Raw genomic sequence first — 115,343 nt, 5'->3', positions numbered from 1 at the left:
CCGGGACGACCGTGCTGCTCCACGACCCCGAGTCGATTCTCGCGCCTGACCAGCTGCTGCAACTGGCCGAGCTCAGCGACAACCTGGTGCTCGTCAGCCCCTCGTTCACCGTGCTCGACACCCTGGCTCCCGCCGTCGCCGCGGCCGGGGAGGCCACGGGGCCGTTCAGCGCCGACGCCTCCTGCGCGGTGGGAGCGGTTGACCGCGCCGAGCGGGTGACCGGCGACGGCACCGGGTACCGCCTCGTCGACGAGAGCGCGGACGCACAGCTGTGCCTGGGCAGCGGCGACGCCGTGTATTCGCTGATCCAGCTGGGCACCGACGCCGGCGTGCGCACCGTATTGGGCGTGCCGGACGCACTCAGCAACGAGGGCATCATCGCCGGAGGCAACGCCGCCCTCGCGCTCGGCCTGCTCGGACAGGATCCGACCCTGATCTGGTACCTGCCCTCGCTCGCCGACGTCGATTCGGCCGCTCCTCCCTCGATCGCCGAGGCGACACCGCCCTGGCTGATTCCGTTCACGAGCCTTGTCGTGTTGCTGGCGTTCGCCGCGGCCTTCTGGCGGGGACGCCGGTTCGGCCCGCTGGTGATTGAGAACCTGCCGGTGGTGGTGCGGTCGAGCGAAACGATGGAGGGCCGCGCACGATTGTACGAGCGCGGATCGGCGCGGCTGCGGGCGTTGGACGCGGTACGGATCGGCAGTCTCGACCGCATCGGGCGCCTCTGCGGACTGCCCGCCACTGCCACCGTCGACGAGGTGGTGGCGGCCGCGGCATCCCTCACCTCACGGCCCCTCGAATCGGTGGCAGCGCTGCTGCTCACCGAGGAACCCCGCTCCGACGCGCAGCTGGTGCGGATCTCCGACGCGCTGCTCGACCTGGAACGTGCCGTCGCGATCGCGGCCCGCCCCGGGTAGTCGCTCCGCGGCTGTCCCCCCTCCGCCAGCCCCTCGCACCGCCACCGCACCGCCGCCGCCACCGCCACACCGCACCATCGCACTGCACGATCACCACCTCACCGCACGACCACATCCCGTTAGAGGCCAGCCACATTGGAAGAGACACAGGCAATGACCGAAGATTCCGCCCACAGCGCCCCCGCTACGCCCGTCGCTCCCGCCGCACCCGCCGCACCCAGTGCCGACGAATTGCGCGCTGCGTTCGGGCGCGTCCGCGTCGAGGTGGCAAAGTCCGTCGTCGGGCAGGATGCCGCCGTGACCGGCCTGGTGATCGCGCTGCTCGCCGGCGGGCACGTGCTGCTCGAGGGTGTGCCCGGTGTCGCCAAGACGCTGCTGGTGCGCACGCTGAGCCACACGCTGCGTCTGGACACCAAGCGGGTGCAGTTCACCCCCGACCTGATGCCGGGCGACGTGACCGGCTCGCTCGTGTACGACGCGAAGACTAGCGAGTTCGAGTTTCGCGACGGCCCGGTCTTCACCAACATCATGCTCGCCGACGAGATCAACCGCACTCCCCCGAAGACCCAGTCCGCGCTGCTGGAGGCGATGGAGGAGCGTCAGGTTTCGGTCGACGGGCTCAGCCGCCCGCTGCCGGTGCCGTTTATGGTCGCGGCGACTATGAACCCGATCGAGTACGAGGGCACCTACACACTCCCGGAGGCGCAGCTCGACCGGTTCCTGATGAAGCTGGTGCTCGACCTTCCGTCGCGCGATGACGAGGTTGAGGTACTCACCCGGCACGCCAGCGGCTTCAACCCCCGCGATCTCGCCGCCGCCGGGGTGACAGCGGTGCTCGACGCTAACCAGCTCGCCGCGGCGCAGGCCTCGGTTGCCACGGTCGGAGCTTCGGCGGATGTCATCGGATACGCCGTCGACGTGGCCCGCGCGACCCGGCAGAGTCCCTCGGTGCGCCTCGGGGTGAGCCCCCGCGGCACGACCGCGCTGCTCGCGGCGGCGAAGGCCTGGGCCTGGCTCAACGGCTTCGACGCCATCACACCCGACCACGTGCAGGCCATGGCGCTTCCCGTACTGCGGCACCGGCTGCAGCTGCGCCCCGAGGCCGAGCTCGAGGGGGTATCGGCCGACACCATCCTCCGCTCGATCCTGCAGCAGGTGCGGGTACCGATCTAATGGCCGTCTCCGGGTGGTTCGTGGTGTTGCTCGCGGCCGGTGCGATTCCGGTCGTGCTCGCCGGCGACGGCGCGCCCACGATGCTGGTGCTGTGGCTGGTGCTGGTGGGGGCGCTCAGCGCGCTCGACCTGATCCTGGCCGGCTCTCCCCGGAGCGTCACCCTGCACCGCAGTGTTCCCGCCCGGCTGCGCCTCGGTGAGACCGCACAGTCGCGCCTGCTGATCACGAACACCGGGCGCCGCACCCTGCGAGCGATCGTGCGGGACGCGTGGGAGCCCTCCGCAGGAGCCCGGTCGCAGCGCACGCGACTGGTCATTCCCGCCGGCGAGCGCCGCGAGGTTCTCGGGCAGCTCACCCCGTTTCGCCGCGGCGAGCGCCGCGCGGCTCACGTCACCCTGCGCTCGTTCGGCCCGCTGCGCCTCGCCGCGCGGCAGGCCACCCTCTCGGCTCCCGCGACGCTGCGGGTGCTGCCCGCGTTCAACTCCCGCAAACACCTGCCGTCGCGACTCGCCCGGCTACGCGAGCTCGACGGCCGCACCAGTGTCATGATCCGCGGGCAGGGAACCGAGTTCGACAGCCTCCGCGAGTATGTGCGCGGCGACGACGTGCGCTCGATCGACTGGCGAGCCACCGCCCGGCGCGACGATCTGGTGGTGCGCACCTGGCGCCCCGAGCGAGACCGGCGCGTGGTCATCATCATCGACAGCGGACGCACCTCCGCAGCGCGCATCGACAATGAGCCGCGGATCGATACGGCCTACGAGTCGGCGCTGCTGCTCGCAGCACTGGCGAGCCGCGCGGGCGACCGCGTCGACGTGCTCATCTACGACCGGAGGGTACGCGGACGGGTGCAGGGCGCGACCGGTGCCGACCTGTTGTCGCGCCTGGTCGACACCATGGCCCCGGTAGACCCCGAACTTATCGAGATGGACTGGGCGGCGGTGCCCGCGCTGGTGCGCTCGGTCACGTCGCAACGCTCCCTGGTCGTATTGGCGACATCGATCGACGCCCCCGGTGCATCGCGGGGCCTGCTTTCCGTGCTGCCGCAGCTCACCCGTACGCACACCGTGCTCGTCTCTTCGGTCACCGACCCCACGGTGCTGGGCGCCGCCGCCGACCGCGGCGACCGCAGTGCGGTGTACCGCGCGGCGGCCGCCGAGCGGGCGCTGCTCGACATCTCCCGGGTTTCCGCTGCCATCCGCCAGCTCGGCGCCGACGTCGTCACCGGCTCCCCCAGCGACCTGCCGCCAGCGCTGGCCGACCGGTACCTCGCGCTGAAGGCGGCCGGGCGACTGTAGTTCCCGCGAGCGCGCGGCGGGCGACTGCAGCTCTGACTGGGGCGCGACGGCGACTAGCGCGCGGCGGGGGCGTCGAGGTCAGCGACATCCGCCTCGCCTGAATGTGCCCCAGTCTCAGCCGCCTCGGTGTTGGGTTTCGCTGCCGCCGCGTCGGCCGCCGCACTGCCGGGTTCGAACCCATCGTCGTGCCCGCTCAGCGACAGACTGCGCAGATACCGCATCACCACGATGACGGCGGCGGTGGTCGGCACCGCGAGGAATGCGCCGACGATGCCGAAGATGGTTCCGCCGACGACGACCGACCCGAGCACCACCGCGGGGTGGATCTTCAGCACCTTGCCCACGATGGCCGGCTGCAGGAGGTTGCTTTCCAGCTGCTGCACCAGGAGCACAATCCCCAACACGATCAGCGCCGTGCCCCAGCCGTGGGAAAGCAACGCGACGACGGTGGCCAGCATTCCCGTCGCCACCGCGCCGACGATTGGGATAAACGCGGCGAAGAAGATCAGCACCGCGAGAGGGAGGGCGAGCGGAATGCCGAGCAACGCGAGGCCGATACCGATGAACACCGCGTCGACGAGGGCGACGATGGCCTGCGAGGAAATGTAGGCCGACAGCGTTTGCCAGACTCCCTCGGAGATTTTGGCCGCGTGCACGAACGTGCGTCCGTTGGTCCAGCGCCGGGTCCAGCGCAAAAACTTGTCGCCGTCCTTCAGGCAGAAGAACGTCAGCACCATCGTCAGCAGGAACACGACGGTCCAGGAGGTGATCGTGCCGAGTCCCGCGGTGATGCCGCTCACCACGGCGCCGCCGTTTTCGCGGACCTGTGTGATCCCGGCATCCACCAAGCCCGCGAGATCGTAATCCGGGAAGTTAAACGGTGGCTGCGCGAAGAAATCGCCGATCTCGGCGATGTTGGCGCTGGCCGAGGACGCCAGGGCGCTGGCGCCGGACGCCATCAGGGGGATGACGATGAGGCCGATCCCGACCACCACGGCGAGCAGCCCCGCCACCGAGAGCAGGGCCGCGAGCGCCTTCGGAAGCGCTCGACGGAGCACCCGGTTCACCGGCCAGAGGATCGACGACAGCAGCAGGGCGAACAGCATTGGCAGCACGATCGACCAGAGCGCGCGCAGCACCAGCCACACCACGATCAGCCCGAGCAGGATGATCAGTCCGCGCGCGACCCACCCTGCCGTTGCCCCGAACGCCTTGCCGAACGCCGCGAGCCTGGCGGAGCTGGTTCGGGACGCCGAGGGTCGCTTCGGCGAGGGTGCTTGCGTAGCGCGTGCTTCGGATGGCACCGAGGCCGAAGGGGGTGCCGACGGGGCTCGCGTTGTCGGCGGCGCGGGCGTTGCGGGCGGGGCGGGCGGGGCTGTGGAAGTGGCGGATGTCTCGGCCGCAGGTTCTGTCGCAGTCACCTGCTCCATCCTGCCGCATGCATGGAGCGCGATTGAAATATTGCGGAATCCTGCGGTCCTGAGATATGTTCGAGAAATCATGAGATCCCCAACGCGCCCGCGCCTACTTTTGCCGACCGTGGCGATCTCGCTGGCCTGTGCGATCAGTGGCTGCACGCCGTCCGCCAGCCCAGAGGCCGAGCCGACACGGGCGTCGGCCCCCGCGACATCCACCGCAACATCAACGCCCAGCTCGACGGCGGCCCCGGTTGTCACTCCTGTCGCGACGCCCTCTTCGGCCCCGTCTTCGGTGCCAACCGTGGACTGCGACGATGTTCTGACGCCCGAGGAAAACGCCTCGCTGGCGGAGGATGGGCTCGTTGAGCAGGATCCACCGCTCCCGTTGGATGATGTGATGGCTCGGATGTTAGACGAGGGAGCGTTGGGCTGCCAGTGGCAGGGTCAGGGCGACGTGATCGTGTGGTTCGCACAGCAACAGCTGGACGAGGCTGGCTGGCAGGAGCGTCGCGCGGAACTGGTCGCCAGCGGCTACACCGAGTCAAACGACCCATTTGCCGGAACACTTGTCGCGCCCTCCAATGCAGAGGAGAACTACATTCCGTCGGTTCTTTATTCGGGTGGAATGCTCTACTACGTCAGCTACGCACGGTTCCTCACTTCAGTGCTCGCGTTGCCGTAACAGCTTCGGCTGCCTGAGCGCGACCCCCCTGTACCGATGGGCGATGAGCGATGGGCCTGCGGTGCTGAACGGCAAATCCCGGCCGAGCCAAGCCGCACCGCGAGGTGCGACCCGGATCGGCCGGGATAGTTTGGCGTGACGGTGCGCCGTTGCCGGCAGCACCGAGCCTCGCGCCGAACTGACTAGCGGGAGACGGGTGCCGGAACCAGCTCGTCGACCGGCGACTCGATCGGACCGAGTCCGGCAGCGACGCGTGCACCGAGGGTGGCGTCGACGTTGGTCCAGTACTGGATGACCCGCTCACGCAGCGACGGGATCGTCACAGCGGAAACGTGGCCGACGATGTTCGACACCAGACGGTCGCGCGCGGCGTCATCCAGCACCTCCCGAAACAACGTCCCGGCCTGACCGAAGTCGTCGTCGTCGGCGTGCAGGGTTGCGGCCGAGCGGATCAGCGACCCGTCCTGCTCCCAGCCAGCGTCGTTTCCGTGGGCTGCGGGGGATGCCGCGGGGCCACCGAACGAGTTGGGCGCGTACACCGGCGCATGCGGATCGTTGGTGCGCATGCGCATCGCGCCGTCCTGCGAGTAGCTGTTCACCGGGGACACCGGCGCGTTCACGGGCAGCTGGGCGTGGTTGGTGCCCACGCGGTAGCGGTGCGCGTCTGCGTAGCTGAAGATCCGGGCCTGCAGCATCTTGTCGGGGCTGGCGGCGATTCCGGGAACAAAGTTCGACGGGGCGAACGTTGCCTGCTCGATCTGCGCGAAGTAGTTCTCCGGGTTGCGGTTCAGCGTCATGGTGCCGACCGGAATCAGCGGGTACTCCGCCTTGGGCCACACCTTGGTGATGTCGAACGGGTTGAAGCGGTAGGTCGCTGCGTCCTCGTACTTCATGATCTGCACGGACATGTCCCACTTCGGGAAGTTCTCCGCTTCGATCGCCTCGTACAGATCGCGAATGTGAAGGTCGGCGTCCTGCCCGGCGATCGAATCTGCCTGATCCTGCGTCAGGGTCTCGTGACCCTGCTGGGTACGGAAGTGGTACTTGACCCAGGAGCGCTCGCCCTCAGCGTTAATCCACTGGTAGGTGTGCGAGCTGAAGCCGTCCATGTGGCGCCACGAGGTGGGCAGGCCGCGGTCACCCATCAACCAGGTGACCTGGTGGGCGCTCTCCGGGGAGAGGGTCCAGAAGTCCCACTGCATGTTGTGATCGCGCAGGTGGCTGCCCGGGAGGCGTTTCTGCGAGTGGATGAAGTCGGGAAACTTGATCCCGTCGCGGATGAAGAACACGGGGGTGTTGTTGCCCACCATGTCGTAGTTGCCCTCGTCGGTGTAGAACTTCAGCGCGAAGCCGCGCGGGTCGCGCCAGGTGTCCGGGCTGCCCTGCTCGCCGGCAACCGAGGAGAAGCGCGCGAGCATCTGCACGGTCGCACCCGGCTGGAACAGCGACGCACGCGTGTAGGCGCTGACGTCGTGGGTCGTCTCGAAGGTTCCGAACGCTCCGCCGCCCTTGGCGTGCACAACGCGCTCCGGCACCCGCTCGCGGTTGAACTGGGCGAGCTTCTCTACGAGGTAGTGGTCGGTGAGAGCGATGACGCCGTCGGGTCCGACAGTCTGGGAATGCTCGTCGCTGGCAACCGGGGCGCCGCTGTTCGTCGTGGTGGGGTTTGTCAAGATTCTCCTAGTGAACGTGGTGGATGGAGGTCGAAGCGTTGGCGGTAGCCACCGCGGAGTGTGTGGGGTTGGTGGATGCTGCGAGGCTCGGGGATATCGCACTGGCGCCAGCGTTCGCGGTGCAATCGGCGCACACCCCCCAGAAGGTGATCTCTGCGGTGTCGATCACAAAGCCGCTGGTGTTGCTCGGCGTCAGGCAGGGCGCCTCGCCGTGCACGCAGTCGACGTCGGCGATGGTGCCGCAGACCGAGCAGACGACATGGTGATGGTTGTCGCCCAGGCGCCTTTCATAGCGAGCGGATGATCCGGCCGGCTCGATTCGGCGAAGCAGCTCCGCGTTCGTCAGGTCGTGCAGCACGTTGTGCACCGACTGCACGGAAATGCCGGGCAACTGGGCGCGCACGATGCGGCAGAGGGTATCGGCGTCGGAGTGCGGGTGCTCTTCTATTGCGGCCAGTACTGCCAGCCGCCCGGCCGTGACGCGCAGCGCGGCATCCCGCAGCTGGCTTTCTGGACTCGACGACATATGACTATTAGATCACTTATCGTGAATAACTCAAAATAAGGGCGGCGGCTTTGGCTCTGTTGCCTGCCTCCCGCGACGACATTCTGCGTTGCCCTCGGTAGTCTCGGCCCACGGCGGCTGGCGAAATTACACTAGGATTTCTCATGGGTCATCTCAATCGGACGGGGCACGGCTGTGGGGGTACTCCGACTGTTCCTCGCGCTGTCCGTGGTGTCGGCGCACGCTGGTTCCAACGTTTTCGGCCTCCCGGTCATACCCGCACCCATCGCTGTCAACTTCTTCTTCATCATCTCGGGCTTCTACATGGCAATGGTGCTGAACGAGAAGTATGTCGATCGATCGACTCTTGGGGCCTTTTACAAGAACCGGGTGCTCCGCCTCTTTCCCGTCTACGTAGTCGGACTGGTTATCGCGCTTGCGGTGTCGTTGCCGGCGATCGTGGAGTTCTTCGCCCAGCTCACCGCGTGGGCAAAAATCTTCTTCGTCGCGGCCAATGCACTGATCGCCGGACAGGACCTGTTTTATCTTTTGTGCCTACCGACCGTGCAAGGCGGCTGCGCCGACGCAGTGGCGCTCGCAATCAACCCTCCGGCATGGTCGCTCGCGGTTGAGCTCGGCTTTTACCTGATCGCGCCGTTCATCGTACGCAGCCCGCGACGGACCTTCCTCTTTGTGATGGTCGGCGCTGTCTACCTGCTTGCAATTAGTTTTCTGGTGTACCCGACTCCGGACCTCGGCATCCTCCCGCAACAGAGCCAGTTGACCCTTGGCTACTACTTCTACCCGTCGTCGTTCCTGTTCTTCGGGCTCGGCGCCCTCGCGTACCAGCTATCTAAGGGCATTGCGAAGCCGCACTGGTGGGCGGGCGTGCTTCTGTTCGTTGTTCTTGTCCCGACGACGATTACCATGCCGGTTTGGCAACCTCTCATCTTCGCCCTCGCCATTCCGGTGCTTTTTACCTACACAAAGCACAACCGCGCCGATCGCCTGATCGGAGAATTGTCGTATCCCGTGTACATCCTCCACTTCCCGATCCTTGTCGGAATCAATGCCTATGCCAGCACGCATCCGCGCCTGATCGAGATACTGCCCGTGGGCACTCTGGTCGGAGTGGCCAGCGTGGTGCTCGGACTGGTTCTGCACTTCACAATCGAGAGGGCGGCCAAGCGATTCCGTGCGATGCCGACAACCGCCGACACCCTTGGCAATGCCGATGCCCCGACGGTGATCGACGGTGACGTCGCTGGAACGGCGCGCTCCGCCGTTGTGCGCCGAGTAGTTGCGGCAGTGCTTCTGCTGAGCATCGTCGCTGTTCCCTTGACCACGGTCGGCACCGCAGCCGTTGCCCAGGCCGCGCGGACCAACGTGCCATCGCGCACTCCGCTGTACCTCACCGACGACTATTGGCAGGCGGGCGTCAGCCGTGAGTCCGCCGCGTTTTTTGTGTCAAGGACAAAAGCCAACCTCGAACAGTTCGAACCCGGTCGAACCGTGACCTTCGACAATGGAGAACATCGCCGAATCGTAGAAACCGAGACCACCGACTTGTTCCTTCAGGTCATAGTCAGCGGGCAGCCTCTCGACGGCACCATCGTCGGCTACCCGCACGAGTTCTCGGTCGGTCCTTGATTGCAGCGAATTCCCGGAACTGAGCTGTCGGTATTCCTCGCCCGGACGGTGGCGATCTCCCCCACCCTTGACAGCGCAGTCAGACTCCGCAGCGCAGAACTCAGCCCGCAACGAGGCGCCGGGCTCCGGACTCGAACTCGTCGAGATCGCCGGTCTCCCCCGCTTTTGCTGCGCGTCCGCCGAGCACCCACTGATACCCCACGAATGCCGCGAGCGCGAGCGAGCCGATGCCGATCTTGATGGGCCACGGCCAGTCCTGACGGGTGACGTAGCCCTCGATGATGCCGGAGACCAGAAGCGCGACCGCGAGCCCCACCACAATCGTGAACAGCGCCCGGCCGTCCTCGGCGAGTGCTTGACCACGGGTGCGGGCACCGGGAGCGATCCACGACCAGGCGATCATCATGCCTGCGGCCGCCGCGACGAAGATGCAGTAGAGCTCCAGCTGCCCGTGGGGGGCGAGGTAGAGGAAAAACTGGTCAAGGCGCCCGTACTCGTTCATGATCGCGCCGGACTGGCCGATCCCGAGCGCGTTCTGCACGATCATGTACGGCGCCCACACCGCCGTGACCCCGAAGGCGATGCACTGGGCGGCAATCCAGGCGTTGTTCGTCCAGACCTGGCCCGCGAACGAGGCCTCGGGGTTGTCGGAGTAGTAGCCGATGAACTGGGTGTCCGCGTAGGTCTCGAGCTGCTCGGCGCTCCCGAAGTTCAGCAGCAGTTCGGGATTCGCGCTGAGCCAGGCCCCATAGGCGAACGCGATGACGAAGAAGGCGACGGTCGCGGCGAGGCTCACCCAGCGCACCCGGTAGAGAGCGGCGGGCAGCTGGTAGGCGAAAAAACGCGGAAGCTGCGCGAGCGCATTGGTGGACGCGCCAGTAAATCTCAGCCTTGCGCGGCTCAGCGACAGGGAGAGCCGATCCCCCTGTACCGACTGGCCCAGGGTGGTGGTCATGGCCGACAGCTCGGTCGCACCGGCCTGGTAGCGCTCGATCAGCTCGTCGGACTCGGCACCGCTAAAGCGACGTCTCGACGCGAGGGAGGCAAGGCGATCCCATTCTTCGCGGTGCGCGGCTGAATAGGCGTCGAGGTCCATCTGCTTAAATGATGGCATGCCCAGCGCCGCGACACCCCCGCAGGAACAACTCCCGAGCGAAACTCACCGCAGCGACGAGCTGATCACGGGCGAGGCAGTCGCGCTTGACCTCCGTCCGACCGCGTTTGTCTTGCGCGCCGCGGGCACCCTTATCGACTGGGCGCTGTACCTCGGCGGCTACCTGCTGCTCGCCCTGCTCGGGCTCCCCCTCGTGATCGCCGCGTTCGGGTTGGATGATTCGACCGCAGCCGCCGCCGCAGTCGTGCTCCTCGTGCTGGTACTGGTGATCGCGCCGACGAGTGTCGAGCTGCTCTCCCACGGCAAATCGCTCGGCAAACTCGCGGTGGGTGGGCGCATCGTCCGCGACGACGGCGGCGCGATCGGGTTCCGGCACGCGTTCATCCGGGCCTTGACGGGGGTGCTCGAGATCTTTCTCACGTTCGGCGGCCTCGCCGCGCTGGTCGCCCTGCTGAACGCACGGTCCAAGCGACTCGGCGACCTCATCGCGGGCACTTACTGCCAGTACGAGCGGGTTTCGCGCGAGGTAGTCCCGGTTTACGGGGTTCCGGTTGCAATGCGCGACTGGGCCCTCACGGCGGACGTTGCCCGAATGCCCGACCGCGTCTCCCGCCGCATCGCATCGTTCCTCCGCCAGGCCCCGCGCTTCTCCCCTGGCACCCGGCAGCGGCTCGCCAGCGAACTCGCTAGCGAAGCGTCACGGTGGGTATTTCCGATGCCAGGAGCGGATGTCTCGCCCGAGCTGTTTCTCGCCGCCGTCAGCGCACTGCGGCGCGAGCGGGAACTGACCGCCCTCACCCTCGAGCGGGAGCGCCTAGAGCGACTCGCCCCAGCGCTACGCGGCCTCCCCCACGGCTTCCCCGAGCGCTGAGCGCCCGCACCCTCCCCGCCCACCGGTAGGCCGCTCTGATGCCACCCTCGCCGAAGTGCCAAGTTTGGTCGCACCGACAGTCCCCGCGCTCACCGGTCGCCCCGAAGTGACACATCTGGTCGATACTTTTGACCTGGCCGCGACAAAACGCGTCACTTCAGAAAGCTGACTCGACAAAACGCGACACTTCAAGCTGAGCGATCTGACCAAACTTGACACCTCACGCCGCCAGACCGAACGGGACACAGCCCGACCAGACCAAACCTGACGCCTCACGCCGCGAGACCGAGCGCGACGCCAGCCCGACCAGACCAAACCTGACACCTCACGCCTCCAGACCGAACGGGACACAGCCCGACCAGACCAAACCTGACACCTCACGCCGGCGGGAACCAATCGGTTCGCGAGCCTTGGACTTCCTGTGCGATGCACCCTCGAATGCCAGGCGGTCTGGCGGCGGTGACGGCTAGTAGCGGTAGTGCTCCGGCTTGTACGGGCCGTCGACGGTCACGCCGATGTAGTCCGCCTGCGCAGGGCTCAGTTCGGTGAGCACAACGCCGAGCGCCTTGAGGTGCAGGCGCGCTACCTTCTCGTCGAGCAGCTTCGGCAGCACGTACACGCCCACCGGGTACTTCTCGGGAGACACGTACAGTTCAATTTGCGCGAGCACCTGATTGGTGAACGAGTTGCTCATCACGAACGACGGGTGACCGGTGGCGTTGCCGAGGTTCATCAGGCGGCCCTCGGACAGCACGAGAACGCTCCGCCCGGAGGGCAGGCGCCACTCGTGCACCTGGGGCTTTATCTCGATGCGCTCGGCGCCGGCGAGGTTCTCGAGGCTGGCGATGTCGATCTCGTTGTCGAAGTGCCCGACGTTGGCGACGATCGCGAGGTGCTTCATGCCGAGAAGGTGGTCGACGGTGATGACGTTGGCGTTGCCGGTGCCGGAGACGAAGATGTCGACGGTGTCGATCACGCTCTCGATTGTGGTGACCTGGTAGCCGTCCATCGCGGCCTGGAGCGCGCAGATCGGGTCGACCTCGCTGACGATGACCCGGGCGCCCTGGCCGCGCAGTGCCTCCGCTGCACCCTTGCCGACGTCACCGTAGCCGGCGACGAAGGCGACCTTGCCGCCGATGAGCACGTCGGTGGCGCGGTTCAGGCCGTCCGGGAGGGAGTGGCGGATGCCGTACTTGTTGTCGAACTTGCTCTTCGTGACGGAGTCGTTGACGTTGATCGCGGGGAACAGCAGTTCGCCCGCCTTCGCCAGCTCGTACAGGCGGTGCACGCCCGTGGTGGTCTCCTCGGTGACGCCCATGAGCCCTGCGGCGATGTTCGTCCAGCGATCGCTGCTGCTGTCCAACGAGCGACGCAGAACGTTCAGGATGACCGTCCACTCGGTGCTGTCGCCGGGGGCATCGGCGGGCACGGCGCCAGCCAGCTCGAACTCGCGGCCCTTGTGCACCAGCATGGTGGCGTCGCCGCCGTCATCGAGGATCATGTTCGGGCCGGCGAAGCCTTCGTCGCTCCAGTCGAAGATGCGCTCGGTGCAGGACCAGTACTCCTCGAGCGTTTCACCCTTCCAGGCGAATACGGGCACACCCGCGGGCGCCTCTGGGGTTCCGGTGGGCCCCACGACGATGGCCGCTGCCGCTTCATCCTGCGTCGAAAAAATATTGCAGCTCGCCCAGCGCACCTGCGCACCAAGAGCGGTGAGGGTCTCGATAAGCACGGCCGTCTGCACGGTCATGTGCAACGATCCGGCGATGCGGGCACCGGCGAGCGGCTTGCTGGTGCCGAACTCCTCGCGAAGGGACATCAGGCCGGGCATCTCCTGCTCGGCCAGGCGCAGCTGGTGGCGACCGGACTCAGCGAGGGAGAGGTCGGCGACCTGGTAGTTCACAGACGTAATGGTAGGCATGGCATTATTCTCGCAGCTTTACCTGCGAGCCCGGGGTCAGGAGCCGAGGACCACGTGACGCACGATCTGCCACCCCTGGGGAGCCGACAGTCGCTCGGCGTGCACCGCGCAGAGGTCGTAGCTGTGCGGTTCGGCCTTGGTGCTGAGCGGGCCGAGCACGGCCATCGAATCGGCGTACACATAGGTGAAGGTGGAGACCGCCTCGGCGTTGCACGTCACTCTGCTACATGGCCGTCCCGTCATGGTTATCCACACTATGCCACCCTGCCCGGGTCTGCACGGCCGGGCGGTCTAGCATGGGGGTATGGCTACACCACGCCGTCGGACGGCGCCCGTTTCCACCCGTGCGGGTTCCCGGGATCGCCACGGCCGCGGCATTCGCGCCGCCGTGACCGGGCCACACCTGCCCCCACTGCAGTCGCGCGCTGACGTGTTCGACATGGCGGTGGCATCCACCGCCGAGTACCTCAAAGACATGTGGCCAGACGAACTGTCCGGCGTCTCGTTCGAAGTGGCCGTGCTCCCCTCGAGCGTGGTGGGAACGGCCGGGCTCGACCGCTGGCAGGTGCTCTCCAGCGAGAAGCGCATCCTGCTGTTCCGGCTGCCCATAGAACGGTTGTCCCGACTCCACCGCTACGACGATTCTCACAAGCGCATGATGATCGAGAGCTGCGTGTTCCGCGCGGTCGCCGAACTGCTCGGAAAAGATCCCTGGGACCTCGCGCCAGACCGCTTCCGCAGCTTCTGAATCCTGACGCGCTGACACGCTGAGCCGGCGAGGTACTGAAGCCGGCGAGGTGCTGAGCCGACGAGGTACTGAGTCGGCGAGGTGCTGAGTCGGCGAGGTGCTGAAGTGGCGGGATGCCTCGGCTCGGCAATCCCGCTGGCTACGGGTAAATCGTGATGGGAGCGGAAGCCTCCGGCGTCGGAACGACCGGGTATCCGGCAACGCCTCCGTCGACAGCCGCGCTGACGCTCACGTGCAGGGCCGTGAAGTCCGCGAGTTGATACGTAGCGCCAGCCTCTGCTGGCAGGACCGCTGACCCGTTCGCGGGCACCGTCGCCCTGCGCGTGGCGCCCTGCGTGCCCGCGGAAGCGCTGCCTGCGATCGCGGTGATCGCGACCGTGATCTCGTCGCCGGTCGGATTCGCGAGGTTCAGGGCCGCGCCGACCGACCGAGGAACGGAGACCAACGCGTCGTCCAGCAATTGTGCGGCGCTGGCGAACCAGGCGAAGTCCGCGCGCCCGCCCACCTGGGCGCTGCCGACGGCCGCCGCCCGGGCGCCAGCGACGACTGGGGTGTCAGACTCGACGGTGATGCTGTAGTTGCCGTCGGTCAGGTCGTCAATCGGGAAGTCCACAACCACCCCGCCGGCGACCTCAACCTCGAAGTTCGCAGGTTCGGCGGTACCGCCCTCGAGTTGCACAGCCACCCGCGCCTCAACGGCCTCGGCCGCAGGATTGAAGATTCGCAGCGCCGGGGTCAGGTCTTCAAAACCCTCGGATCCGAGCCGGGAGGCCACCGCCTCCGACCCACCAATCGTCACGCCCGGGATCACAGTGGTTGCGCTCGGCTCGGCCGATGCTCCGACGAGGTCGAGTCCGCCCGCTTCGATTCCGCGGGTGGTCGTCTGCTGGAGGCTCGCGACCACGAGCCCACCCTCGCTCCTGACGTGCACGACGGGCGACGCCGCCTGGGGTGCGAACCCGGCGAGCGACAGAACACGCTGCGCCCCGGGGGCGACGGAAATCTCGGTCAAGCCGGGCGCGCTGATGGCACCGATCTCGCTATAGATCTCCAGGTCCACGTCGGCCGCGACCGTGCTCGGATTGCTCAGGGTGATCAGCGTCGATCGGCCCGTGGTGGTTGCGCCCCCGACGAGCCAGGAATCAGCCGAAGGGACCGCGCAGCTGGTTGCGGCTAGCCCAAAGAACTCGTCTGCGCGGATCACTTGGGACTGCGCTCCAGCCAACAACAGCGGCTGGTCTGCGGACGGGTCAGCCTCGGCCGTGAGCAGCTGGGGCGCGGCCTCTGTGCCACCGGACGACGCGTCGGAACTGGGCAGGGCGGTGTCGGTGAGCGTGCCTGAAGTGCTTCCCGAGACGACCGCGACGTCGCCGAGGGACGTCGTGGCGGATGCCGCGGTGTCCGCCGACTCGGAGAGCGCCAGAACCGATCCGGGACAGATGAGCTGTTGCCCGGTTTCCACCGGCGTCACCTGGAGGCTGGCCGGCTCCGCCGTGTAGCTCGGCAGCGGCACCAGTGCCGCCGCGGTAACGACCGCCGCGGCCAGCAGGACGCCGACCGTGCCGGTGACAACCCGCGCACCGACCACGGCAGCGCGTTTGAGACGTTCCGGACGCGGGCGTTTGGCAGCCTCTTCGGCAATTTCCTCCGGGGTATCCTGCTCCGGAAAGTCGGCGTAGTACGGCTCTACGGGCACGACACGCAACTGCTCGGATTCGCGGGCCACCGGCTCGCCGGCCACAGGCTCGTCGGCGACTGGCTCGCTGGCGACAAGTTCGATGTCGCTTCCGGGAGAAGTACCCTCGTGCGGCACCGTTCGGTTTTCCGGCATCAGGTGGTCGTCCGGCCCGGTCAGCTCGGCCGCGTCGTCGCGCCGCGGCCCGGCGCCTCCGCCAACGATGATCGTGTCGTCGGAATCGGCGGGTCGGTCGGTGCCCGCAGGCCGGTCGGGATCGATGGGACGATCCGGGTCGCGAGGGTCGCGAGGGTCGGTCGATTCAGGCATTGTCATCCTCGTCAAATCCTGGGGCGCTCTCGCCCGTATCGGCCACGGTGGAACGGCCGCGACTGCGGCCTGTCGGCACCGCGAGGAGGAGCGTCACAAAGAAAATGAACCCCTGCGCGACGAGAATCCCAAGTCCAATCGGGGTGTCCACGGCTGGGGCCCCCGTGACGGGTTGCGCGTCGGATACCTCCTGGAAGTGCCACAGACGACCCGCGGTGGTCTCGCCGATCGGCGTGAGCACCTCGTTGCTGTCGAGCGCGGCTGTCACCCGCGTGCTGGCTGCCGCCGCGGCATCCCCCTCGCCCGCCGTCACCACCACGAAACCGATGTGGTTCTCATTCAGGGCGGCGCGGGTGTCCAGGCCACCCCGCGACGCGAGATTTCCCACGAGGTTCGCGAGCTCGTCCTGGGCAGGGCTGCTGGTGATCGCCGTCGCCGCGAGGGTCGAGGTCTCGTCCAGGGTGGTTCCGTCTCCGCGGTGCAACGTGAGCGCAAGGCTTCCGTCTGCCTGTGGATCGATCTGCAGAGTTCCCAACATCGGATCGGTGGATGTCTCGGCCGCCACGAACGCCGGAAGCGTGGCACGTGAGTCGCTCGCGACAACATCAGCCGCGCCCGTGAGCGGAGCAGCCAGGAGAGGCCCGACGGCGAGGATAGACGCGAGAGCGACTACCAGCGAGGCCGCGACGGCGGAACGCCCGAGTGCGTCGAGTGCCATCACCGCGGCTCCGGTGAGGCCCAGCCAGAACAAGCTGAGTCCGGCTCCCGGCCAGATGCCCACGGCTTCAGCGCCGTCGAAGCTCAGCTGGAGTTGGATTCCCAGGACCGCGGTCGCGAACCCGAGCAGCGCAAGCAGCATCGCGGGAACGGCGCGGGAGGAACCGGGAAGGAAGAGCGACATCAGCGCGAGGATCGCCAGCGGTGCCAGCAGAGCAGCGGCGACGATCGGCGCGGCCAGCTCGGGAAGCCCGAGCGAAGAAATGGTGGTGGTCCAGCCACCGAGCGTCGAGTTAGGGGTGCCGAGGGCGAGGTGGAAACCCTGGGTCGCACCGGTCGCGGTCGTGATTCCGGGGTCGACGATCCACGCAGCCCAGGTGCCCCGGCGGATCTGATCGACCACGAGGGGCGCGAACAGCGCCGCAGCGGGGATGAACACGCCGAACATCCGCGGAATGCGACTGGGACGCGCCACCATCCAGAGAAGGAGGGCGACCACGAGAGCGGGGGCGAGACTGGGAGCCGCCGCGGTGATCGCGGCCAGCAGCAGCGCGGCTGCAGCGCCTGCCGACCAGCTGCGAGCCGCCGCGAGTACGGCCATAACCAGCCAGGGCAACAGCAGGTGCGCGATGACCGCACCGAGGTGCCCGGTCACCAGTGAGGTCCAGAACGGCGGGGCGAAGGCCCAGACCAGCGCGGCGACGGCCGGCGGCCAGGTGCGCTCACTGAAGCGGACGGCGCACCACCACGCCGCCAGCGCGGCCAGCGGCAGGGCGGTCAGGTACAGCAGCACGATGCTCATCGAGGGTGCCCACGCCGTCGCTGAGCCGAGCACGGCGAGCACAAAGGTGAACGGATCAGCAGCGCCGACGAAACCGGCGCCTGCCTCGTGCCAGCCGTAGCCGACGTTGGCCCAGAGCTGGGAGACTCGTTCGCTCAAAGGCGCAAGAGCTCCCCCGCTCAGTGCGCTGTCACCGAGGAGCGGGCTGAACGCGATGACACCGATCACACCGGCCACCAACACCGCCCAGGCGCCGCCGCCGGAGAAGAACCCCGCGCGGGTGCGTACGGGGGCCGCCTGGCCCGTGGACGTGGCGCGCTGCTGGCCAGCCCGAATCTCCCGGGCCTTCGCACTCGAGATTCGAAGGGTCGCGATGGAAGCCCAGCCCAGCCGCCGCGTGCGGCGCAGGTTTCGGCGCGCGGGACCAACAGCCCGGCTGAATGCCGCCCGGAATGCCGCGCGGAACTCGCCCCCGATCGCGGTCGGACGTTTGAAGACGAGGTGCACGAGCGATCGCCAGATTGCCAGCGGCAGCAGCGATAGCCAGTGCAGCGGTATCAGCGGCCCGCGCGAGTAGACGAGCCTGCGGTGCAGCTGTGCCGAGCGGCGCAGCGTCGAAACCGCTCCGGACGAAAGGGTGGAGCGGCCAAAGAGTTCTGCGCCCCCGGAGCTCAGGATCCGCGCGCTCGGTACTCCGACCACGCGGTGTCCGGCGAGGCGGGCGCGGATCGAGAAGTCGAGCGCCGCATCCACTGACGGCAGCGCCGGGTCAAACCCGCCAAGGGCGGCCCAAACCGACCGCCGCACAAGCATTCCGGCCGCGGCAACGCCGAGCAGGTCGCTACCGACGTCGTGTTGCGCCTGGTCGAGTTCATCATCAACAAGCGCTACAGATGAACCGAGGCGGGTGATCGATTCGCCGTACTCGGAGATGGTGTCCGGGCGATCCCAGCGCATCAGCTTGGGTCCGGCGATGGCCACAGACGGAGCGATCTCGACGGCAGCAAGCAAATTCTCGAGCGCACGCGGGTGGGGCGCACTGTCCTGGGCCAACAGCCAGAGCCAGTCGTCCTCGGATGTGGCCGGCGGAGCAAGCTGCACTCCGTGGGCGACCGCACCACCGAAACCGCGCTTGCCGGTGTCACTGACGAACTGGGTCGGACCGGCGTCCGCCAGCATGCGTGCCGTCTCGTCGTGGGATGCGGCATCCACGAATACCGCCGCATCCGGCGGCCTGGTTTGGGCCCTCAGTGCGGCACGCGTGTGTTCGAGGAACTCGGCCCCATTACGGGCGACGAGTATCGCGGTGACTCTCGGTTGCATTCAGGAAAGACTATGCGCGCTTGCGCAGTTTGCGGCGCTCCCGCTCCGAGAGCCCGCCCCAAATGCCGAATCGTTCGTCATTTTGCAACGCGTAGTCGAGGCATTGGGCGCGCACTTCGCAGGAACCGCAGATTGTCTTCGCGTCGCGGGTCGAGCCGCCCTTTTCGGGGAAGAACGCTTCCGGGTCGGTTTGCGCGCACAGGGAATCAGCCTGCCAGGCGAGGGTATTTTCGTCCTCACCACTGCGAAGCGGCTCACTCTGTCGAACTCCCGGAACACCCAGCCGGACAGGGTCCACAAACCAGTTGTCGGGGGCTGACGGGCGGTATTCGTTGCTCGCCATATCTTGCTCTCCCCTTCCGTGATCAGCAGGGCTGCCGAACGCGTTAGAGATAATTACAGCGGTGTAATTAGCTGGAGTCAAGTCGCAGATCATAAAACCCTCAAGTGCATTAACAGGGTTTAGACGCGCCGAAAGATTTTCGTTTTCCTCTCAGGGGAATTTTAAGAGGTTCCTGAGAGTTCGGTCAGGCGCGTTCGGCTGCGGCGCGGCGCGCGGTCCAGGCGCTGTTGACCATCTCGGTCAGCGAATGGCGCATGCGCCAGTCGAGGTCACGCGCGGCTAGGTCACCCTCCGCCACGATGCGTGCCGGATCTCCGCTGCGGCGGGGAGCTATGTCGGGCTCGAAAGCGATGCCCGTGGCATCCGCAATCGCCGTCATGATTTCTTTCACCGACACGCCATCGCCGCTGCCGAGATTGTAGGCAGACTCAAGCGATTCACCCGCCTCCAGGCGTTGGGCGGCCACGACGTGGCTCCACGCGAGGTCGGCCACGTGGATGTAGTCGCGCACGTTCGTGCCGTCGGGGGTCGGGTAGTCGTCGCCGTTGATGCGCGGTGTGCGCCCCTCGACCAGCGCCTCGAAAACCAGCGGAAACAGGTTGTGCGGGCTGGTGTCGTAAATGTCGGGGTCGCCGCTGCCTACCACATTGAAGTAGCGCAGGGAGGTGTGACGCAGTCCCACGGCGACTCCCTGATCCCGCAGCAGCCACTCGCCGATCAATTTCGACTCGCCGTACGGCGACTGCGGGTTCTTCGGAGTATCTTCGGTGACGATTTCGCCTGGCGGTGTTCCGTACACGGCGGCGCTCGACGAGAACACGATCTTGTCGACCGCGCACTCCTGCATCGCCTCGAGCAGCACGGCCGTGGCCGTGACGTTCTGCTCGTAGGTGTGCAGCGGGCGCTGCACCGAAACTCCCGCGTACTTGAATCCCGCGACGTGAATCACGCCGGTGACGTCGTACTTCTTGATCGTGTCGACGATCAGACCGCGGTCGAGGATGGTGCCCTGCACAAAGGGAACGTCACTCGGCACGAAGCTGGCGTGACCGCTGGAAAGGTCGTCGATCACAACAGTGGGGATGCCGGCACCACCCAACGCCCGGACAACATGCGCACCGATATAACCTGCACCACCCGTAACCAACCAACTCATACCCACACGTTAGCGGGCGCGAAGGTCGTTGCGGTGGCGCTCGACACGGCTGTGGAGAGATTTAACCTCGTGGGGGCGGATGCTGCGGGCGCGAGCTTCTAGTTGAAACGGTGATCGAAACCCTCGTCGGGTCCACGGGTGGGGCTTGCGCGGTGTCCGTCCGTGAACACCGACCGCGCTGACGCCACGATTGCCCAGAGGGACAGGGCACTGAGAGGCACGAGTAGAAACATTGTTGAGTCCATGGCAGAAAATCTACGACTTGGCAAATACTGCCGACAGTGGCAGGATTGCCATCAATCAGCTCGTTCCTGCCACAGCTCGTCGGTGACCCGACGGGCATCACAGAAAGCCACGTCTATGCTCACGAAAGTTGTCCTGCTCGCCCTTCCCGGGGTCGCGCCGTTCGAGTTCGGCGTGGTGTGCGAGGTCTTTGGTATTGATCGCAGCGACACGGGCGGGCCCGCATTTGAGTTCACCATTGCAACGGCCGAGCCCGGGCCCGTGCGCACCAGCCTCGGTTATGACATGGTCATCACCGACGACCTTTCGGCGGCCGCAGACGCTGACCTCGTGGCGATTCCCGCCCACGCAATTGAACCGATGGATGAGCGCGTGCTGCAGGTACTTCGCGATGCGGAGGCTCGCGGTGCCTGGGTTCTGAGCGTGTGCAGCGGCGCGTTCGCCCTGGCCGAGGCAGGCATCCTCAATGGCCGACGTTCCACGACTCACTGGATGCACACTGATCGCCTCGCCAAGGAGTACCCGGGAACACAGGTCGACCCCGACGTCTTGTTTGTGGAAGACCGCCACGTCGTGACCAGTGCGGGCACGGCTTCAGGTATCGACGCCGCCCTCCACATTGTGCGCAAGGAGCACGGCGCCGCAGCCACGAACGTCATCGCCCGGCGGATGGTCGTGCCACCGCAACGCGACGGCGGGCAATCGCAGTACATCGAGCCGGCCGCGCCGGAGTCCTGCGACTCGTTCGCCACGGTTGCCCAGTGGATGCTCGATAACCTCGACCGCGACCTCACCATCGAGCAGCTCTCGCGTCGTGCGCTGATGTCGCCGCGCACGTTCGCCCGGCGCTTCCGGGCCGAGATGGGAACCACCCCGGCTGCGTGGTTGAACCGGCAGCGCATCATCCGTGCGCAGCAGCACCTGGAACGCACCGACGCATCGTTGGAGTCCATCGCGCAAACGACCGGCTTTGGCACCGCAGCAGTGATGCGGCATCACTTTCTCAAGGTGCTGCAAACGACCCCGATGGCCTACCGACGCGCGTTCGGCGTCCGCGAAGCGGTCTGATCGTGAGGCGACTCGTGGCGCGGCTCCTTGCCGACGAGCGCGTCCGTTTCGTTCTCGTCGGCGGGGTGAACACCGTCCTCGGGTATGGGCTGTTTGCCGCGTTCTACTTCAGTCTGGGCGCAACGATCGGCTACATCGGCAGTCTGTACGCGTCATACGCGGTGGCGATTGTCGTCGCGTTTGTACTCCACCGACGGTTCACGTTCCGGGTGAACGGCACGGGAAACCCTGCCGTCGATTTCCTCCGGATTTCCGGCGTACACGCGGTGGCCCTCGTGGTGAACACAATCGCTCTGCCGGTGCTGGTCGAATACGCGCAGCTCGACCCGTTGCCCGCCCAGGCGCTCATCGTGATGGTCACCACGCTCATCAGCTATTTCGGGCACAAGGTCTTTTCGTTCCGCCGAGCTTCCCCACGGTTACCCCGCGGCATTCACGGCCTCGATCACGGCGGCGGCGAAGGGCAGAACCGACGCGTCGATGATGGTGTCGGCACCCCGCACTGACAGCCAATTCGCGCCGTCGAAGACATGCAGGGTGACAGCGCGGGAAGCGTCCTGCTCAGGATCGGTCACCAGGATTGCTCGCTCGATGCCCACACCGCTGAGCTCTTGAGCGCCTGGGAGAGCGGCGATCTCGTCCTGAATCCACGACCCCCCGGGAAGTGCATCGACGGTAACCAGGGGGGACGACGTGTTCGCCCCCGCGGGCACGATCCAGGCACACCCCGATTGGTGTGCGGCGGCACGCGCTGCGACGTAGCCGATCGGCGCTTCGCCACCCTCCCCGGTGCCACCGTCGATGGGCTGCAGGTCTGCGATGCCGAGCAGTGCGGCCGCGTCCACGGCCTGCACCAGCCCGGCGCAGCCGATCGGTTTTACCCACGCGCCGGCCCGTGCCGCCGGCGAGACGAGCGCGGCGGCATCCCCCGCTTCAGCGGTAACGGCCGAGATACGAGAGAGGGTGGTGTTGATGTTGGCTTCGGCCGTCTCGGCTGACACTTCCGGGGAGAACAGCATGGCGCCGTGGAACCAGTAGCCGTCCGTGAGCAGATTGAAGTAACACGACGATTCCCATACTTCGGCACCGCACTCGTTCAGCTGTGAGAACCCGTCGGCCATGATGGCCTGGGCTTCCGCGTCTGCGGCGATCGAGTGAGCGGGCAGCGCGGTGAGCACCAGGGAGCCCGACAACTCCTCATCCGCCGGCCACCACCGACACGCCAGCCCTCCGATCCCTCGCGGAGATTCCGTGAACGGAGTCGGCGCGCCGACCGACTTGCTCTCCTCGACAGCCGTCCCGACCAACCTCCCGACCTCGTCATCGGTGAGGATGGTGTCGCAGCGGCCATCGAATGCTTGCCTAACGCCCACAGGATCGATCGGTTCGGGTTCGTCGGGCGCCGGTGAAGTCGTCTCCTGGGCGGTGGGCGTGCGGGTGGGCGGCGAATCGGATTGTGGTGAATCAGCGGCCGAAGCGCAGGCCGTCAATGAGAGCAGCGACAGGGTGAGGGCTAAGGGTGCGAGCCACGAGCGACGGATTGACATTTCGACCTATTTCATGGAGTTGAGAGCGTTGACGAGGGCACCAGCCAGAGGTTGTAGCTGCAGCGGGTCACGGGTGGGGAAATTGCTGGTGATGGTGAGCCAGTTCGGCCCGTCAAAGACGTGAAGTGTCGGTGTTGGGTCGACGGTCTCGACCACCGCCCCCGTCGTCTCGGCGGCCAGCTCGACTGCCCCCACCTCAGCCGCTACGTCGCCCGCCGCCCAGGAACCTCCCGGAAGGAAGTCGAACGTGACAGCGACCGCGTCGGCCGTGTCGGCGGGGCCGCTTGCGGTGCACCTCTGGTACCCGGCGGCGGCCTGGGCCGCGGCCATCCCGTCGGGAATTTCGGCGGCGCCGTCGGCATCCAGTACGTCAACGTCGGAGACGCCGAGAAGCCCGTCGAAGTCCACCAGTGCAGCGAAGTCCGAGCATTGCGCCAGCGGCCCCCACACCCCCGTCTCGGATCGAGCAAGATCAGCCAGGTCGGGTGGGCTCACGGCCGACAGAGCGACACTGAATTGCTCCCGGAGTCCCGTGAGTGCGTCGAGCGCGTCGGCGTTTGTCGTTGCCTGCGGCATGGTGATGACCCCGCTCAGCAGGTAGTCACCCTCGGCAGAGCTGAAGCTGCAAGCGCCGACGCCGATGCCCGGGCCCGAGTCAGAGGCAGAGCCGGAGTCGGCGCCGTAACAGTACGGCGCAGACTCGCTGGCGGACTCTGTCGCGATGCTCGCGGGCACCACTGTGATGCGCAGCCACGCCGAGCCCTGCGCAGATCCAGACTCGCTCCACGCGCAGGCGAGCCCGCCGACGCCGTGCACCGCCTGCTGGAGGGGACGGGACGGCCCCTCAGCCTCCAGAGATGCGGCCACACCCAGGAGGGAGCCGACGGTCTCCTCGGACAGGGCGCTCGCGCACTCGCCCCCGAAGACTTGCGCGGGCTTCCCCGTGACCGGAGTGGAATCGGGGGCCGCCGCGACCGAAGTTGTCGGTCTGTTTGTGGGCTCATCCCCCTGGGCAGGGGCACTCGACTCGGATGCACACGCGGTCAAAGCACATCCCACCACCACGACGAGCGCGAGAGCCAGTGTGCGGGTCGCGGGGCCGGAACGAGGGGTCATGCGCTCACCGTAGCGGAAACCAAGGATGCCTCGGATAACGATGCCGCATCAGAGGTAGCCGGAGCGGCTAGAAGCGACAGGGGGCGGGAGGCGCGGCTCCCCACGCCCGCCCGCCGCTACCGCCGGTTCTCGATCCGCTGGATCAGACTCCGGTGGTAGCCAGAACCAGTTCGCCCGAGCCGGACAACACGAGCGACCCCTCCGAGGGCGTCACATAGACGGCTTCGCCTCGGCCGATTGTGGTGGATGCAGCGGCGCCATCGATCTGGAATGAGCCGCTCAGGCACAGCGCGATGGCTGGACCTCCGAGCGGATAGTTCAGCCCCGCGACATCCCCCTCGGCATGCACCAAAACGAAGTCGCTGACGTCTGGGCGAAACTCGACGACGCCCTCGGCGAGCGCCGTCGCGGGCAGGTACGGCACCGGCAGCGGGCTGAAGTCCAGCACACGGAGCAGCTCGGCCACATCGACATGCTTGGGGGTGAGCCCACCGCGCAGCACGTTGTCAGACGCGGCCATCACCTCGATACCCAGCCCCTCGAGGTAGGCGTGGATGTTTCCGGCGGGCAGGTAGAGCACCTCGCCACGCTTCAGGCTGACCCGGTTGATCAGCAGCGAGATGACGATGCCGGGATCCCCCGGGTACTGCTCGGCAAGCGAGACGACGGTCGCAAACTCCGGCGCCGCGTCTCCCGCTGCCATCACCGCTGCGGATGCCGCAACAACCCGCTCAACCAACTGGTCCACGCCCTCGCCCCGCGAGATCAACCATTCAAAGGTGGCGGGTAGTTCGGCGTCGGAGTCCAGCCTGGCGTGCAAGGCCGCGATCGGCGAACCCTCGGCGAGCGCCAGCTCGGGGTGGGACACCTCCGCGAGCACTCCCCCCACCAGATTGGCGTCCGCCGAGAGCAATACCTCGAGCGACGTGCGGGTGGCCTCGACAGGTCGGAATCCGCACAGCGCCTCGAACGTGTCGCTGAGGGCGAGCATGAGCTCGGGTTTGGCGTGGGCGTCCTTGTAGTTGCGGAACGGGGCATCCAGCGGTACGCCAGATTCATTCTCGGCTTTGAATCCCGCGCGGGCCTGCTCCGGGGTGGGGTGAGCCTGAAGGGAGAGGGGGGATGCCGCGGCGAGCACCTTCATCAAAAACGGCAGTCGCGGCTCCTCACCGTCCTGCGCGCTGGTGCCGGTCGATTGCGGATCGGCAGCGATCCAGTCGGCGAGGGTGGCCGCTCCGCTGACGCTCGCCGGGTCGAGAATCCTCGCGGGCGATCCGGGATGCGCTCCCAGCCACAGCTCCGCTTCCGGCTCCCCCGTCGGCTCCGTACCCAACAACTCGGCGATCGCGGTGTGGGAACCCCAAGGGTAGTTCCGCGCGTTATTGGTGATGCCTACAAACATCTCGCCTCGCTTTCGCTGTGGATTAGACCAAAGTACCAACGCCGTGTTGCGCCCAAGCACCACGGACCTAGGCTGGCCGTGATTTCCTACAAGCAATGGAGCATGTACATGTCATTCGAGCCCCTGCCCAGCGATTTTTATGGCTTCGAGAACTCCCTGTCTACCCAGGAGAAGGACCTCATCCTGCGGCTGCGCGAATACCTCGAAACCGAGGTGCGCCCTCTGGTAAATGACCACTGGGCGCGCGCCGCATTCCCCATGCAGGTTGTGAAGGGACTCGCCGACCTCGGGCTGTACGGGATGCCGTGGAAGGAAACGCAGCCGTTCGCTAACTCCGCGGTTTTCCGGGGCTGGATCGCGCTCGAGATCGCCCGCGTCGACGCCAGCATCGCCACCCTGGTCGGAATGCAGAACGGTCTCGTGATGGGCTCGATCGGTGTGGGAGGATCCCCCGAGCAGCGGGCCGAATGGTTGCCAAAACTCGCCTCCGGTGAGCTGCTCGGCTGCTTCGGACTGACCGAGCCGCTGTCCGGATCCGACTCTGCCCAGGGTCTGACCACCATTGCCCGGCGGGAAGGTGATCACTGGGTGCTCAACGGCGCGAAACGGTGGATCGGCAACGGAACGATCGCCGACATCGCCATCATCTGGGCGAAGAGCGCTGAGGACGGGCAGGTCAAGGGATTTATCGTTCCGACGAGCACCCCCGGTTTCAGTGCCACGAAGATCGAGAACAAGCAGGCCCTGCGCATCGTGCAGAACGCGGACATCGTGCTGACCGATGTGATCGTTGCCGAGGAGAACCGGCTCCAGCTGGCCAACTCGTTCCGCGAGACCGCCGCAGTGCTGCGGCTCACCCGCGCCGAGGTGGCCTGGGCCGCCGTCGGTAACTCGATGGGGGCCTACGAGGCCGCGGTCAGCTACTCCAAGGAGCGCATCCAGTTCGGCAAGCAGATCGGTGCGCACCAGCTGGTGCAGGACCTGCTGGTGAAGTCCCTGGGCAACATCACCTCGTCCATCGGCGTTGTGACCCGGGTCTCGCAGATGCTCGACGAGGGTGTGCAGCGTGACGAGCACGCGTCGTTGGCGAAGGCGTTCACGACCAGCCGGATGCGCGAAACAGTGGCCTGGAGCCGTGAGGTGTTCGGCGGCAACGGGATCGTGCTCGACAACGACGTGATCCGGCATTTCGCCGATGCCGAAGCGATCTACTCGTACGAGGGAACCCGGGAGATGAACACGCTCATCGTCGGCCGCACGATCACGGGCAAGGCGGCATTCGTATAACCTCGACACCATGATGGAGAGCCGCACATTTCTTCGGTTCTACGCCGTGTTCGTGCTCTTCACGCTGTTCGCGGCCGACGTGTGGCGGCACACCCTCACCTGGTGGGGCTACAGCGCCATCGCCGGTGTCCTGACGATCATCTCCATCGTTCTGCTCATTCGTCAGCGGGCTCAGTGGCGTCTCAGCGCGCTTCCGCTCCCTCTGCTTGCCTTTGTAGTGCTCGCCGTGGCGTCGGTGGCGTGGTCTGCCTACCCGGTCGGCACACTGATGGGCAGCGGGACCACGGTCGTCACGGTTATCGCGGGACTTGCTTTGGCGATCACGTTCTCGCGGGCCGACCTGCTCTGGGCACTGGGCATCACAATGCGGATCGTACTGGGTGGTTCTCTCCTCTTCGAACTCTTCGTCGCCTACGTGGTACGCGCCCCGCTGCTTCCGCTCTGGGTCGACTATTCGAGCTACGGCGATGACCTGCCGAAACTTCTGTTCTGGTCCCGCGACGTGATGCTTGACGGCGGCAGAATCCAGGGGCTCGTCGGCAGCGCGACCCTCCTCGGCTTCCTCGGGTTGCTCGGCCTGATCGTGTTCGGCGTGCAGTTCGCCGCTCGCTCGGTATCGCGCTTCTGGGGTGGGTTCTGGTTCCTGGTCGCCGCGGTTGTCGTCTGGCTGACCCGGTCAGGCACGATCTCCATCGCGGTCGTTGTGGTCGTGGCCGTCCTGGTCGCAGTTCTGCTGTTGCGGGCCGCGCGCTCGCGGGGGTCTCGAATCGCGGTGTACTCGGCGATGGCCATCGCGGTGCTGTCGGTCCCCGCGATCATTGCCGGCTTCAGCGACCAGATACTGCAGCTGCTCGGAAAAGACAGCGACCTGACCGGTCGGATCGGCATCTGGAACACCGTCATTGGCATGGCCGAGCAGCGCCCGGTGTTCGGCTGGGGGTGGGTCAGCTACTGGATTCCCTGGATCGAGCCGTTCGACGACCTCGTCATCTGGGCCGGTGTCGTGCAGATGCACGCGCACAACGCCTGGCTCGACCTGTGGATGCAGCTGGGCATCGTCGGAGTAGTGGTCTTTGCCGCCTTGGTACTCAGCACGCTGCTTCGCACCTGGTGGATGGCGGTTGATCGTCCCTGGGTCGCAGCAGGAGTCTCCGCCCCGTACACGGCCGTCACCTTGCTGCCTCTGCTCGTCCTGGTCGCACTGCTGGTACAGAGCGCCGCGGAGAGCCGGCTGCTGGTCGAATACGGGCTTGCCCTGCTGGTGTTTTTTGCCGTGTCGACAAAGCTCCCTGACCGGCGCGACCGTCTGGTGAGCCCTGCAACGCCGATACCCCTCACTGCACCGAACACCGTCCGAAGGTAGGCCAAAGGATGGCGTACCTTGGGGATGCCATGAACCTGCCACCACATCATCACCCCGCGCGCGATGCCGTTGTGGCGCTCCTGGGATCGGCGCCGTTCGGCAGGGCGATCACGATCACGATCGTCGCGAGTGCCTATCTCGCGTTCGTCCTCAAAGTCACTATCGACTGGCCGGGGTTCATCGCCATTGTCGCGGCACTCGTGGTGTTGTCCGCCGGGTCGCTCGCCGTACGCAGGCATGAACTGGAGTGGCGCGGCATCCTGCCGATTTCGCTGCTGGTGTTCGTGGGATGGAGCACCCTGTCGGTTTTCTGGACCGACTACCAATGGGCCTCGCTCAGCTCGATTCTGTACCAACTGGCGTTCGCATTCCTCGGCATCTACGTCGCCCTGACGCGCGACCTGATCCAGATCGTGCGAGCTTTCGGCGACGTTATGCGGGTCATACTGCTCACCTCGCTCGTGCTCGAAGTGATGTCCGGGCTCCTGCTGGATGTGCCGTTCATATTCCTGAAGATTTCCGGTAATCTCGCCGCGGGCGGCCCCATCCAGGGTCTGTTCGGCAGCCGGAACCAACTCGGGCTTATCGCGCTGATCGCCCTCGTGACCTTTTTCATTGAGTTACGCACGAGATCGGTTCACCCCCAGCTCGCCACGTTCTCGCTGGCCCTCGGAGCTGTCACGCTGTGGTTCACCCGGTCCCCCGTCGCGTTCGGAACAACGGTGGTCGTTGCGCTTGCGGCTCTTGCGCTGTTCGCACTGCGCCGGCTGGATCCGGCGTCGCGGAGGGTGGCCCAGTTCACCCTGCTGAGTGGACTGCTGCTCGTCGGAGTCATCGGCATCCTCGCTCGCAGCCAGGTGGTGCGCATCCTCAACGCGGGCAGCGAGTTCGAATACCGTTACTCGCTCTGGCGGTCGATCACGGCGGTCAACCCCGAGAACTCGCTTGAGGGCTTCGGCTGGATCGGCTACTGGCGCACGAACCTCCCGCCCTACAGCGGGATCGGTGGGGTGCCCGCTATCAACCAATCGGCGCTGAGCGCCTTCGTCGACGTGTGGTTCCAGCTTGGACTCGTCGGGTTGACCGCATTCGTGGTCTTCGTCGTGCTCGCGTTAGGGCGCTCGTGGGTGCTCGCGTCAAACAAGCGCAGTGTGGTGTATCTTTGGCCCGCGCTGGTGCTCGTCGTCCTCATCGCCGTATCAACCGCAGAGAGCACCGCTCTGGTGGAATTCGGGTGGTTCACGCTCGTGGTCTGCGCGCTCAAGGCCTCGCAGGACCTGAGTTGGCGAACCCGCTTGCCCCAGGACTGACTACCGCGACCGACTCGACGTCGCTCGTCGCTCGTCGCCCGTCGCCCGTCGCTCGTCGCTCGTCGCTCGTCGCTCGTCGCTCGTCGCTCGTCGCTCGCGCTATGCGCGTTTTTGCAGGAGGTCGCGAACCATGTCCAGTCGCCCCTGACTGGCCAGGGTGGCGTAACCGCCCGGCCCGCCGAAGTGGCGCCGACCAACACGGTTGGCGGCCAGAATACCCGCAAGCCGAGGCAGTCGGGACACCGGGAGGGATGCACGCAAGCTCTCGAACCGGGCCTTGGTCGCCGCCGCGTCGCGATGGTGAGCAGACACCGTCGTCATTGCCGCGAGACGTTCGGCCAGCACTGCCGTGCGCCGAGCAAGCGCCGCGTTTCGTTCTGGCGAGGTGGCCAGCATTCGTCGAATCTTGTAGCGGAGTGTGGGAGCGGAAACGCCAATCTCGTTGGAGCCGTGCTGCCGGTAGTCGATGACCTGAGAGTCGCTAACCGCCACTTCCCCGACGGCGGCACCGATGATCGTGAGCCACTCGTCGTGCACCCACTCCGCCGGTAGCGGCCGCGCCACCTCGAAGAGCCTGCGGCGAAATGCCACCGTCGCGCCCGTCGCGAGGTTGCGACGAAGGTAGCGGGCGAATCCGTCACCCGAGTTGATGACGGCTCGATCGTCGTCCGTCACCCCGAGGGCTTCGAACAGGGTGAGGCCCAGCGGCCGGTCGTCCTTGTCGATGAGGCGGGCATCTGCGTGCTGCAGCAGCAGATCCGGACGTGCCTCGAAGGTTGCCGCCACTTCCCGCAATCGCGACGGGTGCCAGAGGTCATCCTGATCCGCAAGAGCGATGATCTCCGAGGTGCAGGCGGCGATGGCCCTGGCGAAGTTCGCGGTGACGCCGAGGTGGCCTCCGTCATCGAGAAACCCCACGGTGACGCCCAGTGTCTGGGCGCGGTCGAGCCAGGCGCGCACGATCGTGACGGTGTCGTCGGAGGAACCATCGTCGGCCACCACAATCTCGGTGGGCAGGAGCTCGCCGGCGAGGATGCTGGCGAACTGCCGGTCGAGAAACCGCGCACCGTTGTAGGTGCACAGCGCGACAGAAATGGTGACTGCCACGGTCAGCTTCGCTTCAATCCGACCTTGAGCACACCGAGGAACATACCACCCATGACCGTCTGTGCACCGAGCATCATCATGAGAGCCGCGGGGGTCGCTGCGCGGAACGCTGCGCTGGCGTCAAGCGCCCCGAACCCGATGGAAGCCCACTCGACCAGTTGGGTACCCGCGATCAACACCCCCACGAGGAACATTCCGATCCCCACGAGCGCGGCGCTCTCCAGGCTGATGCGCTTTTCGAGCCGGTCGAAGTTGCGACTGCGGGGAATGCGGAATCCCTCGTGCTGGGCGTAGATCTTCGTGAGGATCGCGAACAGCACCGCCTGGTAGCCAACGACCGTCAGTGCGGCGAGGTACAGCTGGCTGAGTTCGGAGAACCCCGCACCTCCGATAGTAACCGGGCCAAACGCGAGCGCCAGAGTTCCCACCAAACCGAGGAAAAACGCGGACGCGCCGGGAATGAGGAACAACCACCGCGGGCTGAAAATCAACAGGAAGCGCAGGTGACGCCAGCCGTCTCGCCAGCTGCGGAGGTGTGGCGGGCGGGAACGTCCGTCTTTCTTGAGCGTCGTGGGAACTTCGCTGACCCGACGACCACCCAGGGTGGACTTCACCACCATCTCACTGGCGAACTCCATGCCGGTTGTCTGCAGATGCAACTCCTGGATGATGCGGCGGTTGAAGCCGCGCAGCCCGCAGTGAAAATCCTTGATCGGCGAATGAAACAGGAACCGCCCGATGGTCGACAGCACAGGGTTGCCGAGGTACTTGTGCAGGGGCGGCATAGCGCCCGGCTCGATACCGCCGAGAAACCGGTTACCCATCACCAGGTCGTCGCCGGCGCGAAGCCGCTCCACAAACCCGTCGAGTTCCGAAAAGTCGTAGCTGTCGTCGGCGTCGCCCATAATGACGTACTCGCCGAGGGCAGAGTCGATCCCGCCGATCAGGGCGCTGCCGTAGCCCTTCTCCGCGACGTCCACGACACGGGCGCCGAGATCGGTGGCGATGCGCTGCGACCCGTCGGTGCTTCCGTTGTCGGCAATCAGCACCTCGCCAGCTATACCGGAACGCTCGAGGTAGCCGAGAGCCTTGGTGATGCACGTGGCAAGCGTTTCCGCTTCGTTGAGGCAGGGCATCAGGATGGTGAGCTCCACCACTACGACGGTTGACATAGGGCGAATAGTCCTCACTTCGGCGCTCCTGCGCGTACGCATCCTATCGCCACCCATAGGGTTGACTAGTGCAGGGGCATACCCCCCAATAGCGGGCGAGAGAGGCCTCAGTGACAGCGTCGGTGGACGGGGTGGTGGCGGTGTACGGCGATCGGGCCGGCGAAAAGGTGAGTAATGCGTCGTTCGCGTAGCGGCGCGGCCCGGTTCGCCCCCGCGATTATGTCCCTCATCGCGATCCTCGGCGGCGTCTCTCTTGCAGTCATCCCCGCCGCCACCCTCGCGATCGCGGCGCGCGTCTTCTCGACAGTTGAACAGGGCTCAGTCGCGGTCGCAATCACCGCTGCGACCTTCATCGGTCAGGTGGTTTTTGCCGTCGTGGTCGAGTCTCGGCTGAGTTCAGCACTCACGGATCGGCGCGTTACGTTTCCGCTGTGGCTCGCCTCCGCGGGGCTGGCGGCTGCGCTGGCCGTCTGCGTCTTCCCGACCAACGCCACCGTGCTCTGCCTCGCGCTTCCCGTGATGGTCGCCGCGCTCGAAGTTGGGCGCGGGGTATCAGTGGCGGAACGGCTCGACAGGCGCGAGATCGCCGCAGCCGCGCTGGTTGGGCTCGGAGCGCTGGGCGGAGTGCTCGCAGCGCTCGCCAACCAGACCTGGGGTTTCACTTCCCTGGCCGGGGGTATTGCTCTAGCAACCATCGTGCGATGCCTGCCCGTGGCACACCGGGCGAGTAAGCCGCACCTTCCGACCATGGGATGGGTTGTCGCCGATGTCTCGATAACGGGAGTGATCTACCCGTTGATCAACACGATGATTCTCGCCCTGCTTGGGCCGCTCGCGGCCGTGCTGTTCACCGCGATCTCGACGGTCTCCGGGCTGCTGGCGATCCCACTGAACTTTATGCGACTGAGACTGCTCAAGGATCACTCGCCGCTGGACATTGCCGTCTCCGCCGGCTCCCTCGTGGTCGCCACCGCCGCAATCGCCGTCGCCGAGTTCACGGGAGTGCTTGGTCTCGTCTTCGGCGACGCGTGGACCGTCGGAGTCACGGTGATTCCGCTCGCGGTCGCCTGTCTATGGCGCGCCGCATCGCTGGCGGCGACCATTCCGTTTGCATCACTGCGTCGCAACGGGCACGTGCAAGTGGTCACGCTGTTGCGCGCCACCGCTGCCATCCTTACGTTCGGACTCGCATTTGGCGGTGTCGCCACCGGCGATATTCTGGGGGTTTTCATCGCGCTGCTGCTCGGGGAGTTCGTCCAAGCAGCGCTATACGAAACCGCGCGCCGCAGACTGGCCGCCCGGCCATCCCCCGGCGCATCATCGGAGGCAGGAGCATGACCCGGATTCTCGTCGACCTGTTGTTTTACACGGGCACCAAGGGCGGGATGGAGTCGTATGTTCGCCGCATCTACTCCGAAATGCGAGCGTTCATCCCCGGCGCGGAATTCGTCGGCCTCGCCTCGACGGAACTGACGGCGCTCGGAGCTCCCTGGTTTCCGGGCGAGTTGATCAACTCGGGCGTCAGCGGGGAAAACCGCATGAGCTGGGCCTGGGGTGAGCTGACCGCGGTGGGCCGGGCGGCCGAACGTATCGGCGCAGACGTCGTCCACTGTCCGGCAAACCTCGGGCCGCGCCGCTCCACCGTTCCCGTAGTCGTAACCACCCACGACATGTTGCCATTTCGCCACCCGGAGTACGTTCCCGGGCCCTACGCGCCGGTACTGCGCGTACTCATGAAGACGGTGGCCCGCCGGGCGGCGAGGATCGTCACCATCAGTGCTGCCTCCGCGGCCGACATCGCGCGATACGTGCCGACCGCTGCGAACAGGATCGACGTGGTACCCCTCGCGGGGTCGGGTGGCCGCCCCGCCGCACACTTGCCGGGTGCGCACTCGAACGTGCTTCTCGCGCTCGGCAACCGGCTCCCCCACAAGAACTTTGACGGGCTGCTCCGCGCGATCGCGCTCATCCCGACGGCGGAACGGCCGCACCTGGTCGTCACGGGCAGCCACAGCGACGACCCTTTGACCACGCTCGTCGACGAACTCGGGCTTGCGGATTCGGTCACGCTGAAGGGCTGGGTCGATGACGCCGAACTCGAGGCTCTCTACTCCTCGGCAGCCGCCGCGCTGGTTCCGTCGTTCTTCGAGGGGTTTGGACTGCCCGTGCTCGACGCCATGTGCCGCGATCTGCCGGTGCTCTGCTCTGACATCGCGCCATTGCGTGAGGTTGCGGGGGATGCTGCGCTGTATTTCGATCCGCGCAGCCCCCAGTCGATGGCCGATGCGATCACCCGCGCCCTCGGCAACCGCGCGCTGCTGGCGTCTCTCCGCGTCGCGGGGCGTGAGCGGGCAGCCCAGTTCTCCTGGACCCGCACCGCCGAACTCACCGCGCAGTCCCTGCTGCGCGCCGTCAGATGAGGCGGATCGGTTAGTCCCCGAGTGCCGCGCGGTGGCGAGCCAAGATCTCGTCGACGGAAACGGCGAGCGAGCGCGAGACGCGCTCCCGCGCAAACCATGCGGCGGTACTCCCCCGCAGCGCCTCGCCGCCGTCCAGCGCCCGCGCCACGGCCCGGGCGAGTTCGGCGGGTTCCACCGAGGCCGCGACAAAGCCGTTGACGCCCTCCACGATCAGGTCGACGGCCGCGTTATCCTCGCCGGCGACCACGATACTCGGGGTGCCATACGCGGCCGCTTCCGCCACGACGAGGCCAAACCCCTCTCGCGCGGAGGGATTCACCAGCACTGCGGCGGAGCTCGTCAGTTCGGCGAGGCGTTCGTCGCTCACGCGCCCGACCAAGTGAACCGAGTCGCCGACACCCGCCCGCCGCACGGCCGCCTCCAAGCGTGCAGTCTCCGGGCCGGACCCGGCAACCACGAGCGTGACGTCGGGTCTGCTGCGGTGCAGTTCGGCCAGCGCGGCCGGAAGCGTGTCGATGCGTTTGTCCGCTATGTGCCTGCCGACGAAGAGCAGAAACGGGGCGAGGCCGCCGGCGGCGACATCCCCCTGATCTGATTCTTCTGGAATGACCGCAGCTCTGGCGACGCGGTCTGGCGTCTCACCCGACGGAGACGGAGACATCGCGGCTGCCGGAGCGGGATCTACCAGATCCACGAGCCCGAGCACCACCGGTGCGGCCCCGCGGCGGTGGCGCTGCAGCCGCCGAGCGGTGAAGGTGCTGTTGACGGTGTGGAGGTCGCCGACGCGGGCGCCGGCCACCTGCAGCAGGAAGGCGAGGGAGCCGGTGAGGGCACCGGAGTACGACCGCCATTTGCGAAGAGTCCACACTTCGAGCCAGTCGACCACGAGAAAGCTGCGACTGCCGCGGAGTGCGAGAGCCGCCGCGAGAACGGTGAGCACCGGAAGGGCGCTGGCCACCACGATGTCGTATTCCCCGCGGTAAGCGCGCAGGTGCCGGTATACCCCGCGGGCGAAGTACAGCGCTGAGCTGGTCGTGCGTGCGCCCGACTCGTCGTAGATGTCGCCGTTCCACACCGGCACCACAGTGAATCCCGGGGTGGGCACGTCTCCGAGGTCACGGGTGAGGTAGTCCACCACGATGTGTCGCTGGACGAATTCTTCAGCGATCCTGCGATAGACCCGCTCTCCGCCGCCGGTCGTGGCGGGGAACAGGCAGTCAAAGATGATCGCGGCGCGCGGTTCAGCCATGGGTGGTGACGAGGGAGGCGGTGGCGCCCGGCGGATTTTCCGTCTGGACGTCGTCCTTTCGCGCGGTCAGACGGCCTGGGTCTGAACTTTCATGTGATTGCGAAACCGGGTCGACCGGGTCAACCCGCGCGGCGAGCACCGCCTGCCGAAGCATCCACGCCGCGAAGGCGATCCAGACGACCACCATCAGCCCGACCAGCACGGGCCACGTCAGCGGCGGCTGCCACTGGGGCTCACTGATCATTCGGGCCATCGGCATGCTGTTTCCCACCACGTAGCGGCGGAGCGTAAGGACGAAGGCGACGATGCCAAAGACGGCCAGCAGAGCTCCCACCACGACGGTCATCCGCACAGACAGAAAGTGAAGTCTTCTTCCGGCCTGTGACGACAGCAGCATCCCGGGGACAAGCGCGATGGCGATGTAGAGAAACAGCGCATAGCGGCCCTGCCAGATGATGCCGGTCTGACCCACCGAGTAGGCCTGCACGAGGGCGGGCACGAATATCGCGAGGCAAATAAGAAGTGCCATGACCAGAAAGCCCCGGCGGGTCGTCCCCACCGCCGCGATGATGACTAGGAGGGCGAACGCGACGAAGAATGCGACGTGCGCCTGCGACGGTAGGGGCGCGTCGAACCACCCAAAGTATCCTGCAGACTGCTCAATGAACTCGGGCGTTCGCCGCATCATCAGCATGAAGCCGCTGAAGAAGCTTGCCCCCACCAGTGGGGCATCCGTCGGGAGCGCCTGCTTCGACAGGCTCCCGCCCGACAGCGTCCAGATCACGGAGAACAACCCGGCGACGGCAACGGCGCCGATACCCCAGTAGCTCCGGACCGTGCTAAAAATCCCCTTGACGCTCTGCCATCCGGAGATGATCAGGCAGCTCAGGATGATGACGACCACCCAGAGGGGACCGAGGGCACGAACGTTCGCAACCAGGGTCGCAGAAACCGCGACCACGGCCCAGAGATAGGTGCGAGACAGCAGGACTTCGTCGGGGCGCCGCCAGGTCTCCAGTAGACGCAAAAGCGCTACCCACAGGGCAGCAGCGGCAGCGACCTCCAACCCCTGAGGGTTCACCGCACCGGTGAAGTACACGATCATTGGGCTGGCGAGGAATAGGAGAGCAACCGGCATCCACCGTGCCCGAGTTGCCGCCAAAGCTGCCTGCGCCGCCAAGGCCAAGAAGATGGAACCGACCAAGGCGCTCGCGATTCGCATCGCGTAGACGCTCGCATTCCCGTCGAAGATCAAACTCGGCCATCCGACGAGATAGTAGTAGACGGGGTTGTACGCACCGACCCAGGTATTGAACCACGTTGTGCCTTCATCGCCCAGTTCGACACCGCAGTTGGCGGGGGTCTCCGAATGGAACGCGAAACACAGGATCGAGGGGTTGTACTCGTACCCCTCTGGCAGTTCCACAACAATGTGGCGGATTCCGAGAACTTCGTTGCCGATAACCTGACCGCGCAGCTGAGCAATCGCTTTGGTGGCGTGAGCATTTTCGTCAGGCACGGAGAAGACAGGTCCGGCCAACGCCCACAGGGTCGAGAGGAGCGAGAAAAATATCAACGCTGCCCAGAATATCGAGCCAGAACGTCGCAGTGCCCTGTCGCTGGAGCTTCCTTGGACGGCACGCATGATTCCAGACTCTACTAGGAGAATGTGCCTCAGTTTTTGCCCACCCCAGGGGGGACGTTGCCCACCTCCGCGCGGAGACCCTGTGGAAATAGCCGAGAATAGATATATGACCCTCTGTGCATCTCTCCTGACCCACGCGGCGCTGGGATGAGCGGCAGGTTCGCCCGTCTGGTGCAGCAGCTCAGCAAGTATTTCGGTGTCGCTCTCGTCGGACTCATTGTCGACTTCGGCATTCTCACCCTCGTGACCTCCGGTCTGGGCGCCCACTATCTGGTTGGTTCTACCTCGGGTTTTGTCTGTGGACTCCTCGTTACCTATTTCCTGAGCGAGAGATACGTCTTCAGCTCGCCAAAAATTACGTCGCCATGGATTCGATTTGGCGCCTTTGCCCTCATTGGGCTCGTCGGTTTGCTGATTCTGAACCTGCTGATGTGGGGGCTCACCACTGGCCTCGGGCTGTTCTACTTGTTTTCCAAGGTTCTGGCCACGGTAGTGGTGTACCTGTTCAACTTCTTTTCACGTCGTGCACTGTACGGGGCCGCAGACCCGGATGCCGCAGGGGCGTCGACCGCCCGTTAGGCAATCTGGGCGACGGGGTAGTGCCTGCGCGCGAGGGCGACGGCATCTCGCACGCGCCGCGAGGCTTCTCCGGGTGCACCCGAGCGCATCTCGATCGAGAGGGTCCCCGTGTAGCCGGTGTCTGTGAGGGCCGCGGCGGCGAGCGAATGATCGACCACCTGCTCTTCCAGCTCGCCGAGCTGGGGAGCGCTCACGTGAAAATGAGTGAGCATCGAAGCTGACGAGCTGATCGCGTCAGTCAGATTGTCGCCCGCCAGGGTCATCCCAGCCGCATCGAGGTGCAGCCGAAATCCGGGCGTGTCAACCATGGACACCAGTGCGAAACCTTCCGCCGCCGTGTTCACGAAGTTGCAGCCGTACACGGCAGGATTGGGCTCGATGCAGAAGATAGTGCCCGCATCCTCTGCGACTCGACCGAGGTCACGAAAAAAAGGAACGGCGATGTCCATCGCTTGGTGCGACGACATGGAACCCGGCACCACACGATTCTTGGGGGAACCGAATACCAGCGCCCGAACGCCCATCCGCCCGGCAAGGTTTACAAACGACGCCAACCGCTGAAATGTTTCACGGCGAAGGTCGCCGGAATCGAATACCTGAAGGTCGGGTCTCCCGAAAAGCATTGACTGAAACGCCACGATTGAGACGTTCCGGTCTCGCCAGAAGTCGATGTAGCCGTCGAGAGCGGCGCCGGAGACCTCGGTGGGATCAGGAAACACCTTCGTCGGAGCAATCTCCACCTGATGCACATCCAGTTCGCGGAGCAGATCGGCTACTTCCGTTTCCTCCTCAGGCGACCACGCAATGTTTGACACCGCGAGAGTATTCATCACGAGTCCCTCCGTTCCTTCTGAACAAATGCGCTGAGCTCCCGAAGGACATCGTCTCGGCCGTAGCTGTAGGGCCCTGTACCGCCGAGTACTTCCGCGAACTGGGTGTGAACGTCGTAAGAACCCGGCGTCACGCCCGTCGGTGCATTAAAAAATTCACGCCCGAAACAACGCGCGGCGATTTCCGATGTCAGCAGCGGAGCGGTGGTGATGTTCACCAGGGGAAGTTTTGCCTCCACTATCCGGTCCAGATCGTCGGACAGTCGCTCTAGGTTGTAGTACTGGAAGCTGCCAGCGTGGTGAATCTGATCGAGATTGTTGTCGTGCATGAGGTCGTAGATGACGTTCTTTTTGATCCCGGGCCCGAACAGTGCGGGCAACCTGACGATCGAAGTAGCGGCGTGGCGCAGCCTGGCAAATTGTTCGAGCTGCAGCCTGTGCAATCCATACGGGTGCAAGCTGTCCGTGTGGGGCAGAGTGCTCTCATCTACGGATCTGGGGTCGGAATACACATCGACGGTCGAGATGATGACGAGCTCGTCGGTGGTGAACGAGGACAAAACTGCTTCCAGCTGTTCGATGTGGGCCAAATCCGCCGCGGGTTCTTTGTTCGCCCGCCATTTCTCAGCTTTGGCAGCGGAGAAGACTACCCGGGAGAAATGTTGACCGCGCAGCTCGTCGGTATTGGTCGACCGTACGAGCAGATCGAAGTTCCTAGACCGGAGGAGATTGCCGCCTACGAAACCGGAATACCCCACGAGCGCGGTCCGACCAACTTCACTCATCACTTTTCGTCCTTCTCGGGTCGAAGCCGATATCGTCCGAGTGCGGCAGAGAACAGAATCCGCAAGATCCTGGCGTTCCCCCGCACGGGGCTGATTTTCGTTGGCGTCTTCACGCCCTTCGGGTATTCGCGCGTGACCGGTGTTTCGACGGTCTTGAACCGTGCATCTCGGCTGCTTTCGATGGCGAGATGGTAATGCAGTTCGTAGGTCGAGAAGACATCACGAAAGACCGCTACCGTCGGGTCTGCGAGGAGCCGAGCACTGTATCCGCGGAAGCCATTGGTCGTGTCCGTGTGCACACGGCGTGACGCCAGTGAAATGAGCGGCGCGTGAAGCACCTTCAAACCGATGTGGCGACTAAGCGGCGTGTTGATTGCGCGTCCACCCGGAATAAATCGTGAGCCTTGTACGTGGTCGAAGCCCGCCGCGAGCAGACGCCGGAATTCCGGGATGGCCGAGACATCGTCTTTACCATTGCCGTCGATTACGATCACCCCGAGATAACCGCGGTCGACTGCCCAAGAGAACGCCATCCGCATTTGGGCGCTGAGCTTCCCGGCACCGGTCTTGACCAGAAGCGAATTCACCCCCGCCTGCCGCAGGAAATCATGCGAGAGAGAGCCATCGGTGCTGCCCCCGTCCGCCACGATCACATCTACGTCGCTGTGCAGGTCCCGCATGCGGATCAGTTGCTGGCGGACCTTGTCGCCCTCGTTGAGGACGAAGACAACCACACAGTAGTCGTTCGCGCGGGCCGCAAACTCGACAGTCGTGTGCGCGGGAACTTGCCACCCGTCGGAAGAACGCAGCGGTGCGCTGCCGTCAGCTGAGGACATTGCGGCGCTCCAGGTCGGCAAGGCGGGTCTCGCTCTCGATCTCCTCGGCTACAAAGTAGCTCGGCTCCTGGCGGGACTCCGCTAGCGTGCGCCCCACGTATTCAGATTGCACAGCGAGAATTATGCAGATGATGAAGAACATTGCCGACAGTTGAAGTGATGTGGTAGTCCAGCCCTCCGCTACATCCGAGTAGATTGCCCCGACAATGAGCACGTAAATGGCGTACATAAGGTTGAGCAATCCCGCCGCGACGCCGATCGCGGTCACGATGCGCAATGGGTGCGTGGAATAGCTACTCACCATCTCCACGGCTTCGCGGGCGCCCGCCCGAACCGTCCTCTTTCGTGAGGACGCCATGTCTGGCTCATAGGAGAACCCTTCGATGGGAAACCCCACGTGTTGGATGAGGTGGCGAAGGTAGCGGTGATTGCGTGAAGTCGAGGTGAGCGAATTCACCGCCCGGCGGCTGACTCCGGTCAGGTACGTCGCCTGCGGAGAGATCTCAACGCCGAGCGAGCGTCTGTTGTATGCGTAGAAGAGCTTTCTTCCCAACCGTCCGATCACGGTCCCACCCAAACTCACGGTGCTGATCCCCTGGACAATGTCGGCACCTGAGCGCACTCTCGAGACCAGCTCCGGGATCAACTCGATCCGGTCGAAACCCGGGGTGAACACGACGACAACATCACCGATGGCGGAGTCAAGTCCCGCGAAGATAGCGGTGTCCTGCTCGAAACCCCGCGAAAGCCGAAGTATCCGCACGCATGGCACCGATGTCAACGCAGCGCGCAACTCAACCAGCTGATCTGCCGATACGCCGTTGTCGACGAGGAGCAGCTCGTAGTTGGTGTACTTGCCGTCCAGGAGGTGCTGTACCTCCCGAACAAAGCTCGTATTGTCGAAGGGCAAGCCATCCAACACCGCTACTACCGAGACGAAGACATCGGCAAGACGGTCTTTCTGCGAATTATTGTCGGCCATAGGCGACACTCAACTCCTGTAGTACGTCGTAGATATTGTCCAGTTTGCTCCCCATGATGCACGTGTAGTTCGTAATCCCGTGATCACGCAAGAAAAGAATGGGGCGGCTGTCGTCAGAATCGCTTCTGGTTAGTACCGTTTTGACCTCCCAGAGCGAATCCACGTGCTCAAGTCGCTTGAGGCGCGGCATAAACCGTGTCACATCCGCACGCATATTCCCAAACTGGGATTCCTGCGACGAGGCCTTGAGAATGTCTTCCGGGTCATGCGGCCGGCCTTCGCCGTCTCGCCATCGACGATGCGGCGTGTAGCGAACATGCGACAGGGTGTGAAGCCCACGACTCGGGAATGGCATCATCGAGAAGAACGGTCCGTCCATGACGGTCACCGCCACGTGTTTCAGGTCCGCGGGCATCTCCACCAGCGCCATCTCAGTGATTTCGTGTTGGAGGGGCACTTCAGGGAGTCCCGATCTCCGGTGGAGCACATTGATCCCGGAGTAAGTGGCGCTGATCACGGCATCGGCTTCGAGCAGCCCTCGGGATGTCTCGACGGCGACACGTTCGTCGTCCATCCCTGTGACGGTAAGCACCTCGGTCGACGTTGAGATCTCAATCGCCGCAACCTCGGCAATTCGAGCCATCAGGAGGTCGCGAAGGATCCGTGCGTCGAACGCAGGCTCGCGCACGCGAAAAACAGCTTCGACCATGTCGGTATCGAATGAGTGCGACCGGGCGTCGAGCACCCGTTCGGTTGGAGACCCGATCCGCTGGGCGAATAGCTCGAATTGACGAGCGTTTACCTTTGAGAGCCGCTTCGCGATTGCGTACAGGTGTACAAAATCGTCGACCATTGCCTCGGCGAATTCATCCGCGAAGGTCGGCAACTGCAGGTGCGAGCGATAACCGGTCAGAATGCTGCGCGGGTAGTGGTAGCCGTTGTGCACCCGCGCTTGATTGTTCAAGCTGGCACGCTCCATGACGGAAGGCTCGCGTTCGACTACCGTCACGCGGTCGAACCCCAGCGACTCCAGGTGGAGGGCAATCCGAAGCCCATAGAACCCGGCTCCGATCACTACAGCATTTCGAGACGTTGACATAGGGCGCTTCTACTTCGTCAAAATGACGGCATCGCCAACTTGCACCCGTTCGGGATAGTTGGCGAGCACCCACTCATCGATTTCGGGAATCCGGTCCCAGATGGGAATGCCGTCGCTGTTCGCATAGCTGGAACCCGTTGAGTACACAACCAGCTCTGGCGGGTTGGCTTTCAAGTCCGTCAACGCTTCTTCTGTCCACGGGCGCGGATCAACGAACCACGAGACATAGAACCGAGTTGGGTTCTCCCGCTGGCTGAAGTAGTACAGGGATGGCTCAGGCTCCATCACCCAGATCGGGTCGTCAACCTCGCTATTGGCCTGGACATACTCAACCACTGCTCGGTGACTCTCATCCAGCCATGCGTCATCGGGTTGGAGGGGAAAATTCTTCACCGTGCGGGCAGACGCTTGCAGAGCGGTGGTATCGATCGCGAGCCTGGCGACATCGACAGCACCCGCCGGTACGACGGCGAGCAAACCGATAATGGCGGCCGTCCATGCCCGACCCCAGTCCTCAGTCCGAACCCGCTCGATCACCAGTTGCAGCGTGTACGCGGCCGCGAGAAAGATCGGAGGGCCCGCGAGGTACAGGTGACCGTCGTCAGGTCGGCCCACGGAGAATCGCACGTTGATGATGGCGGCCGCCCACAAGACGACGGCGAGTCCCAACCGAACGTCGATTGCACGGTCGCTTCGCCATGATCGGGTGACGAGATCTCCCAGCAGCACGGTCAGAACAGCAAGCACAAGGATAGGGACCCACACGTTGAACCGGTCGTTGGTGATGCCAGACAATGGGAAATCCCAGGTCAGGCCCTGGTAGCGAGGTATCTCCAGGAACGTCGACTGGAGAAAAGAGAGGTAGGCGTTGGGTCGCAGCGCCAGGAAAAGGATGAGCTGAACGATCAGCACTCCGGCGGTAATCGCAAGTCCCGGCAGAAGAACGGTCCACCGACGGGGAAGCCGGAACGCGATATTGCCTGAATCGGACACCGAGGCGAATACGAGCGCGATAGAGATTCCCGCCGCCAGCAACCCGAGCATAGCCCCGACGTCGATTGAGTAGGCCAGTGCGAGGGAGGCCACAACACCGGATCCAGCGAGAAGGATCAGCCGTCGCCCGACAGACACGGTTTTCTCCACTGCTAGCCACAGCAGAACCACAAAGGCGCTGTAGAACAAGCTTTTCGTGTACGTGATGTCGGCGAGGGTGGTCATCGAGAACCAGGCAAGGACGAGCAGGGCGCCGGTCTGCGACCGGACGATCGTGGCAACCGCTGCGAGGAATCCGAAGACCGCAAGGGAACGGAGCAACACACTGATGAGCAGATATGCGCCGGCGTTGGGCTCTCCCCCACCGAACAACACAAAACCCACGATCGGTTTCAGCAGATCTTCGCCGCCCCCGTGCAAAACAAAGGCGTCGACGAAGGGCTCCGCTCCCTCGAATACCGCGCGTGCCGGCGCGAGCTGTTCACCGAAGTGGAAGAAGTCAAAGGAGTTCGCTGCGGCGGGTGCGATAAGTCTGGAGGCCACAACAACCACGGATGTGATGCAGACGGCGGCCACACGAAGCGCCCACGGCCTCCACCGCCCGAGGAAGACGAGAGCGGGATACACCAGCGCTGTGACGACCAGGAAGGTTATGACCTGCAGGAAATTGTTTTCCGGGTTCCACCCGTAGGCCCCGTTATAGACGTTTGATATGTCGAGGGGGTTTTCTGCCCTGGTTTGCACCGATGTGCTGACCGCATATCCAACAATGCCGGCGAACAACAGTGTGACTGCAGACCGCGCAGCGGCGGAAATTCGATCACCGCGTGCGTGACTACTTCCGTCTGCGTGAACAGATGACACAAACCACCCCTACATGTCTTTATTGGGAGAGAACAGCAATAGGCTCCCCGACTGCAACCCCATGGAGGCGCACAGCTGAATCTTAACTCACTTTGCCGACCCGACCTTGCGGCTACCTCTTCCGCAGACGCGACCGGATCTTCCTGACAACAGTCTTCGGCCCGCCATTCTGCAGGTAAAACTTCACCAATCCGAGATCATGGCGCCAACCGCTTCGTTTGATCCGTTGCCGTGGACGCCCACGTCTCGGTGCATCAGACCGAGAGCCGACTGCCCGGTCCGCGGCCGAATGCGGCGAAGCGACGAAGGTTACGAGGGGCTCGAGAACATTGTCCCAGCGGTACTGCTCCCGCACTCGGGCGATGTTCTCGCGAGACTGCCGGATGAAATCTTCGTCGAACAGGATCTTCTCGAGCGCGGCGGTCAGGCCGGCCACGTTGCCGGCCTCCACCGCGATGCCAAGCGACTCCCGTGCAACCAGCTCCGCGAAATGGTCGCCCTCCGTGATCACCATCGGCAGTCCTGCCCAGAGGTAGTCCAGGATGCGAGTGCGGAATGAGAATGTCGTCTCGATATGCGAGAAATGGGTGCTGACCCCGGCGTCGGCTTCCATAAGGTAGTTTTCGCGCTCGGAATAGTCGACCCACGAATCATTGAAAAACACCGAGTTATCCAGCGTTCCCAGCTCGCGCGCGAGTGCTCGCGAATCGGCGACGATCTGCATCTCGGGTACCCCGGGGTGGGGGTGCTTGGTCCCCTGGAAGAACAGCTTCACCTCGGGCCTGCGCTCGGCCAACTCCGCCACTGCGCGAATGAGGGTCTTCGGATCGAACCAGTTATAGAGACCTCCCGACCACAGAAGCACCTTGTCATCCGCTCCGATGCCCGGCCGGACTCCCTTGAGCACAGCCTTCTTGTGCGCCGGGGCCGTGGCGTCGAATCCGAACGGTACGACGCTGATGAGGTCAGTGAGGTCGGGATCCGCAGCGTAGTTCGCCGGGTTGATTCGTCCGAGGGCAGCAAGCTGGCCGAGGTAAAAGTGGCGCTGGCGTTCGGAGGCACACAGGAAGAAATCGCCACGGGCCAACTGTTCGTTGAGTACACCGGTGGCGTCACTCACCTGCTTCTCCCATACCGCTGCGGGAAGCTCTCTCGCCTGCTCGAGCTGCTCGAGGTGCATCGGATCGTAGATATCCACGACGAGAATCTTCTTGGTTGTGCGCAAGACCTCGAACACGCTCATCGCATGGCCCTGGAAGATAATGACGTCGGCATCGCGTTCGAACGGCGCGAATGCCCGGTCGTCGCCGGGCCGGACGTGGACAACGTCGAAAGGAGCGGACACACTCTCCACACCCGTGAGTGACAGAAGCGTTACCGAGCTTTCCGACGCCAGCGCCTGCGCCATGTTCCAGGCCCTAATGGCCGGCCCCGCCATCTTTTTGCCGATTGGGTCGCCCGTGATGATGAGGACGCGCGTCGCGGCCGGGGCTTCGATCACGTCGAATGCCGAGACGATGTTCTCATAGCCCGCGAGGTAGCTCTCGTCCTGGAACGCGGGCATGTCAGTCAACCCGAACAAACGCCACAGGCGGGCATCTGAGACAGTGCGGCTCGACTGAATCTCATCTCTTGACGCCCGGAGGCTGGGGAGGTGCTCCACGAACTGGTCTATCCCGAACACTCCCGTCAGCGCCGCTTTCGCGATCTGCAGGGACTCCTCCCCGTCCCCTCCGGGCTTGCGCAGGTCAAAGGAAGTTGAATCTACGGCTCCCTTTGCCATTCCGCGCCTCACCGCTAGGGCCATTGCCGCGGGCAACGCATCATTCAGGGTGTCAGGCTCAAGGTTTTTGTAGAGGGTGAACAGCGCGTTCCGCTCGAGCAGATAGCTCTCCTTGAACTCGCCGAATGACGTCATCGACGCGTGATGCTTGTGAAAGGCGAGCGAACCCGCCTCGTAGACGTACCGCCACCCCCGGAGGTTCAAGCGCCACCCGAAGTCGACATCCTCGAAGAACATGAAATACCGTTCATCAAACCCGCCGAGTTCTGCAAAGACCTCGCGGCGCACGAACATTGCAGCTCCGGTCCCGAAGAGCACATCGCCGGGCTCCGGCATGCCTGGCTCGAGTTTTTCTGCAGTGAAGGGTTTGTATCCCATACCGAACCAGGTCAGGGCTGAACCGATGTAGTCGACGTTGACGCCGTCCCAGTCCAACACCTTGCTCGCTACGGCGCCCACTCGCGGCGACTCGGCGAATCGGTCAATTGCCGCCGAGATCCATGCCTTGTCGGGTCGGGCGTCGTTGTTCAGGAAAGCAACGAACTCGCCGGATGACTTAGCGACGCCGAGGTTGCACCCGCCCGCGAACCCGAGGTTCTCCTTCGATTGAACGAAAACAATGTCGGGAGCGGCAGCGTTGATGCGTTGCGCGCTGTCGTCTCCTGATGCATTCTCCACGACGACGATCTCCAGCCTCTCCGCAGGCCAATCGAGGGCGCGGAGCTGCTCTATCGCTCCAATCGTGTCTGTCGCGCCGCGGAAATTCACAAGGATGACCGAGACGACACCGGGACGAAGCTGAGGCATTGGGGCCTTTCACGGATTGATAGGAAGGCCCGAGTTTATCAAGTGGATGGAAGCCGATCCTCGAGCGAAGACCGCGGAGCCGCGCGTCGGAGAGTGTTCTTTGGCAAGCGATGTGCTTTTGAACTCGCCGTGTTCTGGGCAATCGCGACAAATCAACGTAGTCTGATCGCATCCGGGGAAGACCTTGCTGCGGCATTCCAGGTTCTTCTGGGGGGAGAAGTACTAGAAACTGTAGCGCGCTGTCGCGCGTGGCGGTCCATGCCGGAGGTCACCATGATTCGCAGTTTGGTTAGAGCGCGGTTTCTCGCAATAACAATGGTTCTCGCACTCGCTGCGGGTGTCGGGGTTACGCAAACGATTGCGGCCGAGCCCGCGTCTGCGGCAGAGGCCAGTGCGTTCAACCCGGGGAACATCATCTCGGACGCCAAGTTTCACGACTCGGCTGCCATGACATCGCAACAAATACAGTCGTTTCTCGAGATTCGGGTTCCCACGTGCGCCCCCGGCGGCAACTGCCTGAAGAATTACCGACAGGACACCTGGACACGGTCGGCGGATGCCCAGTGCCGCGCCTACACCGGAGCTACGCAGGAACGCGCGTCCACGATCATCTCTCGGGTCGCAACTGCATGCGGAATCAATCCGCAGGTACTCCTCGTGCTACTCCAGAAGGAACAGACGCTCGTCACGAGCACGGCGCCTGATGCCTCGAAGTACATCAAAGCCACCGGGTATGCATGCCCGGACACCGCTCCGTGCGACGCCCAATTCTCCGGCTTCTACAACCAGGTCTATAAGGCAGCGTGGCAGTACCGCTACTACGAGAACCACGCCTCGTCGTATCGGTACAAGGCGAACACCGTTGTCAACATTCAGTACAACCCCAACCCGGGGTGCGGCACCCAGCCTGTCTATATCGAAAACCAGGCGACGGCCAACCTGTACATCTACACGCCCTATGTTCCTAACCGCTCCGCCTTGGCTAACCTCTACGGTTCCGGCGACTCGTGCGGCGCCTATGGCAACCGGAATTTCTGGCGAATGTTCAGCGACTGGTTTGGCTCGCCCACCGGTCCGAAGTCGACCCATGGCGCGCTTGACCTCGCCGTCGGTGTCGGCGGGGGTGTCCAGGTTCGGGGGTGGGCTGTTGACCCCTACTCGAAGGATTCGACGTACCTGTGGGTCGAGGTCGACGGCGTGGGCACCTCGATCAGGGCAGACGATCCGCTCAATTGGATCGAAGGCATTTATCCCGGTTACGGTACTAAGCACGGGTACGACGACATAGTGCGGGCCTCCGCCGGACAGCATCGGGTGTGTGTCTATCAAACGAATGGAACGGCAATTGGCTGCTCCACCGTTGCGGTGCCGTCTTCCTCCCGCGGTGTCGGAAACGTCGACACCGCAACCGCCGTTCAGGGCGGCGTGAGACTCACAGGCTGGTCACTCGACAAGACGACTTCAGCGCCCCAGTACATCTGGGTCAACGTCGACGGTCAGGGCGGTGCATACAAGGTGGATGTCGACCTCCCATGGACCGGGGGCGCATACCCCGGCACCGGCAGTCGCCACGGCTTCGACGTGACCGTGAAGGCGTCACCGGGCGCGCACCTCGTATGTGTGTCCGGTTCCGAGGCCCTCCTGGGCTGCAAGACAGTCACCGTTCCCACCAATGAAGCGGGCAGTTTTGAGTCTGCTGTCGGCGTTCTGGGCGGCGTTCAGATCACGGGGTGGAGCCTCGACCAAAGCACATCGGCGTCAACGTACGTCTGGGCGACAGCCGGGGCGACAGGGAAGCCCTTCATCGCGAACGTACCTTCCCAGGCCGCCGCATCGGCATACCCTAATGTGAAAGGACCCCACGGGTTCAGCGGGTTTATTCCTACTGCCCCCGGAGAACAAAAGGTCTGCGTCAACGGCACTTCGGAAGGGCGATCGTACGGCTGTAAGACCGTCGTCGTGCCTAATACCGAAACGGGCCATCTTGACACGGCCACCGGTGTGCTCGGCGGAGTAAATGTCTCCGGATGGGCGCTCGACCAGACCAAATCCACGATGAGTTACGTCTGGTTTTCCATCGATGGCGAGGGCGGGGCACCCCTGAAGGCGAACCTCCCCCTGACCTGGATCGAGGGGCTCTACCCCGGTGCCGGGCCCAATCACGGATTCTCCGGATTCATCCCCACAACCCCGGGCACCCACGAGATCTGCGCCACCGCGACCAAAGAAGGCCAACCCCTCGGATGCATCACCACAACCGTGCCGTATACCGAAACAGGCCATCTTGACACGGCCACCGGTGTGCTCGGCGGAGTAAATGTCTCCGGATGGGCGCTCGACCAGACCAAATCCACGATGAGTTACGTCTGGTTTTCCATCGATGGCGAGGGCGGGGCACCCCTGAAGGCGAACCTCCCCCTGACCTGGATCGAGGGGCTCTACCCCGGTGCCGGGCCCAATCACGGATTCTCCGGATTCATCCCCACAACCCCGGGCACCCACGAGATCTGCGCCACCGCGACCAAAGAAGGAGCGCCGCTCGGCTGCATCACCGCAACCGTGCCCGATCGCTACCCGAACAGCGTCGATTCAGTGACCGGAGTGGCCGGAGGAGTCCGGATCACCGGGTGGGCGGCCCAACGGGACTCAACCGCGACGCTTTACCTGTGGGTTGACATCGACGGTGTTGGCACTGCGGTCGCCGCCAATCGCGCGCTGCCCTGGATCAACGCCTATCTGCCCGGCGTCGGCGACAATCACGGCATCGACACCACCATCCCCACCCCCTCTGGTACTCACCAGGTTTGCATGATGCTGACCGCCGACGGAAGGAGCCTGGGCTGCCGCACTGTGACGGTGCCCTAACCCGCTACGCGAGTCCGGTAGCATCAGAGCCGAACGAGTCACGATCACGATCGTGACCACCAACGTGAGGTAGGACGCGGACTTGGCATCAGCACAACCGGGCGCCGTTGAGCGTGAGTTGCGGGAAGCGCGCATCGAAATCGCCCGGCTTCGGGTGCTGGCCGCTCGGGCCGACGAACGTCTGCGCGAGACAGAATTACTCCTGGCTGCCGAAAAGGCGCAGAATAATCGGTATATCGCTCAGATCGTTGCCCTGCGGAACACTCTGTCGTGGAAAATTACGTTGCCCATCCGGACGCTGCGACGCGGACACCTCCTCATCACGAGGCGTTAGCCGTATGTCTCGACCTAAGACCGTCTTGACGAGCACTGAGCAGCACGTGCGAGTGGAGGGATCTTCCACCCTGGCTGCTTCAGATCGTTACGCCGTCATCGCGAGCTATGGCGCCGTTCCCACGGTTTCGACGTCGCTGGAGAGTATGGTTCAGCGGCTCGAAGAATGCGGATACACGGTGATTGTGTCGCGCGCTTCCGACAATCCTGCGCCGCTGCAGTGGTCGGAAGATTTCACTGGATCTGCCCTCGTGCTGCGCAAGCCGAATATTGGGTACGATTTCGGTTCCTGGGCGGTGGCGCTTAAGCGCTTTCCACAGGTAAGACGAGCACCCTATGTGCTCCTTGTCAACGACAGCCTGGTGGGGCCGTTCGGAAGCCTGCAGACGATGGTCGATGACTTCGAGCAAGCCGGTGCAGATGTGTGGGCTGCAACAAACACAACACAGTTCTTCCCCCACATCCAAAGCTTTTTCATGGGCTTTCGAGCAGGCGCGCTCGACCTGAAGGGCTTGCGTGACTTCTGGTTCAGCCTGCGTGTGGAAACAGACAAGCAGGCCATCATCCACGCTTATGAGCTGGGACTCAGCAGGCTTCTCTTCGGAGAGGCCTTTACTATGACCGCGTGCTTCAAGTCAGAGAGAGTGGTGGACACGGGTCTGAATCCGTCTGTCGTAGGCTGGAAAAGACTGCTCGATCTCGGCTTCCCGTTTGTCAAGCGCGAACTAATCACCAACCCCTCGCTCGCTCCAGACGGGCACCTCATCGTTGAAGACATTCACACCAGGTTCGGCGTCGACCCGAGAACCTGGATCTAACCGCTTAGGAATTTTGCAGAAATATGAGAAGAGTTACCGTAGCGGGAGCAAAGCGACGAGTTGGTCGACAGTTCACCAAAGTGGCGAAGACACTGGGAGCACTTCCCGCTCCCGTCACACCAGAGTCGTTTCCTGCGGGGTTCCATAACTGGGTCCAGCGCAAAACCACGCGTCTGAAGTCCGACTTCCCCGCCCAATGGCGCGCGCAGATTGTGCCGGACGCCGCGGCGCGCCCGGCGGTTGCCGTTGTGATGCACGTCTACTACCTCGATCTGGTGGACGAGATACTCGAGGCGCTGGCTCTCATGCCGGTCGACTTCGACCTCATCGTTACCAACGCCTCCGGCATCCCCCTCGATCTCGCAACGGACTCGCTCCCGAACCTGTCGAGCGTGCGGGTATTCGACATACAGAACCACGGCAGGGACATCCTCCCTCTGGTGTCGCTGGTCAACGCCGACTTGCTCAATCCGTATGATCTGATACTCAAGGTGCACACCAAACGAAGCCACTGGCGAGAGGACCACCCCGACCTGGCGGGTTCCGGCGAAGCATGGCGCGGCGACTTCCTGACCGCGTTGCTGGGGAGCACCCAGAACATCCAGCAGATCATCGGTGCGTTCGCAACCGACCCGACACTCGGTGTGCTCACAGCGGATGGCAATGTGCTTGGCCAGGAGTTCTGGGGCGGTGACCACGCCATCGTCAGTGATCTTCTTCGGCGAGTGCAGCTGCCTCCGGTGCACGAGCAGCTGCGGTTCGCGTCCGGCTCGATGTACTGGGCTCGCGGCTTCGTGTTGCAAGGCCTGCGCGCACTTGACCTGTCCCCCGAGGATTTCGAGGCGGAGCATGGTCAGGTGGATGGCACCTGCGCGCACGCAGTCGAGCGAATTATTGGGATTCTTACGGACGAAGCAGGTTACGATACTCGCGAGATGTCCGCCGCGACCCTCGAGACGATTGACACTGATGCCTGGCACCGCTTCGACGCCAGCTGGGTGAAGTTCCCTCGTGCTCGCGTTCTCCCGTTCTACCTGCCGCAGTTCCATCGCTTCCCGGAAAACGATTCCTGGTGGGGCAAGGGCTTTACCGAATGGTCGAATGTAGCTGCGGGTGTGCCGGTATATAAAGGCCACAACCAGCCGCTGCTACCTGCCGATCTGGGCTTCTACGATCTCACCCAGGACAGCGTCCGGGAGCAGCAGCGCGAGCTCGCTTCTGAGTCGGGCATCGAGGGCTTTATGTACTACTACTACTGGTTCGCCGGCAAGAAGCTGATGAACCTTCCGATCGAAGCTCTCGCGGCAAGTCAGTCTGAAACGCCATTCTGCATCATGTGGGCCAATGAGAATTTCACCCGGCGTTGGGACGGCGGCGAAAAGAACATCCTCATCGGTCAGGACTACGAGCATGTTCCCGCAACCCAGTTCATTCACGACGTGATGCCGCTTCTGACCGACGCCCGATACATTCGCATCGATGGCAAGCCCGTATTAGCCGTGTACCGGATCACCCAGATACCGAACTACGCCGAGGTGCTTGAATACTGGAAGCAAGCCGCACTGGATGCGGGTCTGGAAGGCCTCCACCTCGTTACGGTTGATGTCGGTGCGACCATGCAAGGTGTTGAGGGAACTCCCGCCGACTTCGGCTTTGATGCGAGCCTCGGGTTCGCCCCGCACAACATGAAATGGTCTTCACAAGATCGTGGCGGGCTTGAGATGGACCCGCGCTTCGAAGGCAACATCATGAACTACGGAGTGATGGCCGAGCACGCAGAAAACGACCTCCTCGACCCCGTGCCGACGTGGAAGTACCCCGGGGTGATGGTCAACTTCGACAACACGGCGCGGCGCCAGTGGATGCCCGATATCTGGTACGGATCGAACCCGTACACTTTCCGCCGGTGGCTGGACGCGAGTCTTTCGGCGGTGGCCGACCGGGATTTCGACAGGCGCGTAGTATTTATCAACGCGTGGAACGAGTGGGCCGAAAGTGCCGTACTCGAGCCGTCGCAGCGTTATGGTCACACCTATTTGCTCGCAGTCCGCGATGCCCTCTACCGTTGAGCGCCGCTTTCGGAACCGCACAGGAAAGGCTCTCTACACTGTGACTACAAAATCACCTGCCGCCGCGCATTCACCGGAAACTGACGAGAAGGCGCGGTACGAGGAACTGGCGACCGGCGTCCGAGGTGACGGACCGCGCGGCACGGTGGTGTTCGTGGTCTCCACTTCAGACCTCACTGAGGGCAAGGGTGATCTGTATGTCGCCATGGGACTGGGCAAGTATCTGAATCGACTGGGCTGGGGTGTGCAGACGTGGCCAATGGGGTCATGGGGACAAGAGCTCCCCGAGCGAACAAGCGTGGTCATCACGATGGTCGACGCCTTCATTCCTGGGTTCGTTCCGCCCGGCGCAGTGCGCATTGCGTGGGTTCGGAACTGGACGGATAATTGGGCAGCACTCCCCTACCTCCGCAGTTTCGATGAAATCTGGACATCCTCCACGCCCTCCCGCGAAGTACTCCAGAAGAACTTCGACGGGACGATTCGGATCGTGCCCATCGCCGGTGACCACGAGTTGTTTTATCCGGCAGAGACCGCCTCGGACCTGGCAATCGTGACCACCGCGAATGGGTGGGGCTCCGATCGCGAACTGAGTTCCGCCGTTGATGCCCTTGCCCCGGGACGGAACGTCGACTGGTACGGATCAGTCTCCGCGGCGACATCCCCCCGGAACGTCCGGCACCATGGACCCGAGGACTACTTCACGCTGTCCTCGATATACAACCGTGCCCAACTTGTGCTTGACGACTTAATCCCAGCGGCGAAAGCGTACGGAAATCACAACAGTCGGTTGTTTGAATCTTTGCTCTCCGGTGCTTTGACGTTGGTCAACACCGCAGATGGGTTGGAGGAACTCGGGCTCGCCGACGTTCCCGTTTACTCCCACGCTGACGAGCTGGAGCCGTTGGTCGAGTCTCTCCTTGCAGACGACACCCGCCGACAGGAACTCGCCGCACGGCTGCGAGCGGTGGTGCTGGAACGTCACACGTTCGAGGTACGCGCGAACGAGCTCAGTCCCGCGCTCGAGGCACTCGTCGAGCAACACCGCACACGATCCGAGCGAGACCCAATTCTGGAGTGGTCCGCGGGTGAGCGCGCGCTCTTGATCGGCACGCAGGTCCAGCGCGATACAGAGACCAGGCGCGCCGACGGCCTCACCCGCGAACTTGCGCTGAGCCAGCGCGAGCTTGCGCTCAGTCGGCGCGAACTGGTCGCGCTGCGTCAGGAACTTTCTAAATCAGAAGCGCGTATTGTCGAGCGCGACGAACGCATCACGGAAATACTCTCCACGACGAGCTTCCAAATTGCCGTGGGCATCCAGAAGCTTGCGAGCGCACCCCGGAGCCTGCGCAACCGACTCAAGGGATAGAGTCCTTTTTCTGCTGCTCGATGTCGGGCTGAGCGCGGCCTCCTCAATACCCCGACCTATAATCGTCTTGGCCTTGTACCGGAATGAAGTGATATCGATGACTGAGCGCGAACGTCTACAAATGCTCGCCGAGCAACCCATGACGGTGACAACGTCATACTCGAACACGCTGGAGAGTACCCGAGCATCGCTCGCGCACATTTTCCAGCAGCGCGAAATGCTGGCGCTCCTCGTCAGACGTGACATCAAAGCGCGATACAAGGACAGTGCGCTTGGTCTCGTGTGGGCGTTGATCAGGCCGTTGACGCAGCTGATGATCTACTACATAGTCATCGGAAAGTTTCTGGGAGCAGAACGCGGTATCCCCGACTTCGCGATCTACGTCTTCACAGGCCTCACCGCCTACGGACTCTTCCAGGAGATTGTTGGCGGAGGAACCGCGTCTATCGTAGGAAACAGCGGGCTGATCAAAAAGATTTACCTGCCTCGCGAAGTTTTCCCTCTGGCCAGCGTCGGTTCCGCATTGTTCAACTTCTGCATCCAGCTCGGCATCCTCTTGATCGCCACCATAGTCGTGGGCAGCGTCCCTTGGTCGCTCGATCTTTTCTACTTCATCCCGTCGGTGATTATCCTCGTCGTGTTCGGAACCGCCTTCGGTCTGTTGCTTGGTGCCGCGAACGTTTACCTGCGCGATATCCAGTACCTGGTAGAGGTCGGGCTTCTTCTTATGCTCTGGGCGTCTCCCATCGTCTACTCGTGGGAGATGGTCCGCGGCATCGTCGGCCACGGCCTCCTGCTGACTATCTACACCGACAACCCCATCACCCTCGCGGTACTCGGGTTCCAACGTGCTTTCTGGACCGCAGGCCACGACACCGTTGCATACCCCGAATTTCTTTTGGTCCGTATGTGCATTGCAATCGTCGTCGGCGTCATCATGCTGTTCGCTTTCCAGCGCGTGTTCGCCAAGCTGCAGGGCAACTTCGCGCAACAGCTCTAGCGCTCGACCTATTTTCCGAGAATGCACCAAGGAGTTCGTATTTTGCGCAAGGCAACTGAGGATGTAGTCCGTCCGGAGATCGTGCGGATCAGCAACGTATCAAAGCGTTTCGTGATGAGGAAAGACAACTCGCTCAAGGAGCGACTGGTAACGATGGGGCGCATGGGCCGCCGTCACCGCGAGGACTTCTGGGCCCTCAAGGACCTCGATATCTCGATTGAAGCGGGCACCACGGTTGGCCTGATTGGCCACAACGGGTCGGGCAAGAGCACACTGCTTAAAATTATCGGTGGAATCATCGACCCCACCTCGGGCGCTGTGGAACGCAGGGGCCGCATCGCTGCGCTTCTGGAGCTTGGTGCTGGGTTCCATCCCGACCTCACAGGCCGTGAGAATGTGTACCTCAACGCTTCGATCCTCGGGCTGAGCCGCGCGACGACAGAGGAGCGCTTTCAGGACATCCTCGACTTCGCTAGCATTGGCGACTTCATCGACACCCAGGTGAAGTTCTACTCCTCGGGAATGTATGTGCGGTTGGCGTTTGCGGTTGCGGTGCACACCGATCCCGACTTACTCCTCGTTGACGAGGTTCTGGCGGTCGGTGACGAAGCTTTCCAGCGCAAGTGCCTGGACAAGATCCGTGCATTCCAGAAGGAAGGTCGCACGATCATTTTGGTGACCCACGCCCTCGGTCAGGTCACGGAACTTTGCAGTCGCGCAATCCTGCTCAACAAGGGCCAGGTCGAGTACGACGGCGATCCGCGAAAGGCAGTATCCGCCTTCAGGGACATCCTTGAAGACCGACGGTTGTCGGACGTGGCCGCTGTTCAAGCGCACTCCAGCAAGCCGTCAATCCCGAGTGGACAGGTGTTGGGGGCAACCGTGCACTCCGTAGACCTGCAGGTACGGGACGGAGTCCACCCGGGCGATGATCTTCAGATCGACATCCGTCTGGAACACCCCGAGGGATTGACCGAGTGGGTCTGTGCGATCCAGATCGACAACGCCATGGGCCAGGTTGTTTATGGCACAACAACCAAGCGCCTGGGCATCGAGCTGCCTGTACTCTCCGGAGAACTCGACGTGCAATTCATCCTGCGCGATGTCCCATTCGGAGCGGGAAAGTACTTCGTGAACGTGTCCCTGATGGACATGGAGGGTATCCACCTGCACGACCTTCCGCAGGCGTGCTCCTTCGACGTTCCTGACTACCCGCTGGCAGTCGGGACAGTGCACGCTCGTCCTGAGTTCAGTTTCTCCGCCTAAAAGCCCAGCACGGCAACGCAGGACTCGCTCAGCACGGCGCTAGGGCAATGCTGCGGAGTCCGGGGCTAAAAACCCTTGAGGTAGGCGTAAAACTCACTCTTGGTGTCGTGCTGATAGAAGAACTGATTGGTTTCGTGCATAACGAAGTCGATGTCGACGGGGAGTTTGGCGAGTGTGTAGCCTTTCTGCACCGCGAAGTGGCTCAGCCAGATGTCGTCCAGAAGCCCGAACCGGTCCGGAATCTGAGTGAAGAAATCGGAGTCGAGGAACAGGGCGCTGTCCGCAACCATGCCACCCGGCCCGATGTGTCCGATAGAGTCGCCGACCTGGGCCTCCGTGCGCTCCCAGTAGACATCCGTCATCCTCCACGCCCACCACGCAGTAAGGGTGCGGCGCTTGCAGGAGGCAATGGCTACGCTCACGAAATCGTTGCGAACGTCCTGATCATCGTCCAGCACGATCACGGGAGGCGCATCCAGTGTGCGCGCCAGCTTGCGAACCCAGTAGAAGCGCGCGATTGAGCCGAGGTTGTACGGGGATTTGACGAGGTTCACTTCGCGAAGCCCGCCGTTGGCTCGGTAAGACTCAATCGCTTTCTCGTAGATTCCGTGGTTGGCGCGATTGTTATTCCACAGGAAGAGTCGCACGCCACCAGGGAAGTCCTGCGCGTCCATCATGGCTAAAACATCGGCTACGCGGGTAGGCCGGTTCCATAAGCACATCGCAACCAGCCCTTCACCTCCGGTCACCGGGCCGAAGCTGTACCGCTTCGACGGGAACAATCCGGTAAGGAGCCAACGACGGACTGCCCTTCGCATAAACAGCCGAAAATTCCGCTTGATTGTCGCGCGCAAGAAATTGCCTTCCTCAACCGCCGGCTAGCGTTAGTTCGCGCCAGGAGCGCGACGTGGGGCTAGTGGACGGCAGTGCCTCACGGAATGATGGTGTGCTCGGGAGAGTAGCCCAGCACACGTTCCGCCTTTGCTATGTCAGCACAACTGTAGCTGGTCGCCGCCGGTACCACCTCGTAGACGGGTGGGGTCGCGCGCGCGATCCACCGCACGAGGTCGGCGTTGCTTACTGCCACGCCACTTCCGATGTTCACAACCTCGAACCGGGAAAGTCCGGCTGTGAGCGCTAGCTCGCACGCCTGCACCACATCATCGACATGAACGTAGTCCCGCAGAAAGGTGTCGAGCCCGTTGAGCATCACTGGCGCCGCCTCACTCGATGTTCTCAGCCGTTCGACGAGGGAAGTCGAGAACCCGTCACCCCAGACATTGAACACACGAAGCACGACCACGTCGGGAGTATCGGAGCGGCGAGAGGCGTTTTCCAGCCCCTCTTCCGCTGCCAGCTTGGTGCGCGCGTAAGTCGTTGTGGGGTGAGTGGCGTGTGACTCGGAGACCGGGGCCGACAGCCCGTCTCCGTAGACCGCGGCCGTCGATATAAAGACCAACTTCGCCACCCTGTGCCGCGCCGCAGCCTCGGTTAGCGAGGCGACCGCCTCGACATTGACCTTTTCCGCCAGGTCGGGGTCAGATTCGCACGCGGCGCCGACCAGTGCGGCGAGGTGCACTACGGCGTCGGGACGCATGCGTTGCAGCGCAGCATCCACCTGATCTGTGTCGGTAATGTCGAGTTCGATCTGCTGAAACGAGGCGACTTCGATCGTGTCATCGACGCGATGATATGTCGCGATTACGGTGTGCTCAGGTGAACTGGAGAGCCGACGAACAAGGGTTCTTCCCATTGCGCCGCCAGCGCCGGTCACCAGGATCTTCACTGGTGCCCGGCAATCCCCGCGCTTGCGTGGGAGTCTGTTGTCATTTGGACAGCGAAGCCCATGGCACGCAGCCGGTCGATGGCTTCAGCGTCGGTCAGTGAGTAGGAACGGGTCGCGGCGACCAGCCCCCTCAGCTCCTCCATAAAGCGTGTCGTGTCGAAATCAGACTCGTCGCGCACCACAAAGATCTTGTTGTTCGGAGTGCGGCTGACCCGGTGCGGATCGTAGCTGAGCTCCTCGAACATTTTCTCGCCCGGCCGCAGCCCAACGATGTTGATACCGAGGGTCGGGTCGATCGCATTCACGAGGCTCTGGGCGAGGTCCAGGATTCGCACCGGCTCCCCCATGTCGAGCACAAAGATGTCGCTGCTCTGTCCGGCAAAGGCCGACTGGATGATCAGCTGGCTGGCCTCGTCGATGGTCATAAAGAACCGGGTGATGTCTTTGTGAGTGACGGTGAGGGGCTGTTTCGCGGCGATCTGCTTGCGAAATGTCTGCATCACGCTGCCGTTGCTCTGAATCACGTTGCCGAAGCGCACCGCATTGAATCTCGTCGTCGTGGTGGTCCGCGCGAGCGACTCCATCATCATCTCGCCGAGACGCTTGGTGGCGCCCATAACGTTGACGGGATTCACCGCCTTGTCGGTGGACACCATGATGAAGTGCTCGGTGCCATGCGCGATCGCGAGCTGCATGAGGTTGAGTGTGCCCCAGACGTTGTTGTTGATCGCCTCGATCGGGTTGTCCTGCATCAGCGGAACGTGCTTGTAGGCGGCGGCGTGGAACACGACGTCGGGTGTGTACTGCGCGAACAGCCGGTCCAACAGGGCTTCGTTTTTGACGTCCGCGATGTGGTACTTCAGGTTGTCCTGGCCTGCGAGATCTTCGCGCAGGTAAAAGATCCCGTTCTCCCACCAGTCCACACACACCACTTCGGCGGCACCCATCGCCGCGATCTGGCGAACCAGGCGCGATCCGATGGACCCGGCCGCTCCCGTAACCAAGATGCGTTTGCCCGCGATGAACTCCCTCGACGACAGCAGGTCGTGCTTGACCGGCTCGCGTCCCACCAGGTCGAGCACATCCACGTCGGTGAGGTCGTCGATGTTGACAGTCTCTTTTGTCAGGATCTCGTAGGTGCGCGGGATGACGGCGATATCGACGTTGGCACGGGTGATTGTGCCGAGAAAGTCGCGGATAGTTTTTGCTGCGACCGACGGTATAGCGAAATAGACGAGGTCTACCTTGTACTGGGCGATCACCCGGTTCACGTCGCTGAGCGGTCCGAGCACGTCTGTCTCGGCAGAGAAGTCGTCGAGGAAGCCGACCACGACCGCATCACTTTTGCGGGCAATGTCACGGGCCAGGGCGGTGCCGGCAGTGCCGCGCCCGACGATAAGGATGGTGTTGGTCACGCTCAGCACGTTACAGGCTCTTGGAGCTACGCCACGCAGGCCTGCAGCGACGCCACCCTGACACTGAGCGAAGCGGGACCGCCGAGGAGCACAACCTTTGTGGCACGCATCGACTCGATGCTCTGCAGCACGCCCCGTGGAACGCAGTCGGACGGAACGATGAACAGCGGAGCCTTTTCCTTGCCCGCGAGAGCCGCGCCGGCGAGAGCATCGGGGAAGTTGTACCCCGTTGCGAGGTACACGGTGTCACTCGTGGTGAAGGCGTCACGGTTCACCGAGACAGAGGCTGCAAATCGGTCGGCGCCCCCCAAACGCACCTGGCCGGGCACCACAGCGCCCACCGAGCTCGCAAAGGCGGGCGTGATGGATGCAGGTCCGCCGACGATTTTCACCGTGCGAGTACCGAGCGACGAGAACAGATCGAGCGTGTCGTCGTCTGCGCGCGACGCGCCGCCGTCGACGAGAATCAGCGGAGCCGCCGCCGAACCCGCCGCCGAACCCGCCGAAAGCGCGTCCGCGAAACCGGTACCCGTCGCCAGATAGGCGGTGGCTGCGCCATTGTCACCGAAAACGTAGTCGGCAACGGCGCGCGATGCTTCGAAACGGTCGTCACCCGCAACGCGCACGACTTCCCGCGCCAGTGACTGCAGCTGGCTCACGACCTGCCAGGAGACCGAGTTCTCGCCCCCGACCACAATGATTCGATCCGGCCTGAGCCGCACGAGTTCGGCACGCACGGAGTCGGGGAGGCTGGCACTTGCGGTAAGCAGGAGCGGTCCGTGTGATGCCGTAGCAGCGGGCGCAGCGCTCAGCGCGTCGGGATAGTTGGCTCCAGTGGCAACAAAGACGGTGGTAGCGCCCGAGGGGTATCCGCGCTGGGAAATCCCGTTCGCGACGGCGTACCGGTCTGCACCGGTGATCCGTCCGATCGTCACGGTCCGTCCCCCCACTACCGCCTGCGACGGGTCGGAGGGCTGCGGGGTCGCTGTGGGCGGTGAGGATACGGGAGCAGCCGGGTTACTGGCGTACCCGGCAAAGATCTGCACCCAGTAATTGCCGTCCGCTGAGTAGCCAACTCCGATGCGAGTGAACGATTTCCGCAGGATGTTCTCGCGATGTCCTGTTGACCCCATCCAGCCGCTCATGACGCGCTCCGCGGTGGGGTAACCAGCGGCCACGTTTTCGCCCTGGATGGTCCAGTTGGCGGGAATTCGCGCCGACCGCCACTGCGTGGTGCTGTGCATCATCTGGCGTTGTGATGCCTGGGTGTTTGCCCATTCCTGCGCCGCGGCATCCATCTGAGCGTCCCTAACCAGCGAAGCTGCCCCGACCGCCGCGCGCTCCGAATTGACAAGCGATGCCACTGAGTCCTGCACACTGGCGGCCTGCGCTGGCCACGCCCCGGCGGTGCCGAGTAGCGCCGCGATTACGGCGATTCCGGCGAAGTAACGAACTAAGCGTTTCATGGTTTCCCCCCAGAAAAGTGATGCCCCCCGTTCGAGTGTAGGCCAGGCGTCCTGGAACGGGCGGCGACGGTGCCACAGATGGTGAAGGCAGCAGCCGGTAGGATGATCTCTGATGTCATCGCGCACGCTCAGCTCAGTCGCCGTTGTCACGGTGACCTACAACTCGAGCACCATAATTGCGGAGTTTCTGGCCTCCGTGCGCGATTCCGAGGAGACCCCTCCCCCGGTTTGGGTTATCGACAATGACTCAAGTGACTGGCGCGAGACCGAGGTTATTGCGCTCTCCTTCGGAGCCCACTTTCAGAACCTCGGCGAAAACCGCGGATACGGCGGAGCGGTCAATGCCGCAGTTCACTCGTTGCCCTCTGATATCACTGCGGTCCTGATCTCGAACCCCGACCTGACGGTCGCCACAAGGGCGATCTCCACTCTCGTGGCGGCCCTCGTAGAGGCTCCCACGAGCGCCGCGGCCGGGCCTCGGGTACTGAATCCCGATGGCTCGGTGTACCCGTCCGCACGCAACCAGCCGTCGCTGCGAACCGGTATCGGCCATGCGCTGTTCTCGGGAATCTGGCCGGGCAATCCCTGGTCGCGCACGTACCGGCAGGAGCTGCCCACCTTCGAGTCATCCCGCCGCGAGGTCGGGTGGCTTTCCGGGGCCTGCCTGGCCGTGGATCGCGATGCTTTTTCCGCGGTCGGCGGATTTGACGAGGATTTCTTTATGTACTTCGAGGACGTCGAACTCGGCCGCCGCTTCCTGCACAACGGCTACACCAATCTCTACGTGCCCTCGGCGTCTGTAACCCACCTCGGCGCTCACTCCACGCGATCCAACTCGGCGCAGATGATTACCGCCCACCACGACAGCGCGTACCTGTTCCTGTCGAAGAGATACAGCGGACCGCTGTACGCGCCGCTCCGGCTGGCCCTGCGCATTGCCCTGCGGGTGCGCGCCGGCTGGCAGTCCGTCCGCACGCGCTGATCGCTCGGCCCAGCGCGCGCGTCCGGCGGGAGCCAGCTTGCAGCGCGTCCGGCTGGGAGCCAGTCTCCCGCCGCGCGTCCGCTCAGTAGTCCCGGGTGTACAGCGCCAGTTCGTTCTGAACGGCCGACGAGACCGAATTCACGCCGCCGAGAATAACGATTTTGGCGGGGTTCAGGCGCTTGAGCTCCGTCGCGATCGACGCCGGAATGCTCCCGGGGGTCACCAGTAGGATCGGGGCCCCGTCGCGACCGGCAACCGACGCTCCCGACAGCGCGTCCGGGAAGTTCAGCCCGTTCGTCACGTAGACCACCGCGGCATTGGCCGCGAAGTTCTTTTCCGAAATATCAGCGGATGCCGCGAACCTGTCGGCACCGGCGAGGCGCGTCACCGTGCCCGCCGTGAACACCTTCAGCGCAGCTTGTACCGACTCAGACACGGAATTCACTCCACCCAACACCACGATCCGGCCCGGGTTCAGCCGGTCCAACTCGGTCGCGATCGAGTCGGGTACCGAACCGGGGGTGACCAGCAGGATGGGCGCGCCGTCTTTCGCGGCGACCGGTGCACCGGCCAGCGCGTCCGGGAAGTTCAGGCCGTTGGTCACGTAGACAACCGGCACTCCCGACTCGAAGTTTTTCGCCGAGATGTCCGCGGAGGCAGCAAACCGATCGGCACCAGCCAATCGCGTTACCCCGCCGGTCGTGTAGGTCGCCAGGTGGGTCTGCACGGCCTCAGATACCGAACTCGCGCCTCCCAAAACCACGATCCGGCCGGGGTTCAGCCGGTCCAACTCCGTCGCGATCGACGCGGGGACGCTTCCCGGAGCGACGAGCAAAATTGGTGATCCCGACTGCGCCGCAACGGGTGCGCCGGACAATGCATCGGGGAAGTTGAGGCCACCGGCAACGTAGGCCGTCGCGACCCCCGGGGTAAAGCTTGCCCGCGAGATCGAGGCCGAGGCTTCGAAACGGTCAGCGCCGTCGAGGCGTGGCACCACTTCACTCACGCCCGGAGCGAGGGTAGAGAGGGTGACTGTCACCGTGGCAACACCCGACGCGATGCTTTTCACCGTGACCTTCACGCCGCCCGACTGTGATGTGAGGCTCTGGCCGGTGGTGACGTAGAGGTGCCTGCCCGAGGTGCCCGACAATGTGGGACTGCGAAACACCAGGGACTCGTCGGCGTTGCCGAGTGAGAGCAGCCGGACGCCCCGGTTAAGGTTTTCGTAGAAGCCGGTGGCGTACAGCGCTTTGGCGTCCTGTCCCCCGCCCCCGCGGTAGTCGATGTAGTAGACCTTCCCGGTGAGGGGGTCAGTGGCGGCGATTGCCCGTCGGCCGGAGGTCTGTCCAGTGGAGACCAGCGTCGTCGTGGTGGCCGAACTCGCCTTGCCCGCAGCAAGGCTGAGCTGCTGCATTTCACCCGTTGCCAGCACGCCAAGCCGCTGCTTCTGCGTGACGTTGAGCGCTCCCGCGTTTGCCGCCACCCCCGACATCACGTCGTAGCCATCCCCATACTCCTCGTCGCTGCATCCGTTCGAGTACGAATCCGTCGAGGGGTCGTACAGGCCTTCGGTGATATCCACCGGGCAGAGGTGAGCGTTGGAATGCTGCAGACCGAGGTTGTGGCCCATCTCGTGCGCGACGACGCCGACGTTCTGGGCGAGCGCGTCGGCTGCCGTCGCACGCGAACCCAGGGATTCCGGATCCTGGTAGGACACCCACATCACTCCTCCGTTCACGGTGGAGGTGCCGGAGTGATTTGTTCCCACGGTGCCACGCCCGCCGCCACCGCAGCTGACGGGCGCGAGCACGAGGAGATGCAGCGCCGGGGTGTTCACGTAATCGACGGCGTCGGGGCGGCCGAACTTTCCCGCCGCCTCTTGCCATGCTTCGAGCTGCTGGCCGCACGCGGTCGTACTGACGTACCGCTTGATCGACACAGTGATGTCCACTGCGGTGATCTGACCGTTCGACTGGCTCTTCCAATAGGTCTCTGCGCCGTCCACAATGGCGCGCACGCCCGCGTCATTGACGTAGCTCGTGCTGCCGTTGGAACCCGCAGTGGCGATAACCGCGACCTCCACGGTGTGTGCAGAAGTCGTGAGTCCCGCCGTCGGGAGGTCGAATTGCTCCTGCTGCTCGGCGAGTTCACTCGCCTCTGGCGCGCCCTCGAGCGTGGAGATGTCGACGGTGTCGTCGACGAGAGCCGACGGTGCGATCTCTTCGCCGCGCGCCCACGAGGGGGTCATTCCGGTGGTGTCGTCCGTGGCATCCGTCTCAAAATGAACTGCCGTAGGGACGGTGGATGCTGCGGCGGACAGCACCCCGCTGGGGACCGCAGCGACCAATGCAGAAGCGGCGAGAGCGACAAACAGTCGGCGGCGCCGTGCGCGCGTGTGCAGCATAAAGGTGATTCCCCCAGATTGTCCGCGACAGTGCGGATCGGTGTGACACAACGCGCACCTCGGATGCGCTGGGTCTAATAGTCACACACCCGCTGGGGTCGCAGAACGAACGACGGCCCCGCTCCCCGAAAGGGGGGTGGGGCCGTCGTTGCAGCGAAGCGCTGGGTGTTCTGGTGCGGGTTAGGCCAGCAGCGAGTCGAGGTAGATTCCGTAGCCGCCCTTGCGCAGTGGTGCGGCGAGATCCTGGAGCTGCTCGTCGGTGATCCAGCCGGCACGCCACGCGATTTCCTCGATGCAGCCGATCTTGAAGCCCTGGCGGTCTTCGATCACACGCACATATTCGGATGCCTGCATCATCGACTCGAACGTGCCGGTGTCAAGCCACGCCGTGCCGCGGTCGAGGACCTGCACCTGCAGGTTGCCGGCCTCGAGGTAGCGCTCGTTGATGGTGGAGATCTCGAGTTCACCACGCGCGCTGGGCTCGATCGTTTTGGCGATCTCGACCACGGAGTTGTCGTAGAAGTACAGTCCGGGGACGGCGTAGTTGCTCTTTGGTACGACGGGCTTCTCCTCGATGGAGACGGCCTTGAAGTTGTCGTCGAACTCGACGACACCATAGGAGGTCGGGTTGGCCACGTGGTAGGCGAAAATGAGTCCACCCTCGACGTCGTGGTTGCCGCGGAGCGAAGTGCCGAGGCCTGCGCCGTGGAAGATATTGTCGCCCAGAACCAGAGCGACGCTGTCGTCGCCGATGAACTCCTCGCCGATGATGAAAGCCTGCGCGAGCCCATCCGGGGAGGGCTGCTCTGCGTACTCAATGCGGATACCGAGGGACGAGCCATCGCCGAGGAGGGCGCGGAACTGGCTGTTGTACTCCGGGGTGGTGATGATCAGGATCTCGTTGATCCCGGCCATCATCAACGTCGACAACGGGTAGTAGATCATCGGCTTGTCGTAGATCGGCATCAGCTGCTTCGAGATGCCCTTGGTGATCGGCCACAGCCGGGTACCGGATCCTCCGGCCAAGATGATTCCGCGCATAGTTAGATTCCTTCTTTGTGCAAACGAGGGACAGCCCGAGCCGCGCCAGCATGCTGTCGCACCACTGACTTCGGGGATCTCACGATGAGAGGTTCGCGATTTTGCACCCCCGGAGTCTAGCAATCCACCGGGGACGGGGCCTCCGTCACGCGCCCGCGGGCGTGAAGCTACTTGGTGTACTCGCTCAGCTGCACCTTCACCGTGACGGAAACTGAGTTCGGTCCACCAAGAATCACGATCTCGGACGGGTCGAGCCGATCAAGCTCTGCCCTGACCGACGCTGGGATCGAATGGGGAGTGACGAGGAGAACCGGCGAACCGTCCCGTCCTGCAACGGGAGCGCCCGACAGTGCGTCGGGGAAGGTGAGTCCGTTGGCGACGTAGACGACGGACGCACTCGTGAAGCTCTTGGCCGAGATGGCTGCGGAAGCGGCAAACCGATCGGGTCCATCGAACCGGGTGACCCCGCCGGTCGTGAATCCCGCAACTGCCGCCTGCACCGCGGACGATACCGAATTGATCCCGCCCAGAATGACAATTTTGCCGGGATCGAGCCGTTCCAATTCGGCCAGGGTTACTGCTGGAGCCTCACCGGGCATCACCAACAAGATTGGGGCCTTGTTGATGCCCGCTACGGGCCCACCAGCCAGCGCATCGGGGAAGTTCAGGCCGTTGGTGATGTAGGCCACGTCCACGCCCGGCTCAAAATTTTCGGCCGAGATTGTCGCGGCGGCAGCAAAGCGATCGACGCCAGCCAGACGGGAGACTTCGCCTGTGGTGTAGCGCTGGAGAGTCGACTCCAGTGAAGGAAGAATAGAAGCGGTGCCGCCCAGGATCACGATGCGACCCGGCTTCAGCCGCGTGAGTTCGGTGCCGATCGATGTCGGGATGCCGTCCGAGGTGACTAGAAGAATCGGGGATCCGTCTTTCGCTGCGACTGGTGCGCCGGCGAGGGCATCGGGAAAGTTAAGACCGTTCGCAATATATACGGTCGCCACACCTGCGTCGAAGTTCGCTGCGGAAATCGCTGCGGAGGCGGCAAAGCGGTCTGCGCCCGAGTAACGAGTGACGCCTGTCACCGTTGTGGTGGGGTCGCCAAACCAGGTCGTGTAGATTTCAAAAAAATTGCGATTGCCGTAGCTGGAGCAGTTGTCACCCACGCCACCGGGGTTCGCTAGAGCCGCCGCATTCGGCTGGTAGGGGGTGTAGTAGTACAGCGCTGCCGTGGCGTTGTTGGTGATGAACACCGGGGAGGAACCGCAATTGGGATTCTCTTCCGTCGGGAAATAGAGAATGTTGGAGGTCTTGCCGACCGGGTACCAGGAGAACCCGGGCTGAACGCTGTAACGCTTGTACTGCCAAGCAGCGTGATACACCTGATCGAAGAACTGGGCGGTGCGCGTGCTGCACGGTGCGTTGTCGGGGCAGTTGTATCCAGTGGCTGCCGCGTACTGCCGTGGCGTGGGCGCGGTTGCCTTCACCAAGCTCTGCTCCTTCTGAAGGAGAACCAGCAACACCTTCTGGCTGATGCCACACGCCTCGCCAACCCGCGCGATAATGCGGGCAGCCGACTCGCTTGCCGCACCGGTGTACTGCTGGCACATAGCGTCCGCGGCGAACGTTGCTGAAGCGGCCCGGTAGTCCTTCAGGCAGGTGAACCCGGCGGCGCAGTTCTTCATCTGCGCGTTGAGAAACGCCTGAACCTCGGCTTCGTTCATCGCTGCGCCGTTGTAAAAGTTGTCGTCGCTGATTATTGTGCCCGCATCAAACGTCGTCGCTGCGGCCGCGAAAGGCGCTGTACGAATACCGTCTACGAACTCGACCGATCCGCCGAACGGGTCCTCGTTTGAGGGCGACGACGTCATGTCCGGAACCGGAACGTCCTCCGCCGCGAACGCGGGCGACACTGGACTGGAAGTTACGGTGCCCGAAACGGCTATCGCTATCGCAGCGAGGAAGACGGACAACTTCGTAAGTTTTGGTCGCATTCCTCGATGCTACCGGGCACGAACGATGTGTCTACCTCGGGACGCCGAGCTCGACCGGCGTCCGGGCCCGGTAGAGCGGCCCCGCACGTCAAGCCGGGGGCACCACGGTGTAACGCATCAGCTGCTCGGCGACCGCGGGCTTTACCGAATTCACCCCGCCCAGGATGACGATACTGGCTGGCTTCAGTCGAGTCAGCTCGTCCGCAATCGATACGGGGAGCGAATCCGGCGCCACCAACAAGATGGGCGCGGCATCGCGGCCCGCGACCGGCGCGCCCGACAATGCGTCAGGGAAGTTCGAACCGCTGGTGATGTAGACAACCGGCGCACCGGGGGCGAAGTTTTTGGCAGAAATATCCGCTGATGCGGAGAACCTGTCCGCCCCCGCCAAACGGGTTACGCCGCTGGTGGTGAACTGCCCAAGTTGAGAGTTGACCGCTTCGGACACCGAGTTCACGCCACCGAGAACCACAATCCGACCCGGCTTCAATCTCTTCAACTCTGCCTCGATCGGGGCGGGAACCGCGGACGGGGTCACCAAAAGGATCGGAGACCCGTCCTTCGCCGCGACGGGAGCACCGGCCAAAGCGTCGGGGAAGTTCAATCCGTTCGCCACGTAGACGGTCTCTACACCCGCATCGAAACTTTCCGCCGAGATAGCGGCGGAGGCGGCGAACCGGTCGGCTCCGGCTAAGCGCGTTACCGTGCCGGCCGTGAATGACTTCAACTGGGTTTTCACCGCTTCGGAGACCGAGTTAATACCGCCCAACACGACAATGCGGCCAGGCCTCAGGCGTTCGAGTTCTGCCTTGATCGACGCGGGTATCTCCCCCGCGAGTGTCAGCAGAATGGGAGCCCCCGCCTGCGCTGCGACCGGCGCCCCGGAGAGGGCGTCAGGGAAGTTCAAACCGTTTGCAACATATGCGACGTCGACGCCGGGCTTGAAACTCCGCTGAGAGATGGAAGCAGAGGCATCGAATCGATCCGCTCCAGCAAGACGGGAGACACCGTTGTAAATCACGCCATCGATACCCGTTGTTATTCCAGCTGCCGTAACCCGAACCCCGAACCCCGACTCGATGCCCGTTGCGCCGTCGTAGACCCTTGTGCCAATACTTGTCCCCGAGGAATACGCCTCGAAACCGACGTGGTAGGTTCCCGCAGCGAGCCCGGGAATGGTGTAGCTCCCGTCTTCCGCTGTTTGCGCCGAGTTCTGGGGAATCCATGTCTTGGTGACGCTATCGAACGCGTAAGCCGTGGAGAAGGCCGACAGGCGATCGGCACCCTCGGGAAGCGTCACGGTGCCGCTAATAGAACCACCAACAGCGAGTTGTGCGTCTTTCACTATTGCGGCAGCGCTGGTGACCTTCACCGGCGTGGAGGTCGACTCGAATCGCGCGTTCTCCCAATACTCCGAGACGAAGTTGCGCGACGATAACGAGTACGGGCTCGTGCTGAATTTCACTGTGTAGGAGTCTGCTGGCAGCATCCAATCAAACGTGTAGTAGCCGTTGGAGTCGGTGACGGCCTCATTGAACCCGGCTGGGCGTCCCGCGGAGTCCACGAGCCCAACGGAAACGTCTGCCAGGGGCGCCCCGGTTCCCTCGGCCGTCACCCGGCCAGAAAGTCTGGCACCGGGTGCGAGTACGGCGTCGAAGCTTGTCTTTGTCTCTCCAGCGGAGATGGTGAATGACCGCGCGCTGGCGAGGGTCGACGCGCCGGCCCAGTACTGCGCGACGTACCGGTCCACCACGTTCGGGTGTACCGGCTCAAATTGCAGCTTGTAGGTACCGGCGGCAATACCAGTGAGTTGGTACGGGGCGCCAAATGAGCTGACGTATCCGGAGCGCATCTGGCGCCCCGTGTCGACGTTGATGAGCCTGAGCGAGATCCCGACCTGATCGCTCGGGCCGAACGCGCCGTCCGACGCGGTTATAGTGCCGGTGATAGTGCCGCCGACCGCCAATGTCGCGTTCTTTGCCGCGACGGAAGCAGTCGAGGTGACTGCGAAGAAACTGGCGTTATCAAGCGTCGTGGAGTCGTTCCAGTACTCCGTCGCATATCGGGATTGGTTGTCGGTGAATTCGATCGAGTATTCGCCCGCTGCTACCGAAGACACATCGATCGAGTAGTTGCCCGAGGCGTCCGTGTACACGCTCTCAGCCGCCGTGCGCATGCCTTCACGGTTCAGCAGGGTGACGTACATGTACTGAAGCGGCGCGCCACCCGCAGCGGTCACGGTGCCGGTGACAACGCCGACCGGGGCAGCCGCTGCGGCCGGCGTGACCGGCATCGCTGCGGTCAGGGTGCCGACGACGAGCGCAATGACGGTGACCAGCGCCAGCGCAGGGCGCCGCCACAGCGCATCCGCTGGTTTCGCGAGAGCTTGTGACTGAATCGATCGGAACATGAGTACCGGTTCCCCTCTCCGGGGCTAGCAACTGACGGAACGGGCCGGCCTAGACAACTCGGTCTAATTCGAGGGCGCTTCAGGTTAGCGAACAGCCGCGAGGTTGTCCCCACCCCCAAACGGGGACCTCAGGGGGATGTCGCGGCGCGATGCGACTGGCCTAACGAGGAGTCACTGCCCGACCCGCACTCGAGAATGTGGGTCGGACAGTGACTGGAGATGGCGAGTATCCGCCGGTTACGCCTGGTTTCTATGGAGCCGGAGTGACGATGTAGTCCTGCAATTGCGCGGCAACCGATGGGTTCACCGAGTTCACTCCACCCAGAATCACAATCTTGGCCGGCTTCAGGCGGGTCAGCTCAGCCGCGATTGACGCGGGCAGCGAATTCGGAGCAACCAGCAGAATCGGTGCTGAATCGCGGCCAGCAACCGGTGCGCCCGACAGCGCGTCCGGGAAGTTGAGCCCGTTCGTGATGTACACCACGTCTGCGTTAGCCGCGAAGTTCTTCGCCGAGATATCCGCAGACGCCGAGAACCGGTCCGCACCAGCCAGGCGCGTCACCGCTCCCGCAGTCAAAGCGCCAAGCTGGGTTTTGACTGCCTCAGAAACCGAGTTCACGCCACCCAGAACAACAATTCGTCCCGGCTTCAAACGCTTTAGCTCAGCCTCGATCGTCCCGGGAATCGTGGTCGGGGTGACCAACAGGATGGGCGAGCCAGCCTTAGACGCAACCGGCGCTCCCGCGAGGGCATCCGGGAAGTTCAACCCGTTCGCCACATAGACGGTTGCAATGCCGACAGGCGCGCTGCCAGCCGAGATCGCCGCAGACGCCGCGAACCGGTCGGCGCCCGCTAGACGACTCACCGTGCCCGAAGTGGCGTAAGCGCCAAGCTGCGTCTTCACGGCCTCGGAGACCGAGTTGATGCCGCCGAGAACAATGATTTGTTTCGGCCTAAGCCGCTGCAGCTCGGCCTTGATCGACGGAGGTATCTCACCGGCCAAGGTCAACAGAATTGGCGCACTGGCTCTTGCCGCCGCGGGTGCTCCAGACAGAGCGTCGGGGAAGTTCAGCCCGTTCGCGACGTACGCCACCTCGACACCGGGTATGAAGTTCCGCTTCGAAATCGACGCAGAGGCATCAAAACGGTCGGCGCCATCGAGACGGATGACGTCGCCATCGAGCACGATGTCGACATTCGGTGTGTTGCCGGTGCCTGTGACGGTGACGTTCGTAGCATCCTCGACCGTGTCTGAACCATCAAAGAAGGTGGTACCCAAGCTCGTACCCGACGAATACGCTTCGAAACCGACGCGATAGGTCCCAGCAGCGAGGCCCGGGATCGAGTAGGTGCCATCATCCGCGGTCGTGCTGGCACTCTGTCGAACCCACTTACCGGTGTTGCTGTCGAAGGCATAGGCCGTGGACTCGCCCCGAAACTGCGGGTCAACCACGGCGGACAGATCGACCGTGCCGCTGATCGATCCGCCGAGAACAAGCTGAGCGTTCTTGACGACTGCCGTCGTGCCGGCGACGACAACCGGAGTCGACCTCGACTCAAATTGCTGGTTCTCCCAATACTCCGACACGAACCCGCGCGCTGAGTCTTGAACGTAGGAGGTGTCCGAACCAAACTTCAACGTGTAGGAGTCCGCACGCAGCATCTGCTGGAACGCGTAGTACCCGTTGGCGTCGGTGCGCTCCAACCCGTACCCCATCGACAGTCCGTGTGAGTCCGTGAGGACGACCTCGACACCCTCGATCGGCGCGCCCGTGGTTTCCGACGTCACTCGCCCGGAGAGCATCGCACCCCGCACGAGAGCCGCATTGTGACCCGACTTTGTCTCACCGGCCTTGATGGAAATCGTTTGCGCGGATGCCCAGGTCGTTGCACCGTTCCAGTACTGGCCGGCGGAGGCGGTCGGTTGCCCGCTGAAAACGGGGTTGAAGTAGAGCTTGTAAGAGCCTGACGGGATTCCCCCCAGGTCGAAACTTCCGTTGGAGATATACGCACTGCGCACAACGTCGCCACTTTCGGCAGACAGGAGCAGTACCGATACCTGGCTCAACTGCGATGAATCGGCAGCGCTGGTGACTGTACCCGTAATGTGCGCGCCGGCGACCAGCACAAAGTTCTTCGCGGACACCGAGCTCGTCGACGTGAGCGAGAAGTACGTCGCATCTTCGAAGCTCACGGTGTCATCCCAGTACTCACCAACATACTGGTATGTAAAGTCCGCGGCCCAAAGCGTATAGTTTCCTGCTTCGAGTTGGGCGAGGTCGATGCTGTACTTGCCCGAGGCATCCGTTTGCACTGTCGAAGCGTTGGCGTAGCCCTCGTCCTTGAGCAACATGACAGAGATACTCGAAAGAGGCACCCCACCGGTTCCGGTGACGGTACCCGTGATGACACCAGCGGCTGCGGCACTGGCCGGTGCTCCCTGTGCCGCCACCGTGAACATGGCCGCAACCAAGGCTGCGATGGTGAGAAGCGCGAGCACGGAACGGCGCCAGAGCGCGCTTCCCTTATGCACCGCAGCATGTGTGTGAATCGAACGGGACGTAAGCAACGATTCCCCTCTCCGGGGGCTAGCAAATGGGTCTGCGACGCGGGCTAGACAGATTTGTCCAGTCCGGGCGCCGATTCACATTAGCGAGAAATAGTCACGGTGTCTCCGCCCCCGAACGGGGATTACTCCGGCTTGTTACTGGGCCGGCGTAACGGTGTAGTCCTGCAACTGCGCGGCGACTGCGCGGGCGCGCCCGTCGCCGGACGAGACGCAGCGCCAATCCTGTTGGTCGCTCCAAACACTTTGCCGGAGTCCATCGCGGCCGAGCTGACCCGGTTGAAGCCGGCCAAGATCGTGATCCTGGGTGGTGTGAATTCAGTGAGTCCCGAGTTGCTACCGGGCGCGGACGCCTTGTCTACCTCGAGTTTTCGGGGTTTGCCTACGATTCGGGGATGACGATGAAGTCCTGCAACTGTCCAGCGACCAAAGGGCTTACCGAGTTCACACCGCCCAAGATGACAATCCGGGCCGGTTTCAAGCGGTACAGCTCGTCCGCGATGGACTCGGGCAAGGAGTTGGGAGCCACCAACAAGATCGGAGCTTCTTCGCGACCGGCGACAGGCGCTCCCGACAGGGCATCCGGAAAGTTCAACCCGTTCGTGATGTACACGATCGGCGCATTCGCGGCAAAGTTCTTCGACGAGATATCCGCCGAAGCGGAGAACCGGTCGTCTCCCGCAAGGCGTGTCACTGTGCCGTCGGTGAACGACGCGAGGTTAGTTTTGACCGCCTCGGAGACAGAGTTGACCCCACCGAGCACAACGATCCGGTCAGCGTTGAGCCGCTCCAGTTCGTCCTCGATCTCGGCGGGGATCGATGTCGGGGTCACCAGCAGGATCGGAGAACCATTCTTCGCCGCTGCCGGTGCTCCAGCGAGGGCATCCGGGAAGTTCAATCCGTTGGCCACATAGGCGGTGGCAACTCCGGGGCCGAAGCTCTCGGCGGAAATCGCGGCGGAGGCAGCAAACCGGTCAGCGCCGGCGAGACGGGTCACCGTGCCAGTCGTGTACGCGTCCAGCTGAGTTTCGACTGCTTCGGAAACAGAGTCAATGCCGCCGAGCACAACAACCCGGTCTGGCTTCAATCGTTCGAGTTCAGCCTTGATCGACGCAGGAATCTCGCCGGCCTGAACCAGCAGAATCGGAGCACCAGCCTGAGCTGCCACCGGGGCGCCCGAAAGAGCGTCAGGGAAATTCAGCCCGCTCGCCACGTACGCGACCTGAACACCCGGTGCGAAGCTCTGCTTGGAGATCGACGCAGACGCATCGAAGCGATCCGGACCGTCCAGACGGGTGATGTCGAGTTCCAAAACCATGTCGATGTTCGGCGTGGCCGTGGTACCGACCACCGCGACGTCCGTTGCGTCCGCAACCGTAGCTGCCCCGCCAGAAAAGATGCGACCCAAGCTGCCTAGAGAGGAGTGCGCCTCAAATCCAACACGGTACGTTCCCGGGGCGAGTCCCGTAATCGTGTAGTGGCCGTCAGGCGATGCCTGTACGGAATTCTGCGCCAGCCATTCGCCGACGGCAGCATCGAAGGAGTAGGCGGTGGCGGAGCGCGCGACGGTCGCGCCGGCCAGGGACGACAGATCGACGGTCCCACTGATGGAGCCACCGACAGCAAGCTGAGCGTCCTTTACAACCGCACTCGTACCGGCGATCACAACTGGGGCTGCTTGAGATTCAAACAACGCGTCTTGCCAGTATTCGGTCACGAACGAAGCGGTGGCGCCGGTGGGATTGGCGAAAAACCTCACTTTGTACGCGTCAGCGCGTAGAGATGTGCTGAATGAGTAGTTTCCATTGCTATCAGTGAATACCGTGTTTCCGATGCGCTCGCCCTGCGGATCAGTGAGGCTGACGTAGACACTCGGAATAGGGGCGCCCGTGCCCTCGGCGGTGACCGTGCCGGAGAGGCCACCGCCGGGAACAAGGCCGACGTCGTAACCAGCCTGGATCGATCCTGCGTCGATACTGATCGTCTGGGCGGTCGCCCAAGTGGATGCACCCCGCCAGAACTGGCCCGCGTAGACACTTTCAAGGGACGAGTTAGCCGGAGAAAAATAAAGCTTGTACGATCCCGCGGGTACGGAACGCAGCTCGAATTTGCCGCCGTTCACGGTCGTTGATGCAACTTTTTCGCCCGTCTGCGCTGCCAGAAGGGTCGCAGAGACCCCGTCCACCTGGAGCGACGGTAGTGATCCGGTCACGACACCGCTGAGACGAGCGCTCAGTTCCAACTCCGCGTTTTTTGGGGAAACCTCGCTCGTTCGGGTCAGCCTGAAAAACTGAGCCTGGGACGAGGTGGCGGCGCCATTCCAGTACTCGGTTGCGTACCGCTCAGTTAGGTCGGTGAACGCGAGCGTGTAGTCGAAGGCCTCGACTTGGGAGATATCGATGGAGTACCGGCCCGACGCGTCTGTCCTGGCGGAAGCGAAGTCGGGCGAAGTTCCGGAGCGCTGGAGGTGCACATCAATGCCCTCCAGCGGGGCGCCGCCGGCTCCGGTGACGGTACCAGTCAGAACGCCCGCGGTGGCGGCATTAGCGGGGGCCGAGTCGGTGGCGACGGTGAACATCGCAGCGACAAGTGACGCCGTGGTAAGCAGGACAAGCGCGGACCGGAGCCACAGCGTTCGTCCACGTGCGGCTTCACGCTGTGTGCGAGATGAACGGAACGTAGACATCGATTCCCTCTCCAGGGCTGGCGGACCTGATCTGCGACTCGGCCGAGCGACTTCGTCCGACCCAGACGTGCTTCACATTAGCGATGATTCTTCACTATGTCTGGCCCCCAAAACGGGACAATTACATCCCCGGGTATCGGGTTCGGAGGTACTGCTCCAACTGTGCCTCGACCGCCGGGGTAACGGAGTTGGCTCCGCCGAGGATCACGATGCGCGCGGCCTTCAGGCGCGTGAGCTCGGTCGCCACGGAGGACGGGATGCTATTCGGGGCGACGAGCAGAATCGGCGCCGCATCACGTCCCGCAACAGGAGCACTCGATAGCGCGTCGGGGAAGTTCATACCGCTGGTGATGTACGCGACCGGAACGTTTTCCGCGAAGTTCTTGGCTGAGATGTCCGCCGCGGCAGAGAAGCGATCCGCGCCGGCGAGGCGGGTGACCGTTCCCGTTGAATATGCGTCGAGCTGCGCTTTCACCGCATCGGAAACCGAGTTCACACCCCCAAGCACCACAATGCGTTTCGGCTGTAGACGCTGCAGCTCTGTCGCGATCGACGCCGGAATTGATCCGGGGGTGACGAGTAGAATCGGTGACCCGTCCTTCGCCGCGACCGGCGCACCCGCAAGCGCGTCCGGGAAGTTCAGTCCGCTTGCGACATACGCGGTTTCAACACCGACCTCAAAGCTCTCCGCGGATATCGCCGCCGAGGCTGCGAAGCGGTCGGCGCCTGCGAGACGAGTGACGTCCCCCACCGTGTAAGACCCCAACTGCGTCTTCACCGCCGCGGACACCGAGTTGACTCCACCCAGCACAACTATTTTTCCTGGCCGCAGGCGCTCCAGCTCGGCTTTGATCGAAGCTGGAATGTCGCCCGCGGTCACCAACAGAATCGGTGCACCGGCCCGAGCTGCAACGGGCGCACCCGAGAGCGCGTCGGGAAAGTTCACGCCGCTGGCCACGTAGGCAACATCGATGCCGGGCTCGAAATTCTTGGCCGAGATCGCCGCTGAAGCCTCGAATCTGTCTGCGCCCTGCAGGCGGGTGAGGTATCGCTCGACCACCGCGTCGACACTCGGAGTGTTCGCGGTGCCCGACACCGTGACATCCGCCGCTTCCTCAAGGGTTACGGCGCCGCCGTAGAAACCCGCGCCGAGGCTGACACCGGAGGAATACTCCTCGAATCCGACACGATAGTTTCCTGTAGCGAGCCCGGGGAGCGTGTAGCGGCCATCGCTTCCCGTCTGGTCGAACGCCTGAGGCTGCCACGTGCTTGTCGTGCTGTCGTAGGCGTAGGCGGTGGCGAGAAGGCTGCCCGCTGCTGCGGTTCCGCTGGCGGTCGTAATCGTGCCACTAATCGAGCCGCCGAGGACAAGAGCCGCATCCTTCACGACAGCGCTCGAATCATCGACGACAATCGGTGTCGCCGTCGATTCGAAACGCTTGTTCTCCCAGAACTCCGCTACGTATCCGGCCGACGGGCCTGCTTCGCTTGACGCGAAGAGGAGGGTATAGGTGTCGTGCGCCAGCGCGTGCTGAAGGGAGTAATACCCATTGTTGTCGCTGACCGAGCTGATCCCGGAGACAACCTTCCCGTCGGTGCCGGTGATTTGCACTTTGACGCCGGAAAGTGGGGCGCCCGTTCGCTCATCTGTCACTGTTCCCGACAAGTGGGCTCCGGAGTTGAGTTCGACATCCAGCCCGGACTTCACCTCGCCAGCGCCTACCGTGACGGGGTCAGCCTCGTCCCAGTTGCCTGCATCGTTCCAGTACTCACTTCCGTAGCGTGCGGTGTCGTCTGGATGCGTCGGACGGTAGACGATCTTGTACGCGCCGGCAGCGAGGCCGGCGAATTCGTATGAACCGTTCGAACTGTAGGTGTAGCCAACCTGGTTCCGCGTAGCAAGGTCATACAACTCGGCGCTTACGCCACCGGCGGTCGCCGCGCCACCTTCGCCCGTGACCGTTCCGCCAATGCGTGCGCCTTGCGTGAGGGAGGCGTTCTTCGGCGCAATGGGACTCGCGCCTCCGAGACTGAAGTAGGTTGCGCGGCTTTGGTCGACTGCGTTGTCCCAGTACTCCGAAATGTACCCGGTGTTGTTGTCGCGAAACCCGAGCGTGTAGTCGCCCGACTCGACCTTGCTGATGTCGAGACTGAAGTTGCCCGCCGCGTCCGTTCTGGCGGGCGCCATCAAGAGGTACCCGACGCGTTTGATCAGCGTGACGTAGATTCCCTGAACCGGCGCACCGCCCGTTCCCGTCACAGTGCCCGTCACTGCCCCCACGGGCGCGGCGTTCGCGGGGCTTGTATCGCTGGCGACGGTGAACATTCCTGCGAGGAGGGCGAGAACCGTCAGCAGCACGAGCCAGGTGCGCTGCGGCAGCCCACCGTCCGGCGCCGCGATCGGCTGCGAGTGGAAAGAACGAGATACGGGCACCGGCTCCGCCTTCAGGGGTTGATGAGCGCAGCAGCGCGCCCAAAGCTACGGTAGCGAAAAATCTTCATATTCCGCTTTGTCCAGTCCGGGCGGCGATTCACATTGGCGAGAAATAGTCACGGTGTCTCCGCCCCCGAACGGGGATTACTCCGGCTTGTTACTGGGCCGGCGTAACGGTGTAGTCCTGCAACTGCGCGGCGACTGCGGGACTCACTGAATTCACACCACCCAGGATCACGATCTTGGCCGGCTTCAACCGGGTCAGCTCGGCCGCGATGGACTCCGGCAAAGTGTTTGGAGCGACCAACAGGATTGGCGCTGCGTCACGTCCGGCGACGGGCGCGCCCGAAAGCGCGTCGGGGAAATTCAGCCCATTCGTGATGTACACAACGTCAGCGTTCGGCGCGAAGTTCTTCGCCGAGATGTCCGCAGATGCCGAGAACCTGTCCGCACCAGCCAGGCGCGTCACCCCGCCAACGGTCAGAGCCCCGAGCTTGGACTTGACTGCCTCCGTTACCGAGTTCACGCCACCCAGAACAACAATCCGACCCGGCTTCAAACGCTTCAGCTCAGCCTCAATTGCCCCGGGGATCGCGTCTGGCGTGACCAGGAGAATCGGTGAGCCATCTTTCGCTGCAACCGGCGCTCCGGCGAGCGCGTCTGGGAAGTTCAGCCCGTTCGCGACGTACGCAGTCGCGACTCCGGCCCTGAAACTCTCGGCCGAGATGGCTGCGGATGCCGCGAACCGGTCAGCACCGGCGAGACGCGTGACGGTGCCGGCGGTGTACGCATCCAGCTGGGTTTTGACCGCCTCTGAGACGGAATTAACTCCACCGAGCACCACGATTCTGCCCGGCTTCACACGCCCAAGTTCGGCCTTGATCGAAGCGGGTATTTCCCCCGCTAGCGTCAGCAGAATGGGAGCTCCCGCCTGCGCTGCGACCGGGGCGCCCGAAAGTGCATCTGGGAAGTTCAATCCATTGGCCACGTACGCGACCTCAACACCGGGTTCGAAGCTTCGCCGCGAGATCGACGCGGACGCGTCAAACCGGTCCGCCCCGGCAAGGCGCGAAACGTCGCCAGCCACCGTGATATCGATATGCGGTGTGTCAGCCGTGCCTATCACCTTTACGTCAGAAGCACTCTCGACCGACGAAGCGTCGTCGAAGAATCCCCGACCCAAACTAATTCCGGAGGAGTAGGCCTCGAATCCGATTCGGTAGGTGCCCGCGGCAAGTCCTGGAATCGTGTACTTGCCGCCAGCCGATGTCCGGGAAGAGTTCTGCGCGACCCACCCACCGCTGACACTGTCGAAAGCATATGCGGTGGAGGTGCCATATAGCTTCGAGCCGATAACGGAGGACAAGTCCACTGATCCACTGACAGACCCTCCTACTGCAAGCTGCGTGTTTGCCACAACTGCGTTGCTGCCGGCTACAACCAGAGGCGTCGAACTCGACTCGAACCGCTGATTGTCCCAGTATTCCGATACGAACGAGCCCGACTCGTTGTCCGCGCTCGTACCGAATTTCAAGGTGAAGGTTTGCTGACGTAGCGCCTGTCTGAAGGTGTAGTAGCCGTCTGTGTCGGTTCGCACGCTGCCTGACCCCATGGGAATACCATCGGAATCGATCACGCCAACCGTCACGTTTGGAACGGGAGCGCCGGTTCCTTCGGCCGTCACCCGGCCGGAAAGGTGGGCGCCGGGAATGAGGGTGGCGTTAAAGCCGGACTTCTGTTCACCTTCCAAAACGGTGAACTCAGAAGCGTCTTCCAGCGTGGTCGCCCCACCCCAGTACTGTCCTGCGTAAAAAGTCGACGAGAAGAGCCCCTCGGCTTCGAAGTAAAGCTTGTAGGTGCCAGCACTGGTTCCTGCCAGGTCGTAGCGTCCGTTGTAAGTAGCTCCAATATTTACGCGCGCGCCAGTCTTAGCGTCAATCAAGTGTGCGGTGACGGTGCCCGTTGGTTCAGACCCGATTGCGCCCGTTACTGTGCCGCTTACAAGCGCGGGGCGAGCCAACGTGAAGTTTTTCGCTGTCACTATACTCGTGGAGCTAAGACTGAAGTATGTAGCTTGTTCGTCGTTTAACACTCCAGCCCAGTACTCGCCTATGTACGCGTTGTTCCAGTGGCTTACCCAAAGGGTGTATTCACCGGCGTCAAGCTGAGCGAGATCGATGCTGTATGCCCCGGACGCGCTCGTCAGCACCGTCGGAGCTTTTGCCAGCGCCCCGGGTGTCACCAGCATCACGGAGATACCCGCGAGAGGCGCCCCATTTGTTCCCGTCACGGTGCCTGTGACGACACCTGCGGCGGCGTGAGCGGGTGCAGCGTCGGTAACCGTGAACATCCCGGCGACCAGCGCCACAGCGGCGAGAAGCGCGAAAGCGGAACGGCGCCATGGGGCGCCCCCGGGTTCCCCTCCGCGGTGGGCGTGGACTGATCGGAACGGAAGCATCGATTCCCCTCTCAGGGGACTGGCGAACGGGATCTGCGACTCGACCCAGACGGCGTCGTCCAGCACAGCCGGTGGTTCACATTAGCGACGATTCTTCACGATGTCTCGCCCCCAGAACGGGACGGCCACACCCCTCGGCACCAGATTCTGATGGGCTGCCCCACCTGCAGGATCGGGTACCTCGAAAAATCGTCATATTCCGCGCTCCCCCAGGTGGGTGGTCCCGCAACAGTCGCGGGCGAGCCGGTCCGGGTCCCCGGGTGAACCATCGCGCCGCGTATTCTTAGAGTGCGAACGGGTGAGGGCGAGACGTTGAGAGCTAGACATACATGGAGCAATAAGTGACGACGACCCTGCGAGTGATCGTTGACGAACTACTTTCCTCAGCCACCAATGGTGTCCCCCAATACACGCAGCACCTCACGCAAGCGCTGATCAGCACCGCGCCAGACAACTGCGAAGTGAGCGGTGTCATCGCGTCGTCGTCCGCGGACGAGTACCAGGCCGTCATTGACTCGCTGCCCGGGCTCGCGAGCCTCGCCACCACGGCCCTCGGGCGACGGGAGTTGCAGGCGGCCTGGCAGCTGGGACTATCCAAACTCTCCCGCGGGGGCATGGTGCACGCCCCGAGCCTGCTCGCGCCCCTGTCCCGCCACGACCGGGTACATCACCGCGGCGACCAGACGGTTGTCACGCTGCACAACACCCTCGCGCTCACCCACCCCGAGTCGCTTTCCCCCCGCGAGGTGGCCTGGCAGACCGCGATGCTCAAGCGCGCCCATCGCTTCGCCGATGCCGTGGTGGTGCCGACGCATGCGGTCGCCGCGCAGCTTGACGAAAGAATGAAGTTCAGCGAGCGGATCCGGGTGATCGGGGCCGCCGTCAGCCCGACCCTCCTACTGCCGCCAGACGCCGCCGCGCGCACAGCGGCCCTCGAGCTCCCCGAGCGCTACCTGCTCACGGTCGCCTCCGGGAGCGACACCGCCGGTCTCGCCCACCTGATTCGTGCCCTTGCCAGCGAAGCGGATGCCGGCCTGCCGCTGTTCATCGTGGGCGCAGCAAGCCCGGCGGAGGACGTCGAAATCGCACGGCTCACCGCCGAGGTCGGACTGCCAGACGGACGGGTGCGCTCGGTAGGGCGCCTGGACGAAGAGGACCTCGCCGTGATCCTCGACCGGGCAACCGTGTTCGTCTACCCCTCACTTGCCTCCGGCTTTGGCCTTCCGCTGCTCGAGGCGTTCTTCTTCGGCACCCCGGTGGTGCACTCCGACGATCCCGCGCTCCTCGAGGTCTCTGCGGGAGCAGGGATCGCGGTCTCCCGTGGAGACGGCACCGGCTACCCGGACCGGCTCGCCGAGGCTATCGCGGCCGTGCTCGGCGACCCCCAGTTGAGCCAGCGCCTGCGCTATGCCGGGCTTGACCGCTCGGGGGCGTACACCTGGCGATCCGCAGCCCAGCAGGTCTGGCAGCTGCACGCAGACCTGTAGCGGGCGCCGCTCGATCGGCCGGCCTCGCCTGCTCCGCCGACCTCGTCTCGTCCGGCGGCCTCGCCTACTCGGGCGGGATCGATGAAGCGATGGTGGATGCCACGAGCGCATGGATCACGTCGAAGTCCGGGTACACCGTCTCCACCACCTCGGGCACGAGCTCGAGTGTCGTGATGGGCAGCCCGCGGGCCTTCGTCGCGAGGTCCATCAGGGTCGGCACCATCGCGCCGGGCACGTCGGTGCTGACCACCTGCACACCGGCCTCGGCGATGCCCTGGAATTTCGTCAGCACGTTACTCGGCTGGAACTGCGTGATGATGGCCTGCTGCACCTGGCGCTGCCGCTCCATCCGGTCGTAGTCCGTCGTTTCGTAGCGCGACCGGGCGTACCACAGCGCGGTACCGCCATCCATGTGCTGCTCCCCCGGCTGCAGGGTGAACAGCGGTTCGGTCGCCTCGATCGCGGCGATGTTGATCTCGCGGGGTACGTCGATGGTGACGCCGCCGAGGGAATCCACCAACTCGGCGAATCCCTGCATGTCGATGACCACGGAGTACTGGAGAGTGAGCCCGGTGACGCCAGCGACGGCATCCCGCGTCGCCTCAATTCCCGGGGTGCTGCCCTCGGCCACCGCGTTGGGATACAGCTCCGGGTGTTCCTCACCGTACGTGTACAGGTAGTTAATGAGGCAGTCATCGCCGCAGTCGTACCCGTCGGGGAACGGGCCCCACAACGGCGAGCCCTCGGAGAAGATCGCTCGCTCGAAGTTGCGCGGAATACCGATCATCGTTGCCGCGCCGCTGTCGGCGTTGACGCTGACCACCGAAATACTGTCGGGGCGCATGCCGGTGCGGTCGGGGCCGGCGTCGCCGCCGAGAAGCAGGATGTTGTACTGGCCGTCGACCGGTTCCTCATAGTCGCCGCTGGCGAAAAGTTCCGTAATGGTCGAGCGGGTCACCCCGGTCACCATCGCCCCGTAGCCGGCAGCCCCCGCCGTACAGACAAGCGCGGCCACGGCAAATGCCGCGATAATCGGCCGCGCCCGAGGACCCGTGCGCACCAGTCGGCTCAGGCGCAACGTGTCGACGGTAAGCACAACCCACAGCACGGCATAGATCACAAGCGCGATCTGCAGCACCGTGAGCGCGACAACGTTCGTTGCAACGCCGTAAACCACCCGCGGGAAGAAGAGATACACCACGATCGCGATGATCGAAAGCGCCCACAGCACGAACGTCAGGCGCACGCCGAACCGCCCGAGGCCCCGGTTACCGGCGAGAAGCTGAGCCGAGCCGGGGATCAGCAGGTTCAACACCACCAGCCACCACGCACGCTTCGTCATCGTGCCCTGCGACGACACGTCCGGGTACCGCACCGGGCGGGAGACGCTCATGGTGCTCACGACGGCGAGGTATGCGCGGTTGATTCGAAGGTGGATGTCGCGATGCTGGCCTTCAGCGCGGTGTTCTTCTCTTCCACGAGCTCCTCTAGGGACTCCGCAAACGTGGTCAACTGAGCTGCGAGCGCAGCATCCCCCACGGACAAAATCCGAACGGCGAGGATTCCCGCGTTGCGAGCACCACCGATGGACACCGTCGCGACGGGCACGCCCGCGGGCATCTGCACGATCGACAGCAGCGAATCCAGGCCGTCGAGACGGGCGAGCGGCACCGGTACGCCGACGACGGGAAGAGTGGTCACCGCCGCCAGCATGCCGGGCAGGTGCGCCGCCCCGCCCGCTCCGGCGATGATGACGCCGATGCCACGGGACGCGGCTGCGCGCCCGAACGCGATCATCTTGTCGGGCGTGCGGTGCGCGGACAACACCTCAACCTCGAACTCGACGCCGAACTCTGCCAGGGCGGACGCTGCGGCGCTCATCACCGGCCAATCGGAGTCAGAACCCATCACAACGGCCACGCGGGGGGAAGACATGATCCCCATCGTAAACGGCGCGCGCACTACCCCGACGCCGCTTTCCCCGGCGGGTCACACGGATCTGTCGAGCAGGTGTTGCGTATCCGGGTTTATTCGAAGAAGGCGGCGGCGGCGCGAGCCTGGTAGACCACCTCGTCGAGGTCGTTGCCGATCGCGGTGACGTGACCAACCTTGCGTCCGGGCCGCGAGTCTTTGCCGTAGGAGTGCATTTTCACCATGGGCTGCTCGGCAAGGGCGAGCGGGTACCGGGTCGGCATGTCTCCGTCGGTCGGTCCGCCGAGGATGTTGACCATCACGCTCCACTCGCGGTGGCTTCCCGTGGCCCCGAGGGGCAGATCGAGCACCGCGCGGAGGTGCTGCTCGAACTGGCTGGTGCGCGAGCCGTCGATGCTCCAGTGGCCGCTGTTGTGCGGGCGCATGGCGAGCTCGTTGATGAGCAGGCGGTTGTCGGATGTCTCGAACAGCTCGACCGCGAGCACCCCAGTGACCCCGAGGCCCTCTGCGACGCTCACCGCGATGTCTGCGGCGACGTCGGAGGTGCGTCCTGCGGCGCCCGGCGCGGGGGCGATGACCTCGGCACACACGCCGCCCCGCTGCACGGTCTCCACGACCGGCCAGAGCCCGATCTCCCCGGAGGGTCTCCTCGCGACCAGCTGCGCGAGTTCGCGGCGGAAGTCGACGAGCTCCTCAACCAGGAGCGCGGTGTGAGTCGCGAACCAGTCATCCACCTCATCGGCTGATCGAACCACCCGCACGCCCTTGCCGTCGTATCCGCCGGTCGGCGTCTTGACGACGGCGGCGCCCTCGTGCGCGTCGAGGAAGCGGGACAACTCGGACGGATTCGTCACGCGCGCCCAGTCGGGAACCGGCAGTCCCAGATCGGCCAGACGCTGTCGCATGACGAGCTTGTCCTGGGCGACGGCGAGCGCCTCCGGGCTCGGATGCACCGCGACTCCCTCGGCCACCAGTGCGGCGAGAACGTGCTGCGGTACATGCTCGTGGTCGAAGGTGACGACGTCGACGCCGCGGGCGAACTCGAGAACCTCGTCCAGGTCGGTGTAGTGGCCTACCCTGCTCGCGGCGATCGCTGCCGAGCTGCCGTCCGTTTCGGCCAGGACCCGCAACTCAATACCGAGGGCCACCGCGGGCGGCACCATCATCCGGGCGAGCTGGCCGCCGCCGATTACACCAACGGTTAGGGTCATCCGCAATTCTCCGCACTCTTGCACGGCGCTGTCACCGAGCCGTTAGATCGGGCGATTAGACTGCCAACCGCCACTCATCCATCTTTCCCTATCGACCAGGCGGTTGCATGCGAAAACTGATTGCCCAACTCGCTCGTTTCGGGGCGGTCGGTGCAGTCGGCTTTGTGGTGGACATCGCGGTGTTTAACCTGCTCCGACTCACCGTGCTCTCGCCTGACGTAGTCGAACACGGACCGCTCTGGGCGAAGGTCGTGTCGACGAGTCTCGCGATCGCGCTGAACTGGATCGGAAACCGCTACTGGACCTTCGGCGCGGAGCGACGCACACGGGCGCTGCGCGAAGGCATCGAGTTCGCCGTGGTGAGCGTGGGCGGAATGCTCATCGGCCTCGCCTGCCTCTGGATTTCGCGCGAGGTGCTCGGCTACACCTCACTGCTGGCTGACAACGTCTCGTCGAACGTGGTGGGCCTGGGCCTCGGCACTGTGTTCCGCTTCGCGCTGTACCGTTACTGGGTCTTCAACCCCGCCCGCACGTCACGGCAGCCCGCGTCTGCGCTGACTTCGGGGTCGGCAACCGGGTCGGGCTCGGGGGCGGGCTCGGGCGCCGGGTCCGGGTCCGGCTCGGCGGCACCGGAACCCTCGGCCTGATCGGCGCAGAACCCGTGCCGCCACGCCCCGGTCGCGACCATGCCTCCGGTCGCGGGTCGCAGGTCGCAGGTCGCAGGTCGCAGGTCGCAGGTCGCGTGATTTTCCCGCCCAGTGGGCAGTTGCCGACCCGACGCCCAAATTCGTCGCGCCCACCGGCCAGCAATCGACCGATTTCTCGCGAAAGTGCGACGCAACTGGCCGGTCGGCGCACTGCTGCGGCCCCAGCCCGATCCCACCACCCGCTAGCGCGAGCCCCAGGCGGTGGTCTCATCCGTCGGTCGCGACGCGTCCTGCTGGCGTCTCGTGGACACCGAATTCTGGTTACTCTCCATCAGGTCGTGCAGAGCGGCCTGAACGAGGTCGGCACTCGGGATGTCGCGGAGCACGACCGGGTGGTCGAGGCCCGTGTTGATCTGTACGTTGCCGCTGCGGAACATACTCTGCATCGCGTGCTTGCGCACGGTGACGTCGTAGCCGCGGCTGTGCAGCAGTTCCTGGCGAGTGCGCACAAACAGGCCCTGCCGCAGCACGATCCGGCGCGTGGTGATCACGTAACGTTTGGCCAGCCAGGCCAAGGTGGGCAGAAGCCAGAGCAGAACCGCCACCACGATGGCTCCGACCACAACGGCCCCGGTCTGCCAATCTTCACGTAACTGGCCGGCGAAGTATGTGCCCAGCCCGGCGGTCGCGATCAGCACAAGCGACGGCCAGAACAGCACGCGCGCGTGTGGCCGGAGGCTTGCGATCACGCGCTCTGCTTCAGGACTGGTGGGCCCGGTCTCGTCTGACATGCTTCATTCATACCGCAGATGGGTCACGTCGCCGGCGGCGACAGCCTGAACCGCGCCATCCGCTGATCGTTTGACCAACAGGCGGCCGGACTGATCGAGGGCAATCGCGACCCCGAACAGCGCCACGCCCCCCGGGAGTTCGACGCGCACCTGCTGTCCGAGGCTGCTGCACTTTTCGCTGACGTCGGCCAGCAGCCCGCTCGCCTCCGCGTCGCCGCCGAAGCGCAGATAATCGTCGTAGAGCACCCGCACGGCCTGAAGGTACGCCGCGAGTACCTGGTCGGCGAGGTCCTCCCCCTCGGGCAATGATCCGTCGTGGTCGTGCAACCCCATCGACGTCGACACCGGCGTCGGCAGCTCGCTGGCGGGAATCGCCAGGTTCACCCCGGAGCCGATCACGACGCCCGCGAGCGACGGCAGCAGCTCAGCCAGCAGCCCGGCCACCTTCTTGCCGTCGATGAGCACGTCGTTCGGCCACTTGAGGGTCACGTTCGCGTGCGGCAGCAGCGCACCCACCGATCGCGTCATCGCCAGCCCCGCCAGCAGCGGCAGCCATCCGAACGCCTCCACCGCCAAGGGCTCACCGGCGCGCAGACGGGGCTTCAGGAGAAGGGATGCCGCGAGGGTCTGCCCGGGAGGTGCGACCCACACCCGCCCGAGCCGGCCCCGACCCGCTGTCTGGCTCAGCGTCGCGACCACCGTGAACTCGGCGGCGTCATCGGCCAACCGAAGCAGGTCATCATTGGTGGATGTCGACTCCGCCTCATACACGAGGGTGGCGAGCGCGGCGCTGCGAAGAAGATCCATGGCTACAGGATGTCACCCGGGCGACGCGCAGCGTTAGCTGGTGGAGGCGACCCGCGCAGCCTGCGCTGCCGCCACCGCGGCCAGGCGCTTGCGCCTCCGGGCCGCGCGGAGCGGCGTACGAGCCCAGATGACCACGGCACGCAACGGGTAGCCGACGGCGTAGGCCAGCGCACCGGTCTTCGTGTGGTCGTAGGGCCCGAGGGCGAGCTTGCGGTCCCAGGCGTGACGTGGCGCTCCGCCGTACCGGGCGCGGAACTGTGGGCGAAGCGGAATCGGCTGTGCGGCGTTCTGCGCCACGAGCTCTTCCATTGCTGTCACCCAGGTTTCGTCGGACTCGGGGTGAAAGTAGTTGTCGTCCAGCCAACTCGGGCGGGGCAGACGCAGGGCACCGCTGGTCAGTTCGCGCGAATGGCCGAGCAGCCCGCTCCCTTCGAAGACCAGGTTGATGAGTTCGGCGCTCGTGCCGAAGTCGTCAAGCGCGAGCACCGGGATGCCCTGCGCCGCAGCCTCGATCGCCGCGGTCGAGCTCACGGTGACCAGTCCCGCCGCCGAATCGAGGTGCTCCTGCATCGACCCTCCCGACACCACCAGGTTGGTCGGCAGCGGGCTTTCCTTTGCCGCTTCGCGCAGCAGTTGGTCGAACGGGTACTTCTCCGCGTGGGTCTGCGCCTCGCCCGGCAGGGCGCGCAACTTGATCACCACCCGCTGGGTCGGTCGCGCACGCGCGGCGGCGATCAGCCAGTTGAGTACAGCGCGACGGTCTTCCTTCTCCCGCGGAACCTTCGCCTGCGCCGCGAACACAATGTCGGTGCGTGCGGGATCCCCCGTGGCCAGAGCTGTGCCGGAGGTGGGCAGGAACGGCAGCGTCGCCAGGGCGAACGACTGGGTCACGTTCATCTTGTGCGCGAGCGCCTGGAACTCGCGGATCTCGCGCTTGCTGTGCAGCAGAAACAGGTCGACCTGGGACCGGAAGTACAGCGCGCGGCCCGTGGCGGGGATCGAAATTCCGGGCAACCCGCTGACGAACACCGGGCGATGAAGCTCGGGGTTCAGCGCGGTCGCAGCGACGATCGTTCGCACCAGCACCCGCACGACAGGCCCGCGCACCGACATCAGCACGATGTCGGGTTTGTCGGCCAGGACGCGCGCCGTGACATCCGCCAGCTCCACAATGGGAACGTCGTCTACGGCCAACGAACTCGACGACAGCGCCGCCTCGAGTTGCGCACCACTCGGCACAACGGGAGTGCCGATGATGACCATCGACTTCTCCCAGTGCGCGGGCATGCGTTCGAGCACGGCGGCGCCCCACTTGACGTACGAGTCCGAGTCGCCGATCGCCAGAACTCTCACTACACCGCCCCTATGCCGCTACGCGACGGAGCTTTGCCAGCGGTGCCAGTTCGCCGGGGAAGACGCGCTTAACGCCGTCGCCGAGAGCCTCTTCCAGGATACGAATGTCGCTGACCAGGTTTTGGAACGCAGCGGGCTCAAGCGAGGCCGAGTGGTCCGAGCCCCACATGGCGCGGTCCAGCGTGAGGTGACGCTCCACGGCGACGGCGCCGAGGGCAACGGCAGCCAGCGAGATCTGAAGTCCATCCTCGTGGCCGGAGTATCCGATCGGCACACCGACGTAGCGGTCGCGCAGGGTCTCGATGGTGCGCAGGTTCGCCTCACGGGGCGGAAGCGGGTAGGTCGAGGTCGCGTGCAGGATGATGAGCTTGTCGGTGCCGATACCGCCGAGGGTCTCGACAGCGGCGTCGATCTCCTCGAGCGTGGACATTCCGGTCGAGAGGATCACCGGCTTGCCGGTCGCCGCAAGGGCGCGCAGCATCGGAATGTCGGTGACGGAAGCCGAAGCAACCTTGTGCGCGACAACTCCGAGGTCCTCGAGGAAGTCGACGGACGGCTCGTCCCACGGGGAGGCGAACCAGTCGAGGCCGCGCAGCGTGGCGTAGTCACCGATCTCCACGTACTGCTCGCGGTTGAACTCAACCCGGTAGCGGTAGTCGAGGTAGGTCATGGTTCCCCAGGGGGTCTCCCGCATGACGGACTTCATGTGCTCAGGCGTGGAGACGTGGGGCGTGCGCTTCTGGAACTTGACCGCCTGCGCGCCAGCGGAGGCCGCGACGTCGATCATCTGCTTGGCAAGGTCGACGTCGCCGTTGTGGTTCAGTCCGATCTCGGCAATAACGTAAACCGGCTGTCCGGTTCCGAGTGGCTTGCCGCCGATTTCAACGACCATGGTTGCTCCTTTTTAACTGCGGGACGTGTGGTGAATGGGTGCTGTGGATAAAGGGGGTGCTGTGGATGAGAGGGGTGCTGTGGGCGAGGCGGATGCCGCGGTCGCCAGCAGCGGCGCGATCGCATTCGCGAGCCCCAGCTCCTCCGGAGTGTCGATTTCGATGGAGGAGAGCTCGCCGACTTCAGCGATGCCGACCCGGCCGAAAAAACGGAACCCGGCGGCCCGGAAACCGGCGGTGCGCATCACGTAGAACGCTCCGGTTTCACGGAAATGCGGTTCCCGGTCCTGGCGGCGCGGGCGAAACGACGCGTCGTGGTTAACGCCGGCGGCACCGTCGGGGCCGAGCTGCCACAGAAAGGCGTAGGTCTCCACCGCGGAGAACACGACGTCTTCTGTGCCCTCGAGAACGCGCGCGATGGCGGCGTCAAGAACCACCGGATCGATAAAGGGGGATGTCGGCTGGATGAAGACCAGCACCTCGGGAACCTGTTCGCCATCCCGGTCGATCGTCTCGAGCACATCCAGGAGCGCGGACTCGCTCGTGGCCGTGTCGCCGGCCAGCTCATCGGGACGGGCGCGCACCTCTGCCCCGCTGGTGCGGGCGGCCATCGCGATCTCGGCGTCGTCTGTGCTGACAACGACCCGGTCGATAAGGCGGGCGGAGAGGGCGGATGCCACGGCGCGACTCACCAGCGGAATCCCCGCCACGGGAGCCAGGTTTTTGCCTACGATCCCTTTGGATCCCCCGCGGGCCGGCACAATTGCGAGGACACTCACGGGTTCCTCCTGAACTGTGTGATGGCGATAGGCGATCTAGCGACGGTAGAAGCGCAAAACATACGAATGCTTTACAACCGGTGAACGGAAGGCGCCCCAGAGGTGGCCAGTGGATTACCTGCAACGGCCCAGCCCGTCTTTTGTGCGACCCCGAGAGGCGGGAGCGCAGCCCGGGCTCGGTAGAGTGAACCGATGAATGCCGACGATCGCCCCACCCCGGACCTCTCTACTACCGCGGGCAAGCTCGCCGACCTCAAGGTGCGCTATCACGAAGCGGTGACCGCGAGCGGCGAGACCGCGATCGAGAAGCAGCACGCGAAGGGCAAAAAGACCGCACGCGAGCGGATCGAGCAGTTGCTCGACCACGGCTCGTTCGTCGAGCTCGACGAGTTCGTGCGTCACCGCACCCATGCCTTCGGCATGGAGAAGAAGCGGCCGTACGGCGACGCCGTCGTCACCGGAACCGGGACGATTCACGGCCGCCAGGTGGCCGTCTACGCGCAGGACTTCACCATCTTCGGCGGCTCGCTCGGCGAGGTCGCGGGCGAGAAGATCATCAAGGTGATGGACCTGGCACTGAAAACTGGTGTGCCCATCATCGGCATGCTCGACTCGGGCGGCGCGCGCATCCAGGAGGGCGTGGTTGCCCTCGGCAAGTACGGCGAGATCTTCAAGCGCAACACCCTTGCCTCGGGGGTCATCCCCCAAATCTCGATCATCATGGGCCCGGCCGCGGGAGGCGCGGTGTACTCCCCCGCTCTCACCGACTTCGTGATCATGGTCGACAAGACCAGCCAGATGTTTGTCACCGGCCCCGATGTGATCAAGACCGTGACCGGCGAGGATGTCGGCATGGAAGAGCTGGGTGGGGCGCTCACCCACAACAAGATCTCCGGGGTCTCGCACTATCTCGCGAGCGACGAGGATGACGCGCTGGACTACGCCCGCGCGCTGCTCAGCTTCCTGCCCGACAATAATCTCGCCGAGCTGCCCGAGTACGAGAGCAGCGTCGAACTCGAGATCACCGACGAAGACCGCCGCTTGAACACAATCATTCCCGACTCCCCTAACCAGCCCTATGACATGAAGACGGTCATCGAGCACATTGTTGACCACGGCGACTTCCTCGAGACGCAGCCGCTCTTCGCGCCGAACATCGTCGTCGGTTTCGGCCGGGTGGAGGGGCGCCCGGTGGGAATCGTGGCCAACCAGCCGAACGCCATGGCCGGCACATTGAACATTGAGGCGGGCGAAAAGGCTTCCCGCTTTGTGCGCTTCTGCGACGCCTTCTCGATTCCCATTCTGACGCTGGTGGATGTTCCGGGATACCTGCCGGGCACGGATCAGGAATGGACCGGCGTCATCCGCCGCGGCGCGAAACTGCTCTACGCCTACGCCGAAGCGACCGTGCCGCTGGTCACCGTCATCACCCGCAAGGCGTACGGCGGGGCGTACATCGTGATGGGATCGAAGCAACTCGGTGCCGATCTCAACTACGCCTGGCCTACGGCAGAAATAGCCGTGATGGGTGGCCAGGGCGCGGTCAACATCCTCTACCGCAACGAGATCCGGGCAGCGGAGGCAGCGGGAGAAGACGTGGCTGCGGTGCGCACCAAGCTCGCCAACGAGTACACCTACAACGTGGCATCCCCCTTCCTCGCCGCCGAACGCGGAGAACTAGACGGCGTGATCGAGCCGGCCGCGACCCGGGTGGCCGTGGTGAAAGCGCTACGCGCACTCAAGACGAAGCGAGCAACGCTGCCCCCGAAGAAGCACGGGAACATTCCGCTGTGAGCCAGCCAACGGAGAGCACCGCCGGCAGCGCGGCCCAGCACGGCAGCGCGGCCCAGCACGGCAGCGCGGCCCAGCACGGCAGCGCGGCCCAGGACGGCAGCGCAGGCGGCCAGGCGCCGGACGGGCCACGAATCGACATTGTGGGCGGTAACCCGACTCCCACCGAGGTCGCCGCGGTCACCGCGGTGCTCGCCGGCGTTCTCGAGGAGCTCAGCGGGCACGTGCAGCAAGACCTGCGCCGACCGCAGTCGGCGTGGAGGCGCGCCCAGCGTCCGATGCGGTCGCCGCTGCATCCCGGCGCGGGGGTCTGGCGGGGCTTCTCCGGCTGATTCTGCTGGTTTGGGGGACACGACCCCAAAGCCACGCACTCGGTCGCTCGAGCAATGTGCTCCGCCCACGCCGCAAATCGACCCCGAAATCTGAAAAAAAGCTTCGAGAAACCGGACGTTCTTCCCCCGCTGAGCGCCGCGGGGGTCCCCCAAATTCACGGTATGTACCCCAGTTTTGTCCCGGGGCTGGGGACGCCGACATCCCGAACCCCCATTTCACGCCTGAATGGAGTGCTGAGCGCTCCGGCGGCCGTACCCCAGGGGTCCCCCTAAATGACGACTTGGTTTTTGGGGGTTGCGCGCGCATTATTGATATTGCTAGGTGCGGCTCATTGAGCTTCACCACCAGATCATTGGCCGACTAGGGTAAGCGGGCCAATGACTTGGGGGCGAGTCAGGGCGATATTCGGGTTATCGTTCTGACTCGGGTTTTGTGTAGGGCCGGAGGACTCCTCCGGCCCTACCGCTCGTTAACGGGCTGTGCCGTGCAGCGTTGCGCCGTGCGCAGCCATCCCAGGATGGGCCGTCACATCAGCCAGGCTGTCTGATTGCTCAGGCCGTTACGTCGCGCTTGATCTCCAGCCACAGGTCGACCTCGTCGTCCTCGTCGTCGGAGGCATCCGGACCGAGCGCGCTGTCACTCTCGTCTCCCGTGGTGCGCAGACCGACGACGGTGATGGCCGTGTCCGATCCCTCCGGCACGGTGCGGGCGATGACCTTGTCGGCGGCGGTGCTGGCGAGAGCTGCGGCCAACTGGTTCAACACGCGGTCGAGGGCGTCGTCCGGCATGTCGTCGAGCCCACCCTCGTCGAGCAGGGTGACGGTAGCGCCGCGCCGCCGCGCCGCCATCACCTGGTCGCGGACCGCATCATTGAGCAGCTTGCGCCCGCGGATCTCGTCTCGAATCGCTCCCTCGAGATGCAGGCATTCCTGCCGTTGCGCGTCGCTCAGCCGGCCTTCGGTCTGCTGGATATCACGCAGCATCGACAGGGCCATGGCGCTGGTTTGATCGAGGCGAAACTGCCGTTCGAAAACGTGCGCCTCTTGCGCCGCCTGCCAGTTGGTCGCCTCTCGCTCGGCGAACGCAAAACGCTGGGCGTCCCGCATTGCCTTGGCCATACCGGAGCTGAGGATGTGGGAAACGGCCACCCAGGACACACTGCCCACCACACCGATGCTGACGAGCGCCGTCGGTCCACCCGACCAGACCACGGTCTGGAACACGAGGAAGGCAACACCGACCCAGGCGATTGAGTGGCGGCGGCGAGTGGAGACGATCGTCATCAGCGTGCCGACCGCGGCGATGTGCCAGGTCGCGTACCCGTTCGACACCGACGGATCCAGTTGGCGGGTCACCAGCAACGGGAGCGCAATCGCAACGGCAAGGCAGAATGAGGCCATCCAGAATGGCATCCGGCTGGGACCCCACGGTCCGAGGCTGAGTACGGTGGCGGCAAGGTACAGCGCCATACCCACCACAACCGGTCCGGCGTGCTCGGGCGTGCCCCGGGTCAGCGCATACACCCCGAGCACCAGGTGGTAGCCGGAGAACAGGGCGGCCATGCCCACAATCAGGTACCGCGGGACTCCGATGTTCATGACGTCACCTCCGGCCGGGCACTGTCGGCCTCCGCAGGCACGCCCAGAATCCCTGTCGGCTTCGCAGGCCAGCGGATGGTGACGATCGTCCCTTCGCCCGGCGCCGAATCGATCTCCGCGAGGCCGCCCGCGCCGGCGACACGCTCAATGATGGAGACGCGCACGCCGAGGCGCTCCTGCGGAACGGCGCTAAGCACGAAGCCGGCGCCGTTGTCGCCCACCTCCACCTGGATGCCATCCACTCCAATGCCATAGGCGCTCAGCCAGCGCTGCACGCCCTCGTCCTTGCCCGCGTGCTGCAGGCTGTTGACCATCGCCTGCATCGCGGCGGAATACACGGCTTCCGCGGCCTGCACGGGCATCGAGCGGGGTCCGATGTCGCGCATGCGCAGCTGGAACGGCGGGGTGAGGGTGAGCGCTGCGTCACGGATTCTCGTCGCCACGTCCCGCAGCTTCACCGTCGTGCCGTCCTCGGGCACCACGAGCGCAGCATCGTGCAAGTGTTCGATTGCGTTGCGCGCGTTTCGTGCCGATAGCGCCATCGCCTCCGGGGTAAACGCACGGGCGGCCGTCAGCAGGGTGGTCAGCACGCTGTCATGCACGATGGCATCGACCTCCACCCGCTCTACTTCGGTAGCGTGCTGGCGCACCGCGTGCCCATAGCGCGCGAGAGCTGTTGCCTGCGCCGCGTCGACGGCAGCCGCGGCCTGCCGCAGCATCCGGGCGATAACGATGATCACCGCGCCGAGAATCATGGCGTAGACCACGTCGAACAGGTCGTTCAGCGGATCGACCGACCCACCGGCGGGGGTCAGCCGCACAAAACCGTAGAAGCCCGGAACCAGGAAGAGGTACGCCACCGCAACGCGGGTGCGGAAGGCGATGGCCGCGGTCGCGGTTGCAACGGTGAGAAGCAGGTAGAGCCAGTGGTTGGTACCCGTGACCAGAGCGGGATCGAGCACCGCGAACGGCCAGGTCAGCAGCGCGGCGGCGTAGACGATGGATACGAGCCCCTGCGACGAGCGCACAAAACGATCGGCCAGCGACGCGACCATCGCGACGATGAGGGTGGCGAAAACGGTGATGGTGGCGACCGCAACCCACACCGGTTGCGCCTGATGAATCTGTCCGAGTAACACGGGCACCGTCTGGGCGCCGAAAACGATGCCGAACACCGCGACCGACCGCGAGATGACCGTCTCAACCTGCTTCAGGCTGATGGGGTTTCGCGGGGGTTTGACCTGCGGGACGCTACGGAGACCCGGAGCGTTAGTGTCCATCTCCGCCATCCGGATCCAGTCCGGGGAGGATTCCATCTTCGACGGCGCGACGCAACAGGTCGACCTTGGTCGGCGCGGGGCGGCCCACCTCGACGTACTTCACCCGGATGCGGTCCAGGTACTCACGCGCGGTCGAGTACCCGATGCCCAGCTGCTGCGCGGCAAGCTTCAGCGGCAACCCGGAGGCGTAAAGGTGCAAAATTTCTCGTTCGCGGCGGCCCAGCTGTGCCTTCGCGAAGTCGCGGTCGGCGTCGATCGCTGACGCCCACTCGAGGTTGTTGAGTACTTCGCCGCGCGCGACGGACGCTGCAGCAGCAATCACCGTTCGGGTGGCCGAGGACTTCGGGATAACGCCGGCCGCACCCGCGGCGAGGGCTTCGCGCACGCTGGCGACACGATCGGCAATGCTGTGCACCAGTACGGCGGACCCGGTGGCCTGCACCCGCTTGACGTTGTCGGTCACGGTGGAGCCGTCACCGAGCGAGAGGTCGAGCACAACGACATCCACCTCACGCCCATCAAGGCCGTCGACCAGTTCTTGCACGGTGGCGGCTGCGAGAACGAACTGGTAGCCGCCCTCGGTGAATGCGGTCTTCAGCCCGAGTCGCACGGACTCATGGTCGTCTACGACGGCGACACGGATTGCCTCCGACTGCGGGGCGTCTAGCGTGCCCCCCGGTACTGCGTCAGCCACAATCATTCCTGTCTCCCCGGGCGATTTCGCTCGAATCTGCCCCTATCGTACCGGTCGCCCTACGCGGGTAAGTGTTCCGACCGCCTCAACGTGGTGGGTGTTGGGGAAAAGGTCGAAGGCCCGCAACCCCGTGAGCGAGTAGCCGTGCTCCGAAAAGAAGGCGACATCGCGCGCAAACGCTACCGGGTCGCAGGCCACGTAAACGAGCTGGGCCGGCTGCAACGCTGCGAGAGAATCGACCACGGCGCGTCCGGCACCGGCGCGTGGCGGGTCCAAAATGACCGTGGCGGCGCGCAGTCTGGCGCGTTCTGTGGGACTGGCGGATGTCGACAGTGCATGGATCCACCGCTCAACCCTGGCCGTCACGGCTGAGGCACCGACCCAGTCGGAGAGGTTCGCGCCCGCGTGCTCGGTCGCGGCAGCATCGGATTCCACCGTGGTGATGCGCACGGTGCTTCCGAATCTGTCGCCCACCGCCGCCGCCAGCAGACCCACTCCGCCGTAGAGGTCGAGGTTGTCGGCCTTCGGGTCGAACAGGGCGTCGTCGATGGCGGACTGCACCGCCTCGGTCAGCGTCGCGGCCGCTGCGGAATGCACCTGCCAGAATCCGCCGTCGTTCAGCTCAAATTCCCGGGTGCCCACGGTCTCGCGGATCACGATCGGCTTCTGCTTGCCGATGATCAGGCGTGCACCACCGCCGGAGGTCTCGAGCACCTCGATGCTCTCCTCCCCCACGAACCGGTCGTGCAGGGGAGCCGCGTGCGCCACAACGGGCGTCGCCAGCGGAAGGTCGTCGACCTCGATGACCCGGTGCGAACGCGCGGCGTAAGGCCCGGGCCGGCCGGTTTCGTCGACGTGCAGCTTGAGCCGAGTGCGCCACCCGGTGCCGTCGGCGTTGCCCGGTAACGCCTCGACGGCGACATCCACCTCGACGCCTGCCATCCGCTTCAGCGAATCGACCAGCACCTGCCGCTTCAGTTCGCGCTGGTGACCGATCTCAATGTGACCGAATTCTGCGCCACCCGCGCGGTCGGCCGGCGCGCGGTCAACGCTCGCGGCGCCCCAGATGTGCGCCTGGCGGTGCTCGCTCGGGGTAATCACCCGCACGGTATCGGCCCGCCAGAAGGACTTCTTCGAGTCCTCCGTTATCTCGGCGAGAACGCGTTCGCCGGGGATCGCGTCGCTGACGAAAATCACCCGTCCGTCGTGCCTGGCCACGGAGATTCCCCCGTGAGCAACGTTGGTAACCTCGAGTTCGAGCTGTTGTCCTTGCATTTCACCCATCCCCCGAGCATAGGGAGTCCGCGTGCGGTTGTACCTCGCATCCACCTCACCGGCACGTCTTGCCACCCTGCGCGCGGCGGGGATCGAACCGATTCTGCTGCCGTCCTTTGTTGATGAGGATGCCGCTGTCGCCGACGCGATCGCGGCGGGACTCGGGTCACTCCCCGACGGAACCCTGACCGGACCGGAAATGGTTCTGCTCCTCGCCCGAGCCAAGGCGGAGGCCGTCGTGGGGCGGCTCGTCGACGGTGAACCCATCGACGGGATCATCCTCGGCGGCGATTCCGCCTTCGAGCTCGACGGGGTCATCTCGGGCAAGCCGCACCTGCCCGCCGTGGCGCGCGAGCGGTGGCTGCTGCAGCGCGGCCGCGAGGGCCTGCTGCACTCGGGCCACTGGACCATCGACCACCGCGGCGGGGTTGCCGCGCGGGGAGTTGCGACGCCCGGGGGTGCCGCGGCCGGAGAAGGCACCGGCTTGCTGAGTTCCGGACCCGCCGGACCCGTCCCTGTTGCCGCGGGCGTCGGCGACGTCTCGACGACGTCGGTGCGGTTCGCGGATAACATCACCGACGCCGAAATCGATGCGTACATCGCGACCGGCGAGCCGCTCGAAGTCGCCGGCGCCTTCACTATCGACGGCCTCGGCGCCGCGTTCATCAGCGAGGTGCGGGGAGATCCGCACGCCGTTGTCGGGCTGTCGCTGGCGCAGCTGCGGCAGCTTCTGCTGCAGTTCGATGTCAGCTGGCCAACCCTCTGGAACCGCTCGGCGTGACCGCCCGGCAACCGCCGCGGCGCGCTCTCTTCGTGCGGAGAAGTGCCTGCGCTTGTCGATACTGCGCAGGGATCATCCGTAATTCTTAGAGAGTGTCGCCAAATTGAAGGGGACCTTAGACCCATAAGCTAAGGAACTATGGCTCGCATCGAGAAGGTCCTGATCGCCAACCGAGGCGAGATCGCTGTGCGGGTTATTCGCGCTGCCCGAGACGCGGGCATTGCCTCAGTCGCCGTCTACGCCGATCAGGACAGGGACGCGCAGCACGTCAAGCTGGCCGACGAGGCCTACGCGCTCGACGGCTCCACCAGCGCGACGACGTACCTGGTGATCGACAAGATCCTCTCCGTTGCCCGGCGCTCCGGCGCGGACGCGATCCACCCCGGCTACGGATTTCTCGCGGAGAACGCAGACTTCGCCCGCGCGGTCATCGGCGCCGGCCTTATCTGGATTGGCCCGTCGGCGGACGCGATCGAGAAGCTCGGCGACAAGGTCTCCGCACGCCACATCGCCGAGAAGGTCGGCGCGCCGCTTGCCCCCGGCACGCTCAACCCCGTGTCCGGAGCGGACGAGGTACTCGAGTTTGTCGACTTGCACGGCCTCCCGGTCGCCATCAAGGCTGCCTTCGGCGGCGGCGGTCGTGGCCTCAAGGTTGCGCGTACGCGTGAAGAAATCCCGGAGCTGTTCGAGTCGGCAACCCGCGAGGCCATCGCGGCGTTCGGACGCGGCGAGTGTTTCGTCGAGAAGTACCTCGACCAGCCGCGCCACGTCGAGACGCAGTGCCTCGCCGACGCTGCCGGCAATGTGGTCGTCATCTCCACGCGCGATTGCTCGCTGCAGCGTCGCCACCAGAAGCTTGTGGAGGAGGCACCGGCGCCGTTCCTCTCCGACGAGCAGAACGCCGCCCTGTACTCCTCGTCCAAGGCGATCCTCCGCGAGGTCGGCTACGTTGGCGCCGGCACCTGCGAATTCCTCGTCGCCAAGGACGGCACCATCTCCTTCCTGGAGGTGAACACCCGCCTCCAGGTCGAGCACCCCGTTTCGGAGGAGGTCACGGGCATCGACCTCGTGCGCGAGCAGTTCCGTCTCGCCGAGGGTGGACTGCTGGAGTACGGCGATCCGGTGCCCCGCGGCCACTCGTTCGAATTCCGCATCAACGGCGAAGACCCCGGTCACGGCTTTATGCCGGCACCCGGTCCGGTTCACGTTATGCGCGTCCCCGGCGGACCCGGCGTGCGCGTGGACAGCGGCGTGGTCGGCGGCGACGTCATCAGCGGCGCCTTCGACTCCCTCCTCGCCAAGCTCATCGTCACCGGTTCCAGTCGCCAGGACGCTCTCGAGCGCGCGCGCCGCGCCCTCGACGAGTTCGAGGTGACGGGCCTGCCCACCGTCCTCCCCTTCCACCGCGCGATCGTGCGCGACCCGGCCTTCACCACCGAGCCCTTCTCGATCTACACCCGCTGGATCGAAACCGAGTTCGTGAACGAGCTCGAGCCCTGGAGCGGCGAGCTCGAGGACTCCCCGGCCCCGGCCCCCCGCCACGATGTCGTGGTGGAAGTGGATGGGAAGCGCATTGCTGTCTCGCTCCCGACCACGCTGCTGCCAGCATCCACCCGCCTCACGACCCCCGCACCCAAGCGCCACGCGAGCGGCACTGTCAGCGCGGTCACCGGAGATTCAGTCAAGGCCCCGATGCAGTCGACCGTCGTGAAGCTGCAGGTCGCTGACGGGGATCACGTCGTCAAGGGTGACCTGATGCTGGTGCTCGAGGCCATGAAAATGGAGCAGCCGATCACCGCCCACAAGGACGGCACCGTCGGCGGCCTGAACGCGGAGGTCGGTCGCACGGTCTCCTCCGGGCACCTGCTCCTGTCGATCGCGAGCTAAGCAGGCAGCTTCGACGCCGGCTGGCAGCCTCTACACGGTCGGGCGCTACACGGTCGGGCGCTACACGGTCGGGCGCTACACGGTCGGGCGCTTTACGGTCGGGCGCTTTACGGTCGGGCACTTTCACTCGCCGGTCGACCCGACATATCGTGACACTTCACCGCCCGCGAGTTATCGCGGACGATGCTGGCGCCGAAGTGTCAGGATTCGTCGCATCTCGAGCAAAAGTTCCGACGAATTGAGACACGTCGCGACCGAGATATGACCAAACGAGACACCTCGATCCAGGCGTTTCGACATAACGCGACACTTCAGATTGCCGGTAGCGACCAATCGCGACACTTCGGGAAAGCCACGCTGAGTGCTTCTCCCCAGCGACCAAACGTAACGCCTCAGACTTCGGAGGCTGCGACCAAACCTGACACCTCAGGCCTAGCCGCCGAGCCACCGAGTGGCCAGTGGCCAGTGGTCGGGCTCATCGAGGCGCAGACGGAAGGTCGCGCGAACGGACGCGCGGACGGTCGCGCGAGCAGACGGGCGGACGGTCGCGCGAGCGGACGCGCGTGCGCGTTGACGCACGGACGCGCGTCCAGGCCTATGCCGCGCGGCGCGCGGGCCAACGCGCTGACCCAGAACAGCCCTAGTCGACGATGTGCATCGCGCGCGCGGCATCCGTGATACTGCCGGTGAGCGAGGGGTACACCGAGAAGGCGCGGGCGAGCTGGTCGACGTTGAGGCGGTGCTCCACGGCGAGCGCGATCGGCAGGATCAGCTCAGACGCCCGCGGCGCCACAATGACGCCGCCGATGACGGTGCCACTGCCCGTGCGCGCAAAGAGCTTCACGAAACCGTCCTTGACGCCCATCATCTTGGCTCGGGGGTTCTGCGACAGCGGAAGCTTGTAGATCACGCCCTGGGCGATGCCGTCCTCGATCTGCTTTTGCGTCCAGCCGACCGTCGCGATTTCCGGGCTGGTGAAAATGTTGGATGTCACGTTGCGCAGCTCCGTCGGATTCACCGCATCGCCCATCGCGTGGAGCATGGCGGTGCGACCCTGCATCGAGGCGACCGAGGCAAGCGGAAGGAAGTCGCTGCAATCGCCCGCGGCATAGATCGACGGAACGGAGGTCCGGGCGACGCGGTTCACGCGGATGTGGCCGCCGTCGGTGAGCTGCACTCCCGCTTCTTCGATGCCCATTCCCGCCGTGTTCGGGATAGCGCCGACAGCGATGAGGCAGTGCGAGCCATCCACCGTCCGCCCATCCGCGAGGGTTGCCCGCACGCCATCAGCGGTGCGAACGACTGAGTCGGCGCGACTCTTGGAGAGCACGGTCATGCCGTTGCGGGTGAAGACGTCTTCGATGACCATGGCGGCGTCGGCGTCGGATCCCGGCAAAACCTGGTCGCGGCTCGAGATCAGGGTGACCTTCGAACCGAGCGCGGTGTACGCGGACGCGAACTCGGCCCCGGTGACACCAGAGCCCACCACGATGAGGTGTTCCGGAGCTTCGGTGAGGGTGTAGAGCTGGGTCCAGGTGAAGATGCGTTCGCCGTCGGGCACGGCGGTGGGGAGGATTCGAGGGCTAGCACCCATCGACAGGACGATCGTGTCGGCATCGATTTCGTCGAAGTCGGTGCCCTTCGGGCCGCGGGCGGTCGAAACGATGACCCTTTGGGCTCCGTCGAGACGGCCGTGGCCCTGGATGATGCGCACACCCGACTTCATCAGCTGGGCCTTCATGTCCTCCGACTGCTGGCGGGCGAGACGCAGCAGGCGCGCATTCACGGCGGAGAAGTTGACGGTCACCTCGGGACGCACCGGGCGGCCGGAGTCGGACCGGCTGAAGAACTGCACACCGAGGTCGGCCGCTTCGCCGATGGATTTTGTGGCCTCGGCCGTCGCGATGAGGGTCTTCGACGGCACCACATCGGTGAGCACGGCGGATCCGCCCACACCCACCCGTTCGATCAGGGTCACCTCTGCGCCGAGCTGCGCGCCCGTCAGCGCGGCCTCGTACCCACCCGGGCCTCCCCCGATGATCGCTACGCGGTGCTTTCGCTCAAACTGATAGGCCATAACAGACATTCTGGTGTGTCGCGAGGAAGGGTCAAAACTGAGGCAAGTGCCGAAAGTCCCGGAACAGCGCATCTGCGAGGTGCGCAACCCGGCGGGAGCGGGCGACACGTCCCGCTCAGGGCCCCTACGCCGAGTCGATCGCGCATTCCGCCGACGACCCCAGCAGTTCGCAATAGAGTGGTCGGATGTCCACATCATCACTTGCGCACCCCCTCGATGACCCCGCCGCCGATCCCTTCGCTATCGCCGCCCAGGCTGCTGCGGATATCGCCGAAAAAACGGGGGTCGAGCACCACGACATCGCCCTCACGCTGGGCAGCGGGTGGGCCAAGGCCGCCGACCTGATCGGGGAGACCACCGCGACCATCCCGGCCACCGAGGTCACCGGGTTCAGCAAGCCCGCCCTCGAGGGTCACGTCGGCACGCTTCGGTCAGTGCTGCTTCCGAACGGCAAGCGTGCGTTGATAATCGGAGCGCGTACCCATTACTACGAAAACCACGGCGTGCGACGGGTGGTGCACAGTGTGCGCACGGCGGCGGCAACCGGCGCAAAGGTGATGATCCTCACCAATGGGGCCGGAGGAATCCGCGAGAGCTGGACCCCGGGCACCCCGGTGCTGATCAGCGACCACATCAACCTCACCGCCGATTCGCCGCTCGAGGGTGCAACCTTCATCGACCTGACAGATCTGTACTCGCAGCGACTGCGCGACCTCGCGCGCACTCTTGAGCCCGACCTCGACGAGGGCGTCTACGCGCAGTTCCGCGGACCCCACTACGAGACCCCCGCAGAGGTGCAGATGGCGAAGGCCATCGGCGCTCACATCGTCGGAATGTCCACCGCCCTCGAAGCGATCGCCGCCCGCCAGTCGGGAATGGAGATTCTCGGGATGTCGCTGATCACCAACCTCGCCGCCGGGATCCAGAAGACGCCGCTCAGCCACGAAGAGGTCATGGAGGCCGGCAAAAACGCCGAGGCCACTCTCGGCGCGCTTCTCGCGCGGATTGTCGGCGCGCTGTGAGCGCCGACGACGCCACCACTGGTACCGCGAACACCGACGACGGCACCGCTGGCATCACCAGCGCTGGCGACGCCACCACAGCAACCAGCGCCGCGCTCCTCGACACCGCCAAGGCGTGGCGCGACCAGGACCCCGACGACGAATCGCGCGCCGAGCTCGACTCGCTGATCTCCGCCGCGGAAGCGGGCGATACCGCGGCGACAAACGATCTCGAGTCCCGCTTCTCTGCGCGGCTCGCGTTCGGCACGGCAGGCTTGCGCGGTGAACTCGGCGCCGGCTCCAACCGCATGAACCGAGTTTTGGTGTCGCAGGCAGCCGCCGGATTCGCCCAGTTCCTGCTCACGGAGAACACGTCGGCGGGAACCGCGCTCGGCCAGACCCCCAGCATCGTGATCGGCTACGACGGTCGCAAGAATTCCGAGGTCTTCGCCCGGGACACGGCCGAGATCATGGCCGGTGCGGGAGTCCGCGCCATCCTGCTCCCCCGCCGCCTGCCGACCCCCGTGCTCGCATTCGCCGTGCGCCACCTCGACGTGAGCGCCGGAGTAATGGTCACCGCGAGCCACAACCCGGCCGCAGACAATGGCTACAAGGTGTACCTCGGTGGCCTCGACCACGGCTCCCAGATCGTCTCCCCCGTCGACGGGAAGATCGCCGCGCAGATCGACCGCGTCGCCCTGGGGAGCGTGCTCGACCTGCCGCGCTCGACGGAGTTCGAGACGGCCGGGGAGGACGTTCTCGACGAGTATGTGCGCCTCACGGCCGCGCTCGCTGGCGGCGGGAAGGCACCCGCATCAGAGAACGCGCCCGCATCGGAGAAGGCACCCGCGTTAGAGAACGGGCCCGCATCGGAGAATACGCCGACGTCGGACACGGCACCCGTATCGGTTGTCTACACGGCCATGCACGGGGTGGGTTGGGAGACCGCCCGCCGCGTCTTCGTCGATGCCGGTTTTGGCGAGCCCACCGTGGTGACCGAGCAGATCGAACCGGATGCCGCGTTCCCCACGGTCTCGTTCCCCAACCCGGAGGAACCCGGCGCGCTCGACCTCGCCTTCGCCCGTGCGCGTGAGGTGAACGCGGAACTCATCATCGCGAACGACCCAGACGCCGACCGGCTGGCTATCGCGATCCCGGCCCCCGGCACGGACACCGGCTGGCGCCGCCTCAGCGGCAACGAGGTTGGTTCAATCCTGGGCTGGCGTGCGGCGGAACGACAGCAGGCGTCCGACCTCGGCGGAACGCTCGCCGCGTCCATCGTGTCGAGCCCGGCCCTGCGCGCAATTGCGCGCGAGTACAACCTCGACTACTCGGACACCCTCACCGGGTTCAAGTGGATCTCCCGCGTTGGCGGCCTCGCGTACGGGTACGAGGAGGCGCTCGGCTACCTTGTCGATCCGTCCAAGGTGCGTGACAAGGACGGCATCTCGGCCGCGATCGACTTCCTGACCCTGGTCAGCGAGCTGAAAGCGGCCGGCAAAACCGTCGGCGATCACCTCAATGACTTCGCCGCCAAGTTCGGGGCGTTCTCGTCCTCGCAGATCTCGCTGCGGGTGCAGGACTTGTCCGACATCCCCCGAATCATGGCGAACCTTCGGATGCACCTGCCCGCGAGCGTCGGCAGCATCCGGGTCGACTCGATCGACGACTTCGCGGAGGGGTTCGGCGCCTATCCGCCGGGCGACATCCTCCGGTTCTGGCTTGACGGTGGCGCGCGCATCATCGTGCGTCCGAGCGGCACCGAGCCGAAGCTGAAGGTCTACATCGACGCGTCGTCCAGCCGGATAGGAACCCCGACCGAACGCTACGCCGAAGCAGACGCGGTCGTCGCCGAACTCGACGCGGGTATGCGGGCGCTGATCTCTTAGGGCCCGCATCCCATGCCCAGAAGATGGCGCTGCGGCTCATCCTCCGGGCTGACGCGCGTGTCGCACGCGGCTGCTTCACTGGGGCATGAGCAAAACGCAGCAGAGTCGGGCCATTCCCCTCAGCGCAACGGCGTTGGTGGTCTCGATCGCGTTCACGGTTGCGTTCGTGATGGGCCCGTACAGGTCGGAAGCGACGATCGCGATCCTCGTCGTGGGCTCGGTGATCGCGCCGACATTGATCGTCGCGGCCGCACTGTCCCTGCTGCGTCCGGTGCTCCGGGGCACCGCAGTGGCGCGTGCTGCGCTGCTGTGCACGACGGGGCTCGGCTTCGTCTTCGGCGCGCTGGCCGGGGCGGCATGGTCCGTTGGGTTCGATGAGGCGGATGCCGGGCGAGCCCTCAGCCTCTTCGCCACCCTGAGCATCCCGTTCGCACTGGTGGCCTTGGCGCTGCTGCTCATCGCACTCGCCACCGCGGGCTACCTCATCGGACCGCGCCCCGCCGCGCCGCTGCTGCGGGCACTCGGCTCCACCGGCGCCGCGATTCCCGTGGCCATCACGGCGCTCGTCGGCGGGCTGACCCCGATAATGCAACCGCTCGTTGCCACCGCTGTTCTCGTGCTCGCGGTAGTGCTCCCCCGCGCCGATGAACGTGCGGGGGCGGCACCATCGCCGTCCACGCCGTCAGAGCCGCCACACCGCTCTGAGCATCGGAGCGAGGAGCCTTGGCACCAGCACGAGCACCAGCACCAGCACGCGCACGCGCACGAGCACGCTCACGAACACCGGCACGAGCATGAGCGCCGCGCGGTCGCTCGTCAGCGCGCCACCACGCTCGCCGTGGCATCCCTCGCATCAACCGTCGCGATCTGGGGCGGCGCGCTGCTGGCGAGTGTGGGCTTCGCCGGCCAGCCGGAGGCGACCACCGTCCTCGGCGCGGCGGGCGGCGCGGCGCAGCTTGCGGCGATCCCGCTGCTCTGGTGCGCCACGATCCTGCTCACCACGCGGCAGGCGACCTGGAATCGTGCGCTCCGGGCGGCGGCGGCCGCGTCTTCCGTGCTCGTCGCCGCTGTCGGCGTGGCCCTGACGCTCGGCGCGAATCCCGATGGCGTGCTGTTCTTCAGCCTGCTGCCCGTTCTCGCCGTCGCCGCGATGATCTGGACCGGCACGGTCGCCTGGCTGATGCTCGAAAAATCAGGCCAGCGGATGTCCCGGGGCAGCCGAATTGCAACCGCCCTCGCCCTGGCTCTCGGCGCCGGCTTTGCGTACGTGGCCGTCATCGGCATGACGATGGGTATCGGTCTCGCCCCGGCCAGCGGCCTGCTCGCATTCTGGGGCGTGCGTGCCGCCCTCGGCCCGGATCAGAAACCGCACCCGGACCCAGGCGAGGCCCCAGACCAGGGCTCAGCCTCAGCCTCGGTCCCAGACCGACGCCCAGACCGAGGCCCAGACCCGGCCCCAGACCCAGACCCAGACCCAGACGCTAGCCCAGCGCCTCTTCCAGCTTGACCATCAGCTCGTTGGCGTCGAAATAGTTTTCGATCACGACGATGTCGGCGAAGGTTTTGCCGATGGCATCGACGAACTCGGCGCTCGTGAGGATCACCTGTGCGTCGGTCGCGACGGTCTGAACCGACGCGATGTCGGCGGCCGTGACATCCGCTTCGATGCCCAGCCGGGCCAACACGCGTTCGGCGTTCACCTTCAGGATCGCGCTGGAACCGATGCCCGCACCGCAAATAGCTACGATCTTCACAGCTGGACCCCCATGATGCGCTGGACTTCTTCGACACTGTCTGCCGCGGCGAGCGCCGGAATGGCACCCTCGTCGTTGAATATGTTCGCAAGCTCGGCCACTGACGCGAGGTGGGCCTCCGCGTCGGCGACGGCGAGGCCGAGGATCACCGAAACCGGGTCATTGTGGGGGTGTCCGAAGTTCACCGGCGTCGCGAGTGTGACCACGGCGAGACCGTTAGCCAGCACGGCGGGGCCGGGACGCGCGTGCGCGAGAGCCAGGCCCGGAGCGATGACCACGTACGGGCCGTGCTCATCAATCATGCGCACCATCTCCTCCGCGTAGGCCGGTAGGGTGGCGCCGGAACGCGTCAGCGCAGCGCCGGCTTCGCGGACGGCAGCACGCCAGTCTTCGGCCTTCGCGCCGATGACGACGGACTCTTCGGTGAGCTGGGGAAGTGGCATCTATGCGCGCCCGAAGCCTTCCGTAATCTGGTCGGCCAGGTCTTCGCGCTCTTCGAGCGACAAAAACGCAGCGGACGCGGCGTTGAGCTGGAACACCTCGAAGTCGGTGAGGTCATATCCGAATGCCTCGCTGAGCAAAAAGAGTTCCTTGCTCAGCGAGGTGTTGCTCATCAGGCGGTTGTCGGTGTTGACGGTCACCGTGAATCCGAGCTGGTAGAGGATGTCGAAGGGGTGGTCGATCAGGTCGTTGCCCCACTGGGCAATCGCGCCGGTCTGCAGGTTCGACTGCGGGCTGAGCTCGAGCGCGATCTCGCGGTCCTTGACCCACTGGGCTACCGGGCCGAGCGAGACGTACGAGTTGTCGCCGTCTTCGCTCTCAAGCACGAGGTCTTCGGCGATGCGCACACCGTGACCGAGGCGCAATGCCCGGCCGTCGAAGAGGGCGCCGCGGATGCTCTCCAGGCCGTCGGCCTCGCCGGCGTGGACGGTGGCGGGAAAGAAGTTCTTTGCGAGGTAGTCGAACGCCTCCCGGAGCTTGCCGGCCGGGAATCCGGCCTCGGCGCCGGCGATGTCGAAACCGACCACTCCGGCGTCACGGTGGCGGACCGCCAGCTCGGCGATCTCCAACCCGCGGTCGGCATGCCGCATCGCGCTGACCAGCTGGCCGACGCGAATGGTCTTGCCGGCGGATTGCACGTCGTCCACGCCCGCGTCGAGACCCGCCTGCACGGCCTCCACGGTCTGGTCGAGCGTGAGTCCGCGAGCGAGATGCTGCTCGGGCGCCCAGCGAATCTCGCCGTAGATGACGCCGTCGGCGGCGAGGTCCTGCACGAACTCGCGGGCGACGCGGGTGAGCCCCGCCTCGGTCTGCATCACCGCCGTGGTGAGGTCGAAGGTCTTCAGGTACTCGACGAGCGAACCGGAGTCGCTCTTCTCGGCGAACCAGGTGCCGAGCGCGTTCGCTTCGCTGGCGGGAAGCGCGAAGCCGATGTCATCCGCCAGTTCGATGATCGTCTGCGGACGCAGTCCCCCGTCAAGATGATCGTGGAGGGAGATTTTGGGAAGCGCGGTGATGTTGGCGCCCCCGCCCGGCAGCTGGTAGTCCTGATCAACGGTGCTCATTCTCAGAATTCTACCCGTCGTAGAAGAGGTTCCGTCTGCGAGCCGGCTGGACGATGGATGCGGGGTTGCTCGACGCTGGCTGGGACTCACTTGAAGCTCCGAATCCATGCCACCGGTGGCCCGAGCGCCACGGTAGCCTCGAGCGCATGACGACCCGCATCATCCTCGATTGCGACCCCGGCCACGATGACGCCGTGGCACTGCTGCTCGCGCACGGAAACCCGAGCGTCGAACTCGTCGCCATCACCACCGTCTACGGCAACCAGAGCATCGACAAGGTTACTCGCAACGCCCTGTCGATTGCGCGGGTGGCGGGCATCACCGGGGTTCCGTTCGCCCGCGGAGCCCACCGCCCGCTCGTGCGAAAGCTCGAGACCGCCGCGAGCATTCATGGAGAGTCGGGGCTCGACGGGCCGGAGCTGCCGGAACCCGACATCCGCCTCGACCCACGGCACGCCGTCGACCTCATTATCGACACGATCATGGACAACGAACCGGGAACGATCACCCTCGTGCCCACCGGCGCGCTCACCAACCTCGCCCTGGCCGTGCGCAAGGAGCCGCGGATCGCTGAGCGCGTGCGCGAGGTGGTACTCATGGGCGGCGGCTACGCGGTCGGCAACTGGAGTGCCACGTCCGAGTTCAACATCGTGATCGACCCGGAAGCGGCCCACATTGTGTTCAACGAGCGCTGGCCATTAACGATGGTGGGGTTGGATGTCACGCACCAAGCCCTCGCTACGCCCGAAGTGCTGGCCGCCATCGCCGCGGTCGGCACCGCGCCCGCACGGTTCGTGGGCGAACTGATGGACTTCTTCGCGCATGCCTACAGAGACGCGCAGGGCTTCGACCATCCTCCGGTGCACGACCCCTGCGCGGTCGCCTACGTCATCGATCCGACGGTTCTCACCGTGCAAAAGGTTCCGCTGGACGTCGAACTGACCGGCACGCTCACCGTCGGCATGACGGTCGCGGATTTTCGCAGCCCTGCCCCCGCCGACTGCACCACGCAGGTCGCGACCGCCCTGGACGCGCCGAAGTTCTGGGCGCTGGTCGTCGACGCCCTGGAGCGCATCGGCGACCCCGCGTAGGGGTCGTGCACAATCGCGCACTGGAGTCAGCGGTGCACAGATCTGCTCGCGCGCAGCGCCGGGGCCGGGCTGCCGAACCATGATCGGTGGATGCCACGACTGGTTCCGCTGCCCGAGCCGTTCGGTTCTGAGCCCTTCTCGACCCGCTTCGCCATCGACTCCGGGCTCTCCCGCGAGCGGCTCCGGCGGCGGGATCTCGACCGTCCGTATTGGGGAGTCCGCGTACCGAGCGCTACGAACCTGACGTTGGACCTTCTGTGCCGGGCCTACGCCACGCGGATACCGCCAGACGCGTCGTTCTCCCACCTCACGGCGGCCCGACTTCTGGGATTTCCCCTACCCGCGAGGTTCGATTCGGACCAGCGACTCCATATCGCAACCCCACCTCCGCTTCGCTCACTCCGCGGCCACGGCGTTCGCGGGCACAAGCTAGCACTCGGCCCATCCGAGGTCGTGCGTGTCCGGGACATCCCGCTCACCTCGGCCGCCCGCACCTGGGTCGACCTCGCGAAGGGAGTGTCAACTGAAGAGCTCATCGTGCTTGGCGACTTTCTCCTGTGGCGACGCCACCCCCTCTCAACGCGCGACCAGCTCGCGGAAGCGGTTGATCGGGCCCGCGGTCGGCGCGGTGTTATCAACGCGAGCCGAGCTCTCCCGCACCTCACCGACCGCGCGGATTCGCCTCCGGAGTCGCAGTTTCGATACCGCTTCGCCGAGGCCGGGCTTCCTCTCGCACTGCCGAACGTCGAACTTTTCACCAATACTGGCGAGTTCCTGGCGATGCCCGATCTCGTGTTCGAGCAGTATCACGAGGTCTTCGACTACGAGGGCGACCACCACCGCACCGAGGAACGCCAGTGGCAGAAGGACATCGCTCGGGTGCGCAAACTGGAGGAGAACGGCTGGCACAGCACGCGTGGCTCCAAGGCCGACCTGCGCGACTCGTCAGACCTTATCGCGCAGATGACACGACTGTTCGAGAGCAAGGGCTGGCGTCGCTAAAGGCTGGTGTCGCAAAAGGGCCGGTGTCGGGGATTGCTTCGCTCGCGGCGCGATTGGCGACATGGATCGCCCTCACGCAGGCGCCGACTGGCCTCGCGGACAGGCCGAAATTGCGAACCCGCTGGCCTCGCGGATTGAGCGGTATCGCCGATCGGTCGTCACTGCGGAGTTCACTCGGCGCGGTCTCGTGTCCCAGAGATCTAGTCCCCTCAAGTGTCACGTTTCGTCGATTGACTCGTGCTCGACGGGGCCACTTGGTCGACGAGTACGGCCGAGGTGGCACGAACGGTCGATTCGGTCTCGGCGAGGTGTCAAGACTTGTCAGACGGTCCGGCTGACGTGTCAAGACTTGTCGATCGGTCCGGCTGACGTGTCGCGATTTGTCGATCGGTCCGGCTGAAGTGACGCGATTTGTCGTAGTTCACGAAAAAGTTGCGACCATACGCGTCACTTCGTCGCAGAGGTCGGATGCGGGCGGCTGTGCAACGACCGAACGTGACACTTCGGCGCGGTGCATGCTGGGCTCCGACCCGAGACCCGACAGATCATGACACTGGAACGGCAAAGGAGTGTCGGCAACCGGGCCTCCCGGATGCGGCAACCCGACTCTGCCGCGCTAACCTACGCGGTATCGCTACCGCTGCGGCTGCTGCTACCTGACTGGCGCGCTAGCCGATGCGGTCGGCGATCAGTGGGCCGCCGGTGAAGACCTCGTCGCCCGCGTCGCCGATGCGGTAGGCGCCCTCGAGCGCCTCGAGTGCGCGCTCGAAACGCTCCGGCTCGTCGGCAGACATCGTGAACAGCGGCTGCCCCTCAGTTACCGTGTCGCCGGGCTTCGCGTGCAGGTCGATGCCCGCGGCGTGCTGCACGGGATCCTGCTTGCGGGCGCGTCCCGCTCCGAGGCGCCAGGCAGCGATACCGAAGGGTAGTGCCTTCTGGTCGACGAGCACTCCCGAGCGCGACGCCGTCACCACGTGGGTCTCGCGCGCGACCGGCAGCGCGGCGGCCGGGTCCCCGCCCTGCGCGGAGATCATTGCACGCCAGGTGTCCATGGCGCGGCCGTCCTTGAGCGCGGCCTCTACGTCGGCATCCGGCTTTCCGGCGAGGGTCAGCATTTCTCGGGCGAGGGCGATGGTCAGCTCCGTGACATCCGCTGGCCCACCGCCTGCCAACACCTCCAGCGACTCGCGCACCTCATTCGCGTTGCCGATGGCGAGACCGAGTGGCACGTTCATGTTGGTGAGGAGAGCGGATGTCGCGACTCCAGCGTCGCGACCGAGCTGCACCATCGTCTCGGCGAGTTCACGGCCGCGGTTGATGTCCTGGAGGAACGCGCCCGAGCCGAATTTCACGTCGAGCACCAGGGCTGCGGTGCCCTCGGCGATCTTCTTACTCATGATCGAGGAGGCGATCAGCGGGATTGACTCGACGGTTCCGGTGATGTCACGCAGCGAGTAGAGCTTGCCGTCGGCGGGTGCGAGGCCGGATCCCGCCGCGCAGATGACGGCGCCGACGTTCTCGAGCTGCGAGTAGAACTCCTCATTGCTGAGCGACGCGCGCCAGCCCGGGATGCTCTCCAGCTTGTCGAGTGTTCCGCCCGTGTGGCCGAGCCCCCGGCCGGACAGCTGCGGAACAGCCACCCCGAACGACGCGACCAGCGGCGCGAGCGGAAGGGTGATCTTGTCGCCGACGCCGCCGGTGGAGTGCTTGTCGGTGGTGCGCTTGCTCAGGCCGTCGAAGTTCATCCGCTCGCCGCTGGCGATCATCGCGAGGGTGAGGTCACGGATTTCGCTGCGCTCCATACCGTTGAGGAAGATCGCCATGGTCATGGCCGCCATCTGTTCCTCAGCGATGTACCCACGCGTGTAGGCATCCACCATCCAATCGATCTGGGCGGTGCTCAGGGCACCCCGATCGCGCTTCGTGTGGATGAGGTCGACGACGTCAAAAGGTTCGATTGCCATGGGTCCAAGTTTCGTTGCTGGGTGGTGCGGGTGTCGAGATGGGGTGGTGCTGTGCTGCGGGATGCCGCGGGGCCGAGCCCACGAGAGGCAGGCAGCCCGGGGTGCGGTGGTGCCGCTGGTGCTGCCTACGGCTCGCGGTACTCCTCAAGCGTGCGGGGGCCGAACGCATCGGGGATGACCTCGTCGATGGTGCGGATTCCGGACACCGTCTCCAGTAGCATGCCCGGAGCGGAGTGCTCGAACAGAAGTTGGCGGCAGCGACCGCAGGGCATCAGCGCGCCGCCCTTACCGTCGACGCAGGTGAACGCCACGAGACGCCCGCCGCCGGTCATGTGCAGGCTCGACACGAGTGCGCATTCGGCGCACAGGGTCAGGCCGTAGGACGCGTTCTCCACGTTGCACCCGGAGATGACCCGCCCGTCATCGACGATGGCGGCGACCCCGACCGGAAAGTGCGAGTAGGGAACGTACGCCTTCCCCATCGCTTCGAGGGCGACAGCGCGCAGCGAATCCCAGTCAATCGCGTCAGTCGTCTCCGCTTGTGCAGAATTCACGTTCACAGCCTCACTCATGACTTGATGTACGGTTTGCCGGCGGCGGCCGGGCCCCGCACCTGGCCGACGACACCGGCGACGGCGAAGATCGTGACGAGGTACGGAAGCATCAGCATGAACTCGCTGGGTACGGGAGAACCGATGATCCCGAGCACGTTCTGCAGGTTCGACGCGAAGCCGAACAGCAGGGCAGCAAAGGTGGCACGGATCGGATCCCAACGGCCGAAGATGACGGCGGCAAGCGCGATGAACCCGGCCCCGGCGGTCATTTCCTTGTTGAAGGCTCCCACCGAACCGAGGGTCAGGAAAGCGCCGCCGAGACCGGCCAGCGCGCCCGCGAGCGATACCGTCCAGAACCGGGTGCCGTTGACGTTGATGCCCACGGTGTCCGCGGCCTGCGGGTGCTCGCCGACGGAACGCACGCGAAGTCCCCACTTGGTGTGGAACAGGGCGAAGTACACGGCCGCGACAGCGATGTACATGAGGTACACGATGATCGTCTGGCGGAACAGCACCGGTCCGATGATGGGGATCTGACTGAGGACCGGAATGTTGATGCGTTCGAATCGCGGCGGCGAGTTCAACAGCTCCGCGTTCGGGCTGAGCACCTTCGAGTAGAAGAAGTTGGTCAGGCCGAGCACCAGCACGTTGAGCACCACGCCGACGATCGTCTGGTCGACGATGTACTTGATCGAGAAGGCGGCGAGCACGAACGATACGAGGGTTCCGGCGACCATGGCGCCGACGAGCCCGAGCAGCGGTTGCCCCGTGACCGACGCAATAATCGCGGAGGTGAAGGCGCCGGCGAGCAGCTGTCCTTCGATGGCGATGTTGACCACGCCGACCCGCTCCGAGAGCACACCGCCGAGGGCACCGAAGATCAGCGGGACGCTGAGGCCGATGGTTCCGACCAGCAGGGCCGTGACCGGCAGGGTCGCTCCGGCTGAGGCCCAGATGAGGAACGCGAGAAGAAACAGCAGCGCGAATCCGGCGATCAGGGCGATCGGCACGCGCCGGCCGCTCTGCACGAGGTACGCACTCAGCGCCGCGAGGATCGCAAGGAGAACGACGATGACCGCACACGCCTCGCGGGTGGGGATCGGAATCTCGGGGATCTGGATGACGTCCGCCGCGGTCGACAGGCGGAACAGGCTCGTGCCGTCACGTCCGAGCACCACAAACAGCAGGATCGCGATGACGACGAACACGCCGAGCGTGATCGGCACCTTCCAGCTCTTCGCGCGAACGATTTCGAGCGGCTCCGGAGTGGAGTGGGGAGTATGGGTCACCGTGGTCACTGGTTCACTGCCTTCGCGGACTTGGTGGGCTTAGCGGACGTGCCCGTGCCGGACTTGCCGGACTTGCCTCTGCCCGAGCGGCGCTTGGTGCCGGGCGCGGGCAGGTGGAACACGCTGCGCACGAGGGGCGGGGCCGCGATGAACAAGACGATGAGCGACTGCACGACGACGATGATGTCGATCGGGATTCCCTGCCCCGCCTGCATGGCGAAGCCTCCGGCCTTGAACGCTCCGAAGAGGATTCCGGCGAAGAAGACGCCCCACGGGGTCGATCCCCCGAGCAGCGCGACCGTGATCGCGTCGAACCCGATTCCCGCGTCGATGCCGGAGGAGAACCCGGTGGTGACGGTTCCGAGAACCTGGTTGACGCCGGCGAGACCGGCCAGTCCACCCGCGAGGAGCATCGCGTAGAGGTACATGTTCTTGACCTTGATACCGGCGACGCGTGCGGCGTTCGGGTTCTCTCCGACCGCTCGAAACTGGAAGCCGAGGCTGGACCGGTTGAGCAGGTACCAGACGTACACGGTCGCCACGAGCACCACCAGGAACCCGAGGTGCAGGTTGTACCGCGGGCCGAGCAGGTCGGGCAGAACCGCGGTCGGCAGCATCGCGGGCGATTTCGGGTTGTTCGACCCCGGCGCCTGCAACAGTCCGGGAGTGCGGAGCATAAACGAGATCAGGTAGAACGCGATGTAGTTGAGCATGATCGTCACGATCACCTCGTGGGCGCCGGTGCGGGCCTTGAGCAGACCGACAATTCCTCCCCAGAGCGCACCGGCGAGGATGCCGGCGAGGACGGCGACGATGAGGTGGATGCCGGTGGGCAACTCCCATGCGAACCCGACGTACCCCGCCGCAGCAGAAGCAACGAGCATCTGGCCGCGCGCACCGATGTTGAACAGCCCCACGCGGAAGCTGAGCGCGACACCGAGCCCGGCAGCGATCAGCGGTGTGGCGAAGGTAAGCGTCTCGGTCAGCGGGCGGATGCCTGCCTGGAAGTTGTCGGCCCGGAAGTTGTAGATCGCGCCCTGGAACAGGGACGAGTACGCACCGGAAACGGCCTCCCACGCGGCCGTCAACAGATCGGAGGGTCGGGAGAAGAAGTACCCGGCGGAGGCCTGCACGTCCTCGTCGGTGAACGCGATCAGGATGGCACCGGCGACGAGGGCCAGTACAACGGCGAGCACCGACAGCAGCGCATTGCTGGTGGTGATCTCGCGCAGCAGCGCGGAGCTGCGCGACTCCTCCTCGGGCTTGACCTCCGGAGCCAGCTCCGACGGAGGAATCTGTGAGACCTCGAGGGGCTCGGGGAGGGGTCCCCTGCTGGGTATCTGGCTGTCGCTCATGCGGCAACACCGCTTCCCGCGGGCAATTCGCCCGCCATCATCAGGCCGAGGATCTCGCGCGGGGTGTTCCCGGGTACGATTCCGACGATCGTTCCGCGGTACATGACCGCAATTCTGTCTGCCAGCGC

93 protein-coding genes (2 of these 93 only partly in view) are annotated in these 115,343 nt (G+C 64.7%); 35 read left to right on the top strand and 58 right to left on the bottom strand.

Features of this window, described 5'->3' with window-relative positions:
- From B0I08_RS06715 to B0I08_RS06705, 3 genes are all read left to right on the top strand, one after another.
- Positions 1-917, top strand: partial view of a DUF4350 domain-containing protein gene (locus tag B0I08_RS06715; protein ID WP_106211114.1) — the 3' portion only. Its footprint begins 280 nt before the window's first position; 917 of the gene's 1,197 nt are visible here — the last part of the coding sequence; its start codon lies off the left edge, out of view; its stop codon occupies positions 915-917.
- A 153-nt stretch (positions 918-1,070) separates the two neighbouring features.
- Positions 1,071-2,090 carry an AAA family ATPase gene (locus tag B0I08_RS06710; RefSeq protein ID WP_106211112.1) on the top strand — a complete coding sequence of 340 codons (1,020 nt, stop codon included), beginning with the start codon at positions 1,071-1,073 and terminating at the stop codon, positions 2,088-2,090.
- Positions 2,090-3,388, top strand: a complete 1,299-nt coding sequence (locus tag B0I08_RS06705; protein WP_106211110.1) for a DUF58 domain-containing protein — start codon at positions 2,090-2,092, stop codon at positions 3,386-3,388. Before B0I08_RS06710 ends, B0I08_RS06705 begins: the two co-directional genes overlap by 1 nt.
- A gap of 53 nt (positions 3,389-3,441) precedes the next feature.
- On the opposite strand, the gene B0I08_RS06700 is transcribed toward B0I08_RS06705, so the two are convergent.
- On the bottom strand, positions 3,442-4,809 hold the full coding sequence (locus B0I08_RS06700; protein ID WP_146134340.1) for an AI-2E family transporter: 1,368 nt from the start codon (positions 4,807-4,809) through the stop codon (positions 3,442-3,444).
- 79 nt (positions 4,810-4,888) lie between these two features.
- On the opposite strand from B0I08_RS06700, the gene B0I08_RS17535 reads away from it, so the two are divergent.
- The gene (locus B0I08_RS17535) at positions 4,889-5,488 is read left to right on the top strand and encodes a hypothetical protein (protein WP_146134339.1); all 600 of its coding nucleotides are present in this window, start codon (positions 4,889-4,891) and stop codon (positions 5,486-5,488) included.
- A gap of 182 nt (positions 5,489-5,670) precedes the next feature.
- On the opposite strand, the gene B0I08_RS06690 is transcribed toward B0I08_RS17535, so the two are convergent.
- Together B0I08_RS06690 and B0I08_RS06685 are read right to left on the bottom strand one after the other, a co-directional pair.
- The gene (locus tag B0I08_RS06690) at positions 5,671-7,161 is read right to left on the bottom strand and encodes a catalase (protein ID WP_106211104.1); all 1,491 of its coding nucleotides are present in this window, start codon (positions 7,159-7,161) and stop codon (positions 5,671-5,673) included.
- 7 nt (positions 7,162-7,168) lie between these two features.
- Positions 7,169-7,687, bottom strand: coding sequence for a Fur family transcriptional regulator (locus tag B0I08_RS06685; RefSeq protein WP_106211102.1), 519 nt, complete (start codon positions 7,685-7,687; stop codon positions 7,169-7,171).
- A gap of 174 nt (positions 7,688-7,861) precedes the next feature.
- Here B0I08_RS06685 and B0I08_RS06680 point away from each other — a divergent pair, with 174 nt between their 5' ends.
- Positions 7,862-9,316 (top strand): acyltransferase family protein, encoded by a 1,455-nt coding sequence (locus tag B0I08_RS06680; RefSeq protein ID WP_181243294.1) that lies wholly within the window; start codon positions 7,862-7,864, stop codon positions 9,314-9,316.
- Between the two features lie 100 nt (positions 9,317-9,416).
- On the opposite strand, the gene B0I08_RS06675 is transcribed toward B0I08_RS06680, so the two are convergent.
- On the bottom strand, positions 9,417-10,412 hold the full coding sequence (locus tag B0I08_RS06675) for a stage II sporulation protein M (protein ID WP_106211098.1): 996 nt from the start codon (positions 10,410-10,412) through the stop codon (positions 9,417-9,419).
- A gap of 16 nt (positions 10,413-10,428) precedes the next feature.
- Here B0I08_RS06675 and B0I08_RS06670 point away from each other — a divergent pair, with 16 nt between their 5' ends.
- Positions 10,429-11,301, top strand: coding sequence for an RDD family protein (locus tag B0I08_RS06670; protein WP_106211096.1), 873 nt, complete (start codon positions 10,429-10,431; stop codon positions 11,299-11,301).
- Between the two features lie 466 nt (positions 11,302-11,767).
- On the opposite strand, the gene ahcY is transcribed toward B0I08_RS06670, so the two are convergent.
- Both ahcY and B0I08_RS06660 read right to left on the bottom strand, forming a co-directional pair.
- On the bottom strand, positions 11,768-13,222 hold the full coding sequence (gene ahcY / locus B0I08_RS06665; protein ID WP_106211094.1) for an adenosylhomocysteinase: 1,455 nt from the start codon (positions 13,220-13,222) through the stop codon (positions 11,768-11,770).
- A gap of 36 nt (positions 13,223-13,258) precedes the next feature.
- Positions 13,259-13,465, bottom strand: coding sequence for a DUF3499 family protein (locus B0I08_RS06660; protein WP_106211092.1), 207 nt, complete (start codon positions 13,463-13,465; stop codon positions 13,259-13,261).
- A 61-nt stretch (positions 13,466-13,526) separates the two neighbouring features.
- On the opposite strand from B0I08_RS06660, the gene B0I08_RS06655 reads away from it, so the two are divergent.
- Complete coding sequence (locus tag B0I08_RS06655; protein ID WP_106211090.1) at positions 13,527-13,970, top strand: metallopeptidase family protein; 444 nt, start codon at positions 13,527-13,529, stop codon at positions 13,968-13,970.
- 139 nt (positions 13,971-14,109) lie between these two features.
- Here the strand turns inward: B0I08_RS06655 and B0I08_RS06650 are convergent, their stop codons facing one another.
- The 5 genes from B0I08_RS06650 to B0I08_RS17730 form a co-directional block, all read right to left on the bottom strand.
- Entirely contained in the window at positions 14,110-15,975 is a 1,866-nt protein-coding gene (locus tag B0I08_RS06650) for a DUF5719 family protein (protein ID WP_106211088.1), read from the bottom strand.
- Positions 15,968-18,796, bottom strand: a complete 2,829-nt coding sequence (locus B0I08_RS06645; protein ID WP_219905624.1) for a glycosyltransferase family 2 protein — start codon at positions 18,794-18,796, stop codon at positions 15,968-15,970. Before B0I08_RS06645 ends, B0I08_RS06650 begins: the two co-directional genes overlap by 8 nt.
- 10 nt (positions 18,797-18,806) lie before the next feature.
- Positions 18,807-19,139, bottom strand: a complete 333-nt coding sequence (locus B0I08_RS06640) for a WhiB family transcriptional regulator (RefSeq protein WP_106211086.1) — start codon at positions 19,137-19,139, stop codon at positions 18,807-18,809.
- A gap of 184 nt (positions 19,140-19,323) precedes the next feature.
- On the bottom strand, positions 19,324-20,295 hold the full coding sequence (gene galE, locus B0I08_RS06635; protein ID WP_106211084.1) for a UDP-glucose 4-epimerase GalE: 972 nt from the start codon (positions 20,293-20,295) through the stop codon (positions 19,324-19,326).
- Between the two features lie 98 nt (positions 20,296-20,393).
- Positions 20,394-20,540, bottom strand: coding sequence for a hypothetical protein (locus tag B0I08_RS17730; protein WP_181243292.1), 147 nt, complete (start codon positions 20,538-20,540; stop codon positions 20,394-20,396).
- A gap of 115 nt (positions 20,541-20,655) precedes the next feature.
- On the opposite strand from B0I08_RS17730, the gene B0I08_RS06630 reads away from it, so the two are divergent.
- Together B0I08_RS06630 and B0I08_RS06625 are read left to right on the top strand one after the other, a co-directional pair.
- A complete protein-coding gene (locus tag B0I08_RS06630) occupies positions 20,656-21,606 on the top strand; it encodes a GlxA family transcriptional regulator (RefSeq protein ID WP_106211082.1) in 951 nt (316 codons plus the stop codon).
- 2 nt (positions 21,607-21,608) lie between these two features.
- The gene (locus B0I08_RS06625) at positions 21,609-22,112 is read left to right on the top strand and encodes a GtrA family protein (protein ID WP_245884637.1); all 504 of its coding nucleotides are present in this window, start codon (positions 21,609-21,611) and stop codon (positions 22,110-22,112) included.
- Here B0I08_RS06625 and B0I08_RS06620 read toward each other — a convergent pair.
- The 3 genes from B0I08_RS06620 to manA all read right to left on the bottom strand — a co-directional run bounded on the left by B0I08_RS06620 (position 22,026) and on the right by manA (position 25,671).
- Positions 22,026-23,153: a hypothetical protein gene (locus B0I08_RS06620; protein WP_106211080.1), complete on the bottom strand. Its 1,128-nt coding sequence runs from the start codon at positions 23,151-23,153 to the stop codon at positions 22,026-22,028. The two genes, B0I08_RS06625 and B0I08_RS06620, sit on opposite strands and share 87 nt — an antisense overlap.
- Positions 23,154-23,159: 6 nt before the next feature.
- Positions 23,160-24,269: a hypothetical protein gene (locus tag B0I08_RS06615; RefSeq protein WP_106211078.1), complete on the bottom strand. Its 1,110-nt coding sequence runs from the start codon at positions 24,267-24,269 to the stop codon at positions 23,160-23,162.
- Between the two features lie 142 nt (positions 24,270-24,411).
- Complete coding sequence (manA, locus tag B0I08_RS06610) at positions 24,412-25,671, bottom strand: mannose-6-phosphate isomerase, class I (RefSeq protein WP_106211076.1); 1,260 nt, start codon at positions 25,669-25,671, stop codon at positions 24,412-24,414.
- A 108-nt stretch (positions 25,672-25,779) separates the two neighbouring features.
- On the opposite strand from manA, the gene B0I08_RS06605 reads away from it, so the two are divergent.
- Genes B0I08_RS06605 through B0I08_RS06595 form a run of 3 tightly spaced genes read left to right on the top strand, consistent with a single transcriptional unit; the run spans position 25,780 to position 29,631 of the window.
- Positions 25,780-26,958 (top strand): acyl-CoA dehydrogenase family protein, encoded by a 1,179-nt coding sequence (locus tag B0I08_RS06605; RefSeq protein WP_106211074.1) that lies wholly within the window; start codon positions 25,780-25,782, stop codon positions 26,956-26,958.
- A gap of 10 nt (positions 26,959-26,968) precedes the next feature.
- Positions 26,969-28,321, top strand: coding sequence for an O-antigen ligase family protein (locus tag B0I08_RS06600; RefSeq protein WP_106211072.1), 1,353 nt, complete (start codon positions 26,969-26,971; stop codon positions 28,319-28,321).
- A gap of 29 nt (positions 28,322-28,350) precedes the next feature.
- Positions 28,351-29,631: a hypothetical protein gene (locus B0I08_RS06595; RefSeq protein ID WP_146134338.1), complete on the top strand. Its 1,281-nt coding sequence runs from the start codon at positions 28,351-28,353 to the stop codon at positions 29,629-29,631.
- A gap of 99 nt (positions 29,632-29,730) precedes the next feature.
- On the opposite strand, the gene B0I08_RS06590 is transcribed toward B0I08_RS06595, so the two are convergent.
- Together B0I08_RS06590 and B0I08_RS06585 are read right to left on the bottom strand one after the other, a co-directional pair.
- Complete coding sequence (locus B0I08_RS06590; protein ID WP_106211068.1) at positions 29,731-30,738, bottom strand: glycosyltransferase family 2 protein; 1,008 nt, start codon at positions 30,736-30,738, stop codon at positions 29,731-29,733.
- 2 nt (positions 30,739-30,740) lie between these two features.
- Positions 30,741-31,910: a glycosyltransferase family 2 protein gene (locus tag B0I08_RS06585; RefSeq protein ID WP_106211066.1), complete on the bottom strand. Its 1,170-nt coding sequence runs from the start codon at positions 31,908-31,910 to the stop codon at positions 30,741-30,743.
- A gap of 174 nt (positions 31,911-32,084) precedes the next feature.
- Here B0I08_RS06585 and B0I08_RS17725 point away from each other — a divergent pair, with 174 nt between their 5' ends.
- Together B0I08_RS17725 and B0I08_RS06575 are read left to right on the top strand one after the other, a co-directional pair.
- Entirely contained in the window at positions 32,085-33,248 is a 1,164-nt protein-coding gene (locus tag B0I08_RS17725; RefSeq protein ID WP_181243290.1) for a hypothetical protein, read from the top strand.
- Positions 33,245-34,330: a glycosyltransferase family 4 protein gene (locus B0I08_RS06575; RefSeq protein ID WP_181243288.1), complete on the top strand. Its 1,086-nt coding sequence runs from the start codon at positions 33,245-33,247 to the stop codon at positions 34,328-34,330. Before B0I08_RS17725 ends, B0I08_RS06575 begins: the two co-directional genes overlap by 4 nt.
- Before the next feature lie 10 nt (positions 34,331-34,340).
- Here the strand turns inward: B0I08_RS06575 and B0I08_RS06570 are convergent, their stop codons facing one another.
- Together B0I08_RS06570 and B0I08_RS06565 are read right to left on the bottom strand one after the other, a co-directional pair.
- Positions 34,341-35,579: a glycosyltransferase family 4 protein gene (locus tag B0I08_RS06570; protein ID WP_106211060.1), complete on the bottom strand. Its 1,239-nt coding sequence runs from the start codon at positions 35,577-35,579 to the stop codon at positions 34,341-34,343.
- Positions 35,572-37,224 (bottom strand): DUF2142 domain-containing protein, encoded by a 1,653-nt coding sequence (locus tag B0I08_RS06565; protein ID WP_106211058.1) that lies wholly within the window; start codon positions 37,222-37,224, stop codon positions 35,572-35,574. Before B0I08_RS06565 ends, B0I08_RS06570 begins: the two co-directional genes overlap by 8 nt.
- A gap of 147 nt (positions 37,225-37,371) precedes the next feature.
- On the opposite strand from B0I08_RS06565, the gene B0I08_RS06560 reads away from it, so the two are divergent.
- Positions 37,372-37,803 carry a GtrA family protein gene (locus B0I08_RS06560; protein WP_106211056.1) on the top strand — a complete coding sequence of 144 codons (432 nt, stop codon included), beginning with the start codon at positions 37,372-37,374 and terminating at the stop codon, positions 37,801-37,803.
- Here the strand turns inward: B0I08_RS06560 and B0I08_RS06555 are convergent.
- The 7 genes from B0I08_RS06555 to B0I08_RS06525 all read right to left on the bottom strand — a co-directional run bounded on the left by B0I08_RS06555 (position 37,800) and on the right by B0I08_RS06525 (position 46,782).
- Positions 37,800-38,618, bottom strand: coding sequence for a sugar phosphate isomerase/epimerase family protein (locus B0I08_RS06555; protein WP_181243286.1), 819 nt, complete (start codon positions 38,616-38,618; stop codon positions 37,800-37,802). The two genes, B0I08_RS06560 and B0I08_RS06555, sit on opposite strands and share 4 nt — an antisense overlap.
- A gap of 14 nt (positions 38,619-38,632) precedes the next feature.
- Entirely contained in the window at positions 38,633-39,391 is a 759-nt protein-coding gene (locus tag B0I08_RS06550) for an NAD-dependent epimerase/dehydratase family protein (RefSeq protein WP_146134337.1), read from the bottom strand.
- Between the two features lie 26 nt (positions 39,392-39,417).
- Positions 39,418-40,254 (bottom strand): glycosyltransferase family 2 protein, encoded by an 837-nt coding sequence (locus B0I08_RS06545; protein WP_219905623.1) that lies wholly within the window; start codon positions 40,252-40,254, stop codon positions 39,418-39,420.
- Entirely contained in the window at positions 40,241-41,236 is a 996-nt protein-coding gene (locus B0I08_RS06540) for a glycosyltransferase (protein ID WP_106211050.1), read from the bottom strand. The genes B0I08_RS06545 and B0I08_RS06540 overlap by 14 nt, the downstream gene beginning before the upstream one ends.
- Positions 41,223-42,311: an FAD-dependent oxidoreductase gene (locus B0I08_RS06535; protein ID WP_219905622.1), complete on the bottom strand. Its 1,089-nt coding sequence runs from the start codon at positions 42,309-42,311 to the stop codon at positions 41,223-41,225. The genes B0I08_RS06540 and B0I08_RS06535 overlap by 14 nt, the downstream gene beginning before the upstream one ends.
- Positions 42,312-42,344: 33 nt before the next feature.
- The gene (locus B0I08_RS06530; RefSeq protein WP_146134336.1) at positions 42,345-44,192 is read right to left on the bottom strand and encodes a hypothetical protein; all 1,848 of its coding nucleotides are present in this window, start codon (positions 44,190-44,192) and stop codon (positions 42,345-42,347) included.
- 112 nt (positions 44,193-44,304) lie between these two features.
- Positions 44,305-46,782 carry a glycosyltransferase gene (locus B0I08_RS06525; RefSeq protein WP_106211044.1) on the bottom strand — a complete coding sequence of 826 codons (2,478 nt, stop codon included), beginning with the start codon at positions 46,780-46,782 and terminating at the stop codon, positions 44,305-44,307.
- A gap of 315 nt (positions 46,783-47,097) precedes the next feature.
- Here B0I08_RS06525 and B0I08_RS06520 point away from each other — a divergent pair, with 315 nt between their 5' ends.
- From B0I08_RS06520 to B0I08_RS06490, 7 genes are all read left to right on the top strand, one after another.
- Entirely contained in the window at positions 47,098-49,647 is a 2,550-nt protein-coding gene (locus B0I08_RS06520; RefSeq protein ID WP_181243284.1) for a hypothetical protein, read from the top strand.
- Positions 49,648-49,729: 82 nt separating this feature from the next.
- Positions 49,730-49,981 carry a hypothetical protein gene (locus B0I08_RS06515; RefSeq protein ID WP_146134335.1) on the top strand — a complete coding sequence of 84 codons (252 nt, stop codon included), beginning with the start codon at positions 49,730-49,732 and terminating at the stop codon, positions 49,979-49,981.
- 52 nt (positions 49,982-50,033) lie between these two features.
- Entirely contained in the window at positions 50,034-50,798 is a 765-nt protein-coding gene (locus B0I08_RS06510; RefSeq protein ID WP_181243282.1) for a rhamnan synthesis F family protein, read from the top strand.
- An 80-nt stretch (positions 50,799-50,878) separates the two neighbouring features.
- Positions 50,879-52,867, top strand: a complete 1,989-nt coding sequence (locus B0I08_RS06505; protein ID WP_245884636.1) for a glycoside hydrolase family 99-like domain-containing protein — start codon at positions 50,879-50,881, stop codon at positions 52,865-52,867.
- Between the two features lie 40 nt (positions 52,868-52,907).
- Complete coding sequence (locus B0I08_RS06500; RefSeq protein WP_181243280.1) at positions 52,908-54,236, top strand: glycosyltransferase family protein; 1,329 nt, start codon at positions 52,908-52,910, stop codon at positions 54,234-54,236.
- A gap of 97 nt (positions 54,237-54,333) precedes the next feature.
- On the top strand, positions 54,334-55,236 hold the full coding sequence (locus tag B0I08_RS06495) for an ABC transporter permease (RefSeq protein ID WP_106211035.1): 903 nt from the start codon (positions 54,334-54,336) through the stop codon (positions 55,234-55,236).
- Positions 55,237-55,350: 114 nt separating this feature from the next.
- Positions 55,351-56,502: an ABC transporter ATP-binding protein gene (locus B0I08_RS06490; RefSeq protein WP_245884699.1), complete on the top strand. Its 1,152-nt coding sequence runs from the start codon at positions 55,351-55,353 to the stop codon at positions 56,500-56,502.
- Between the two features lie 65 nt (positions 56,503-56,567).
- On the opposite strand, the gene B0I08_RS06485 is transcribed toward B0I08_RS06490, so the two are convergent.
- The 4 genes from B0I08_RS06485 to B0I08_RS06470 all read right to left on the bottom strand — a co-directional run bounded on the left by B0I08_RS06485 (position 56,568) and on the right by B0I08_RS06470 (position 61,169).
- On the bottom strand, positions 56,568-57,356 hold the full coding sequence (locus B0I08_RS06485) for a hypothetical protein (RefSeq protein WP_146134334.1): 789 nt from the start codon (positions 57,354-57,356) through the stop codon (positions 56,568-56,570).
- Between the two features lie 77 nt (positions 57,357-57,433).
- On the bottom strand, positions 57,434-58,276 hold the full coding sequence (locus tag B0I08_RS06480) for an NAD-dependent epimerase/dehydratase family protein (protein WP_281260199.1): 843 nt from the start codon (positions 58,274-58,276) through the stop codon (positions 57,434-57,436).
- Positions 58,277-58,284: 8 nt separating this feature from the next.
- Positions 58,285-59,703: an SDR family oxidoreductase gene (locus tag B0I08_RS06475; protein WP_146134332.1), complete on the bottom strand. Its 1,419-nt coding sequence runs from the start codon at positions 59,701-59,703 to the stop codon at positions 58,285-58,287.
- Positions 59,704-59,729: 26 nt separating this feature from the next.
- Entirely contained in the window at positions 59,730-61,169 is a 1,440-nt protein-coding gene (locus B0I08_RS06470) for a cell wall-binding repeat-containing protein (protein WP_106211025.1), read from the bottom strand.
- 112 nt (positions 61,170-61,281) lie between these two features.
- Here B0I08_RS06470 and B0I08_RS06465 point away from each other — a divergent pair, with 112 nt between their 5' ends.
- Complete coding sequence (locus B0I08_RS06465) at positions 61,282-62,151, top strand: glycosyltransferase family 2 protein (protein WP_106211023.1); 870 nt, start codon at positions 61,282-61,284, stop codon at positions 62,149-62,151.
- A gap of 82 nt (positions 62,152-62,233) precedes the next feature.
- Here B0I08_RS06465 and B0I08_RS06460 read toward each other — a convergent pair whose 3' ends face one another.
- The 5 genes from B0I08_RS06460 to B0I08_RS06440 all read right to left on the bottom strand — a co-directional run bounded on the left by B0I08_RS06460 (position 62,234) and on the right by B0I08_RS06440 (position 72,527).
- Positions 62,234-64,555 (bottom strand): cell wall-binding repeat-containing protein, encoded by a 2,322-nt coding sequence (locus B0I08_RS06460; protein WP_106211021.1) that lies wholly within the window; start codon positions 64,553-64,555, stop codon positions 62,234-62,236.
- Between the two features lie 180 nt (positions 64,556-64,735).
- Positions 64,736-65,596, bottom strand: a complete 861-nt coding sequence (gene rfbA / locus B0I08_RS06455; protein WP_106211020.1) for a glucose-1-phosphate thymidylyltransferase RfbA — start codon at positions 65,594-65,596, stop codon at positions 64,736-64,738.
- Between the two features lie 167 nt (positions 65,597-65,763).
- Entirely contained in the window at positions 65,764-67,584 is a 1,821-nt protein-coding gene (locus tag B0I08_RS06450) for a cell wall-binding repeat-containing protein (RefSeq protein WP_146134331.1), read from the bottom strand.
- Positions 67,585-67,672: 88 nt separating this feature from the next.
- Positions 67,673-69,994 carry a cell wall-binding repeat-containing protein gene (locus tag B0I08_RS06445; RefSeq protein WP_106211016.1) on the bottom strand — a complete coding sequence of 774 codons (2,322 nt, stop codon included), beginning with the start codon at positions 69,992-69,994 and terminating at the stop codon, positions 67,673-67,675.
- A gap of 250 nt (positions 69,995-70,244) precedes the next feature.
- Positions 70,245-72,527, bottom strand: a complete 2,283-nt coding sequence (locus tag B0I08_RS06440; protein ID WP_146134330.1) for a cell wall-binding repeat-containing protein — start codon at positions 72,525-72,527, stop codon at positions 70,245-70,247.
- A 135-nt stretch (positions 72,528-72,662) separates the two neighbouring features.
- Here B0I08_RS06440 and B0I08_RS18290 point away from each other — a divergent pair, with 135 nt between their 5' ends.
- A complete protein-coding gene (locus B0I08_RS18290; RefSeq protein WP_181243279.1) occupies positions 72,663-72,959 on the top strand; it encodes a cell wall-binding repeat-containing protein in 297 nt (98 codons plus the stop codon).
- Here B0I08_RS18290 and B0I08_RS06430 read toward each other — a convergent pair.
- From B0I08_RS06430 to B0I08_RS06420, 3 genes are all read right to left on the bottom strand, one after another.
- On the bottom strand, positions 72,943-75,246 hold the full coding sequence (locus B0I08_RS06430; protein ID WP_106211010.1) for a cell wall-binding repeat-containing protein: 2,304 nt from the start codon (positions 75,244-75,246) through the stop codon (positions 72,943-72,945). The genes B0I08_RS18290 and B0I08_RS06430 overlap by 17 nt on opposite strands.
- 121 nt (positions 75,247-75,367) lie before the next feature.
- On the bottom strand, positions 75,368-77,680 hold the full coding sequence (locus B0I08_RS06425) for a cell wall-binding repeat-containing protein (protein ID WP_106211008.1): 2,313 nt from the start codon (positions 77,678-77,680) through the stop codon (positions 75,368-75,370).
- A 157-nt stretch (positions 77,681-77,837) separates the two neighbouring features.
- Positions 77,838-80,204: a cell wall-binding repeat-containing protein gene (locus B0I08_RS06420; RefSeq protein ID WP_106211006.1), complete on the bottom strand. Its 2,367-nt coding sequence runs from the start codon at positions 80,202-80,204 to the stop codon at positions 77,838-77,840.
- A 275-nt stretch (positions 80,205-80,479) separates the two neighbouring features.
- Here B0I08_RS06420 and B0I08_RS06415 point away from each other — a divergent pair, with 275 nt between their 5' ends.
- Entirely contained in the window at positions 80,480-81,625 is a 1,146-nt protein-coding gene (locus B0I08_RS06415) for a glycosyltransferase family 4 protein (RefSeq protein WP_106211004.1), read from the top strand.
- Positions 81,626-81,689: 64 nt separating this feature from the next.
- Here B0I08_RS06415 and B0I08_RS06410 read toward each other — a convergent pair whose 3' ends face one another.
- From B0I08_RS06410 to B0I08_RS06400, 3 genes are all read right to left on the bottom strand, one after another.
- Positions 81,690-83,018, bottom strand: coding sequence for an LCP family protein (locus B0I08_RS06410; RefSeq protein WP_106211593.1), 1,329 nt, complete (start codon positions 83,016-83,018; stop codon positions 81,690-81,692).
- A gap of 5 nt (positions 83,019-83,023) precedes the next feature.
- Positions 83,024-83,569: a 5-(carboxyamino)imidazole ribonucleotide mutase gene (gene purE, locus B0I08_RS06405; RefSeq protein WP_106211002.1), complete on the bottom strand. Its 546-nt coding sequence runs from the start codon at positions 83,567-83,569 to the stop codon at positions 83,024-83,026.
- 83 nt (positions 83,570-83,652) lie between these two features.
- Positions 83,653-84,768, bottom strand: coding sequence for a 5-(carboxyamino)imidazole ribonucleotide synthase (locus tag B0I08_RS06400; RefSeq protein ID WP_106211000.1), 1,116 nt, complete (start codon positions 84,766-84,768; stop codon positions 83,653-83,655).
- Between the two features lie 107 nt (positions 84,769-84,875).
- Between B0I08_RS06400 and B0I08_RS06395 the strand changes: the two genes are divergently transcribed.
- Positions 84,876-85,415, top strand: coding sequence for a GtrA family protein (locus B0I08_RS06395; protein ID WP_106210998.1), 540 nt, complete (start codon positions 84,876-84,878; stop codon positions 85,413-85,415).
- Between the two features lie 242 nt (positions 85,416-85,657).
- On the opposite strand, the gene B0I08_RS06390 is transcribed toward B0I08_RS06395, so the two are convergent.
- Genes B0I08_RS06390 through B0I08_RS06370 form a run of 5 tightly spaced genes read right to left on the bottom strand, consistent with a single transcriptional unit; the run spans position 85,658 to position 90,035 of the window.
- The gene (locus B0I08_RS06390; protein ID WP_181243277.1) at positions 85,658-86,206 is read right to left on the bottom strand and encodes a PH domain-containing protein; all 549 of its coding nucleotides are present in this window, start codon (positions 86,204-86,206) and stop codon (positions 85,658-85,660) included.
- A 3-nt stretch (positions 86,207-86,209) separates the two neighbouring features.
- Positions 86,210-87,013, bottom strand: coding sequence for a biotin--[acetyl-CoA-carboxylase] ligase (locus tag B0I08_RS06385; protein ID WP_106210997.1), 804 nt, complete (start codon positions 87,011-87,013; stop codon positions 86,210-86,212).
- A gap of 33 nt (positions 87,014-87,046) precedes the next feature.
- Positions 87,047-88,366 (bottom strand): DUF6716 putative glycosyltransferase, encoded by a 1,320-nt coding sequence (locus B0I08_RS06380; protein WP_106210995.1) that lies wholly within the window; start codon positions 88,364-88,366, stop codon positions 87,047-87,049.
- A gap of 10 nt (positions 88,367-88,376) precedes the next feature.
- Positions 88,377-89,258 carry an N-acetylneuraminate synthase family protein gene (locus tag B0I08_RS06375; RefSeq protein ID WP_106210993.1) on the bottom strand — a complete coding sequence of 294 codons (882 nt, stop codon included), beginning with the start codon at positions 89,256-89,258 and terminating at the stop codon, positions 88,377-88,379.
- Positions 89,259-89,270: 12 nt separating this feature from the next.
- A complete protein-coding gene (locus B0I08_RS06370) occupies positions 89,271-90,035 on the bottom strand; it encodes an acylneuraminate cytidylyltransferase family protein (RefSeq protein ID WP_245884634.1) in 765 nt (254 codons plus the stop codon).
- Between the two features lie 192 nt (positions 90,036-90,227).
- Here B0I08_RS06370 and B0I08_RS06365 point away from each other — a divergent pair, with 192 nt between their 5' ends.
- Complete coding sequence (locus B0I08_RS06365; protein WP_106210989.1) at positions 90,228-91,829, top strand: acyl-CoA carboxylase subunit beta; 1,602 nt, start codon at positions 90,228-90,230, stop codon at positions 91,827-91,829.
- A complete protein-coding gene (locus tag B0I08_RS17995) occupies positions 91,826-92,158 on the top strand; it encodes an acyl-CoA carboxylase subunit epsilon (protein ID WP_245884632.1) in 333 nt (110 codons plus the stop codon). Before B0I08_RS06365 ends, B0I08_RS17995 begins: the two co-directional genes overlap by 4 nt.
- A gap of 552 nt (positions 92,159-92,710) precedes the next feature.
- On the opposite strand, the gene B0I08_RS06355 is transcribed toward B0I08_RS17995, so the two are convergent.
- The 4 genes from B0I08_RS06355 to B0I08_RS06340 are packed head-to-tail and all read right to left on the bottom strand — an operon-like array spanning position 92,711 to position 97,015.
- A complete protein-coding gene (locus tag B0I08_RS06355) occupies positions 92,711-93,757 on the bottom strand; it encodes a hypothetical protein (RefSeq protein WP_106210987.1) in 1,047 nt (348 codons plus the stop codon).
- Positions 93,754-95,037, bottom strand: coding sequence for a sensor histidine kinase (locus B0I08_RS06350; RefSeq protein ID WP_181243275.1), 1,284 nt, complete (start codon positions 95,035-95,037; stop codon positions 93,754-93,756). Before B0I08_RS06350 ends, B0I08_RS06355 begins: the two co-directional genes overlap by 4 nt.
- Complete coding sequence (locus B0I08_RS06345) at positions 95,027-95,731, bottom strand: response regulator transcription factor (protein ID WP_245884630.1); 705 nt, start codon at positions 95,729-95,731, stop codon at positions 95,027-95,029. Before B0I08_RS06345 ends, B0I08_RS06350 begins: the two co-directional genes overlap by 11 nt.
- 42 nt (positions 95,732-95,773) lie before the next feature.
- On the bottom strand, positions 95,774-97,015 hold the full coding sequence (locus tag B0I08_RS06340; RefSeq protein WP_106210983.1) for a class I SAM-dependent RNA methyltransferase: 1,242 nt from the start codon (positions 97,013-97,015) through the stop codon (positions 95,774-95,776).
- A 22-nt stretch (positions 97,016-97,037) separates the two neighbouring features.
- Here B0I08_RS06340 and B0I08_RS06335 point away from each other — a divergent pair, with 22 nt between their 5' ends.
- The gene (locus B0I08_RS06335; protein WP_106210981.1) at positions 97,038-97,787 is read left to right on the top strand and encodes a Maf family protein; all 750 of its coding nucleotides are present in this window, start codon (positions 97,038-97,040) and stop codon (positions 97,785-97,787) included.
- A gap of 138 nt (positions 97,788-97,925) precedes the next feature.
- On the top strand, positions 97,926-99,674 hold the full coding sequence (locus tag B0I08_RS06330) for an acetyl/propionyl/methylcrotonyl-CoA carboxylase subunit alpha (RefSeq protein ID WP_106210979.1): 1,749 nt from the start codon (positions 97,926-97,928) through the stop codon (positions 99,672-99,674).
- Positions 99,675-100,314: 640 nt separating this feature from the next.
- Here B0I08_RS06330 and B0I08_RS06315 read toward each other — a convergent pair.
- A complete protein-coding gene (locus B0I08_RS06315) occupies positions 100,315-101,751 on the bottom strand; it encodes an NAD(P)H-quinone dehydrogenase (protein ID WP_106210976.1) in 1,437 nt (478 codons plus the stop codon).
- A gap of 185 nt (positions 101,752-101,936) precedes the next feature.
- Between B0I08_RS06315 and B0I08_RS06310 the strand changes: the two genes are divergently transcribed.
- The 3 genes from B0I08_RS06310 to B0I08_RS17720 all read left to right on the top strand — a co-directional run bounded on the left by B0I08_RS06310 (position 101,937) and on the right by B0I08_RS17720 (position 106,148).
- Positions 101,937-102,773, top strand: coding sequence for a purine-nucleoside phosphorylase (locus B0I08_RS06310; RefSeq protein WP_106210974.1), 837 nt, complete (start codon positions 101,937-101,939; stop codon positions 102,771-102,773).
- A 53-nt stretch (positions 102,774-102,826) separates the two neighbouring features.
- The gene (locus B0I08_RS06305; protein ID WP_106211587.1) at positions 102,827-104,641 is read left to right on the top strand and encodes a phospho-sugar mutase; all 1,815 of its coding nucleotides are present in this window, start codon (positions 102,827-102,829) and stop codon (positions 104,639-104,641) included.
- Positions 104,642-104,726: 85 nt separating this feature from the next.
- Positions 104,727-106,148, top strand: coding sequence for a hypothetical protein (locus B0I08_RS17720; protein WP_181243273.1), 1,422 nt, complete (start codon positions 104,727-104,729; stop codon positions 106,146-106,148).
- On the opposite strand, the gene B0I08_RS06295 is transcribed toward B0I08_RS17720, so the two are convergent.
- From B0I08_RS06295 to B0I08_RS06285, 3 genes are read right to left on the bottom strand one after another with little or no spacing between them, the layout of a single operon-like run.
- On the bottom strand, positions 106,123-106,395 hold the full coding sequence (locus tag B0I08_RS06295) for a PTS sugar transporter subunit IIB (protein WP_106210973.1): 273 nt from the start codon (positions 106,393-106,395) through the stop codon (positions 106,123-106,125). The genes B0I08_RS17720 and B0I08_RS06295 overlap by 26 nt on opposite strands.
- The gene (locus tag B0I08_RS06290; protein WP_106210971.1) at positions 106,392-106,838 is read right to left on the bottom strand and encodes a PTS sugar transporter subunit IIA; all 447 of its coding nucleotides are present in this window, start codon (positions 106,836-106,838) and stop codon (positions 106,392-106,394) included. The genes B0I08_RS06295 and B0I08_RS06290 overlap by 4 nt, the downstream gene beginning before the upstream one ends.
- Positions 106,839-107,960 (bottom strand): adenosine deaminase, encoded by a 1,122-nt coding sequence (locus B0I08_RS06285; protein ID WP_106210969.1) that lies wholly within the window; start codon positions 107,958-107,960, stop codon positions 106,839-106,841.
- 146 nt (positions 107,961-108,106) lie between these two features.
- Between B0I08_RS06285 and uriH the strand changes: the two genes are divergently transcribed.
- Positions 108,107-109,051: a uridine-preferring nucleoside hydrolase UriH gene (gene uriH, locus B0I08_RS06280; protein WP_106211585.1), complete on the top strand. Its 945-nt coding sequence runs from the start codon at positions 108,107-108,109 to the stop codon at positions 109,049-109,051.
- A 90-nt stretch (positions 109,052-109,141) separates the two neighbouring features.
- Entirely contained in the window at positions 109,142-110,053 is a 912-nt protein-coding gene (locus B0I08_RS06275; RefSeq protein WP_106210967.1) for a hypothetical protein, read from the top strand.
- Between the two features lie 668 nt (positions 110,054-110,721).
- Here B0I08_RS06275 and B0I08_RS06270 read toward each other — a convergent pair.
- The 5 genes from B0I08_RS06270 to B0I08_RS06250 all read right to left on the bottom strand — a co-directional run.
- Entirely contained in the window at positions 110,722-112,017 is a 1,296-nt protein-coding gene (locus B0I08_RS06270) for a thymidine phosphorylase (RefSeq protein WP_106210965.1), read from the bottom strand.
- A gap of 125 nt (positions 112,018-112,142) precedes the next feature.
- Positions 112,143-112,571, bottom strand: a complete 429-nt coding sequence (locus B0I08_RS06265; RefSeq protein WP_281260198.1) for a cytidine deaminase — start codon at positions 112,569-112,571, stop codon at positions 112,143-112,145.
- Between the two features lie 14 nt (positions 112,572-112,585).
- Positions 112,586-113,869 (bottom strand): ABC transporter permease, encoded by a 1,284-nt coding sequence (locus B0I08_RS06260; protein WP_219905621.1) that lies wholly within the window; start codon positions 113,867-113,869, stop codon positions 112,586-112,588.
- A complete protein-coding gene (locus tag B0I08_RS06255; protein ID WP_106210961.1) occupies positions 113,866-115,215 on the bottom strand; it encodes an ABC transporter permease in 1,350 nt (449 codons plus the stop codon). Before B0I08_RS06255 ends, B0I08_RS06260 begins: the two co-directional genes overlap by 4 nt.
- A protein-coding gene (locus tag B0I08_RS06250) for an ABC transporter ATP-binding protein (protein WP_106210959.1) crosses the window boundary here: on the bottom strand, positions 115,212-115,343 show its final stretch. Its footprint extends 1,389 nt past the window's final position; the window shows 132 of its 1,521 coding nt (coding positions 1,390-1,521); the start codon falls outside the window, past its right edge; it ends in the stop codon at positions 115,212-115,214. The genes B0I08_RS06255 and B0I08_RS06250 overlap by 4 nt, the downstream gene beginning before the upstream one ends.

Source organism: Glaciihabitans tibetensis (assembly GCF_003003265.1).
Classification (GTDB): domain Bacteria; phylum Actinomycetota; class Actinomycetes; order Actinomycetales; family Microbacteriaceae; genus Glaciihabitans; species Glaciihabitans tibetensis.
This window is presented reverse-complemented; position numbering and strand designations above follow the sequence as displayed.

Coding starts and splice junctions, on each gene's coding strand:
- B0I08_RS06560 (WP_106211056.1), top strand. CDS start 37,372: ATGAGCGGCAGGTTCGCCCGTCTGGTGCAGCAGCTCAGCAAGTATTTC.
- B0I08_RS17535 (WP_146134339.1), top strand. CDS start 4,889: ATGAGATCCCCAACGCGCCCGCGCCTACTTTTGCCGACCGTGGCGATC.
- B0I08_RS06525 (WP_106211044.1), bottom strand. CDS start 46,782: ATGCCTCAGCTTCGTCCCGGTGTCGTCTCGGTCATCCTTGTGAATTTC.
- rfbA (WP_106211020.1), bottom strand. CDS start 65,596: ATGCGCGGAATCATCTTGGCCGGAGGATCCGGTACCCGGCTGTGGCCG.
- B0I08_RS06620 (WP_106211080.1), bottom strand. CDS start 23,153: ATGTCAATCCGTCGCTCGTGGCTCGCACCCTTAGCCCTCACCCTGTCG.
- B0I08_RS06545 (WP_219905623.1), bottom strand. CDS start 40,254: ATGTCCTCAGCTGACGGCAGCGCACCGCTGCGTTCTTCCGACGGGTGG.
- B0I08_RS06255 (WP_106210961.1), bottom strand. CDS start 115,215: ATGAGCGACAGCCAGATACCCAGCAGGGGACCCCTCCCCGAGCCCCTC.
- B0I08_RS17720 (WP_181243273.1), top strand. CDS start 104,727: ATGAGCAAAACGCAGCAGAGTCGGGCCATTCCCCTCAGCGCAACGGCG.
- B0I08_RS06285 (WP_106210969.1), bottom strand. CDS start 107,960: ATGAGCACCGTTGATCAGGACTACCAGCTGCCGGGCGGGGGCGCCAAC.
- B0I08_RS06710 (WP_106211112.1), top strand. CDS start 1,071: ATGACCGAAGATTCCGCCCACAGCGCCCCCGCTACGCCCGTCGCTCCC.
- B0I08_RS06605 (WP_106211074.1), top strand. CDS start 25,780: ATGTCATTCGAGCCCCTGCCCAGCGATTTTTATGGCTTCGAGAACTCC.
- B0I08_RS06675 (WP_106211098.1), bottom strand. CDS start 10,412: ATGGACCTCGACGCCTATTCAGCCGCGCACCGCGAAGAATGGGATCGC.
- B0I08_RS06290 (WP_106210971.1), bottom strand. CDS start 106,838: ATGCCACTTCCCCAGCTCACCGAAGAGTCCGTCGTCATCGGCGCGAAG.
- B0I08_RS06450 (WP_146134331.1), bottom strand. CDS start 67,584: ATGCGACCAAAACTTACGAAGTTGTCCGTCTTCCTCGCTGCGATAGCG.
- B0I08_RS06400 (WP_106211000.1), bottom strand. CDS start 84,768: ATGACCCTAACCGTTGGTGTAATCGGCGGCGGCCAGCTCGCCCGGATG.
- B0I08_RS06340 (WP_106210983.1), bottom strand. CDS start 97,015: ATGGGTGAAATGCAAGGACAACAGCTCGAACTCGAGGTTACCAACGTT.
- B0I08_RS06645 (WP_219905624.1), bottom strand. CDS start 18,796: ATGCAACCGAGAGTCACCGCGATACTCGTCGCCCGTAATGGGGCCGAG.
- B0I08_RS06685 (WP_106211102.1), bottom strand. CDS start 7,687: ATGTCGTCGAGTCCAGAAAGCCAGCTGCGGGATGCCGCGCTGCGCGTC.
- B0I08_RS06465 (WP_106211023.1), top strand. CDS start 61,282: ATGTCATCGCGCACGCTCAGCTCAGTCGCCGTTGTCACGGTGACCTAC.
- B0I08_RS06650 (WP_106211088.1), bottom strand. CDS start 15,975: ATGCCTGAATCGACCGACCCTCGCGACCCTCGCGACCCGGATCGTCCC.
- B0I08_RS17725 (WP_181243290.1), top strand. CDS start 32,085: ATGCGTCGTTCGCGTAGCGGCGCGGCCCGGTTCGCCCCCGCGATTATG.
- B0I08_RS17730 (WP_181243292.1), bottom strand. CDS start 20,540: ATGGACTCAACAATGTTTCTACTCGTGCCTCTCAGTGCCCTGTCCCTC.
- B0I08_RS06445 (WP_106211016.1), bottom strand. CDS start 69,994: ATGTTCCGATCGATTCAGTCACAAGCTCTCGCGAAACCAGCGGATGCG.
- B0I08_RS06365 (WP_106210989.1), top strand. CDS start 90,228: ATGAATGCCGACGATCGCCCCACCCCGGACCTCTCTACTACCGCGGGC.
- B0I08_RS06490 (WP_245884699.1), top strand. CDS start 55,351: ATGAGGAAAGACAACTCGCTCAAGGAGCGACTGGTAACGATGGGGCGC.
- B0I08_RS06630 (WP_106211082.1), top strand. CDS start 20,656: ATGCTCACGAAAGTTGTCCTGCTCGCCCTTCCCGGGGTCGCGCCGTTC.
- B0I08_RS06585 (WP_106211066.1), bottom strand. CDS start 31,910: ATGTCAACCGTCGTAGTGGTGGAGCTCACCATCCTGATGCCCTGCCTC.
- B0I08_RS06660 (WP_106211092.1), bottom strand. CDS start 13,465: ATGACGGGACGGCCATGTAGCAGAGTGACGTGCAACGCCGAGGCGGTC.
- B0I08_RS06570 (WP_106211060.1), bottom strand. CDS start 35,579: ATGGCTGAACCGCGCGCCGCGATCATCTTTGACTGCCTGTTCCCCGCC.
- B0I08_RS06430 (WP_106211010.1), bottom strand. CDS start 75,246: ATGTCTACGTTCCGTTCATCTCGCACACAGCGTGAAGCCGCACGTGGA.
- B0I08_RS06375 (WP_106210993.1), bottom strand. CDS start 89,258: ATGGTCGTTGAAATCGGCGGCAAGCCACTCGGAACCGGACAGCCGGTT.
- B0I08_RS06355 (WP_106210987.1), bottom strand. CDS start 93,757: ATGAACATCGGAGTCCCGCGGTACCTGATTGTGGGCATGGCCGCCCTG.
- B0I08_RS06575 (WP_181243288.1), top strand. CDS start 33,245: ATGACCCGGATTCTCGTCGACCTGTTGTTTTACACGGGCACCAAGGGC.
- manA (WP_106211076.1), bottom strand. CDS start 25,671: ATGTTTGTAGGCATCACCAATAACGCGCGGAACTACCCTTGGGGTTCC.
- B0I08_RS06330 (WP_106210979.1), top strand. CDS start 97,926: ATGGCTCGCATCGAGAAGGTCCTGATCGCCAACCGAGGCGAGATCGCT.
- purE (WP_106211002.1), bottom strand. CDS start 83,569: ATGGGGATCATGTCTTCCCCCCGCGTGGCCGTTGTGATGGGTTCTGAC.
- B0I08_RS06670 (WP_106211096.1), top strand. CDS start 10,429: ATGCCCAGCGCCGCGACACCCCCGCAGGAACAACTCCCGAGCGAAACT.
- B0I08_RS06390 (WP_181243277.1), bottom strand. CDS start 86,206: ATGTCAGACGAGACCGGGCCCACCAGTCCTGAAGCAGAGCGCGTGATC.
- B0I08_RS06705 (WP_106211110.1), top strand. CDS start 2,090: ATGGCCGTCTCCGGGTGGTTCGTGGTGTTGCTCGCGGCCGGTGCGATT.
- B0I08_RS06460 (WP_106211021.1), bottom strand. CDS start 64,555: ATGCTGCACACGCGCGCACGGCGCCGCCGACTGTTTGTCGCTCTCGCC.
- uriH (WP_106211585.1), top strand. CDS start 108,107: ATGACGACCCGCATCATCCTCGATTGCGACCCCGGCCACGATGACGCC.
- B0I08_RS06655 (WP_106211090.1), top strand. CDS start 13,527: ATGGCTACACCACGCCGTCGGACGGCGCCCGTTTCCACCCGTGCGGGT.
- B0I08_RS06315 (WP_106210976.1), bottom strand. CDS start 101,751: ATGGCCTATCAGTTTGAGCGAAAGCACCGCGTAGCGATCATCGGGGGA.
- B0I08_RS06495 (WP_106211035.1), top strand. CDS start 54,334: ATGACTGAGCGCGAACGTCTACAAATGCTCGCCGAGCAACCCATGACG.
- galE (WP_106211084.1), bottom strand. CDS start 20,295: ATGAGTTGGTTGGTTACGGGTGGTGCAGGTTATATCGGTGCGCATGTT.
- B0I08_RS06270 (WP_106210965.1), bottom strand. CDS start 112,017: ATGGCAATCGAACCTTTTGACGTCGTCGACCTCATCCACACGAAGCGC.
- ahcY (WP_106211094.1), bottom strand. CDS start 13,222: ATGCCTACCATTACGTCTGTGAACTACCAGGTCGCCGACCTCTCCCTC.
- B0I08_RS06565 (WP_106211058.1), bottom strand. CDS start 37,224: ATGCGTGCCGTCCAAGGAAGCTCCAGCGACAGGGCACTGCGACGTTCT.
- B0I08_RS06540 (WP_106211050.1), bottom strand. CDS start 41,236: ATGGCCGACAATAATTCGCAGAAAGACCGTCTTGCCGATGTCTTCGTC.
- B0I08_RS06595 (WP_146134338.1), top strand. CDS start 28,351: ATGAACCTGCCACCACATCATCACCCCGCGCGCGATGCCGTTGTGGCG.
- B0I08_RS06395 (WP_106210998.1), top strand. CDS start 84,876: ATGCGAAAACTGATTGCCCAACTCGCTCGTTTCGGGGCGGTCGGTGCA.
- B0I08_RS06600 (WP_106211072.1), top strand. CDS start 26,969: ATGATGGAGAGCCGCACATTTCTTCGGTTCTACGCCGTGTTCGTGCTC.
- B0I08_RS06615 (WP_106211078.1), bottom strand. CDS start 24,269: ATGACCCCTCGTTCCGGCCCCGCGACCCGCACACTGGCTCTCGCGCTC.
- B0I08_RS06385 (WP_106210997.1), bottom strand. CDS start 87,013: ATGGATCTTCTTCGCAGCGCCGCGCTCGCCACCCTCGTGTATGAGGCG.
- B0I08_RS06350 (WP_181243275.1), bottom strand. CDS start 95,037: ATGGACACTAACGCTCCGGGTCTCCGTAGCGTCCCGCAGGTCAAACCC.
- B0I08_RS06410 (WP_106211593.1), bottom strand. CDS start 83,018: ATGAGCGTCTCCCGCCCGGTGCGGTACCCGGACGTGTCGTCGCAGGGC.
- B0I08_RS06275 (WP_106210967.1), top strand. CDS start 109,142: ATGCCACGACTGGTTCCGCTGCCCGAGCCGTTCGGTTCTGAGCCCTTC.
- B0I08_RS06520 (WP_181243284.1), top strand. CDS start 47,098: ATGGTTCTCGCACTCGCTGCGGGTGTCGGGGTTACGCAAACGATTGCG.
- B0I08_RS06310 (WP_106210974.1), top strand. CDS start 101,937: ATGTCCACATCATCACTTGCGCACCCCCTCGATGACCCCGCCGCCGAT.
- B0I08_RS06470 (WP_106211025.1), bottom strand. CDS start 61,169: ATGAAACGCTTAGTTCGTTACTTCGCCGGAATCGCCGTAATCGCGGCG.
- B0I08_RS06640 (WP_106211086.1), bottom strand. CDS start 19,139: ATGGCGAGCAACGAATACCGCCCGTCAGCCCCCGACAACTGGTTTGTG.